At 56.9% G+C, this 86,106-nt stretch carries 86 protein-coding genes; 30 read left to right on the top strand and 56 right to left on the bottom strand.

The window, feature by feature from the left end:
* Positions 1 to 264 precede the first annotated feature (264 nt).
* From hycI to hycA, 9 genes are all read right to left on the bottom strand, one after another.
* Positions 265 to 750 carry a hydrogenase maturation peptidase HycI gene (gene hycI, locus HMPREF3178_RS26530; RefSeq protein WP_004104842.1) on the bottom strand — a complete coding sequence of 162 codons (486 nt, stop codon included), beginning with the start codon at positions 748 to 750 and terminating at the stop codon, positions 265 to 267.
* Positions 743 to 1,153 carry a formate hydrogenlyase maturation HycH family protein gene (locus tag HMPREF3178_RS26535; RefSeq protein WP_004104844.1) on the bottom strand — a complete coding sequence of 137 codons (411 nt, stop codon included), beginning with the start codon at positions 1,151 to 1,153 and terminating at the stop codon, positions 743 to 745. Before HMPREF3178_RS26535 ends, hycI begins: the two co-directional genes overlap by 8 nt.
* Positions 1,150 to 1,917 carry an NADH-quinone oxidoreductase subunit B family protein gene (locus HMPREF3178_RS26540; RefSeq protein ID WP_004104846.1) on the bottom strand — a complete coding sequence of 256 codons (768 nt, stop codon included), beginning with the start codon at positions 1,915 to 1,917 and terminating at the stop codon, positions 1,150 to 1,152. Before HMPREF3178_RS26540 ends, HMPREF3178_RS26535 begins: the two co-directional genes overlap by 4 nt.
* The gene (locus tag HMPREF3178_RS26545) at positions 1,917 to 2,459 is read right to left on the bottom strand and encodes a formate hydrogenlyase complex iron-sulfur subunit (protein WP_004104848.1); all 543 of its coding nucleotides are present in this window, start codon (positions 2,457 to 2,459) and stop codon (positions 1,917 to 1,919) included. Before HMPREF3178_RS26545 ends, HMPREF3178_RS26540 begins: the two co-directional genes overlap by 1 nt.
* Before the next feature lie 9 nt (positions 2,460 to 2,468).
* Positions 2,469 to 4,178 (bottom strand): formate hydrogenlyase subunit HycE, encoded by a 1,710-nt coding sequence (gene hycE / locus HMPREF3178_RS26550; RefSeq protein WP_004104850.1) that lies wholly within the window; start codon positions 4,176 to 4,178, stop codon positions 2,469 to 2,471.
* 17 nt (positions 4,179 to 4,195) lie between these two features.
* Positions 4,196 to 5,119 carry a respiratory chain complex I subunit 1 family protein gene (locus HMPREF3178_RS26555; protein WP_004104852.1) on the bottom strand — a complete coding sequence of 308 codons (924 nt, stop codon included), beginning with the start codon at positions 5,117 to 5,119 and terminating at the stop codon, positions 4,196 to 4,198.
* Between the two features lie 2 nt (positions 5,120 to 5,121).
* On the bottom strand, positions 5,122 to 6,948 hold the full coding sequence (gene hycC, locus HMPREF3178_RS26560) for a formate hydrogenlyase subunit 3 (protein WP_017145506.1): 1,827 nt from the start codon (positions 6,946 to 6,948) through the stop codon (positions 5,122 to 5,124).
* Positions 6,945 to 7,553 (bottom strand): 4Fe-4S dicluster domain-containing protein, encoded by a 609-nt coding sequence (locus HMPREF3178_RS26565; RefSeq protein WP_017145505.1) that lies wholly within the window; start codon positions 7,551 to 7,553, stop codon positions 6,945 to 6,947. The genes hycC and HMPREF3178_RS26565 overlap by 4 nt, the downstream gene beginning before the upstream one ends.
* A gap of 82 nt (positions 7,554 to 7,635) precedes the next feature.
* Positions 7,636 to 8,085 (bottom strand): formate hydrogenlyase regulator HycA, encoded by a 450-nt coding sequence (hycA, locus tag HMPREF3178_RS26570; RefSeq protein WP_004104858.1) that lies wholly within the window; start codon positions 8,083 to 8,085, stop codon positions 7,636 to 7,638.
* Between the two features lie 208 nt (positions 8,086 to 8,293).
* Between hycA and hypA the strand changes: the two genes are divergently transcribed.
* The 7 genes from hypA to HMPREF3178_RS26605 all read left to right on the top strand — a co-directional run bounded on the left by hypA (position 8,294) and on the right by HMPREF3178_RS26605 (position 15,288).
* Entirely contained in the window at positions 8,294 to 8,638 is a 345-nt protein-coding gene (gene hypA / locus HMPREF3178_RS26575; protein ID WP_004104859.1) for a hydrogenase maturation nickel metallochaperone HypA, read from the top strand.
* 7 nt (positions 8,639 to 8,645) lie between these two features.
* A complete protein-coding gene (gene hypB, locus HMPREF3178_RS26580; RefSeq protein WP_004104860.1) occupies positions 8,646 to 9,518 on the top strand; it encodes a hydrogenase nickel incorporation protein HypB in 873 nt (290 codons plus the stop codon).
* A complete protein-coding gene (locus HMPREF3178_RS26585) occupies positions 9,509 to 9,781 on the top strand; it encodes a HypC/HybG/HupF family hydrogenase formation chaperone (protein ID WP_070585610.1) in 273 nt (90 codons plus the stop codon). Before hypB ends, HMPREF3178_RS26585 begins: the two co-directional genes overlap by 10 nt.
* The gene (hypD, locus tag HMPREF3178_RS26590) at positions 9,782 to 10,903 is read left to right on the top strand and encodes a hydrogenase formation protein HypD (protein ID WP_004104862.1); all 1,122 of its coding nucleotides are present in this window, start codon (positions 9,782 to 9,784) and stop codon (positions 10,901 to 10,903) included.
* Positions 10,900 to 11,910, top strand: coding sequence for a hydrogenase expression/formation protein HypE (gene hypE / locus HMPREF3178_RS26595; protein WP_004104863.1), 1,011 nt, complete (start codon positions 10,900 to 10,902; stop codon positions 11,908 to 11,910). Before hypD ends, hypE begins: the two co-directional genes overlap by 4 nt.
* Positions 11,911 to 12,141: 231 nt before the next feature.
* On the top strand, positions 12,142 to 14,214 hold the full coding sequence (flhA, locus tag HMPREF3178_RS26600) for a formate hydrogenlyase transcriptional activator FlhA (protein WP_004104864.1): 2,073 nt from the start codon (positions 12,142 to 12,144) through the stop codon (positions 14,212 to 14,214).
* A gap of 117 nt (positions 14,215 to 14,331) precedes the next feature.
* Positions 14,332 to 15,288, top strand: coding sequence for an alpha/beta hydrolase (locus tag HMPREF3178_RS26605; RefSeq protein WP_017145504.1), 957 nt, complete (start codon positions 14,332 to 14,334; stop codon positions 15,286 to 15,288).
* 223 nt (positions 15,289 to 15,511) lie between these two features.
* On the opposite strand, the gene HMPREF3178_RS26610 is transcribed toward HMPREF3178_RS26605, so the two are convergent.
* The 4 genes from HMPREF3178_RS26610 to HMPREF3178_RS26625 form a co-directional block, all read right to left on the bottom strand.
* Positions 15,512 to 16,912, bottom strand: coding sequence for a glycoside hydrolase family 1 protein (locus tag HMPREF3178_RS26610; protein ID WP_004104867.1), 1,401 nt, complete (start codon positions 16,910 to 16,912; stop codon positions 15,512 to 15,514).
* 54 nt (positions 16,913 to 16,966) lie between these two features.
* Positions 16,967 to 19,159, bottom strand: coding sequence for a CBM35 domain-containing protein (locus HMPREF3178_RS26615; protein ID WP_029496788.1), 2,193 nt, complete (start codon positions 19,157 to 19,159; stop codon positions 16,967 to 16,969).
* 15 nt (positions 19,160 to 19,174) lie between these two features.
* On the bottom strand, positions 19,175 to 20,512 hold the full coding sequence (locus HMPREF3178_RS26620; protein ID WP_004104869.1) for a maltoporin: 1,338 nt from the start codon (positions 20,510 to 20,512) through the stop codon (positions 19,175 to 19,177).
* Positions 20,513 to 20,735: 223 nt separating this feature from the next.
* Complete coding sequence (locus HMPREF3178_RS26625; RefSeq protein WP_070585612.1) at positions 20,736 to 22,007, bottom strand: PTS sugar transporter subunit IIC; 1,272 nt, start codon at positions 22,005 to 22,007, stop codon at positions 20,736 to 20,738.
* 174 nt (positions 22,008 to 22,181) lie between these two features.
* Here HMPREF3178_RS26625 and HMPREF3178_RS26630 point away from each other — a divergent pair, with 174 nt between their 5' ends.
* From HMPREF3178_RS26630 to sitD, 9 genes are all read left to right on the top strand, one after another.
* The gene (locus HMPREF3178_RS26630; protein ID WP_004104871.1) at positions 22,182 to 22,496 is read left to right on the top strand and encodes a PTS sugar transporter subunit IIB; all 315 of its coding nucleotides are present in this window, start codon (positions 22,182 to 22,184) and stop codon (positions 22,494 to 22,496) included.
* Between the two features lie 9 nt (positions 22,497 to 22,505).
* Positions 22,506 to 23,828 (top strand): PTS cellobiose transporter subunit IIC, encoded by a 1,323-nt coding sequence (locus HMPREF3178_RS26635; protein WP_004104872.1) that lies wholly within the window; start codon positions 22,506 to 22,508, stop codon positions 23,826 to 23,828.
* 23 nt (positions 23,829 to 23,851) lie between these two features.
* The gene (locus tag HMPREF3178_RS26640; protein ID WP_004104873.1) at positions 23,852 to 24,166 is read left to right on the top strand and encodes a PTS lactose/cellobiose transporter subunit IIA; all 315 of its coding nucleotides are present in this window, start codon (positions 23,852 to 23,854) and stop codon (positions 24,164 to 24,166) included.
* Positions 24,167 to 24,411: 245 nt separating this feature from the next.
* Positions 24,412 to 25,326 (top strand): ROK family protein, encoded by a 915-nt coding sequence (locus HMPREF3178_RS26645; RefSeq protein ID WP_004114773.1) that lies wholly within the window; start codon positions 24,412 to 24,414, stop codon positions 25,324 to 25,326.
* Positions 25,327 to 25,382: 56 nt separating this feature from the next.
* Complete coding sequence (locus HMPREF3178_RS26650) at positions 25,383 to 26,345, top strand: LacI family DNA-binding transcriptional regulator (protein WP_004104875.1); 963 nt, start codon at positions 25,383 to 25,385, stop codon at positions 26,343 to 26,345.
* A gap of 174 nt (positions 26,346 to 26,519) precedes the next feature.
* Positions 26,520 to 27,437 (top strand): metal ABC transporter substrate-binding protein, encoded by a 918-nt coding sequence (locus HMPREF3178_RS26655; RefSeq protein WP_004114775.1) that lies wholly within the window; start codon positions 26,520 to 26,522, stop codon positions 27,435 to 27,437.
* Positions 27,434 to 28,255 carry a manganese/iron ABC transporter ATP-binding protein gene (locus HMPREF3178_RS26660; protein WP_004104877.1) on the top strand — a complete coding sequence of 274 codons (822 nt, stop codon included), beginning with the start codon at positions 27,434 to 27,436 and terminating at the stop codon, positions 28,253 to 28,255. The genes HMPREF3178_RS26655 and HMPREF3178_RS26660 overlap by 4 nt, the downstream gene beginning before the upstream one ends.
* A complete protein-coding gene (gene sitC / locus HMPREF3178_RS26665; RefSeq protein ID WP_004104878.1) occupies positions 28,252 to 29,100 on the top strand; it encodes an iron/manganese ABC transporter permease subunit SitC in 849 nt (282 codons plus the stop codon). The genes HMPREF3178_RS26660 and sitC overlap by 4 nt, the downstream gene beginning before the upstream one ends.
* Positions 29,094 to 29,948 carry an iron/manganese ABC transporter permease subunit SitD gene (gene sitD / locus HMPREF3178_RS26670; protein ID WP_017145502.1) on the top strand — a complete coding sequence of 285 codons (855 nt, stop codon included), beginning with the start codon at positions 29,094 to 29,096 and terminating at the stop codon, positions 29,946 to 29,948. Before sitC ends, sitD begins: the two co-directional genes overlap by 7 nt.
* A gap of 177 nt (positions 29,949 to 30,125) precedes the next feature.
* Here the strand turns inward: sitD and HMPREF3178_RS26675 are convergent, their stop codons facing one another.
* Positions 30,126 to 30,476: a nitrous oxide-stimulated promoter family protein gene (locus HMPREF3178_RS26675; protein WP_004104880.1), complete on the bottom strand. Its 351-nt coding sequence runs from the start codon at positions 30,474 to 30,476 to the stop codon at positions 30,126 to 30,128.
* A gap of 76 nt (positions 30,477 to 30,552) precedes the next feature.
* A complete protein-coding gene (locus HMPREF3178_RS26680) occupies positions 30,553 to 30,837 on the bottom strand; it encodes an Rdx family protein (RefSeq protein ID WP_004104881.1) in 285 nt (94 codons plus the stop codon).
* Positions 30,838 to 31,052: 215 nt separating this feature from the next.
* On the opposite strand from HMPREF3178_RS26680, the gene HMPREF3178_RS26685 reads away from it, so the two are divergent.
* From HMPREF3178_RS26685 to HMPREF3178_RS26705, 5 genes are all read left to right on the top strand, one after another.
* On the top strand, positions 31,053 to 33,422 hold the full coding sequence (locus HMPREF3178_RS26685) for a TonB-dependent receptor domain-containing protein (protein ID WP_017145501.1): 2,370 nt from the start codon (positions 31,053 to 31,055) through the stop codon (positions 33,420 to 33,422).
* A 71-nt stretch (positions 33,423 to 33,493) separates the two neighbouring features.
* The gene (locus HMPREF3178_RS26690) at positions 33,494 to 34,534 is read left to right on the top strand and encodes a hemin-degrading factor (protein WP_017145500.1); all 1,041 of its coding nucleotides are present in this window, start codon (positions 33,494 to 33,496) and stop codon (positions 34,532 to 34,534) included.
* Positions 34,531 to 35,349, top strand: a complete 819-nt coding sequence (locus HMPREF3178_RS26695) for a heme/hemin ABC transporter substrate-binding protein (protein WP_004114781.1) — start codon at positions 34,531 to 34,533, stop codon at positions 35,347 to 35,349. Before HMPREF3178_RS26690 ends, HMPREF3178_RS26695 begins: the two co-directional genes overlap by 4 nt.
* Positions 35,349 to 36,344, top strand: coding sequence for a FecCD family ABC transporter permease (locus tag HMPREF3178_RS26700; protein ID WP_004104885.1), 996 nt, complete (start codon positions 35,349 to 35,351; stop codon positions 36,342 to 36,344). The genes HMPREF3178_RS26695 and HMPREF3178_RS26700 overlap by 1 nt, the downstream gene beginning before the upstream one ends.
* A complete protein-coding gene (locus tag HMPREF3178_RS26705) occupies positions 36,337 to 37,116 on the top strand; it encodes a heme ABC transporter ATP-binding protein (protein ID WP_017145499.1) in 780 nt (259 codons plus the stop codon). Before HMPREF3178_RS26700 ends, HMPREF3178_RS26705 begins: the two co-directional genes overlap by 8 nt.
* Before the next feature lie 112 nt (positions 37,117 to 37,228).
* On the opposite strand, the gene fucO is transcribed toward HMPREF3178_RS26705, so the two are convergent.
* Both fucO and HMPREF3178_RS26715 read right to left on the bottom strand, forming a co-directional pair.
* Positions 37,229 to 38,380 (bottom strand): lactaldehyde reductase, encoded by a 1,152-nt coding sequence (gene fucO / locus HMPREF3178_RS26710; RefSeq protein ID WP_004104888.1) that lies wholly within the window; start codon positions 38,378 to 38,380, stop codon positions 37,229 to 37,231.
* A gap of 765 nt (positions 38,381 to 39,145) precedes the next feature.
* Positions 39,146 to 39,466, bottom strand: coding sequence for a FaeA/PapI family transcriptional regulator (locus HMPREF3178_RS26715; protein WP_004104889.1), 321 nt, complete (start codon positions 39,464 to 39,466; stop codon positions 39,146 to 39,148).
* A gap of 171 nt (positions 39,467 to 39,637) precedes the next feature.
* On the opposite strand from HMPREF3178_RS26715, the gene HMPREF3178_RS26720 reads away from it, so the two are divergent.
* The 3 genes from HMPREF3178_RS26720 to HMPREF3178_RS26730 are packed head-to-tail and all read left to right on the top strand — an operon-like array spanning position 39,638 to position 42,090.
* On the top strand, positions 39,638 to 40,378 hold the full coding sequence (locus HMPREF3178_RS26720; protein WP_004104891.1) for a winged helix-turn-helix domain-containing protein: 741 nt from the start codon (positions 39,638 to 39,640) through the stop codon (positions 40,376 to 40,378).
* Complete coding sequence (locus HMPREF3178_RS26725; protein WP_004104893.1) at positions 40,371 to 40,859, top strand: hypothetical protein; 489 nt, start codon at positions 40,371 to 40,373, stop codon at positions 40,857 to 40,859. Before HMPREF3178_RS26720 ends, HMPREF3178_RS26725 begins: the two co-directional genes overlap by 8 nt.
* 34 nt (positions 40,860 to 40,893) lie before the next feature.
* Positions 40,894 to 42,090, top strand: coding sequence for an HD domain-containing protein (locus HMPREF3178_RS26730; RefSeq protein WP_023321509.1), 1,197 nt, complete (start codon positions 40,894 to 40,896; stop codon positions 42,088 to 42,090).
* A gap of 23 nt (positions 42,091 to 42,113) precedes the next feature.
* Here the strand turns inward: HMPREF3178_RS26730 and HMPREF3178_RS26735 are convergent, their stop codons facing one another.
* The 19 genes from HMPREF3178_RS26735 to HMPREF3178_RS26825 form a co-directional block, all read right to left on the bottom strand.
* Complete coding sequence (locus HMPREF3178_RS26735) at positions 42,114 to 42,845, bottom strand: SDR family NAD(P)-dependent oxidoreductase (protein WP_017145497.1); 732 nt, start codon at positions 42,843 to 42,845, stop codon at positions 42,114 to 42,116.
* 1 nt (position 42,846) lies between these two features.
* Positions 42,847 to 43,098, bottom strand: a complete 252-nt coding sequence (locus tag HMPREF3178_RS26740) for an acyl carrier protein (protein ID WP_017145496.1) — start codon at positions 43,096 to 43,098, stop codon at positions 42,847 to 42,849.
* 16 nt (positions 43,099 to 43,114) lie between these two features.
* Positions 43,115 to 43,909 (bottom strand): hotdog family protein, encoded by a 795-nt coding sequence (locus HMPREF3178_RS26745; protein WP_017145495.1) that lies wholly within the window; start codon positions 43,907 to 43,909, stop codon positions 43,115 to 43,117.
* The gene (locus tag HMPREF3178_RS26750; RefSeq protein WP_004104902.1) at positions 43,906 to 45,159 is read right to left on the bottom strand and encodes a beta-ketoacyl-[acyl-carrier-protein] synthase family protein; all 1,254 of its coding nucleotides are present in this window, start codon (positions 45,157 to 45,159) and stop codon (positions 43,906 to 43,908) included. The genes HMPREF3178_RS26745 and HMPREF3178_RS26750 overlap by 4 nt, the downstream gene beginning before the upstream one ends.
* On the bottom strand, positions 45,146 to 46,543 hold the full coding sequence (locus tag HMPREF3178_RS26755) for a TolC family protein (protein WP_017145494.1): 1,398 nt from the start codon (positions 46,541 to 46,543) through the stop codon (positions 45,146 to 45,148). The genes HMPREF3178_RS26750 and HMPREF3178_RS26755 overlap by 14 nt, the downstream gene beginning before the upstream one ends.
* Positions 46,540 to 48,483: an ABC transporter permease gene (locus tag HMPREF3178_RS26760; RefSeq protein WP_004104905.1), complete on the bottom strand. Its 1,944-nt coding sequence runs from the start codon at positions 48,481 to 48,483 to the stop codon at positions 46,540 to 46,542. The genes HMPREF3178_RS26755 and HMPREF3178_RS26760 overlap by 4 nt, the downstream gene beginning before the upstream one ends.
* Positions 48,483 to 49,643, bottom strand: a complete 1,161-nt coding sequence (locus HMPREF3178_RS26765) for an efflux RND transporter periplasmic adaptor subunit (protein WP_017145493.1) — start codon at positions 49,641 to 49,643, stop codon at positions 48,483 to 48,485. The genes HMPREF3178_RS26760 and HMPREF3178_RS26765 overlap by 1 nt, the downstream gene beginning before the upstream one ends.
* Positions 49,640 to 51,751 (bottom strand): peptidase domain-containing ABC transporter, encoded by a 2,112-nt coding sequence (locus HMPREF3178_RS26770; protein WP_017145492.1) that lies wholly within the window; start codon positions 51,749 to 51,751, stop codon positions 49,640 to 49,642. The genes HMPREF3178_RS26765 and HMPREF3178_RS26770 overlap by 4 nt, the downstream gene beginning before the upstream one ends.
* 9 nt (positions 51,752 to 51,760) lie before the next feature.
* Complete coding sequence (locus HMPREF3178_RS26775) at positions 51,761 to 52,711, bottom strand: lysophospholipid acyltransferase family protein (RefSeq protein WP_004114801.1); 951 nt, start codon at positions 52,709 to 52,711, stop codon at positions 51,761 to 51,763.
* 2 nt (positions 52,712 to 52,713) lie between these two features.
* A complete protein-coding gene (locus HMPREF3178_RS26780) occupies positions 52,714 to 53,382 on the bottom strand; it encodes a DsbA family protein (RefSeq protein ID WP_004104920.1) in 669 nt (222 codons plus the stop codon).
* A 70-nt stretch (positions 53,383 to 53,452) separates the two neighbouring features.
* A complete protein-coding gene (locus tag HMPREF3178_RS26785) occupies positions 53,453 to 53,662 on the bottom strand; it encodes a DUF4762 family protein (RefSeq protein WP_004104922.1) in 210 nt (69 codons plus the stop codon).
* A gap of 103 nt (positions 53,663 to 53,765) precedes the next feature.
* On the bottom strand, positions 53,766 to 54,437 hold the full coding sequence (locus HMPREF3178_RS26790) for a helix-turn-helix domain-containing protein (RefSeq protein WP_017145491.1): 672 nt from the start codon (positions 54,435 to 54,437) through the stop codon (positions 53,766 to 53,768).
* 22 nt (positions 54,438 to 54,459) lie between these two features.
* A complete protein-coding gene (locus HMPREF3178_RS26795) occupies positions 54,460 to 55,008 on the bottom strand; it encodes a fimbrial protein (protein WP_004114804.1) in 549 nt (182 codons plus the stop codon).
* 9 nt (positions 55,009 to 55,017) lie between these two features.
* Positions 55,018 to 56,070 carry a fimbrial protein gene (locus HMPREF3178_RS26800; RefSeq protein ID WP_017145490.1) on the bottom strand — a complete coding sequence of 351 codons (1,053 nt, stop codon included), beginning with the start codon at positions 56,068 to 56,070 and terminating at the stop codon, positions 55,018 to 55,020.
* On the bottom strand, positions 56,070 to 56,699 hold the full coding sequence (locus HMPREF3178_RS26805; RefSeq protein WP_004104936.1) for a fimbrial protein: 630 nt from the start codon (positions 56,697 to 56,699) through the stop codon (positions 56,070 to 56,072). Before HMPREF3178_RS26805 ends, HMPREF3178_RS26800 begins: the two co-directional genes overlap by 1 nt.
* A gap of 18 nt (positions 56,700 to 56,717) precedes the next feature.
* Positions 56,718 to 57,461, bottom strand: a complete 744-nt coding sequence (locus HMPREF3178_RS26810; protein WP_004104938.1) for a fimbrial biogenesis chaperone — start codon at positions 57,459 to 57,461, stop codon at positions 56,718 to 56,720.
* Positions 57,462 to 57,486: 25 nt separating this feature from the next.
* On the bottom strand, positions 57,487 to 59,955 hold the full coding sequence (locus HMPREF3178_RS26815; protein WP_004104940.1) for a fimbria/pilus outer membrane usher protein: 2,469 nt from the start codon (positions 59,953 to 59,955) through the stop codon (positions 57,487 to 57,489).
* Positions 59,956 to 60,030: 75 nt separating this feature from the next.
* On the bottom strand, positions 60,031 to 60,585 hold the full coding sequence (locus HMPREF3178_RS26820; RefSeq protein WP_004104942.1) for a fimbrial protein: 555 nt from the start codon (positions 60,583 to 60,585) through the stop codon (positions 60,031 to 60,033).
* Between the two features lie 79 nt (positions 60,586 to 60,664).
* Entirely contained in the window at positions 60,665 to 61,207 is a 543-nt protein-coding gene (locus HMPREF3178_RS26825) for a fimbrial protein (protein ID WP_004104944.1), read from the bottom strand.
* A gap of 620 nt (positions 61,208 to 61,827) precedes the next feature.
* On the opposite strand from HMPREF3178_RS26825, the gene mutS reads away from it, so the two are divergent.
* Positions 61,828 to 64,389 carry a DNA mismatch repair protein MutS gene (gene mutS / locus HMPREF3178_RS26830; protein WP_017145489.1) on the top strand — a complete coding sequence of 854 codons (2,562 nt, stop codon included), beginning with the start codon at positions 61,828 to 61,830 and terminating at the stop codon, positions 64,387 to 64,389.
* Positions 64,390 to 64,507: 118 nt separating this feature from the next.
* Here the strand turns inward: mutS and HMPREF3178_RS26835 are convergent, their stop codons facing one another.
* From HMPREF3178_RS26835 to HMPREF3178_RS26850, 4 genes are all read right to left on the bottom strand, one after another.
* The gene (locus HMPREF3178_RS26835; RefSeq protein WP_009651623.1) at positions 64,508 to 64,660 is read right to left on the bottom strand and encodes a Hok/Gef family protein; all 153 of its coding nucleotides are present in this window, start codon (positions 64,658 to 64,660) and stop codon (positions 64,508 to 64,510) included.
* Positions 64,661 to 64,998: 338 nt separating this feature from the next.
* Positions 64,999 to 65,235, bottom strand: a complete 237-nt coding sequence (locus HMPREF3178_RS26840; RefSeq protein ID WP_004104951.1) for a non-oxidative hydroxyarylic acid decarboxylases subunit D — start codon at positions 65,233 to 65,235, stop codon at positions 64,999 to 65,001.
* 10 nt (positions 65,236 to 65,245) lie between these two features.
* A complete protein-coding gene (locus HMPREF3178_RS26845; protein ID WP_004114871.1) occupies positions 65,246 to 66,673 on the bottom strand; it encodes a non-oxidative hydroxyarylic acid decarboxylases subunit C in 1,428 nt (475 codons plus the stop codon).
* Positions 66,673 to 67,266: a non-oxidative hydroxyarylic acid decarboxylases subunit B gene (locus tag HMPREF3178_RS26850; protein WP_004104955.1), complete on the bottom strand. Its 594-nt coding sequence runs from the start codon at positions 67,264 to 67,266 to the stop codon at positions 66,673 to 66,675. The genes HMPREF3178_RS26845 and HMPREF3178_RS26850 overlap by 1 nt, the downstream gene beginning before the upstream one ends.
* A 170-nt stretch (positions 67,267 to 67,436) precedes the next feature.
* On the opposite strand from HMPREF3178_RS26850, the gene HMPREF3178_RS26855 reads away from it, so the two are divergent.
* Positions 67,437 to 67,856 carry a MarR family winged helix-turn-helix transcriptional regulator gene (locus HMPREF3178_RS26855; protein WP_016809803.1) on the top strand — a complete coding sequence of 140 codons (420 nt, stop codon included), beginning with the start codon at positions 67,437 to 67,439 and terminating at the stop codon, positions 67,854 to 67,856.
* On the opposite strand, the gene HMPREF3178_RS26860 is transcribed toward HMPREF3178_RS26855, so the two are convergent.
* Entirely contained in the window at positions 67,853 to 68,740 is an 888-nt protein-coding gene (locus tag HMPREF3178_RS26860; RefSeq protein ID WP_029496787.1) for a LysR family transcriptional regulator, read from the bottom strand. The genes HMPREF3178_RS26855 and HMPREF3178_RS26860 overlap by 4 nt on opposite strands.
* A 107-nt stretch (positions 68,741 to 68,847) precedes the next feature.
* Here HMPREF3178_RS26860 and HMPREF3178_RS26865 point away from each other — a divergent pair, with 107 nt between their 5' ends.
* Both HMPREF3178_RS26865 and HMPREF3178_RS26870 read left to right on the top strand, forming a co-directional pair.
* Positions 68,848 to 70,062, top strand: a complete 1,215-nt coding sequence (locus HMPREF3178_RS26865; RefSeq protein ID WP_017145487.1) for an MFS transporter — start codon at positions 68,848 to 68,850, stop codon at positions 70,060 to 70,062.
* Complete coding sequence (locus HMPREF3178_RS26870) at positions 70,059 to 70,436, top strand: hypothetical protein (RefSeq protein ID WP_016809806.1); 378 nt, start codon at positions 70,059 to 70,061, stop codon at positions 70,434 to 70,436. The genes HMPREF3178_RS26865 and HMPREF3178_RS26870 overlap by 4 nt, the downstream gene beginning before the upstream one ends.
* Positions 70,437 to 70,503: 67 nt before the next feature.
* Here the strand turns inward: HMPREF3178_RS26870 and rpoS are convergent, their stop codons facing one another.
* Both rpoS and nlpD read right to left on the bottom strand, forming a co-directional pair.
* Positions 70,504 to 71,496, bottom strand: coding sequence for an RNA polymerase sigma factor RpoS (gene rpoS, locus HMPREF3178_RS26875; RefSeq protein WP_004104962.1), 993 nt, complete (start codon positions 71,494 to 71,496; stop codon positions 70,504 to 70,506).
* Positions 71,497 to 71,652: 156 nt separating this feature from the next.
* Positions 71,653 to 72,717: a murein hydrolase activator NlpD gene (gene nlpD / locus HMPREF3178_RS26880; RefSeq protein WP_230133338.1), complete on the bottom strand. Its 1,065-nt coding sequence runs from the start codon at positions 72,715 to 72,717 to the stop codon at positions 71,653 to 71,655.
* On the opposite strand from nlpD, the gene HMPREF3178_RS31965 reads away from it, so the two are divergent.
* Entirely contained in the window at positions 72,659 to 72,793 is a 135-nt protein-coding gene (locus tag HMPREF3178_RS31965; protein WP_224226457.1) for a peptidase, read from the top strand. The genes nlpD and HMPREF3178_RS31965 overlap by 59 nt on opposite strands.
* Positions 72,794 to 72,892: 99 nt before the next feature.
* On the opposite strand, the gene HMPREF3178_RS26885 is transcribed toward HMPREF3178_RS31965, so the two are convergent.
* The 11 genes from HMPREF3178_RS26885 to cysG form a co-directional block, all read right to left on the bottom strand.
* Positions 72,893 to 73,519 (bottom strand): protein-L-isoaspartate(D-aspartate) O-methyltransferase, encoded by a 627-nt coding sequence (locus tag HMPREF3178_RS26885; RefSeq protein WP_004104966.1) that lies wholly within the window; start codon positions 73,517 to 73,519, stop codon positions 72,893 to 72,895.
* Positions 73,513 to 74,274, bottom strand: coding sequence for a 5'/3'-nucleotidase SurE (gene surE / locus HMPREF3178_RS26890; protein ID WP_004114878.1), 762 nt, complete (start codon positions 74,272 to 74,274; stop codon positions 73,513 to 73,515). Before surE ends, HMPREF3178_RS26885 begins: the two co-directional genes overlap by 7 nt.
* On the bottom strand, positions 74,255 to 75,304 hold the full coding sequence (gene truD / locus HMPREF3178_RS26895; protein ID WP_017145486.1) for a tRNA pseudouridine(13) synthase TruD: 1,050 nt from the start codon (positions 75,302 to 75,304) through the stop codon (positions 74,255 to 74,257). The genes surE and truD overlap by 20 nt, the downstream gene beginning before the upstream one ends.
* Positions 75,301 to 75,780, bottom strand: a complete 480-nt coding sequence (gene ispF / locus HMPREF3178_RS26900; protein WP_004104972.1) for a 2-C-methyl-D-erythritol 2,4-cyclodiphosphate synthase — start codon at positions 75,778 to 75,780, stop codon at positions 75,301 to 75,303. The genes truD and ispF overlap by 4 nt, the downstream gene beginning before the upstream one ends.
* Positions 75,780 to 76,490, bottom strand: a complete 711-nt coding sequence (gene ispD / locus HMPREF3178_RS26905) for a 2-C-methyl-D-erythritol 4-phosphate cytidylyltransferase (protein WP_004114882.1) — start codon at positions 76,488 to 76,490, stop codon at positions 75,780 to 75,782. Before ispD ends, ispF begins: the two co-directional genes overlap by 1 nt.
* 19 nt (positions 76,491 to 76,509) lie before the next feature.
* Positions 76,510 to 76,827, bottom strand: a complete 318-nt coding sequence (ftsB, locus tag HMPREF3178_RS26910) for a cell division protein FtsB (RefSeq protein ID WP_004104977.1) — start codon at positions 76,825 to 76,827, stop codon at positions 76,510 to 76,512.
* Positions 76,828 to 76,966: 139 nt separating this feature from the next.
* Positions 76,967 to 77,293 carry a DUF3561 family protein gene (locus HMPREF3178_RS26915; RefSeq protein ID WP_004104978.1) on the bottom strand — a complete coding sequence of 109 codons (327 nt, stop codon included), beginning with the start codon at positions 77,291 to 77,293 and terminating at the stop codon, positions 76,967 to 76,969.
* 53 nt (positions 77,294 to 77,346) lie between these two features.
* Complete coding sequence (gene cysC / locus HMPREF3178_RS26920) at positions 77,347 to 77,952, bottom strand: adenylyl-sulfate kinase (protein ID WP_004104979.1); 606 nt, start codon at positions 77,950 to 77,952, stop codon at positions 77,347 to 77,349.
* Positions 77,952 to 79,379, bottom strand: a complete 1,428-nt coding sequence (gene cysN / locus HMPREF3178_RS26925) for a sulfate adenylyltransferase subunit CysN (RefSeq protein ID WP_004114885.1) — start codon at positions 79,377 to 79,379, stop codon at positions 77,952 to 77,954. Before cysN ends, cysC begins: the two co-directional genes overlap by 1 nt.
* A 9-nt stretch (positions 79,380 to 79,388) precedes the next feature.
* Positions 79,389 to 80,297, bottom strand: a complete 909-nt coding sequence (gene cysD, locus HMPREF3178_RS26930) for a sulfate adenylyltransferase subunit CysD (RefSeq protein ID WP_004104981.1) — start codon at positions 80,295 to 80,297, stop codon at positions 79,389 to 79,391.
* Positions 80,298 to 80,306: 9 nt separating this feature from the next.
* Positions 80,307 to 81,713: a siroheme synthase CysG gene (gene cysG, locus HMPREF3178_RS26935; protein WP_160886691.1), complete on the bottom strand. Its 1,407-nt coding sequence runs from the start codon at positions 81,711 to 81,713 to the stop codon at positions 80,307 to 80,309.
* A gap of 247 nt (positions 81,714 to 81,960) precedes the next feature.
* Between cysG and HMPREF3178_RS26940 the strand changes: the two genes are divergently transcribed.
* Entirely contained in the window at positions 81,961 to 83,016 is a 1,056-nt protein-coding gene (locus HMPREF3178_RS26940) for an aminopeptidase (RefSeq protein ID WP_004114889.1), read from the top strand.
* Positions 83,017 to 83,212: 196 nt separating this feature from the next.
* Here HMPREF3178_RS26940 and HMPREF3178_RS26945 read toward each other — a convergent pair whose 3' ends face one another.
* Positions 83,213 to 85,807, bottom strand: coding sequence for a T6SS phospholipase effector Tle1-like catalytic domain-containing protein (locus tag HMPREF3178_RS26945; RefSeq protein WP_017145485.1), 2,595 nt, complete (start codon positions 85,805 to 85,807; stop codon positions 83,213 to 83,215).
* Positions 85,795 to 86,106: DUF3304 domain-containing protein (locus tag HMPREF3178_RS26950; RefSeq protein WP_139146048.1), on the bottom strand; the 312-nt coding region annotated here is incomplete at its 5' end. The genes HMPREF3178_RS26945 and HMPREF3178_RS26950, both read right to left, overlap by 13 nt.

An 86,106-nucleotide genomic window follows, 5' to 3' on the forward strand; every position in this document is an offset into this window, starting at 1 on the left:
GGCTCGCGCTGCGCTTAGCCGGGCTACAGGTTCATCAACGCCCGCGGACCGGTAGCCCGGAGAGATGCGCAGCATCGCCTCCGGGACTGGCAAACGCCAGGGTGACAAAAGTCGTCGTAGCCCGGACAGATGCGCTGCATCGCCTCCGGGAATGGCAAACGCCAGAGTGACAAAAGTCGTCGTAGCCCGGGTAAGGCGTTTACGCCGCGACCCGGGAAAAAGTAAACCTGCTCCCCCTGACCAAACTCCCGGCTTGCGCTGCGCTTAGCCGGGGAACGCCGGCTCCTCTGCGGCTTCAAGTGCCGCAAAACCCCCCTGCCCCTGCCACCCATCAAGCCGCGCGTACACCGCTTCGACCGCGTCCTTAATCGGCTGGGTCATCGGGTAATAAAAGCCGACGATATCCGGCTGAATACCCAAAAAAATCACCTCGCCGATATCCTCTTTTAGCTGATCGATCAGATAGTTGAGCGGCATATTGTGGGTAGTCATCATAAACATCTCGGCGATATCGTCCGGATCGACGATGCGGATCTCGCCGGGGTTCAGACCCATATCGGTGGCATCGACGATCAGCAGGCGCTCGGGGCGCAGCTCGCGAATGGCGACGATATCGTTTTCCGGCGCGCTGCCGCCGTCAATCACCACCCAATCACCGACGGGATTAGCCGCGCACATCTCCGCCAGCAGCGGGCCTGCGCCGTCGTCGCCCATCATGCTATTGCCGACACAGAGTAAAACGTCAGTCACGGAGTCTCCTCACCATCAGATAGATGGCGCTTTCCTGGTGAATATCATGCAGCATACTGAGCATAGTTTTGCTCCACGCCTGCTGCTCGGGCGTCTGTCGCGCCAGCGCTTTATCAAAAGCGTTAGCCAGCATCGTCACATGATTGCTGTCGATAACAATCTCGCCGTACTTCGGCACGCCTTCCATTTTACGCCGCGCGGTGCTGCCCTCTTCGAGGGTCGCAATCCACGCCAGATACGCCTGCCACGGGCAGCTCAGCGCCGCCTCGAGGCAGTCGATGACGCCGAGGTGGTGGCCAATCGCCAGGCTGTAATAGACCACCTGCTGCGCCTGGTCAGGCGTCGCGTCGTTCTCATCAATAAATTTACGGCTCAGCTGACTGAACACCACCGTCTCGCTCATCGGATACGCGCTCCTTCTACGACCTGGTTCAGATGGGTGACGATCTCGGTCAGACGCGGATCTTTTTCCGCCTCCAGCCAGCGCATCACCTGGCTATCGCCCTGCCCCAGCAGGCGCATATAGTCGTCGGCAATCTGCCGGCCGTAGCGATAGCCCGCCAGCCGGCGCGCTTCGCGATCGATGCGCACCCGCAGCGGCTGTACCATATCCGGGTGCAGGAGTTCGGTCGGCTGCTCGTCCTGCTCGCCCGGCACGCGGGCGTGGATTTTCTGTTCCAGCAGGCCCAGCGCCATCGCGAAGCCGTACAGCGTCGCGGCCGGGGTGGGCGGGCAGCCGGGAATATAGACATCCACCGGCACGATTTTATCGGTTCCGCCCCACACGCAATAAAGGTCGTGGAAGATGCCGCCGCTGTTGCCGCAGGCGCCATAGGAGATGCAGATTTTCGGATCCGGCGCGGACTGCCACGCGCGCAGCGCGGGAGAACGCATCGCCCGGGTCACCGCCCCGGTAAACAGCAGAATATCGGCGTGACGCGGCGACGGCACCACTTTGATCCCAAAGCGCTCGGCGTCGAACAGCGGCGACAGGGTGGCGAAAATCTCGATCTCGCAGCCGTTGCAGCCGCCGCAGTCCACCCGATAAACGTAGGCGGAACGCTTAATTTTCTTCAGCAGCGATGCCTTCATGCTGGCGATGGACTCATCCACCGTCATCGGCACCGGAATGCCGTTGTCATCGCGCGGGCCTAATAAGTTGCTCATCAGCTGGCCTCTCTCATATGGCGAGTCAGTTCAATACGGTCGGACGGCACCAGGCACTTCTGGCGTTTGCACTCCGGGCAGGTCTCGAAGCTTTCGCGATGCAGCTCGGCGCGGCTATCGCCGTTGTGTTTGAGCAGCGCGATGGCATAGTCGATCTCTTTCTGTACGGCGAATGGGCGTTCACACACCCGGCAGTGGCAAATGGCAAAACGCGATTGCTGGAGAAAATCCTCTTTCTTCCATACCGCCAGCTCGTACTCCTGAGAGAGCTTAATCGCCGCCGTCGGGCAGACCTCTTCGCAGCGTCCGCAGAAAATGCAGCGCCCGAGGTTGAACTGCCACGCCAGCTGGTTGGTGGCGAGATCGGTTTCTACCGTCAGGGCGTTCGACGGACAGGCGTTAACGCAGGCGGCGCAGCCGATACACTGCTGCGGATTATGCTCCGGTTTGCCGCGGAAATTTTTATCCACCGGCATCGGCTCCAGCGGGTATGAGTGCGTCGCGGTGCCGGTTTTGATGACTTTTTTAATAAAGGTAAACATGGCGATTCCTTATTTCAGCGGCGAGTTCTTACGCTCGATGCTGTAGCGCTCCAGCTCTTTGTACGGCACCACTTTGCTCTTCTTCTTGCGCACGTCGACCACCGTCATGCGATCGGTACAGGAGTAGCACGGGTCAAGGCTGCCGATGATCAGCGGCGCGTCGGAGACGGTATTGCCGCGCAGCATATAGCGCAGAGTCGGCCAGTTGGCGTAGGTCGCCGCCCGGCAGCGCCAGCGGTACAGCTTCTGGTTATCGCCGGTCATACTCCAGTGGATATCATCCCCGCGCGGCGCTTCTGAGAAGCCGAGCGCGAAGCGGTGCGGAATATAGGTGAAGCCCTCCACCATCAGCGGGCCGCCCGGCAGGTTATCGAGGCCAAAGTCGATCATGTTCAACGCGGTGTAGACCTCGTTGATGCGCACCTTCAGACGCGAGATGACGTCGCATCCCTGTTCGCTGTGCACTTCCATCGGCAGCAGGCTGTAGCCGACAAACGGGTGATCGGCGCGGGTATCGCGGGCGTGCCCGCTGGCGCGCACCATCGGGCCAACGTTGCTGAAGTCGCGGGCGATTTGCGGGTCGAGACGACCAATGCCCACGGTACGCTGCTCCATATTCGGCGTGCTGAGCAGCATATCCACCAGCTCCTGCACGTCGCGACGCATCTGCTGCGCCAGCTGGCGGGTCTGGATCATGTCCTCTTTCAGCAGATCGCGACGAATGCCGCCAATCAGGTTCAGACCGTAGGTTTTACGCGCCCCGGTAAGAATTTCCGCCATCTTCATCGAGGTTTCGCGCACGCGGAAGAACTGCATAAACCCGGAGTCGAAGCCGGTAAAGTGGCAGGCGAGGCCGAGGTTCAGCAGGTGCGAGTGCAGGCGCTCCACCTCCAGCAGAATGGCGCGGATCATCTGCGCGCGCTCCGGCACTACGATGCCCATCGCGTTCTCTACCGAAGTGGTGTAGGCGGTGCTGTGGGCGAAACCGCAGATACCGCACACGCGGTCCGACAGGAAGGTGACTTCGTTGTAGCCCATCCGGGTTTCCGCCAGCTTTTCCATCCCGCGATGAACGTAGAACAGGCGGTAGTCGGCGTCGATAATATTCTCGCCGTCAACGAACAGGCGGAAGTGGCCCGGTTCGTCGGAGGTGACGTGCAGCGGGCCAATCGGCACCACGTTGTTTTTCTTGCTGCCCAGCTCGTTGATAAACTCGTAGGTTTCGGCATCGGTGGTCGGCGCCGGGCGTTGACGGTAGTCCATGCTGTCTTTTCGCAGCGGATAGAGTTCATCCGGCCAGTCGTCCGGCAGCACCAGCCGGCGCTCGTCCGGCAGCCCCACCGGCACCAGACCATACATATCGCGCACTTCGCGCTCGCCCCACACCGCCGCCGGCACGCGTGGCGTCACCGACGGATATTCCGGTTTATTGGCGTCCACTTCCACGCGCACGGTGATCCAGCATTTCGTGCCCTGCTCCATCGACAGCACGTAGTAGACGGCGTAGTGGCCGTTGAGCTTGCGTTCGTCGTTGCCAAACAGCACAGACAGCCAGCCGCCCTGCTTGTAGTACAGGAACTCGACCACTTCCGGCAGATAGTTGACCTTTACCGTGACCGTCAACTGGTCTTTGGTCTGCCAGGCTTCATCCAGCACCACGCCCGGAAAGGCCTGATGCAGCGCGGCGAGATAGTGTTGACCGATTTTTTCTTCAGACATGCTCAAACTCTCTTAAATCACGCCACCAGCAAGGAGACGAAGGCTAAAAAGGCAAAACCAAACCCGGCCCAGGTGACGCGGGAGGTGGCGCAAAAGCGCAGACGCGCCATGCTGTTTTCGAACAGCGCAATCACCAGCACGCCAAGCACCAGCTTGACGACGGCAACTACCAGCGCCAGCAGCAGACCGCCGACGCTAAAGCTGGTCATCTGTCCCCACGGGATAAATACGCCGACGAACATTTGCAGGACCACCAGCTGCTTGAGGCTGATGCCCCACTTCAGCACGCCGAAGCCGCTACCGCTGTATTCCGAGAGCGGGCCTTCCTGAAGCTCCTGCTCCGCTTCCGCCAGGTCGAACGGCAGCTTGCCCATTTCGATAAAGGTGGCGAAGGCGCAGGCGCACAGCGCCAGAATCAGCGGAAGAGTGCGGGCGACAGGCCAGTGATAAATGGTGTCGGTGATACTGCTGATATGGGTGGATCCGGCGACCTGAGCCGCGACCCACAGGCCGAGCAGCAGGATAGGCTCCACCAGCACGCCGAGCATCGCTTCACGGCTCGCCCCGATAGCGGTAAACGGGCTGCCGGTATCGAGGCCGGAGATAGCGAAGAAGAAACGGGCGATGGCGAACAGGTAGATCAGGGTAATCAGGTCGCCCAGCCCCGCCATCGGCGAATCAACGGTCACCACCGGCAGCGCGGTAGCGATGGTCAGCATCACGCCGACCATCACGTACGGCGTCAGGCGGAAGACCCAGCCGGAGGCATCCGGGCCAACGCTCTGGCGCCCCAGCAGTTTCAGGATATCCCGGTACTCCTGCAGTACGCCCGGGCCGCGGCGATTATGCAGACGCGCGCGGGCGACGCGGGTCACCCCGGACAACAGCGGCGCGACGGCGAACAGCACCAGCGCCTGCAACAATGCAATTAATACGCTCATTCTCAGGCTCCTCGGGAAATCACAATCACCACCAGTACCGCCAGCTCCACCAGCGCCACGCCGCGAAACAGCGCGGGCGCGGAAGCGTTCTGCCAGCCGGGTACCAGGCGCACCGGGTTCAGCCAGTGGCGCAGCTTGAGAATTGGCGCAAAAGCCTCTTTCACCGGCATGGCGAAACCGTGGGCGGTCACCACCATGGATTTTTCATGGTCATAGCCGCAGACCCAGGCCGCGCCGCGCGAGCGCGCCGGCAGGCGATCGCCCTTAAAGAAGATCATCAGCAGCAGCGGCAGCAGCGGGCAGGCAATCAGCAGAATGGCGATCAGCGGCTGAGACACCACGCTGGAGACCTCCGCCTGCACCGGAAACGCCCCGCTCACCAGCGGCAGCAGCCACGGCGCGGCAACCCCGCCAATCACGCAGCAGACGGCGGCCAGCACCACGCTAAAGGTCATCAGCCCCGGCGCGCAGGTGGCGTTTTCCGCCTCTTTGCTTCGCGGCGCGCCGAGGAAGGTGACGCCGTAGACTTTCGCCATACACATCACCGCCAGCGCGCCGGTGATCGCCAGGCCCACCGCCAGCAGCGGCCCAAGCAGGCGGCCAACAAACGCGTCGCCGGTGCTCAACTTAAAGAAGGACTGATAGATAACCCACTCTCCGGCGAAGCCGTTCAGCGGCGGCAGCGCGGCCATCGCCATCAGACCCACCAGCATCGAAAGGGAAATCAGCGGCATTTTCTTGCCGATCCCGCCAAGCTTTTCGATATCGCGATGGCCGGTGCGGAACCACACCGCTCCCGCGCCGAGGAACAGGGTAGTTTTAAACAGGCTATGGTTGATCAGGTGATACATGCCGCCGATAAAGCCCAGCACCATCAGGGTTGGGTTATGAGTCGCCACGCCGGTGACGAATGCCCCGAGGCCGAGCAGGATAATGCCGATGTTTTCCAGGGTGTGGTACGCCAGCAGGCGCTGAATATTGTGCTCCATCAGGGCGTACAGCCCGCCGACGAAGGCGGTGATCATCCCCAGCACCAGCAGCATCACGCCCCACCACAGCGGCGGAACGCTGCCGGCCAGCGAGACCGTCAGGATGCCGTACAGACCGACCTTCATCACTACCGTAGAAAACAGCGCGGCAGCCGGAGCGCTGGCGCCAGCGTGGGCCTGCGGCGCCCAGCCGTGCAGCGGAATGACCCCGGCCAGCAGCGCAAAGCCGATCAGGCCCGGCAGCCACAATAGCGCGTTTTGCGGCGCCGCCACCGCCAGCTGGGTAATCTGCCCCAGCTCAAGGGTGCCGTAGGTCGACCAGACCAGCCAGCAGCTCCACGCCATCAGCAGCGTACCGAGGCGTCCCAGCGCAAACCACAGCTTGCCGGACTGCGCGCAGCCGGTAAGAAACGCGGCGCAAAGGGCCATAATTTCCGCCATCACCACCAGCGCGCCGAAGTTCGTCACCACCACGGCGCAGACGGCGGCGGCCAGCAGGAGATTCACCAGCAGACCGTTGGCTTTAACCTGCGGATGACGATGCCAGGCGATATTGAACAGCGAAATCGGCAGCGCCGACAGGCCGATTGCCAGCAGCCACAGCGCATTGACGCCGCCAACGCGCAGGGGCAGGTGCAGCATTTGCAGCATGCCGGCGCTGACGCGATCCGGCATCAGCAGCGCCGTTCCGCCCGCCAGCACCAGCATCGCGCTGGCGACCGCGCCGCCAATCCCGGCGATCGCCCCGCTCAGCGGTTTGCGCAGAGCGAACAAAAACGCCAGCACCGCGCTGGCGGCGTACCAGGCCACCGCCTGATTCACTAAGGAAATCACACTCATTTCACGTCCCCTTGTTGCGCCTGGAACAGCGACAGATCGCCGAGGTCGGTATTAAAAGTCAGCTGCCGCTTACGCTTGCTGGCCTGGGCGATATCGCGGATATCCACCAGCAGCAGCGCTTTGGTCGGGCAGGTGCGCGCGCACGCCGGGCCTTCCTCATCGAAGTGGCACAGGTCGCATTTGACGGCGATAGCGCGTACGCCCGGCACCCAGTCGAGCAGCGAGCTGACGCGCGCCGGGGCCGGCGGCGCGGCGGGCGCCATCGGCGTATTGGCGTTAGCCGGAATATCCAGCGGGCGGCTGCCGGAAAACTCAATGGCGCCGAACGGACAGGCGATGCCGCACAGCTTGCAGCTTACGCACAGGCTCTCATTGAGCTGCACCGCGCCATCGACGCGATTAATGGCATTAACCGGGCAGACGGCGGCGCAGGGCGCATCTTCACAGTGGTGGCACATCTGCGGCGCGGATTCTTTTTCATTGCGCATCAGCCGTAGCCGGGGCATGGCTTGCAGGCCCTGCTGGCGGTGAGTCTCAGCGCAGGCGGCTTCGCAGGTGCGACAGCCGATACAGACGGTGGAGTCAGCAATTACAAAACGGTTCACCGGGTCGTCCTCAGGTGAAAGTCATTTTTGACGAAAACAGGTTGCGCAGGTGTCAGCTTCGACACTTGTCGACACCTGACGATTAACGGGCCAGCGTCAGGTGGTTTAAATCCACCGGCTGGTCTTGTTCGATAGCCTCGTAGAGACGGTCATAAACGCTGGCGATAGTCGCCAGATAGTGCTCCAGAACCTGCTCGCGATCGCGGTTGCTGATCCGGCCATCAATGGTGCCGTCTGAGCCCAGCGTGGCCTGGGCAATCAGCCGTCTGTCGCCGCCGTCTTTACTCTCTACGTAATACTCGATGGTGTGGCTGTTAAAGCCCTCCGCCAGCGCCACGTAAACCTGAAAATGACCAAACAATACGAAGCACAGCTCTTTATCCGGCGCGCAGCTCATCGCATGATGCAAACGCGCTTTCGACAGGGTTATCCCCTGTACCAGCGAGTTGCAGTAGGTATGCCACTGCTCCTGATGCTGGCGGTGACGATCGGCGATGTAGTCCGCCTTTTCACTTAATTCCCAAATAGTCATCCCGGATCCCCCGTTGTATGAGATGCACCGGTTAAGCATTTTTCATGCCAAAAGTTAATTAATTGATTTTTAACGATTTTAATAAATTTACCCTATAAGAAAGACATGTCGATGACGATGTCTGAGCGGTGTCATCGACATTTTTATGACATTACTTATGACCTGGCATCGTTATTGCATTAATGGGCCATCGCGATACGGAGGCACCATGCACGAAATCACCCTTAGCCAGCGGGCGCTGGAAATTATCGAACAGCAGGCGCAGCAGGCCGGCGCGCGTCGGGTCACCGGCGTGTGGCTGAAAGTGGGGGCATTTTCCTGCGTGGAAGCCAGCGCGCTGACCTTCTGCTTTGAGCTGGTGTGCCGCGGCACGCTGGCGGAAGGCTGTGAGCTGCATATCGCCGAACAACAGGCTGAATGCTGGTGTGAATCCTGCCAGCAGTACGTGCATCTCATCTCACAGCACGTGCGCCGCTGCCCGCAGTGTCAGAGCGACCGGCTGCAAATTGTGGCGGATGACGGCTTACAGATTCAGCGACTAGAAGTGGAGTAATAAGATTATGTGTACAACCTGCGGCTGCGGTGAAGGCAACCTTTATATAGAAGGCGACGAGCATAACCCGCATTCGGCGTTTCGCAGCGCCCCCTTCGCGCCCGCCCCGCGCCAGATGATGACCATTACCGGCGTGAAAACCGATAACTTTTCCCCCACCCGCTCGGAGACTGGCGACCTGCACTACGGTCATGGCGAAGCGGGTACCCATGCGCCGGGCCAGAGCCAGCGGCGGATGCTGGAAGTGGAAATCGACGTCCTGGATAAAAACAACCGTCTGGCCGCCCGCAACCGCGCGCGTTTCGCCGCCAGGAGCCAGCTGGTGCTGAACCTGGTCTCCAGCCCCGGCTCCGGCAAAACCACCCTGCTGACGGAAACCCTGCTGCGGCTGAAAGAGAAAACCGCCTGCGCGGTCATTGAAGGCGATCAGCAAACGGTGAACGACGCCGCGCGCATCCGCGCCACCGGCACTCCGGCGATTCAGGTCAACACCGGCAAAGGCTGCCATCTCGACGCGCAGATGATCGCCGACGCCGCGCCACGCCTGCCGCTGGCGGACCACGGCATTCTGTTTATCGAAAACGTCGGCAACCTGGTGTGTCCGGCAAGTTTCGACCTCGGCGAACGTCATAAAGTGGCGGTGCTGTCGGTAACCGAAGGCGAAGACAAACCGCTGAAGTATCCGCATATGTTCGCCGCCGCCAGTCTGATGCTGCTTAACAAGGTCGACCTGCTGCCGTATCTCAACTTTGACGTAGAGAAGTGTCTGGCCTGCGCCCGCGAGGTGAACCCGGATATTGACATTATTCTGCTTTCCGCCACCAGCGGCGAAGGCATGGACCAGTGGCTTCGCTGGCTGGAGGCGCAGCAATGTGCATAGGCATACCCGGACAAATCTGCGCTATTGACGGCAATCTGGCGAAGGTCGAAGTGTGCGGCATTCAACGCGAAGTCGACCTGACCCTGGTGGGCGCGGTTGACGATCGCGGTCAGCCGCGTCTCGGCCTGTGGGTGCTGGTCCACGTGGGTTTTGCCATGAGCGTGATTAACGAAGCCGAAGCCCGCGACACCCTCGAGGCGCTGCAAAATATGTTTGAAGTCGAGCCGGACGTCGGCGCGCTGCTGTACGGCGAGGAGCGGTAAATGCGTTTTGTTGATGAATACCGCGCTCCGGAACAGGTGATGCAGCTGGTGGAACATCTCCGGCTGCGCGCGCGCCTGCTGCCGCATACCGCCGAACGTCCGCTGCGCATAATGGAAGTGTGCGGCGGCCATACCCACGCTATTTTTAAATTTGGCCTCGATCAGCTGCTGCCGGAAAATATTGAATTTATCCACGGCCCCGGCTGCCCGGTGTGCGTGCTGCCGATGGGGCGTATCGACGCCTGTATCGATATCGCCAGCCGTCCGGGGGTGATTTTCTGCACCTTTGGCGACGCCATGCGCGTACCGGGAAAAAACGGCTCGCTGCTGCAGGCAAAATCGCGCGGCGCCGACGTCCGCATCGTCTATTCGCCGATGGACGCCCTGAAGCTGGCGCAGCAGCACCCCGAGCGAGAAGTGGTATTCTTCGGTCTCGGCTTTGAAACGACGATGCCCGCCACCGCCCTGACCCTGCGTCAGGCCCGGGAGCGCGGCGTCGGGAACTTTTACTTTTTCTGCCAGCACATCACCCTGCTGCCGACCCTGCGCAGCCTGCTCGACCAGCCGGATAACGGTATCGACGCTTTTCTCGCCCCCGGTCACGTCAGCATGGTGATTGGCACCGATGCTTACGGGTTTATCGCCAGCGACTATCACCGTCCATTAGTGGTGGCCGGATTCGAACCGCTTGATCTACTGCAAGGCGCGATGATGCTGGTTGAGCAGACAATAGCGCAGCACAGCGAAGTGGAGAACCAGTATCGCCGGGTGGTGCCCGATGAGGGCAACCCGCTGGCGCAGTCGGCCATCGCCGACGTGTTTTGCCTCAGCGGCGATAGCGAGTGGCGCGGTCTGGGGGTGATTAACGACTCCGGCGTGCACCTGACGGCCGCGTATCAGCGTTTCGACGCAGAAGCGCATTTCCGCCCGGCGCCGCAGCGGGTCTGCGACGACCCGCGCGCCCGCTGCGGCGAGGTGCTGACCGGCCGCTGTAAACCGCACCAGTGCCCGCTATTCGGCAATACCTGCAACCCGCAGAGCGCATTCGGCGCGCTGATGGTCTCATCGGAAGGCGCCTGCGCCGCCTGGTATCAATATCGCAGTCAGGAAATCGAAGCATGAAAAGCGTTCAGTTAGCCCATGGTAGCGGCGGTCAGGCGATGCAGCAGCTGATCGGCGACCTGTTTATGCAGGCTTTCGCCAACCCCTGGCTGGCGGAGCAGGAAGATCAGGCGCGTCTCGATCTCGCTCAGCTTAGCGCGCAGGGCGACAGGCTCGCCTTCTCCACCGACAGCTACGTTATCGATCCGCTGTTTTTCCCCGGCGGTAATATCGGCAAGCTGGCGGTCTGCGGCACGGCGAACGATGTGGCGGTGAGCGGCGCGCTGCCGCGCTATCTCTCCTGCGGGTTTATTCTCGAAGAGGGACTGGAGATGGCCACCCTCGAAGCGGTGGTGAGCAGCATGGCGCAGACCGCGCGGGAAGCCGGTATCGCCATTGTGACCGGCGATACCAAAGTGGTGCCGCGCGGGGCGGCGGATAAGCTGTTTATCAATACCGCCGGGATCGGCGTCATCCCTACCGATATTCGCTGGGGGGCGCAGCAGATTAGCGCGGGAGACGTGCTGCTGGTCAGCGGCACGCTTGGCGATCACGGGGCAACGATCCTCAACCTGCGCGAACAGATGGGGCTGGACGGCGCGCTGTCCAGCGACTGCGCGGTGCTGACGCCCTTGATTCAGACGCTGCGCGACGTAGCTGGCGTGAAAGCCCTGCGCGATGCCACCCGCGGCGGCGTTAACGCGGTGGCCCATGAATTCGCCGCCGCCAGCGGCTACGGAATAGAGCTGCATGAACAAAAGCTGCCGGTTAACGATACCGTACGCGGCGTTTGCGAGCTGCTGGGGCTGGACGCGCTTAATTTCGCCAACGAGGGTAAGCTGTTGATCGCCGTTGCCCGCGAGGCGGCGGAAAGCGTACTTGCGCATTTACGGTCTCATCCATTAGGCCGCGATGCGGCGATAATCGGCGACGTTGTGCCGCGCGCGGGCGTGCGCTCTGTCGGTCTGTACGGCGTCAAACGCACGCTGGATCTTCCTCACGCCGAGCCGCTGCCGAGAATTTGTTAACGGTGCGGGCCCCCGGATTGCGGCTAACGCCTTATCCGGGCTACAACACTGCGCACACCTGTAGCCCGGCTAAGCGCAGCGCGAGCCGGGAAAAGCCTGCATGATTATCCAGCCCAAACCAGCGGGCACCCACGGATGGGTTAATGGCGGTCACAACCGCTTTATTAACAGACTATTATTTGTGTCATCACTTTCTTCTGCGCCGCTTTGCGGCGCTTTTGGACTTAAGCAATGTCGTATACACCGATGGGCGATCTTGGGCAGCAGGGTCTGTTTGATATCACCCGCATTTTATTACAGCAGCCGGACCTGGCCGCGCTGAGCGAGACGCTGACCGGCCTGGTGCAGCAGTCCGCGCTCGCCGACCGGGCGGCGATTATTCTGTGGCATTCCGGCAATCATCGCGCTATCCGGCACGCCTGCGACGACGCGGGGCAGCCGGTGAGCTACGAAGATGAAACCGTCCTCGCCAACGGCCCGGTTCGACGCCTGCTATCGCGTCCGGATGCGCTGCATTGCGATAGCGCCACCTTTGCCGAAACCTGGCCGCAGCTCGCCGTAAGCGGACTCTACCCCAACTTTGGCTATTACTGCCTGCTGCCGCTGGCGGCGGAAGGGCGTATCTTCGGCGGCTGCGAATTTATTCGCGACGACAACCGGCCGTGGACTGAAAAAGAGTACCAGCGGCTGCACACCTTTACGCAAATCGTTGCCGTGGTCACCGAACAGATCCAAAGCCGGGTCAGCAACAACGTCGATTACGACCTGCTGTGCCGGGAACGCGATAACTTCCGCATCCTGGTGGCGATCACCAACGCGGTGCTCTCGCGGCTGGATATCGATGAGCTGGTCAGCGAAGTGGCCAAAGAGATCCACCGCTACTTCCGCATCGACGCCATCAGCGTGGTACTGCGCAGCAACCGCAAAGGTAAGCTCAATATCTACTCCACCCACTACCTCGACGCCAGCCATCCGGTACATGACCAGAGCGAAGTGGACGAAGCCGGTACCCTGACCGAGCGGGTATTCAAAAGCAAAGAGATGCTGCTGCTCAATCTCCACGAGCACGACCCGCTGGCGCCGTACGAAAAAATGCTTTTCGAGATGTGGGATAACAAAATCCAGACCCTGTGCCTGCTGCCGTTGATGTCCGGTAATACTCTGCTTGGGGTGCTGAAGCTGGCGCAGTGCGATGAAAAAGTCTTCACCACCACCAACCTCAAGCTGCTGCGGCAAATCGCCGAGCGCGTCTCGATCGCCATCGACAACGCCCTCGCCTACCGCGAGATTCAGCGGCTGAAAGAGCGGCTGGTCGATGAGAACCTCGCCCTGACCGAACAGCTCAACAACGTTGAGAGCGAGTTTGGCGAAATCATTGGCCGCAGCGAGGCCATGAACAGCGTGCTCAAGCAGGTGGAGATGGTGGCGCAGAGCGACAGTACGGTGCTGATCCTAGGCGAAACCGGCACCGGTAAGGAGCTGATTGCCCGCGCTATTCATAACCTGAGCGGCCGCAATAGCCGCCGGATGGTCAAAATGAACTGCGCGGCGATGCCAGCCGGGCTGCTGGAAAGCGACCTGTTTGGCCACGAGCGCGGCGCTTTCACCGGCGCCAGCGCCCAGCGTATCGGCCGTTTCGAACTGGCGGACAAAAGCTCGCTGTTTCTCGATGAAGTGGGCGATATGCCGATTGAACTACAGCCGAAACTGCTGCGCGTGTTGCAGGAGCAGGAGTTCGAGCGTCTCGGCAGCAATAAGCTGATTCACACCGACGTGCGCCTGATCGCCGCCACCAACCGCGATCTTAAACAGATGGTCGCCGATCGCGAGTTTCGCAGCGATCTCTACTACCGGCTGAACGTCTTCCCGATCCATCTGCCGCCCCTGCGCGAACGGCCGGAGGATATTCCTCTGCTGGTGAAGGCCTTCACCTTTAAAATCGCCCGCCGTCTCGGACGCAATATCGACAGCATTCCGGCGGAAACGCTGCGCCTGCTTAGCCGCATGGAGTGGCCGGGTAACGTGCGCGAACTGGAGAACGTCATTGAACGCGCGGTGCTGCTGACCCGCGGCAGCGTGCTGCAGCTTTCACTGCCGGAAATGAGCCTCGAGACTGAGCCGCTGCCGGCAGAAGTGCTGCCGGAAGAGGGCGAAGACGAATACCAGCTCATTGTCCGGGTGCTGAAAGAGAGTAACGGGGTGGTCGCCGGGCCGAAGGGCGCGGCCCAGCGTCTGGGATTAAAGCGCACGACGCTGCTTTCGCGCATGAAACGGTTGGGTATTAATAAAGACCAGCTGCAGTAGGCATAACCTTAAAACGCTGTTTCATTTTATTTTTAATGAAACAGCGTTCTGTGAGACAACTCGCTTTACCCGTTCCTGATGAATGATAAATAAGCTTTTTCCTTAATGGAGATGCTTATGACGCGTTTACCTCTGGCCGCCGCCATCGCTTTGCTTTTGGCTTCTCCGGCGGCATTTTCCTCTCTCCCCACCTTTTCTGTCTGGCCCGGCGGTGAAGCCCCCGGCGCGAAAAACAGCCCGGCGAGCGAATCGCTGGTAGAGCGCAGCAAAGATCCCTCGCTGCCCGATCGCGCGGTCACCGGGATTCGTGCTCCGACAATTACCGTCTACGCACCGGAGAAGCCCAACGGTATTGCGCTGCTGGTGACGCCGGGCGGCTCTTACCAGCGAGTGGTATTGGATAAAGAGGGCAGCGATCTCGCCCCGGTATTTAACGCCCGTGGCTATACCCTGTTTGTTATGACCTACCGGATACCGGCGGACGGTCACGCAGAAAGCAACGAGGCGCCGTTGGCCGATGCGCAGCGCGCGCTGCGTACCCTGCGGGCGCGGGCCACCGAGTGGCATATCGACCCGCATAAAATCGGCATTATGGGCTTTTCCGCCGGGGGGCACGTGGCGGCCAGCCTGGAGACCCGGTATAGCGAACCGGCTTACGCCGCCGTGGACGCGGTTGATCGGCAGAGCGCGCGGCCGGACTTCGCGGTGCTCGGCTATCCGGTGATTTCGATGGATCCGGCGATTGCCCATCCCGGATCGCGCAAGGCATTGATTGGCGAAACGCCGACGGCGGAGCGGCAGCATCGCTATTCACCGGAGCAGAACGTCACGCCGCAGACGCCGCCAACCTTTATTTTCCACGCGGTAGACGATCCTTCCGTGCCGGTGGATAACGCGCTGGTGATGTTTAACGCCCTGCGCGCGCAGCAGGTGCCGACCGAGCTGCATCTGTTCGCCGAGGGGAAACACGGATTTGGTATTCGCGGGACCCGGGGCCTGCCCGCCGCCGAATGGCCGCAGCTGGCGATGAACTGGATAGCTTCGCTGGCGGAAATGAACAAATCGCGCCAATAATCCCCGGCTCGCGGCTGACGCCTTACCGGAGCTACGAGGCCCCCACCGTCTGTGGACAGGTAGCCCGGCTAAGGCGTCAGCCGCCACCGGGGAGGGCATCTGAAGCCCCGGTGGGGATGACTTCGTGGAGGCGATGCTGCGCATCTGTCCGGGCTACAAGTTCGTGCGGTTTGGTAGCCCGGACAGGCGCGTCAAGCGCCGCCTCCGGGGGGATTTTGCCGGGCTATTTATCAGAACTGAAGCCGTTGCTGGTCGCCAGTTCGGCAAACCACAGCGCGTTGCGCTTTATCAGCCGCTCTCCGGTTTGCAAGTCGAGCCGCCAGAAGCCGTAGCGGCGCTTGAACGAGTTAATCCACGACCAGTTATCGATAAAGGTCCACTGATGCACGCCAAAGCAGTTCGCGCCGTCGGCAATGGCGCGATGCAGCTGCACCAGATGCTCTTCCATCAGGCCGATGCGGAACGAATCGTCAATCACCCCATCCTCGCCCGGCTCGCCTTCCGACTCGATATCCATCGCGATACCAATTTCCGCGAGGAACCACTTTATATTGCCGTAGTTATCGCGAATATTGGCGGCAATGTCATAAATCGCCTGCGGCAGAATCTCATTATTATCGCGATAAGGATTAAAACGCCCTTGCGGATTCACATAGTTTTCGAAATAGAACTCCGGGGTGAAATAGTCCAGCGTATAGTCGCTTTCGCGCGCTTTCACCCGCCGCGGAACGTAATAGTTAACGCCGAGAAAATCGACGCGCGATCCGGTAATCAGCTCAACGTCGGCTTTTGTCACCTCCGGCAAACAGTCGTGCGCGGCCAGAATTTCGCACAGCGCTTTCGGGAACTGATGTTTCACCAGCGGGTCGAGGAAGCTGCGGTTGAAGAACAGATCCGCATACCACGCCGCTTTTTGGTCTTCCGCGCTGTCGTTGCGGGTATAGGACGGCGTCAGATTCAGCACCACGCCAATCTCGCTTTCCAGCGCCAGCGCGCGAAACTCGCGCACCGCTTTGGCGTGGGCCAGCATAATGTTAAACGCCACCTGCGCCGCCAGACTGCCGTCTTTCTTGCAGGGATAGTGGAAGTCATACAGATAGCCGCCCTCAACTGGCACAATCGGCTCGTTGAAGGTGATCCAGTATTTCACTTTGTGCCCAAACAGCTCAAAAGCGGTACGGGCAAAACGCGCGAAAAGATCGGTCACGTGCGCCGACTCAAAGCCGCCGTACTGCTTTTGCAGCGCTTCCGGCATGTCAAAGTGATAGAGGTTGATCATCGGCTCGATGCCGTTTTCAATCATCTCATCCAGGTAGGCATGATAGAAACGCACCGCGTCCGCATTGGGCGCGCCGGTTTCGAAGTCGTCAATCAGCCGCGACCACTGAATCGAGGTGCGAAAAGAGTTGAACCCGGTCCGCTTCATCAACGCCACGTCCTGGGGATACTGATGGTAAGTGTCGCAAACCGTTTGCGGCCCAATCTGCTGATAAAAACGTTCCGGCTGTTCGGCAAACCAGCTATCCCAAATAGAACGATGCGGCTTGTTGCTTATCCCTTCCGTTTGCGGACCGGATGCCGCCGCGCCCCAAAAAAAACCTTCCGGAAACTGATACCGGGTCATAACGCCTCCTGTAAGTTAAAAAAGGCCGCGCCCAACGGGCGCAGCCAATAAGCACTACTCTGCAACCACTTCAATCGATTTGATAAACATGTAGCCCCAGTCGCCGGCGAATTTACCGAAGTCGATGCGGTTATCGCCGGCCTTCAGCTCCACCGGCACCCGCAGCTGCTGGCCCTGTTCATCGGTTTGCGGGAATTCAACCGCGATTGGCGCGCCGCCGTTGACGATAAACGAGTTTTTCTTGCCGCCCCATTTGCCGCTGAACGTCACCTGCAGCTGATACTTGCCGGCCCACGGCGCGGCAACCTGCCAGCTCACCTTATCGCCATCGTTGGCGAACGGCCCGAGGAAACCGTCTTCGTCAATCGTCAGCGCGTCTTTCTCGCTTTTCGCCGCCTCGATCTTGCCATCGGTCACGTTCACAACCCCGCCGCTAAAACGGCAGTAATCAGCGGGCGCTTTCCCGACGGTTTCCGTCACCGTGACCTTTACGGTTTTACTGCTTTTGAGCAGACCATCATCGGCGCTAAAGGTCAGCGCGTATTCACCGGGGGCGCTAAACCAGGCGCGAGTTTCGGCTTTATCCGTCGCGCAGATATGGGCCTGCGCGTTGCCGCCGTTGCTCCAGCTCACCTTAACGTTGCGATCCGGCAGCCCGTCATCGCGCCAGCTCGCGCTGAGCTGCACGCCCTGGTCCTGGCTGGTGGTGAGCGTTTCCACCAGCGTGACTTCCGGCGTCTGATTCGCCTGGGTGTGCTTCACGCTAATCACGTTCGAAGGCGATGAACTGCCGCTCTCGTTTTTAGCAATGACGCGGTAATAGTACGTATTCCCCAGTTGCAGACTGCGATAGTCATCGCGGAACAGATCCATCGTCTGCGGGTTCCACTCGTTAACTCCGTCCGAAATATCGCGCCCCACGACCTTCCACGGTCCGGATGCCGAATCGGCGCGCTCGACATCATAAGCGCGCCCTACCGCCGCCCCCAGCCAGTTGATCGCAAACGGTGAGTCCGTCGCCCGCAGCGTCGGCGCATCCGGCTTCGGCAGCGGCGGCGCTTTCTCCTGCCCGTTCATCTGCGCCGCGGCGGTCCGCACCAGATCGACCACCTCCATCTCCTGATTGGCTTTACCGTCGACCGGAAAGCCCGGCAAATGGTAGCTGTAGTGGCCGGTGGACTCTTTATGCCAGTAGAAACCGCCATCGTGACGATGACCGCGGAAGCCCCAGATTAAACCGCCCGCCGCCTGCGCGCCGTTGACTTCGCTATGGACGATCGACTGCATAATGGCGTTAAGCTGCTGCGCATCCAGCAGGCCAAATTCGCCCACCATGTAGACTTTCTTACCCGCGGCCGCCGTCAGGTCTTTTTTCACCTGATCGGGATGGTTGTTATCGGCATTGGTGTAGTAGTGGTTGCTGACGATATCGACATGGGGATCGTTAAGCGCAAACGCATTAATTTTCTTATAGGTGCCATCCACCACCAGCTGATGCGGCGCCCACTTTTTGATCCATGCGGCGGTCTGCTGAAGGAACGCCGCGTTGGTGTCTTCCAGCTCGTTGCCGGTCTCCCAGGCCATAATCGCTTTTTCGTCATAGTAAGGGCGCCCGGTCACGCTGTTGGTACGGGTGATAACCTGACGAATCACGTCCAGATAGGCCTTGAAGGTTTTACTATCGGTACGGTAAAAATCCTCCGGCTTTTCGTGGTAGAACGCCGCCAGCTGCTCGCGACCGCCCCACCACCACCAGTGATCGATAAACGGTAGAATCAGGCGCAGCCCCTGTTTGTCCGCCTCGGCGATCATGTTGTCGTACACCCGCATCGCCTTTTCGTTCAGGCGCGGCATGCCGTCGGCGGTTTCCGGAGCCAGAATATGGGTTTCGCGACCGCAGGCCTCGTCAAACGTCTGCTGCACCGAGAGCACGTATACCCGCTGCGCCCTGGCGCCGGTTTGCACCAGCGCTTTAATCCAGTTTTCCTGTTCCTCCGCCGTCGGCCAGCGGAAGTATTGCCCCCAGCCGCGCGAGTCGGCTTTACAGGTGCCGCGCGCGTCGTCTTCAATACGATGCAGCTCCGGCGCATGAATGCCCGCAAAGCGGAACACCTTGTCGCCATCTTTTAACGTCGCGCCGTCGCGGGTAATAAAGTGTTCAAAGTGCGACTGCTCCGCGGCCATCGCGCCTGCGCTTCCCAGCGCCGAAAGCAGCGCGACGAGCATCAGTTTTTTCACCGGCTTAATCATCGTTATCTCTCCTCAGAACCAGACTTCGGCCTGCACGCCGAAGTTCAGCGTGTCGGTATCGCCGCTGCGCGAGTAGCTACCGGCGGAAAGGGTATTGGTGCTCCAGTCGTAGTTGCCGTCCAGCGCGTCGGACACCCCCTTATCCCACTTCGCGTAAGTGACGAAGAAGCGCAACTGCGGGCGCGTCCAGAAGCCGGAATCAAAGGTCAGGGTCGGCGCGATGGTCACTTTAGTCAGGCCGCCTTTGCCCTTGCCGTCCACGCCTTTGTAGTTTTTATCGTCGAGATATTCGTAGCCCAGCTCGTACTGCATGGCGAAGTTTTTGGTGATCTGCTGATACGGGCGGATCCCCGCCACCCAGCTGGTGCGCCCCCAGCCTTCGGCGTCTTCCGTCCACCAGCGGTAGTTTTTGTCTTTCTGATAGTAGGCAAACGTGGAGATTTCCCAGTCGCCGAGCGAGGCCATGTTATCCAGCACCACGCGCCAGGATTGGGTATCGTCGAGGTTTGCCCAGCCCCAGCCGTTTTTACCCAGCGAGTCTCCCGCCGCCAGGCCGCGTCCGTACTGGAAGACCACGCGAGAGTAGCCGCCGGTCAGGCCGTAGAAGCCGTCAAAGTTGTAAACGCCGGTCACGCCGTAGCCTTTTTCCGCCGAGGTCGGGTGCTTCTCGTTGCGGTTCATGTGGTGGCCAATCAGCTCAAGATCGAAGCCGGTGCCGCCGATCTTTTTCAGCCACAGGTTGAGCGAGTAGTCATCCGGATAGCCCTGATCGCCTTTGTCGACCGGGTAGGCTTTGGTTTCGTCCGTCGGCGAGAAGGCGTAAACCCCGGCATCGAAGCGCGCGAAGCCAAGATCCATATTGTCGAAGCCGCCGCCGGTGCCGTTGTACTGAATGTACTCCCAGTCAAACTGATGGCTGGAGGTGTTGGAGCTGCTGTAGCGCTTACCGGCCCAGAAGGTCATCTCCGGGGCAAAGTCGAGGTTAGACAGTTCGGCAAAACCTTCGCGGAACTGCACATCATGCCCGTCGTCGTCCTGACAGTTCCAGTCAGAGGTACATTTTGACTGATGGGTGATGTTGGCCTGGACTTTTGCTACCACGCCGCTGTCCGAGGTTAACGTCACCGTTGGGATCAGTTCGATCTTGGTATCTTCTTCGTTGCCCAGACGCCACTTGCCGTCCGGCATCAGGCCAACGGAGTCAGCGCGATTGCCGTCGGCGTTGGCAAGGATCCCTGAACGGATATAGCCATGCAGCATAAAATCGTACTTCGGATCGGCGCTGGCGCAGTCGCTCATCACCGCAAGGGCAAGTAAAGACAGAGGTATTGAATGATTTAGCCTGATCATTTTTTATCCTTGGTTATTTTTTTATTAACACTGCCTGAGAACGGGAGGAAATTTACGGATCAAAAAAGGAAATGTACATCCACAAAAGGAAAGCGCTTTCCGTAATTGCCGGATGAGTTCACAAATTTAACGATAGCGGGCAAATATTCGTGATGGAGTTCACATATTCTGGCAGAAATAAAAAAGCCCGCGCAGGGCGGGCTGGGGCAGACAGGCGAAAAGCTTAGCGTTCAGCGTCGGCAAGCTGGCGTTCGTAGACCTTAAAGAACGGGCGATAGAGCATCCAGGCGTTAAAAATAGCGAACAGGCACATGCATAAGTTTTTCCAGCTACCGTTGGCTGACCACGCCGCGCCGAGCGGCGCCGGCATCGACCACGGCAGCATCGCCACCGCCCGGTCGAGAATCCCCAAATGGGTTAAATACCAGGCGATACAGGCATTTATCAGCGGCACAAAAATAAACGGCAGCAGAAAAACCGGGTTCATGATAATCGAAAAGCCGAACAATATCGGCTCATTAATGTTAAACAGCGAGGGAAGCAGGCCAATTTTCCCGACGCTTTTCAACTGCCGGGAACGGCTGCGCATCGCCATAAAAACCAGCGGCAGCGTCGAGCCGATACCGCCGATTAGCAGGTAGAAATCCCAGAATCCCTGCAGGTAAATATGCGGTAACGTGGCGGAACCGGCGGCCAGCGCCTGTTGGTTTTCAAACAGATAGGTCATCCAGAACGGGTTCATAATCCCGGTGATAATTAGCGCGCCGTGAATACCGACAAACCAAAGCAGGTTGCAGATAAATAACGATATTAAAACCGCGGTTAGGGTATCGGAGGCCACCACCAGCGGCCGTACCGCTTCGCTAATCAGCTCCGGTAAAATGCGCCCGGTGCTTTGCAACAGCAGCGCGTTAATGACGCTAATAGAGAGCATCACCACCAGCAGCGGAATCAGTAGCTGAAAGCCGTTACGGGTCATCACCGGTACCTCTTCCGGCAGGCGGATGCACCAGCCTTTCTTATAGAAAAAGCGTACAATTTCAATGGAGTAAGTACTCGATATCAGCGCGGTAAAAATCCCCATTCCGCCAAGAAAAATATTGGTCGCGCCGTTGTCGCGAAAGCCGATAAACAGCAAAAACGCCAGGCAGCCGGTCAGCCCGCAGAGCCGCTCCGGTAGCCGGTACTGCTTGGCAAGACTGGCGCTGGCGCCGAAGGCCACAATCAGCGCCACCAGCCCGATAGTCAGTTCAAAAGTCGGCAGCAGAATAGGCCGCAGCTGGAAATAGAACTGGCCAAAGGCCGATGCGCCGTCGATGGAAACGGGCGGAAACAAAATCGGCACCAGCAAACTTCCGACGATCACAAACGGCATCGCCAGCGCAAAGCTGTCGCGCATCGCCGTAATGTGGTTATTGCGCGTCAGAACGTTGGCCAGCGGCGCCAGCCGCTGCTCGATGATATCGACGGCAACATTCATTAACTGAATGTTCATAATCCTGCCTTTCAGAAGAGAGTAGTCGCCAGGATGATCGCGCACTCCTGTGTAAAGTAAAAGCCCGTCATAGGTGATCGTGGTCACAATAAATAAATCCACAAAAGGAAAGCGCTTTCCGTTTTATATCCGTTGTGACTATAGTCGGCGCATCCCACTCATCAGGAGCGATATATGAAAAAGATAATGTTGTGCTGTTCCGCGGGCATGTCCACCAGCCTGCTGGTGAAAAAAATGATCGCCGAGGCCGAGCAGCGCGGGTTGCCGGTAGAGATCAACGCCTTTGGCGTCGCGGAGTTCGATCAACAGGTCGGCCATTACCAGGTGGTCCTGCTGGGGCCGCAGGTGAAATACATGCAGAAAGATCTGCAAAAACAGGCTGATAAATACGGGATCCGCGTGGAACCCATCAACATGATGGATTACGGCATGCAGAAAGGCGGCGCCGTGCTGGATTTCGCGCTTTCCCTTATCGATAACAAAAACTAAGGAAAGATCATGAGCTCTCTGTACGCGAAGCTGATCGCCGTGATTGAACAGAAGATCACGCCTATGGCGGGGGCGATCGGCCAGCAAAAATACGTCACCTCCATCCGCGACGGTTTCATTACCGCCCTGCCCTTTATGATCGTTGGCTCGTTTTTGCTGGTGTTTATCTTCCCGCCGTTCTCCCCGGATACGACGTGGGGCTTTGCCCGCGCCTGGCTGCAATTTTCGCTCGATCATCGCGATGCGCTGATGCTGCCGTTTAACTTCAGCATGGGGGTGATGACGCTGTTTATCGCCGTCGGGATCGCCGCCAGCCTGGCGAAGCACCATAACCTGGACTCGCTGACCGCCGGGATGCTGTCGCTGATGTCGTTTCTGCTGGTGGCCGCGCCGCTGAAAGATGGCCAGATCTCTACCGCCTACTTCTCCGGCCAGGGGATCTTTACCGCAATTCTGGTGGCGATTTACTCTACCGAGCTGTACGCCTTTCTCAAACGCCACAACATTACGATCCGTCTACCGCCTGAAGTTCCGGCGGGCGTGGCGCGCTCGTTCGAGATCCTGATCCCGGTGCTGGCGATCGTGCTGACGCTGCATCCGCTGAACCTGTTTATCGAAGCGCAACTGGGCATGATCATTCCGGAAGCGATCATGTCGCTGGTGAAACCGCTGGTGGCGGCTTCCGATACCCTACCGGCGATCCTGCTGTCGGTACTGGTGTGCCAGGTGCTGTGGTTTGCCGGCATTCACGGGGCGCTGATCGTCACCGGGATTATGAATCCGTTCTGGATGGCGAATCTGTCGATCAACCAGGCGGCGATGGCCGCAGGCACCGCGATTCCACATATCTATGTCCAGGGCTTCTGGGATCACTATCTGCTGATCGGCGGCGTCGGCTCCACCCTGCCGCTGGCGCTGATGCTGCTGCGCAGCAAGGCCGTGCATCTGCGGACGATTGGCCGGATGGGCGTGGTGCCGGGCGTATTTAACATCAACGAACCGATTCTGTTCGGCGCGCCGATCATCATGAACCCGCTGTTCTTCCTGCCGTTCGTGCTGGTGCCGATGGTCAACGCGACCCTGGCCTACTTTGCGCTGAAGCTGGACCTGGTCAGCCGCGTGGTGTCGATGACGCCGTGGACGACGCCGGCCCCTATCGGCGCCTCCTGGGCGGCAAACTGGAGCTTTAGCCCGGTGATCATGTGCCTGATTTGTATGGCGACGGCGATGGTGATGTATCTGCCGTTCCTCAAAGCCTACGAAAAACAGCTGCTGGAGCAGGAGCACGCTAACGCCGCCGCCCAGGCTGAAGGCGCGCCGCAGTCCGCATAATTCATACTATTCAGAGGTTTGTCATGGAATTAGAAGAACAGGTGATGGGTATTATCATCAACGCCGGGCAGTCGCGCAGCCTGTGCTACGAAGCGCTGAGCTGCGCTAAAGCGGGGGACTTCGCCGCCGCCGACGAAAAAATGAAAGAAGCGGCGCATTTTGCCCGCGAAGCGCATCGGGTACAGACCCAGCTGATTGAAGCCGACGAAGGCGAGGGTAAAACCAAAATGACCCTGGTGATGGTTCACGCTCAGGATCATCTGATGACCTCGATTCTGGCGAAAGAGCTGATCGGCGAACTGATCGCCATTTACCGCTCGCGGCCGCTGCACGCGTAGGGCTCCCCTCTCCAGGGGAGAGAAGAAAACCGGCCTGCATCGCGGATGACGTAGCCCGGGTAAGGCGTTGACGCCGCAACCCGGGAAAACGGTAAATGCTCATGTCACCTGGCTGACTTCCCGGCTCGCGCTGCGCTTAGCCGGGCTACCCGGACTGCACGCGTAGCGCCCTCCCGGAGAAAACCGGCTGGCATCGCGGATAACGTCGCGGCCCGGGAAACCGTCGACCACGATTAAGGATAACTATGCTACATCTGGGTTTAGACATTGGCGGCACCAAAATGGAAGCCGTCCTGCTCAACGCGGCGGGCGAATGCGTCTATCGCCAGCGCCGTCCGACGCATAAAGAGAGCTATCAGGCGTTTATGCAGCAGCTGCTCGGGCTGATTGCGACCGTCAGCGACTGGAGCGAACGGCCGTTTACTATCGGCATCGGCCTACCGGGGGCTATCGACCCGCAAAGCGGCCTGATTAAAAACTGTAACTGTCTGGTGCTCAACGGCCACGACCTGCGTCATGACCTGATGCGGGAACTTGGTCAACCGGTATGGATGGCGAACGATGCCGACTGCTTCACCCTCTCTGAAGCGGTGGACGGCGCGGGCGCGGGGGCAACGACCGTATTCGGCGTTATTATCGGTACCGGCTGCGGCGGCGGCATCGCGGTGAACCAACGGCTACTCAGCGGGCCTAACGCCATCGTTGGCGAGTGGGGACACAATCCTCTGCCGGGCTATTGCCCCGAGCGCGACGGTCCGGCGCAGCCCTGCTACTGTGGCAAAGAGAACTGCATCGAAAGCTTTATTTCCGGCACCGGCTTTGCCCGCCGCTACGGCGAACAGGCGCCTGCGGAAGCGATTATCGCCGCCGCGCAAAACGGCGAACCGCAGGCGCTGGCCCACTGGTGGCATTTTATTGACGCTTTCGCCCGCAGCCTGGCCTCGGTAATCAATATCCTCGATCCGCAGGTGATTGTGTTGGGCGGCGGGCTCTCCAACGTCGGGCAAATCTACGAGCAGCTGCCGTCGGCCATCGTCCCGTATCTCTTTTCCGACAGCTGCCGAACGCAGATCAAAAAGGCGCGCTTCGGCGACGCCAGCGGCGTGCGCGGCGCGGCCTGGCTGCCGGTTCTGGCCGCTGCTGAAGGCCCTCGCCGGTAGACACTTTTTTCAGCAGGTATGCTAAGCTAGGCGAAAATATTCAGACAGAAAAAGCCATGCCAACCATTGATGATGTTTCAAGATTAGCGAATGTCTCCCGAGCGACGGTATCCCGCGTGCTGACCGGCACCCGGGGCGTGCGCGAAGAGAGCCGGGAAGCGGTGCTGCGCGCGGTAGAAGAACTTAACTACCGCCCGAGCTTTGCCGCGCAAAACCTCGCCAGTCAAACATCCAATCACGTGGGGCTGGTGATCCCGGCAAACGATGAAAGCAGCGGCGCGCGCCTGCTGCCGATGCTTTCATTAGCGCTGAAGGGGCTGAATAAGAACCTGATTGTTCAGTACGTCACGGATGCGGCGGAACAGGCGGCGGTCGTCGATGATCTACAGCGTCAGTGCGTGGCGGTAGTGGTACTCGGCGCCGTCCCGGCGGATGCGCCGCGCAACGTGATCTCTTTTGACCGTTTCAGCATTGCCGGGGTCAATAATCAGGGCTATGACTACGCTTTTGCTACCGAAAGCGCCTGCCGCTACGTGATCGGCAAAGGCCATCGCAATATCGCTCTGCTTATTGATAGCGACAGCGATGACGCCAGCCGCCAGATGCTCGAAGGCTATCGCAACGTCCTGCAAAACTACTCCATCCCTTTTAACCGGCAGCTGATGCTGGCGGCCAACGACAACGTTGAACAGGCGCTGCTGACGCTGATCAACAGCTTCAGCAAATACTCGGTGATTATCGTGAAACGCGACCGCTACGCCGCCGAAGCGATGCGCCTGCTGCGCGAATTCAACATCGCCGTACCGCAGGAGGTTTCGCTGCTGAGCCTGGAGGATTCTCCCCTCGCCTCGCTGCTGAATCCGCCGCTGACCTGTATCTCCTGGCCGCTGGAGCAGCTGATGGAGAACTGCCTGCAGCGTATCCGCAACCTGATTGACGAGCGCCCCGCCTTCTCTCCCGAAGGGCGCACGCTGGCGGGCCGCCTGATCCCCCGCCAGTCGGTGGCCGATCTCTCCTGATTTTAGCGCCCGGCCCTTTGGCCGGGCCTTTTCCGCACGCGCCGCTGGTTTCAACGCTAATCATTCGCCTCACATCTAAATAAGAATTATTTTCATTTATAAATAGCTTATGCTATATAACATAGCAATGGCTATAAATGATGATTAATTAACCGCAACGTTGTGAGGGACCTTATGCTGCACCTGCCACCTTTGAAGCATCTGATGTTTGCCGCGACTCTGGCGCTGCTGGCCGTCGCCCCCGTCCAGGCCAAAGAGAAATTTAAAGTGATTACCACCTTCACGGTGATCGCCGACATGGCGCAAAACGTCGCGGGCGACGCCGCCGACGTCAGCTCCATCACCAAACCGGGGGCCGAGATCCATGAATATCAGCCGACCCCCGGGGATATCAAACGCGCGCAGGGTGCGCAGCTCATCCTCGCCAACGGCCTGAATCTTGAACTGTGGTTCGCCCGCTTCTATCAGCACTTAAACGGCGTACCGGAAGTGGTGGTCAGTAACGGCATTCAGCCGATGGGCATCAGCGAAGGGCCGTATAACGGCAAACCCAACCCGCACGCGTGGATGTCGGCGGACAACGCGCTGATCTATGTCGATAATATTCGCGACGCGCTGGTGAAATACGATCCTGCAAACGCCAACGCCTATCGCCACAACGCCGAAGCATACAAAGAGAAGATCCGTCAGACCATGGCGCCGCTGAAGGCGGAACTGGCGAAGCTGCCGCAGGATAAGCGCTGGCTGGTGACCAGCGAGGGCGCGTTTTCTTACCTGGCCCGCGATAACGGCCTGCAGGAGCTCTATCTGTGGCCGATCAACGCCGACCAGCAGGGTACCCCGCAGCAGGTGCGCAAAACCATCGACACCATGAAGAAAGAGCGCATCCCGACCATTTTTAGCGAAAGCACCATTTCCGATAAACCGGCGCGTCAGGTGGCCCGGGAAGCCGGCGCCCACTACGGCGGCGTCCTGTACGTCGACTCCCTGAGTACCGCCGATGGCCCGGTGCCGACCTACCTCGACCTGCTGCGCGTTACGACCCAAACCATCGTCCAGGGCATCAACGACGGACTAAGGAAACAGGCATGAGCCATGAGCAGCCGGGCCTCGCGGTCAACAACGTCAGCGTCACCTACCGCAACGGCCACACCGCGCTGCGCGATGCCTCGTTCTGCGTCCCGCGCAGCTCTATCGCCGCGCTGGTCGGCGTGAACGGCTCGGGAAAATCGACGCTGTTTAAAGCGCTGATGGGCTTTGTGCGCGTCGGAAAGGGCGATATTGCGATTCTCGGTCAGCCGGTTAATCGCGCTCTGCGGCAGAATCTCGTCGCCTACGTTCCGCAGGCGGAAGAGGTGGACTGGTCCTTCCCGGTACTGGTGGAGGATGTGGTAATGATGGGGCGCTACGGCCATATGGGCTGGCTGCGGCGGGCCAAACCGCGTGACCATGAGATTGTCGACGCCGCCCTGGCGCGGGTCGGCATGAGCGAGTACCGCCATCGCCAGATCGGCGAACTCTCCGGCGGCCAGAAAAAACGCGTCTTTCTGGCCCGCGCTATCGCTCAGCAGGGAAAAGTCATCCTGCTGGATGAACCCTTTACCGGCGTCGACGTGCAGACCGAAGCGCGCATCATCGAGCTGCTGCGGGAATTGCGCGACGAAGGCTGCACCATGCTGGTTTCCACTCACAACCTCGGTTCGGTAAGCGAATTCTGCGACTACACGGTGATGGTCAAAGGCACCGTGCTGGCCAGCGGCCCGACGGAAAGCACCTTTACCGCTGAAAACCTCGAGCTGGCGTTTAGCGGCGTGCTGCGCCACGTGGTGCTGAGCGGCGCGGAAGAGCGGATTATTACCGACGATGAGCGGCCATTTATCAGCCGCCGGGCGGCGGGGGGCGAAAGATGAGCTGGCTGCTGGAGCCGTTTAGTTATCACTATATGCTGAATGCGATGTGGGTTTCGGCCCTGGTAGGCGGGGTGTGCGCATTTCTCTCTTGCTACTTGATGCTCAAAGGCTGGTCGCTGATTGGCGACGCCCTCTCCCACTCCATTGTCCCCGGCGTGGCGGGCGCTTATATGCTCGGTCTGCCCTTTGCGCTGGGGGCGTTTCTTTCCGGCGGGCTGGCCGCAGGCAGCATGCTGTTTCTTAACCAGCGCTCGAAGCTGAAGGAAGACGCGATTATCGGCCTGATCTTCTCCTCTTTTTTCGGTATTGGCCTGTTTATGGTGTCGCTGAATCCGACCTCGGTGAATATCCAGACCATTATTCTCGGCAATATTCTGGCAATTGCCCCGGAGGATATTATTCAGCTGGCGGCGATTGGCTTTATTTCGATGGCGATTCTGCTGCTGAAGTGGAAAGACCTGATGGTGACCTTTTTCGATGAAAGCCACGCTCGTTCGATTGGCCTCAACACCAGCGGGTTAAAGCTGCTGTTCTTTACCCTGCTGGCGGCCTGTACCGTGGCGGCGCTGCAAACCGTCGGCGCGTTTCTGGTGATTTGTCTGGTAGTGACGCCCGGTGCCACCGCCTGGCTGTTGACCGATCGCTTCCCGCGCTTGCTGGCGATTGCCGTTGCGATTGGCAGCCTGACCAGCTTTTTCGGCGCCTGGCTGAGCTACTATCTGGACGGGGCGACCGGCGGGATTATCGTCGTCGCCCAGACGCTGCTGTTTTTAGCCGCTTTTGTTTTCGCGCCGAAGCACGGCCTGCTCGCCAGCCGTCGCCGCGCCAGGGAGGCCTCATGCTGAGCGCGCTGCTTGAACCTTTTCAGTTCTCCTTTATGGTCAACGCCATGCTGGTGGCGGCGATCGTTGCCGTCCCCTGCGCGCTGCTGTCGGTCTTTTTGGTGCTCAAAGGCTGGGCGCTGATGGGCGATGCCATGAGCCACGCGGTTTTTCCGGGGGTAGTGGTAGCGTATATCCTCGGTATCCCCTTCGCCATCGGCGCGTTTATCGCCGGGTTATTCTGCGCCATCGCCACAGGCTATCTCGACGATAACAGCCGCATTAAACGCGATACGATCATGGGCATCGTGTTTTCCGGGATGTTTGGCGCGGGCCTGGTGCTGTACGTGTCGATTCAGTCGGAGGTGCATCTCGATCATATTCTGTTTGGCGATATGCTGGGAATTTCCGCCGGCGATATTGCGCAAACGTCGCTGATCGCACTGGGAATAGCACTAATTATCGGGTTTAAGTGGCGTGATTTTCTGCTGCACGCCTTTGACCCGCAGCAAGCGAAGGCCAGCGGATTGCACTGCGGGCTGCTGCATTATGGGCTACTGTGCATGATTGCGCTGACCATCGTGGCGACGCTGAAAGCGGTGGGGATCATTTTGTCGATTTCGCTGCTGATAGCGCCGGGGGCGATCGCTCTGCTGCTGACGCGACGTTTTGTCAGCGCCCTGCTGCTGGCGGTGGCGATAGCGTTAAGCTGTTCGCTGGGCGGCGTGTGGCTGTCGTTTTATCTCGACAGCGCCCCGGCGCCGACCATTGTGGTGCTGTTTACCGTCCTGTTCGTTATCGCGTTTGTCTGGACGTCGGTTCGCGATAGTCAGACCACAGCCCGTTCCGGCGAGGCCCCGGATCGCGGCTGACGCCTTATCCGGCCTACCTCTCCCGTAGGACGTAGCCCGGACAGATGCGCAGCATCGCCTCCGGGGAAAATTCGCCATTTTTTAGGCCAGCGAGGCCCCGGATCGCGGCTGACGCCTTATCCGGGCTACAGACCGCACGAATTGTAGCCCGGCTAAGCGCAGCGCAAGCCGGGGAGTTTATTGCGGCTTTTTGGGTCGATACTTTTCCGGTAACTCCGGCACCGGGCGTTTATCATCGATCAGGTGGCGAATCGTCAGGATCGGATGCCGCCAGAGCATCCTCGGCCCCGCCCAGCGCATAATCTGCTTCATCTCTTCGCGTTTCGCGGGCTGATAGCAGTGCACCGGGCACTGCTTGCAGGCCGGCTTTTCTTCGCCAAATACGCACCTATCCAGCCGCTTGTCGGCATAGGCGTTGAGCGCCTGATAGTGTTCGGTATCGTCACGGGCCTCCGGGCAGCGGCGCTGGTAGAGCGCGATCATGCTGCTAATGGTCTTTTTTTCCCGCGCAATACGTTTGCCCGCCATCGCCTGTTCCTCCCGAAAAAGATGTATTCATAATACACATTCAGAGAGGGCGATGCAGCCCCATACTCCCTGAGGATTATGCCGGCTTGTCCAGGTGCCCCAGCGGTTTTTCCGGGAAGCATACATCGCGTACCCGGCGCTTGAGCTCCGCCGCATCGGGGAAACCTCCGTCCTGCTTGCGCTCCCAGATTTGCACATCATCAACGGCGACCACGAAGATCCCGCCGGTCCCCGGCACCAGCGTGACCGAAGCGATGTCGGTGCTAAAGCTGTGCAGCAGCTCCTGGGCCATCCAGCTGGCGCGCAGCATCCAGTTGCACTGCGAACAGTAGGTAATGGTAATCGCGGCTTTGTGGCTCATCGGCTTCTCGCTGTCAGTAAAAGGGCAAATTGTAAACAACTTGCAGATTAATTGAAGAATACATGATTATTTTGTTGCAAACGATAATACCTATCATTACCATTCGCAATCAACAAGCATGGAGAAAAAACGTCCAGTAACGGAATAACGGGACACACCTGCACTCTGGAAGTAACGCGTGAGCCAATACTAATAATGATTAAGGCGTGGCTACTATGTATAACTCCACTCAATCAACAGCATGGTTCAAGAAAAGCCTGCTGGTGACTTCTTTGCTTACAGCAATTTATCAGACTTCCGCCGGGGCGGCTGATACCACCGCGAAAACCACCAGCAGCGCATCGACTGATGACAGCTCGGAACGGATGACCGTTACCGCGCCGGCGCCGTTGCTGAAAGCGGGCAGCGAACATTCGATCAGCGCTCAGGAGCTGCAGGATAAAGGGGCCAACGACTTTGGCTCGATCATGCGCTACGAGCCGCTGATTAGCGCCACCGGCGCCAGCGGCGGTTCCGGCAACGGCAAAAGCGGCTTCGACCGCGGCGGCTATACCGGCTACAATATTCGCGGCATGGAGAGCAACCGCGTCGGGATCGACGTCGACGGCATTGCCCAGCCGAACGCCACCGGACGCAGCTACGCCAGCCGCGCGGGCCTCAATACCTTCGGTATGGGTCGCGACTATATTGACCCCTATATGTACGGCAGCATTGATATTCAGTCCGGGGCGACATCAACAGAAACCGCCAACAGCGCCATCGGCGGCAACGTCTCTTTCCGTCCGAAATCTGCGGATGACTATCTGCATCCGGGCAAAACCAGCGCCTTCGGCTACCGCAGCGGCTACGACTCATCCGATCGCAGCTGGCACAACGGCGTCACCGTTGCCGGCGGCGACGAGACCCTGCGCGGGATCTTCGTCTACAGCCGTCGCGACGGTCAGGAGACGGAAAATAACAGCGGGACCGTTGATTCCTATCCGGCAAACTGGCACTCGGACGCCTTTATGGCCTCCGGGATCTGGCAGCCCAATGACGAGCATAAGTTCACCAGCACCTTCGATTATTACCATAAAACGAACCACACCCATTACGACGCCTGGGACTCCAGCGGCAACAGCGTTATCGGCACGTCAAACCAGACCAGTCAGACCCGTCGCTGGGGCCTGAGCCTGAAAGATGACTGGACGCCGATGAATGATTATATCGACAGCGTATCGACTAAAGTCTACTACCAGCATACCGAGGCCCACGACTGGACCTATATGCCGGACAGCATCACCCGTGCGATGCAAACGGTGAGCTCCGACTATGACACCGACACCTGGGGTATTCAGAGCGCGCTGGCAAAATCAATTGGCCGCCACGATCTGAGCGCCGGTTTTAACGCCAGCACGACGAAAACCCAGCGGCCGTTAACCCAGTCGCCAACCCCAAGCGCTTATAGCCAGATTATGCAGCCGGACGCCGATAGCCGCGGCTATATCGTTGCGGGCTTCCTGCAGGACAAAATTAACTTCGATCTCGACGGCCATAACTTCGCGGTGATCCCGGGCATTCGTGTGATGCATCAGTCGACCAAACCGGAAAACGTCTCCGATTTGGCCAACAACAGCAGCGTACTGACCGGTTCCGACGTGTCAAATCTGTACGGTAAGAACGCTGATACTCAGGCGCTGCCGTCGCTGGTCTTGCAGTACGATATCACTCCGCGCCTGATGACTTATCTGCAGTATCAGCGCGGCGCGCAGTTCCCTAACGCCAGCCAGCTGTACGGTTCCTGGAACCTCGGCTCCAGCTACGCCGGACGCGCCCAGTATGCGCTGATCGGCAACACCGATTTGAAAACCGAAACCAGCGATAACGTTGAGTGGGGGATGAAAGGCGAAGTGACGGAAGGCATCACCATGCGCACCGCGCTGTTCTATAACACCTATAAGAACTTTATCGCCTATACCCGCTACACCCGCGCCAATAACCCGCTGCAGTTCGCCAGCGTTCCGTCGAACATCTACACCATTTACCAGGCGGAAAACCGCGATAAAGCCTATATCTACGGCGGCGAAATCAGCGCTAAATTCAACTTTGGCACCTGGTTTGAAGAGGTTAACGGCCTGAGCGCCACTCTCGCTTACGGTTATAGCGAGGGGCAATCGAAATCCAGCTACAGCGGCGACAAGTACGTTGACCTCGATAGCGTCGCGCCAATGAAGGCTATCGTCGGCGTGGCGTGGGACGATCCGGCAAAAGTGTACGGCACCGCGCTGACCGCCACCTTTGTTAAGGGCAAGCGCGCCACCGCTACCAACCGTGAAAGCTATACCAACACCGGTTCCGCCATTACCGATTCGACCAACGAATATATGCGCGTTCCGGGCTACGGCATGCTGGACTGGACCGCGTACTGGCAGGTCGCGAAGAACGTGCGCCTGAACGGCGGCGTTTACAACATTACCGATCGTAAATACTGGGATTATCTGAGCAGCCGCAATATCGAAACGGCGACGAATCAGGACGCCAACGACAGAGCGCTGGCGGTGATGCCTGGCCGTACCTGGCAGTTGGGCGTGAACGTCGATTTCTGACCGGCCAATAATAAGAAACCTGCTCCCCGGCCGCGCGCCGGGGAAACTCATCGTAGAGAAGGATGTGAATTATGCAAAACACCCAACCGCAACATGCCCCGCTGTGGCAACGCTACCTGACCACGAAAGCGCAATCTTCCGCGAAATACGCCCGCGATATCGCCGCCGAAATGAGGATTAGCGAAGCGGAGCTAACCGAAGCCCGCCTGGGCTACGACGCCGTACGTCTGCAGAACGACGCCCGCGCCATCCTGACGGCACTGGAAGCCGTGGGGGAAACCAAATGCATCTGTCGCAACGAATACGCGGTGCATGAACAGGTCGGCGAATTTACCCATCAGCATTTAAGCGGCCACGCCGGACTGGTGCTCAATCCGCGCGCCCTCGACCTGCGCCTGTTTCTGAGCCAGTGGGCCAGCGCTTTTCGCCTGAACGACAACGGCCGCCAGAGCATCCAGTTCTTTGATCCGCACGGCGACGCGCTGCTCAAGGTTTACACCACTGAAAATACCGACATGGCGGCCTGGGATGCGCTGATTGTCGCGCAGACGCAGCAATCGCCTGCCCCGCTGGCGATTCGCCCGGCCGATCCGCTGAAATTTGCCGACTCCGCCGACGGCGAGGCGCTGGAAAACGAATGGCGCGCCATGACCGACGTCCACCAGTTCTTCGGCCTGCTGAGAAAATATAACCTGTCGCGCCAGCAGGCTTTCCGCCTGGTCAGCGACGACCTCGCCTGCCGCATTGACAACCAGACGCTGCCGGGCCTGCTGGAAACCATCCGCCAGGACGGCAACGAGATCATGATTTTTGTCGGCAACCGCGGCTGCGTGCAGATCTTCACCGGCGCGCTGGAAAAAGTCGCTCCGATGCGCGGCTGGCTGAATATCTTCAACACCGCTTTTACCCTGCATCTGCGCGAGGAGAGCGTGGATGAAATCTGGGTGACCCGCAAACCGACCTCTGACGGCCACGTCACCAGCGTCGAGCTGTTCGCCAAAGACGGCACGCAGATCGCACAGCTGTTCGGTCAACGCAGCGAAGGCCATCCGGAGCAGACGCAGTGGCGTGCGCAGGTCGATCGTTTGACTACCGAAGGACTCATCGCATGAAGCGCTGGCTGATATTGCTTGCGGCGCTCCCGCTGTTGGCCAGCGCCGCCGCCGAGCGCATTGTGTCACTCGGCGGCGACGTCACGGAGGTGGTTTACGCCCTCAACGCCCAGCGGCAGCTGGTGGCGAAAGACAGCACCAGCACCTGGCCTGCCGCCGCGCAGAGCCTGCCGGATGTGGGTTATATCCGCCAGCTGAATGCCGAGGGGATCCTCTCCCTGCGCCCGACGCTGGTGCTGGCCAGCGCCCAGGCGCAGCCCTCGCTGGTGCTGAAAAAGGTGGCAGAGAATAAGGTTAAGGTCGTCAACGTGCCGGGCGGCTACGACCTTCCGGCAATCGAAGCAAAAATTGACGTGATTGCCGACGCCCTCGGTAAGCAGAGCGAAGGAAAAGCTCTGCGCCACAAGCTTCTTCAGCAGATCGCGCAAATTCCTTCCCAGCCTGTAAACAAGCGGGTGCTGTTTATCCTCAGCCACGGCGGCATGAATACCATGGTGGCCGGGAAACAAACCGCAGCGGATGGGGCAATCAGGGCGGCCGGGTTAGAGAATGCCATGCAAAGCTTCGACCATTATCGCAGCATGTCGCAGGAGGGCGTTATCGCCAGTAAACCGGACCTGGTGGTGATCTCCGCCGATGGGCTGAAAGGCATGGGCGGCGAAGCCGGGCTCTGGAAACTGCCGGGACTGGCGCAGACGCCAGCGGGGCGCAATAAGCAGGTGCTGGTGATAGATGATATGGCCCTGCTCGGCTTTGGCCCGCGTACCCCGCAGGCGGTGCTCGCGTTACGGCAAAAAGCGGAGCATCTGCCCTGATGCGCACCCACCCTGCCCGTCATCTGTGGTTAATGACGCTGCTGCTGATTGTCCTGACGCTGCTCGCCACGACCCTGGGCGCAATGCGCCTGCCATTAGCCAGCCTGTTGCCCTCCGGCGATGAAATCCTGAGGAGTATCTGGCTGACCATTCGTTTGCCGCGAGTGCTGCTGGCGCTGCTGGTCGGCGCCGCGCTGGCGCTTTCCGGCTGCGTGATGCAGGGGTTGTTTCGCAACCCTCTCGCCGACCCCGGGCTGCTAGGCATTAGTAGCGGCGCGGCGCTGGCGGTCGCCTGCTGGCTGGTACTGCCCCTGTCGGTGCCGGCGCTCGTGGCGCTGTACGCCCCGATGCTGGCGGCGTTTATCGGCAGCATGGCGGTGATGGTGGTAATTTTTATTCTCAGCCGGGCGGGCGACGCCTCGCTTTCGCGCCTGCTGCTGGTCGGCATCGCCATTAATGCCCTGTGCGGCGCGCTGGTCGGGGTACTTTCGTGGATCAGCAATGATACCCAGCTGCGCCAGCTTTCCCTCTGGGGGATGGGCAGCCTCGGGCAAGCGGAATGGTCGACGCTGCTGGTGGCCGCCACGCTGATGATCCCGGCCTCGCTGGTGGTGTGGGCGATGGCTTCGCGGCTCAACCTGCTGCAGCTGGGCGATGAAGAGGCGCACTATCTCGGCGTCAACGTTCGCGCCCTGCAGCGGCTGCTGCTGCTGTGCAGCGCATTGCTGGTGGCGTCAGCGGTGGCCATCAGCGGCATTATCGGGTTTATCGGACTGGTGGTGCCGCATTTGATGCGGATGTGGCTGGGGCCGGACCACCGCGGCCTGGTCCCCGGTTCGCTACTGTGCGGCGCAATGTTGCTGCTGCTGGCCGACACGCTGGCGCGCACCGTTGCCGCTCCCGCCGAGATGCCGGTCGGGCTGTTGACCAGCGTACTCGGCGCGCCGTGGTTTCTGTGGCTGATTTTTCGTCGGGAGAAAGGGGCTCATGGATAACCGCTATAGTGCGCGTTCGCTTTCGCTGCGTCTGAGTAACCGGCAGATTATTCATGATGTTTCGCTCCAGCTTTGCGGCGGCGAGATGACGGCATTGATTGGCCCCAACGGCGCCGGTAAATCGACCCTGCTGCGCCTGTTGACCGGTTATTTAACGCCCGACGAGGGCCAACGGGTGGTGGAAGGCCGACCGCTGGAGAGCTGGTCGGCAGAAACGCTTTCGCGCCGCCGGGCGGTGATGCTGCAACGCACCCAGTTGCACGCAGACTGGCCGATAGAAACGATTATCGCTATGGGGCGCTCGCCGTGGGGCGGCGCGATAAACCAGGAGATGATCTGCCAGGTAATGAAAGAGACCGGGTGCGATCATCTGGCCGGAAGACGCTACCCTACCCTCTCCGGCGGCGAGCAGCAGCGGGTGCAGCTGGCCCGCTGCCTGGCGCAGCTTTGGTGCGAGGGCGCCCCCGAGGGCTGGCTGTTCCTTGATGAACCCACTTCGGCGCTGGATCTCTATTACCAGCAGCACCTGCTGCGCCTGCTCAAACGCCTGACCCGCAGCCGCCGCCTGCACGTCTGCGTGGTACTGCACGATCTGAACCTCGCAGCGCTATGGGCCGATCGGATTCTGCTGCTGCATCAGGGGAAACTGGTGGCTCAGGGCACGCCGCAGGAGGTGATCCAGCAGCCGATTATCAGCCGCTGGTACGGCGCGGAGGTCAGCACGGGCAAACATCCCGATGCGGCCGTTCCGCAGGTGTATCTGGCGCCGTGAGCTGAGGAAATGATTGTGCCGGGCGTAGGCTAACGCTCTGCCCGTCCTGTGAAAACGTTCCTTGATAAACAACGAAGCCGATACCTTTACCGGCTTCGTTGTGATTGGCAAATTAGAAGATCTGCCGATAGAGCGCTTTAATCTCTTCCAGATTGGTATCGCGCGGGTTGCCGCCGGTACACACGTCCGCCAGGGCCGCGGCGGCCAGAGCATCAATATCTTCTTCTTTCATTCCCACGTCGCGCAGGCGCGCCGGAATATTGACGTCGCGATTCAGCTGCGCCACCGCCTCAATTGCCGCGGCACGCGCTTCGGCAATCGGCAGGGTTGCCGCCGACTTGTTACCAAGCGCAACCGCGATGTCGCGATACTTCTCGCCGGTAAATTCGGCGTTATAAGCCATAATATGCGGCAGCAGCACCGCATTAGCCACACCGTGCGGCGTGCCGTAAAAAGCGCCCAGCGGATGAGCCATACCATGAACCAGCCCCAGACCGACGTTGGAGAAACCCATCCCGGCAATATATTGCCCCAGCGCCATCCCTTCCGCGCCCTGCGCGTCGCCCTGTACGGAAGCGCGCAGCGAGCGGCCAATCACCTCGATGGCCTTCAGATGCAGCATGTCGGTTAATTCCCATGCGCCTTTAGTGATATAGCCTTCAATGGCGTGGGTCAGGGCATCTACGCCGGTGGCCGCCTTCAGGCTGGCAGGCATGCTGCTCATCATTTCGGCGTCGATGATCGCTACCACCGGGATATCATGCGGGTCGTAGCAAACAAACTTACGGCGATTCTGTACGTCGGTTATTACGTAGTTGATGGTGACTTCCGCCGCGGTACCGGCGGTCGTTGGGATGGCAATCATCGGTACGGCGGCGTTTTTCGTATCCGCCCCGCCTTCGAGACTGCGAACGTCGGCAAATTCGGGGTTATTAATGATAATGCCTATTGCCTTACAGGTATCCTGCGGCGAGCCGCCGCCGATCGCGATCAGGTAGTCGGCGCCTGACTGTTTAAACGCCTCTACGCCCTGCTGCACAACCTCAATCGTGGGATTCGGGACCACTTCATCAAAGACGCTGTAGGGCAATCCGGCGCCGTCGAGGATAGCGAACACCCTGGTTGCTACATCAAAACGAATCAGATCCTTATCCGTGACCACCAGCGCTTTTTTGAAGCCGCGTTTTTTAACTTCATCTACGATACAACGAATCGAACCTGGGCCAAAATAAGAGGTTTCGTTTAAAATCATTCTGTAAGCCATTTGTGCTCCCTCAATTCGAGTGTTTGATAACCATAATATTTAGCCCTACAGTAACGTGACTGACGCAGCCATTTTATTATTTCATATCAAATAACACCCTAATTGCTCTGCACGTTGGCGCAGTAAATTCACGTATCGGTCATATACAACAAAGTGAGTCCAGTATATTGGACATCAGCGACTCCCTGCGCTTAATCGAGTGATAAGCTTCGCCCCTCAATATAAGCAGCAACCAACCACTATTCTCAGATAAATATTATTGAACTGGATCACATTATTTTGTTTTCTATGATCAACATCGCTTCCCGGGAAAATAGATATTTTATCAGCAAGTGCCAAAACAGGAATGAGGACGCCACTCAACCGAAGTACATAAAGAAGAGCCAGGATCGGGATTTTCATTTTTCTACCTTTGCTACCGGCATCCTTAGCTCATTGCGCTCTGTCGTTATGCTCATCTGACAACCCGGCCGCCAATTTAACATATCAGAAACAAGCGTGTCATTTCATCAACAAAAAAAGCCCTCCTGCGATCATCGTCCTTCGCTCAAATGACCCTCTAAGAATTATCTATCATCGCTGATAAAAATTTATCACCCTCTGAATAGCGAAATGACTTGTTACGAGTAAGAAAAAGATATCAGCATTAAGAACTTTCTCTATTATTTGCGAGATATCGATTCTCAAAAAACCTTAAAAAAAACAAAAAACGCCTAAGATTTCTATATTTATTGCAAACATCACAGCCTCTTGTTAGTATGACCTTTAGTCAATATGTTTATTATAAAAATACCACTTATGATGTTTGTTAACCTTTATTCTGATCACCTGACCATACTTCTCTAACGGCAGTAGTAAATGTCTGACCTTATATATTGACATTTCGCACCTGTCCGCTAACTCACGAGTAAGTAACCCCTCAGGCTCATGTTCTTTCAATACATAAAGAATATACTCCTGCTCTGGTACGTTCACCCCGGAGAATTTATTGATGCCCATTGTGGTCATCAATGTTCTTAAACTCTCAACTGCGGTTAGCGAACCATGATGTGAATCTGGCGTACTGGGTGAAATTGCAATCTTCATGAGTCAGCTCCTTCTGTCATTCAGTGCTTGGGAGTATGGGATGACCCCATAAAAACGGCAACATTAACTTTAAATTTCAACTTAAACAGTACATTTATCTGAAATTCACTTTTTTTTATGATAAAAAACCTGATATAAAGAGTGAATTTTTAATTCCGTGTGGAGATAAAAATGCGGTTCGATATAGAGGGATTTATTACATTTGATACTGAGGAGGCCTCTCTGGTCAATCTCTTGACCGGCGATTGTATTGAACTCTCCGCCACTTCGACTCGCCTTCTTACTAGTCTGTTGCAATACCGGGGGGATATTATTTCGCGGGTTGATATTTTCCAGACGGTGTTTGAAAAATATGGTGCGAGGCCATCTAATAGTAATCTTAATCAGTACATCTCAACGCTGCGTCGCAGCCTTGCGGATCTGGGTATTGAAAAGAATGTGATTATTACGGTACCGCGAATTGGCTTTAAAATTTCTGAGGATGTCATTATCACTACCGACAATGATTACTCTTCCTCTATCACACTGCCAACCCTTTCTCCACAGCTGCCTGAGCGTAACTTGCTGCAACAACATTGCAAAGCGGCGATGTTACTGATCGCGTTCGCAGCAGTCGCGATGCTGCTCTCTTATTTTTTTATCTATAAAAAACAAACAGCTAAGCTCATGTTCACCCAAGATAAATGCACTATTTATGGTTCCGAAGCTATCCCGGTGACAGAAATACTCAGGAATAAAAAGCTCTTTACCTCGGGGCTGGACTGTTCCACGCCAAAGAAAATCTACTTCTTTAACCGACAAATGAATCAGGAGCAGGGATTAGGTATTTACATGGATATCTTCATGCTTGAGTGCGACATTAAAGACCAGCAATGCCATAGTTATTACTATAAGGAAATAAAAAATGCGTAAATATGCCTTGATATTTTCCGCCTGTTCGTTCGCGCTGATACTATTTTCAACCCTGTACCTAAACTTCAGTTCTGAGGACTCATTTTCCTGTGAATCACGCTACGATTTGACGGAGAATATAAATGAGAACATTCTTCGCTCCCAAGGATTGCTATCCGCAGAACTTTTCAAAAACCATCTTTTAATCAATCTGGAGGGTTTACTCACCAGCAATGGCGATAAATATATCGTCTCACGCACTATCGCCATCACATTAAAAAGAAACATCGTTCCCAGCCATCTTTTTTATATAAAAGACTCGCAAGTCATTCGCCACCACGCTGATAATACGCCAGAAGATATTGCGCAAAAAAATCTCTTTGGAAGCCGAACTAATGATAAAATCATCTATATAAATCACGTCAATGATGATACTATTTTGTTAGGCACCCAAAAGTTTCCACAATATGGTTGTCGCCGTCAGAAAACCATCATTGATTGAGATTCATCTCATTAATTTTAATTAAAACGATATCATGACGATACATTTACTTCCGACATTAGCCAGCATCGCCAATATCATTGATATGATTAACCCCCGGCTGAACCTGCACCATGTCAGAACGGCGTTTATCGCATCACATCTGGCTAATTTAGTGGAGTTCTCTCCGGCCCAGCGGCGTAAAACCATTCTGGCGGCGCTAATTCACGATGTCGGTGGGTTAAATGAAAAATCACGTCTTGAGCCGCTAAATTACATCGATAACGAGCATAACAACCACGCGCTTATCGGCAGCGAATTGCTTAGCCGCATCCCGTTGTTTCGTCCTCTTAACAGGATTGTTCGCTATCATCACACCCACTGGCGCAACGGTCTTGGACATTATATTGAAGGAGAACTGGTCCCCGAAGAGAGTCACCTGCTGTTCTTCGCCGACCGGCTGGATGTACTTTATTGCCAGCACCGTACCAGTCATATCGCATTTTTAAGCAAAAAGCTGGTCGACATCGTCGCCGCCGGGGCGAATATTCTCTATAAACAAGAGTACGTCCAGGCGTTCAGAACGCTTTCCGCCGATGAACATTTCTGGTCAGTCATGGCCTCCACCGACTATCGCGATTACATCAAAGCGATTCCTGGCGTGCATAACGATACCATCTCTTTACATAACCTCCGCGATATTGCTGAACTGGTCTCTTTTATTGTCGATCAGTTCAGCCAGCAGACGCCGTGGCACTCCGCGGCCGTCGGCCATATTGCCGGCTATCTGGCGACCACCATGGAAATGAGCGCGACGCAAACGCTAAAAGTTGAGATTGGCGGATTGCTGCATAATATCTCCTGCCTGGATCATAGCCCGCCGCCAGCGAGATCCGCTTCGCCAGGCAGAGCAGAAGCCTCTCTCTATAGTATTGAAGGAATTGATGATATTACTGAATGGATAGCCATGCAAAATCGTAATGCGTCCTCTAAATGGCACGCTGAATCGCTACAAACGGAAGCCCTGCTCATTACGGTTAGTCGACTGCTGGTCCATGCCCTGAGCGGGCCGAAGGGAGAAGAAAAATCGCTGGCCCAGTTAATTAAAAATAACCCGGGAAATGAAATTCCCTCGTTTATGCTGTCGCCTATCGCGCAGCACGCTTCACAAATTATTCAGATCTATCGCGCAACTGCGGGAGAAATAAAAGAGCTGGTGAATCGCGTTGAGCAACTCACCAGCTCCGCGTAAAGAGCCACCCCGCCTGAACGTCCTCAGGCGCTTAATCCGCCGTCCAGAATCAGAGTTTGTCCGGTCATATATTCACTCCCCTCGCCGATTAAAAACGCCACGGCCTTCAGTACATCATCCGTTTCGCCCAACCTGCGCAGAGGTATCGACTGGCGCATCTCTTTCAATTTTTGCGCGGGTATCTCTTCCAGCATCTCCGTGCGGATCAGGCCCGGCGCCAGGCAGTTTACCCGAATGCCGAAGCGCCCGACCTCCAGCGCCAGCGAACGCGCAATGCCGCTCATCGCCGCTTTACTCGCCGCATACGCCGTCTGCCCGACGTTACCCTTGAAGGCGCTGACCGACGACATCATCACGATGGAGCCGCGCCGCTGCATCAACATCGCCGGCAGCAGAACCCGGTTCCAGTTCATCATTGAGATAACGTTGGTGTCCAGCACCTCGCGCCATAGCGCGGCGTTCTGGTGAATATGCAGGCCATCGCGAGCCATTCCGGCATTGTGAATAATTGCCTCCGGTGCGCCCCGCTCGGCCAGCAGCGCCTGAGCAAGTTCTTCAACCCGCGACTCGTCGTTGCCGTCGCAGGCGTATCCTTGCACCTGATACGATGAATTTTCACACTCCGCCAGAGTGGCGTTAATCGCCGCTTCATTGCGCCCGGTAAACACCACGTTCCCGTTTTGCGCCAGGCCGGCGACCAGCGCCCGGCCTATCCCCCGGCTGCCGCCGGTAATCAGCACCCATTTTTGCGCCATATCAGCTGCCTGACTCTTTGCTGATGTGCTGACACAGTTCACCCAGCGTGATCCCCGGATTTTGAATAAACCAGTCCGCTTCCAGGGTAATATTGAATTCACGTTTTGCCAGCACCATCAGCTCGACGTAGTCCAGACTATCTAACTTTAAGCGAACCAGCGGCGTATTCTCATCCACCTCATCCGGCTCCAGGTCCTTGGCGTCACAAATCATTTCACACACTTTTTGCAGAACTTCATCATAGGCAATCATAAATTATCCTTAATTATCAATTGTTAACTGGGCCAACTTTTAGCGTAATCACATTCGTTATGACCTGATCATCCAGCTGCGCCGCCGCTGCAATACGCACCAGCGCGCCCTGCTCAGCCTGGCCGACCACCAATGAAGGCAACAGCCAGAGCGACAGCGAGCCGGGTTGGACCGGCGTCCCTTTGCCTGCCAGATGAGCATCAAAAACCACTTCCTGATGGGTTTGCAGCACCGGGTAGCGGGAAAAAATTTGCTGCAGCGAGGTTTCCCCCGGTCCGAGCAGGGCGGCAATATTCTCCTGGCGCAGCAGCGCCTCATCACAAATCAGCTGACGGAACAGCAGCGCATCAAGGAACTGCCACTGCGCCAGGTCGGGCCAGGCGCGGTTGAAATGGGATTGCAGCGCAAGCAGCGTCGTGGACGCCAGTTTGCTGGGCTGCTTACCCTCCAGCGATTCCGGCTCAGCCGCCAGGCTCATCTGGCATGACAAACAGATTTCGCCATTCTGCGGATGGCTAACCGATGCGGCGGAGAGAATCCGCTGTTTCGCCGTCCCGGGCGTTAACAGCCAGTCGGTATCGCACCATAGCGGCCTGCGCAGACGGACCTGGCATTTTACGTATCCCTCCGGGCGGCACAGCCGCGACTGGGCATCGCGCTTCACGTCCAGCAGCGCGCGCATTCCGTGGACGCTCAGCTGCCCCGCCCCCATCGCGCGCGCTGCCGCGTAGTCGAAGTGAATGGGGTTTTCATCGCCGGAAAACGCCGCCCACTGCTGCGCATCGGCAAGGGTGTAGCGCAGCAGCGTCACGCGTGTTTCTCCAGTACCAGCGCGGCGTTCGCGCCGCCGAAACCAAAGCTCAGATTCAGCGCCCGACGGATCTCTCCTTGACGATGCCCTTCAGCGATATAGTCGAGATCGCACTGCGGATCGGGCTGCGTCAGATGCGCCGTCGCCGGCATGATCCCCGCCGCCATCGCCTGCAGGCAAACAATGGTCTCGAAGCTCCCCGCGGCGGCGATCAGATGTCCGGAGTAGGCTTTGGTACTGGAGACCGGGATCCGGTACGCCTCGTCGCCGAGCGCTTTTTTCAGCGACTGCGTTTCATTCATATCGTTGAGCGGTGTGGAGGTGCCGTGAGCGTTGATATAATCGAGATCGGCAGGCTGCAGGCCCGCGTCGCGCAGCGCCCAGCGGATAGTCTGTTCACGTGCCACGCAGTCTTCGGCCGGTGAGGTAAAATCCACCGCATCGGAGAAATTGGCATAACCGGTGACCTCCGCGAGGATTGTCGCGCCCCGCGCCAGGGCGCTTTCGCGCTCTTCCAGGCACAGCACCGCGCCGCCTTCAGAAAGGACAAACCCGCTGCGCTGCAGGCTGAACGGGCAGCTGGCCCGCTCCGGCGATGACGCTTCCCGGCTCAACGCGCCAAGCACATCGATATTCCAGATAGCGCAAACGCTGTTTAACGACTCCCCGGCCCCGGCGAGCATCATGCTGGCCCGGCCAAAGCGAATCGCATCATAGGCCTCGCCAATGGCGATAGTGCCGGTGGCGCAGGCGGCGACCGGAGTATTTTGATAACCGCGCAGATTCCACAGCTGACTACAGGCCGCGGTGGTCACGTTCGGCATCGAAAAGAAGCAGCTGAAGGGCGAAGAGACGCCCGTTTTCTCAAACTCCGGTACCGCCAGATAGCTTTCATCCAGCCCTGCCCAGCCGGAGCCGATAATGGCGCCACACCTCAGCGGGTCATAAGCATCGGTGGGTGGTTTGCCAGCAAAGGCCATCGCCACCGCCTCCCGCGCGGCGGCCAGCGCCAGGCGAGCGTGACGCGGCAGACGCCGACGAATAGCGGCGGGAACCCCCTTGAGGCTGGGTTCATTCTCTACCTGACCGATAAAATGGGTGTGGATGCCGTTAGCGGAGAGATCCACATAGCGGTAACCGCGTCGATAATCCATGATCGCCTGCCAGCTTTCGGCAGCGCTATCGCCAAGGGGAGTCACCGCGCCATAGCCGGTTATCACCACGCGATAAGGGGGTTTACTGTGACTCATTCTGGGAAATCCTCTGTTGCGGGTTATTGCCTCCCTGCGCCAGCCAAAGCTGCAAAGTGGCATAAAGATAGTCGTACTGGTTCTGCGCCAGGCTGTTCTGTACGTCGAGCAGCGCGTCCTGTGCGTTCAGCAGGGTCTGGTAGTCCACCGCGCCCGCCCGATAGCGGCTTTCGGTGAGCGTCAGGCGCCGCTGGCCCAGCTGCAGCGATTGCAGCAGGCGCACGCGCTGCTCGTCGGCGTTAAGCCGCTTTTCCATCGCATCGTCCACCTCCGACAGCGCGGTGTAGGCCGTACGGCGGAAGTTCACCGCCTCCTGCTGCACCTTTACGCTGGCCTGCTCCACGGTAAGCTGTACCGTGTTCCACTGGATAAAGGGCGCGCCGACGCTGCTTCCGACGGTACGCAGCGGGTCGTTAAACCACTGGTGAAAGATCTGGCTGCCGGCGCTCAGCGTCCCCTGCAGCGAGAGCGTGGGATAAAAGCTCAGCCGCGCCGCATCGGAACCCGCCAGCGCCGCGCGCAGCCGCGACTCCGCCGCCTGCAGATCGGGCCGGCTGGCGAGCGCGGCCAGCGGCGTGGCGCTGGCAATGGCGACACGCTGATGGACGTCAAGCGCCGGTGCTTCATCGCTATGCTGCGCGGGGGGCCTGTTGAGCAGCAGCGCCAGCGCGTTGCGGGAGATCGCCCGCTGCTGTTTCAGGCTTAGCAACTGATTCTGGCGACTGATGACCGTCTGCCGGGACTGCAGAACGTCAAGCAGCCCTACTTTCCCCGCCCGCTGCCAGGACTCAATCTGCGCCAGCGTCTGCCTGGCGATATCCAGGCTGGCGGCCTGATAAGCCATTTGCTGATTCAGCAGCGCGATATTCCAGTAGAGCTGCGCGGTAGTATCAATCGTCGACAGGATCGTCGCCCGATAGTCCTGTTCGCTGGCAATCGCCTCCCACTCGCTCTGTTCACGAACCCGCGCCAGCTTGCCCCACAGATCCAGCTCATAGCTCAGGGATAACGAGGCGCTGTAGCTCTCCTGCGAACCTCCGCTATTGAGCGGCTTTGAGTTACTGCCGGCGCCGTTAAGCTTCGCGTCGGGAGAGATATTGGTTCGGGCCAGCCCGGCGGAAATGCGCGCCTGCCGAAGGGTTAAGGCGGCAGCGGCCAGATCGTTATTGCTTTCCAGAACCTGCCCCATCACCCGCGACAGACGTTCATCGCCGAAACGGTCCCACCAGCGACCCGCCTTCTCCGACGCAAGCTCGGCGCTATGCCCTTCCGTTCGCTGCCAGTCCTCCGGCACCGACAGCAGCGGCCGCTGATAATCGCTGCGGGTCAAATTTCCACAGCCCGTCAGCAATACAATTAACGATAATAAAGTCAGCGATCTCATTCGCGGGCCAGCGCCTCCGTCGGGTTTAGCCGCGCCGCACGACGCGCCGGGAAATAGCCGAACGTCAGGCCTATCAGGGCGGAAAAGCCGCAGGCCATCGCCACCGGCAGCCAGGTAAAGACCATGGAAAACTCCTGCGTCAGCAGGGCAAACAGGTTACCGGCGGCCCATGAGCCCAGCACTCCCGTTAAGCCGCCGAGCGCGCAGATCATCACCGCCTCAATTAAGAACTGATGCATGATATCGGTAGGGCGGGCGCCGACCGATAGCCGAATGCCAATCTCATGAGTGCGTTCGGTAACGGAAACCAGCATGATATTCATCACCCCCACGCCGCCGACCAGCAGCGAGATGGCGGCAATAGCGGTGATCAGCAGCGACATGGAGTCGGAGGTTTTTTGCAGCGCTTTGGCGAGCTGCTCATCGGTCTGGACAAAGAAATCTTTTTTGCCGTGCTCGCGGATAAGGTGCCTTTCCGCGCGCCGCGCTGCTTCCTGCGGCGACAGCGTTTCCTGGAAGCGCAGCGTCAGCGCCTCCAGCGGCTTATCGCCGGAAATCCGCTGCAATAGCGAACTATAGGGGATCCACGCCGACATAAACCCGCTGACCACCTTTGGCCCGGGCTTGCTGGCAATGCCGATTACCCGCCACGGCGCGCCGGCAATCTGCACAATTTTACCCAGCGGATCTTCATTGCCGGGAAACAGCGTCTCCCTGCTGGTTTCATCCAGTACCAGCACCGGTTCGCGATCCTCGACATCGCGGCGGGTAAAACCGTTGCCCTGAATAAAACGAATCCCCTGCAGCGAAAAGTAGTCTGCGGAAACGCCGGAAAGAATTATCGAAGAATCAAAGCCCTGACGTACCGCGGTGGTCATGCTGGAAACAATCGGCGATACCCCCAGAACCCAGGGCTGCCTGCCGAGGCTGGCGATATCATCCAGCGACAGCGCCCGCTCCATATCCGGACGCTTGCTGCCCCAGCCGGTACCCGGGCGGATTTCAAGCGTGGTATTTCCGAGCTTACCAATCTCGTTCATGATGCTCTGCCGGGCGCCTTCCCCCACCGCCATGGAGGAGACCACGGACGAAATGCCGATGATTATCCCCAGCATCGACAGAAAGGCGCGCATCCGATGTCCCAGTAAGGAACGCCAGGCCATCCGCACCGACTCTCCGATACTGCGCGACAGCGAGGCCCGACCATTATCCTGTACTGCGGGAAGGCGCTGAATGCCGCGATTATCACGAACGCCGTGGGTACTGTCGGCAACCACCTGTCCGTCGCTGATCTCGACGATCCGCTGCGCCTGCCGCGCCACCTCGCGATCGTGAGTCACGATGATGACCGTGTGCCCGTCGGCGTTCAGCTGGTGCAGAACATCCATCAGCGCCCGACCGCTGACGCTATCCAACGCCCCGGTGGGCTCATCGGCGAGAATAATCTGCGCGCCGTTGATTAACGCCCGGCAGACGCTGACCCGCTGCTGCTGGCCGCCGGAAAGCTGAGCGGGTTTGTGCTGTAACCGCGCATCAATGCCCAGCTTTTCAGCCAGTAGCGCAATGCGCGCCTGGCGTTCAGCGGCGGGCATCGCGGTATAGAGCGCGGGGATGGCGATATTCTCTTCCGCCGTCAGATAAGGCATCAGGTGGTAGCGCTGAAAAATAAACCCCAGCCAGCGGCTGCGCAGCTCGGCCAGCGCCGCGCTATCCGCCCGGTGAGTGGGGATCCCGTTGATATAAACCTCGCCGCTGCTGGGCTTATCCAGGCAACCAATAATGTTCATCAACGTCGATTTACCCGAGCCGGAAGCGCCCATAATCGCCACCATTTCGCCGGGCATAATGGTCAGAGAGACGGATTTTAGTACCGGAATAATCTGCGTCCCGGCGGTAAAATGACGCGTGACATTGTTCAGCACGATCAGCGGCTCAGCCATCACACAGACCCCGCGTCCTGCGGGATCACCACCCGCTCATCGGGCCGTAATCCTTCCAGCACCTGCGCGTACTGACGATCGTTAATCCCGATACGGACGGTGCGCTCCTCGCTACCGTTCGCCGTTTGCACCATCACAATGTAACGCTCATCACCGAGCGAACGCCCCAGCGCGGCGACCGGCACGCGCAGCGCGTCTTTTACCTGCGCGATACGGATAAACACCTGGGCGGTCATTGAGGTTTTCAGCAAGCGCTGGTGGTTATCGACTTCGAAGGTACCGTTATAGTAAATGGCGCTGCTCTGCTGATTACCGGCAGAAGCTCCGCCGTTTTGTTCCTCCAGCGCCTCCTGCGGCGCGGGCTGGACGTAGCCCAGCTCCCCTTCATAGCGCGTCTGCGGATCGGCGATGACGTAAAACCACAGCGGCTGACCGGGATGGATTTTCTGAATATCGGCTTCGGAAATGCGCGTTTGCACCTGCATTTTATCGAGGTCGGCAAGCACCAGAATCGTCGGCGCGATTTGTGAGGAGACGATGGTTTGCCCCTCACGGGTGACGATGCCCAGCACTTCACCATCCACAGGAGCAAGGATGCGGGTGTAGCCGAGGTTGGCGTTGGCGGTCTGCACGCTCATTTCCGCCTGTACGATCTGCGCTTCGTTAACCGCAATCTGCTGGACCTGCGCGCTATACTGCGCCTGCGCCTGCTCAAGATCGCTCCTCACTCCCGAACCATCGCGCTGCATCGCCTGCTCGCGCGCCAGCGCTTTGCGGTACTGTACCAGCGTGGCCTCGGAAGCCAGCTTTTGCGCCCTGGCGCTGGCCAGCTGCGCGGTGGCGTTGCGTAAATCGGAAAGCTGCAGCGTCGGGTCAATTTCGGCTAACAGCTGCCCCTTACGTACCCGCTCGCCCTGGCGCACGTACAGCTTACGTAGCTGGCCGCTGACCTGCGCGCCGACGCTCACCTGGACGGCAGGTTTAATAGTCCCGCTCGCCAGCACTACTTTTTCGATATCCCCGCGATCGAGCGCAACGGTGTAGAGCGACTCGGCCTGGGCCGGAAGCGAGCGCTGATAAAAAACGGTGGCGATAATGGCCAGGATCGCGACCAGCGCAAGTAGCCACGCTTTACGGCGGCGTAAAAATTGTCGCCTCATTGGCCCGGCGCTCTCTGTGCGATATCGCGCAGCTCGCCTTCATCCAGACGATATACCCGCGTGAAGTGATGCAGAATGGGCGCACTGTGGGTTACCACGATCAGTGTTTTGCCCTGTTCACGACAGTGCTGGCACAGCGCGGCGATCACCGTTTCCGCGGTTTCGTCATCAAGATTGGCGGTCGGTTCATCGCAGAGCAAAATAGGCCGGGCGCTGTAGAGCGCCCGCGCCAGCATCAGCCGCTGACGCTGGCCTAAAGAGAGCGCCGAATGGCTCTCGCGGATCAGCGCCTCCATGCCTCCCGGCAGCGCCTGAACGACCGGCCCCAGCGCCATTTTATCGACCAGCGCCTCCACTCGCCCGCGATCGCTGTCGCTGTACCACGGGTCAAACAGGGTGATGTTTTGCAGCACCGAGGCGTTAAACAAAATATCTTCCTGGCTCTGCAGCCATACCTGCGAGGCCAGCTGGCGGGCGGTCGCCTCTTCACCGTCCAGCAGAATGCGCCCATGCTGTGCGGAAAAAAGCCCGGCCATCAGCCGTAGCAGGGTACTTTTTCCGGCGCCGGAATCGCCGACAATCGCCACCCGATCGCCGGGTTCCAGCCGGAGATCAACGGCATTCAGCACCGGGCTTTGCGGAGCGTAATGAAAGCTCACTGCCTCAAACGCCAGCTGTGGAACCGCCTCCCCACGCAGCGGAGATAACTGAGGAGTTGCAGGTTCCTCACGGGTAAACAGGCCCTGCGCGCGGGTATCAATCACGTGCAGCTGCGATTTACGGATCACGGCATAGAATATCCGCGTGACGTAAGAGGTAAAAATCTGCCGTAAAAAGCTATAGGCAAAAAAGTCGCCCAGCGAGATAAGCTTTGCGCTCACCAGCGGCAGCACCACCAGCATAAAGACCACCATCTCGAGGCTGCCGGTGAGCTGATACAGACCTTCTTTTACCTGCTGGTAAACTTTCTGCCGCTGAAGGCAGGTGAAAAGGTCGTGTGACAAACGGGCAAACTGCGCTTTGCGCTGCGTTTCCAGCCCGGCAGTTTTAATGGTTAACACCCCCTGAAGGGTTTCCATGAAAAAGTCATTCAGCGTCGCGCTTTTCAACTGCAGCTGCTGCGTATACCAGCGGTCGCGGAATATCGCCCAGACGCTGATCAGCCCCATCACGACAATGCCCGCAGCGGAAATGAGCGCCAGCACCGGTGAGATCCAGAACATAATGCCGATAGCGATAACGCAGATTATCCAGTCCGAGCGGAGTCCGTTATCCAGCTCGATTTTTTGCAGCATCCCTCCCTGCCAGGCAATAAAGCGGCTGAAAACATCCCCCGGCGCGCGTTTTTCAAAAAAACGCAGCGGATTATTCAGCAAGCGGGAAAAACCGATATCGCTCTTGAGGAGGACAAAGCGGCGGATAAAGCGCTCGCTAATCACCCTCACCCCCAGCGCTAACAGCGTGGATATGACAAAAGCGAGGATGAACCATAAATAAGGAAACTGCGTATTCTGAACGTCTGAGAAGGCCTGATTTATCGCCCGACTGACCATCGTCGGCATTAAAAACAGCGTTAGCGATACCAGAAAGGTTAATAGCATCAGTTTATAAATACCCGGTACCGCCGCGGTCTCCTTCAGGCTCATCGCGCGCGGCATCTCCTGCTGCGCCCCGGCAATAACCGGATCCGGACTGGCGATCGCGCCGGGAGATTCTTCGAGGATCAGCGCATAGCCGCTAATCTCTTTTTTTAATGCCGAGAAAGGCAGCCACTGCTGGCCAATCGCCGGATTCATCACGCAAACGTAATCCCCTTTGCGCCAGGCCAGCAGGACATAGTGGCTGGCGCCATAGTGCAGAATGGAAGGGAACGGCAGCGCATGGAGTTCATCGTGGTCAAACAACACCGGCGCGGTGGCAATGCCGACCTGTTGCAGGATAACGGATAGATCGCTCAACGATGTCCCATGATCGGATGCGGGGAAAATTTCCCGCAATGCCGGGAGAGAGCACGGAATATTCTGGGTCTGCGCCAGCATCGCAATACAGGAGAGGCCGCATTCATTGGTCTCTTCCTGAAAAACCATATCAGGGATAATCTTTTTCATGATGATGCATCAGTGATTAATAAAATAGAGCGAATGGCTGTGCCACAAAAGCCAGTCCTGCGGATAGTCACGCAGGGTGTTTTCAATCATCGTCGGTAGCTTTGCCGCGACCTCTTTTGGCCTCAGCGGAGAATAGATCTTTATTTTTATCCCCTGCTGATAATAGAGGTGATAAAAAACCACCTGCGCCGATACGATGCGAGAAAATCGCTGTACCCCGCTATGTAATTTCGCCGGGCGGCCAAAGAGTCGGCAGCTTATTTTCCCGGACTGCGCTTCATGGGTCTGCACGGTGTAATCGGCAGGAATGTCGGGGAAAATAATCATATTTTCCCGCCCTTCCGATACATTGGTCATTAACGCCATAAGCTCGCTGGCCAGCGACGTATTATCCTGGTGGATTGAGCAGTAAGAGAGCGCGACGCCGCCCATTTTTCGGCTGGCGACGGTGTAGTTTTCCGCGCTGGAGGAGACCACCACGCTGGCTTTTCCCGGCGTCACGCCGGCCCCGACCATCGCCGCTAAAATATCGGAAACGCAGTGCAGCGGCGCGAGGACGACCGGCGTCTTTTGCGCCACCAGAGGCGCGACAACGGCATCAAGCTCTCGCGTGCACGCCTGCATCTGGGCCAGCGTAGCCGGGTGCTGTCCCCAGGTCGCGCCCATTTCCAGCAACTGACGGCGCATGGCTATCCATGCGGCATCGATTCGCCCGTCGGCGCCCGTCAGGCAGCGGTAGTTTTGCGTCGCCACGGCGGTACGGCCGCGGTAGTGTCGGCCCAATAACCGTAGCCGACATAGCGCGCGAACCGCTATCAACAGCAGCGGCATGGGGGTGAAACGCATGATCCTGCGCACCGCCTTTTGGCCATAGCCGGTAAAAGGCCGGTAGCGCCAGCTCAGCTGCGCGAACCATTTTCTTACGCTGAAAACGCTCCAGACGATGAGAAAACGCGTCACGCTTACTCCTTGTCCTGCGTTAACAGCTGGCGCATATAGTCGGCAAATTCAGGGAACTGGCGATCCTTCGCAACCACGTATTTTTTATTAACAATAAACAACGGCGTCGCGTTAATGTCGTAGAGTTCGGTAATTTTCGCCATATATTCCAGGCGCTCGGCAACGGCCTGACTTTGGCGTATCTGATGGTATTTCTCGACATCGATATCATTTTTTTTCAGCCAGCCATTAAGCGCGTCATCATCCGCTAAATTAATACCGCGGGTCAGCACGGCGTTAAAAGCCCGATCGCGCATCTGGCGCTCAAGGCCCATCACCTCCAGCGTGGCGAAAACCGGCGCATAAATGGCCAGGCCGTTTCTTTCGGCCGTAATATGGATAACGTCAAAGGCGCTATCCGCCGGTAACGTGGCGGCGAATTTTTCAATCTCTTCTTCGTTCGACGCGCAGTAGTGACAGCCGTAGGACATCACTTCAATGATGCTTTTCTCATTCTTGATTGGGCTACTGGCAACGGTGGCGCTGTCAATTTCCCGCAGAGCCGAAGGCTGACTGCTATCCAGCGAAAACGTATTAAAAACAAAAATGTGATAGCACAGCACGGTAATTAGCGACGAAATTAACGCCACCAGAAATGTATAGCCAACAGCGGTAATAGGTTTTATCTTCATTTGATACCAGGCTCGCGAATACGGCAGAGAAATACATGGAGGGTTCCCCCTCCATGTACCGCATAAGAAATTACTGACGGATGCTATTCGGTACAACACACATACCGTCAGGCGCATCTTTGGAGGTCACGGTTGAGTTACCGTGCTTATCCGTACAGGTAGTCACTTGTTTACAGGTAGAGATACCGCCAACAACCACCGTCTCGTAAGAGCTGGTGCAAGTTTCCTTGCAGGTCCCGCCAATGATTGTTGATGCTTCAATCATGCTTAATTTTTTCATTTGTTAGATCCTTAACTATTTATATTGAAATGTATTTTCTTACACTTACCTACTGGCTTAAATACCTGCCAGTAATTCTTGCGATGTCATCGCTGGTACGTTATTAAACGCAGGGGGTAGCCACGATGCATTTGAAAATATTAAACAGCTCCACGTTATTTTTTACGTTTAATTTTTTCATCAGCCCGCGTTTACAGCGGCTCAATCGACGAACATCAATTTTTTGCTCAGAGGAAATTTGTGACAGCGTTTTCCCTTTGAATATTTCTTCCATTAACCACCAGTCATCGCTGAAGATGCTGTTGTTAAAATCCCTGGCTAGCCATTTCTGTCGAGTATAATTAATTAAGGATCGACTGAAGAAAATTTTCTTCGCCACCATGGCATCAGCGCTTTCGATAAATTTAAAAAAATTATCCAGCGATTCATTCTTTAATAGCCAGCTCGCTTCCGGCAGCAAAGAATGCAACGCAAAAAACAGAGAGATATTATTTTCTCCCAATAAAATTACCAGCTGCTGATTTTCCCGGCAGTAATACTCTTTAATGGTGTAGAGCGCATTAAAACGCTCATCCGGCAAACTGTCGACATCGCAGAGGATCCAGCGCAGTTCATCTTTTTGCTTTGGCTGACGCAGGGTGTTGATCAATTGTGAGAATTGGTCAAGCCTGGAGAAAGCGCAGTCGTCTTCATGCGCGGCCAGATCGGCCACCACCGAACGCACGCCTTCCGCGAAAAAGATGTTTTTATCGTAGAGAAAGAAATGACGGCTCATAGTTAATCATCCTTGATCTAATCTACTGGTAATTTATGGTGTAATTCGCAGTTGCCTGGAAGGCCCCGGTTTGCAAAGTTTTGTTACTCAAGGCATCCGGTTCCCCTTCCACAAAAGCTTTAAAATTTAACTGCATGGTGGCATTGGAAATGGCAACCGCGGTCGTTGGCGTATTTAGTGAAATCGCCGTACCATCATTCTCTTCAAAACCAATGCCAATACCGCTGGCGGAGTTAGGCGCTATCGGCGTTATCGCCAGACGGTCGCTCATATTGGCATTTTCCGTTCCACTAAAGGTTACGGTAACGGAATTAAACACATCAGTACTGCAATCCTTAAGCTCAATCACAAAAGCTTTAGGTTGGGATTTTCTCTCCGCATAGAGCGTACGAGTGGAAATTTCGCCAAAATCTACGGCGATATTTTTTGACGAGGGAACGATACTGCAACCATGGGCAACGACGGTTCCCTTGAAGTTTAAATCGCCGCCGATCAGCTCCCCGATAGCCTGTGCCGGGGTGGCCGCCGATAGCGAACCTATGAGTACCATTGATGCGATAAATTGACGCATGCTGTCCCCTTACTGAAACTCAGCGACCACGGTGGCCGATGCCTGGAAATCCCCTTCGAGAACGTTGGTCCCGGCATTCGCAATCGGCGCGGCCGTCAGATTCCAGGTTCCCTGGTTATTGGTAAAACCCGGGACGTCATAAAACCTATTCGCCGCAACTAAATTGCCGCCCGAATCCTTGAGGATAATGCCAAGATTTGAGCGATCGACGGCGCCAGTCGTGCCTAAATAATCGCTATTAAAGCTGGCGGTATTGGCCTGCTGGATCCCCAGGCGAATATTCAGATTACCGGTTGCAAAGCTTCCTCCTTCGCATTTCACCTGGATTGGCACAGACTGGCTGTAGTTGTTGCCATTAAGCAGGGAACCCGCGCTGGGGATAGTATTGAAATCAACGGTGATCGGTGAACCCGAATTGACAACACATTTATCCGGGACGGTAATCACCCCGGAATTAATTGAGATAATCGACATCGGCGTAGTGCCCATCCCTGCGCTGTAATTCCCCAGACGCCCATAAAGCTTTGCGATTTCTGTACCCAGCAGGTTCACGCCGTTGACAATCGGCTTGGTAATCATAAACGTTACCCGCCCCTGGGCGCCGGACTCAAAGTTATTAAACTGGGTGGTTGGCGGAACGCATTTGTTCTGATACGCTCCGTTCGTTTCATTATTAAAAGGAACGGCAAAATAATCCATCCGTTCACCGCGGATATAAATCTCTATTTTTACATCCATATAATCATTGAGTTTTAAATACCCTGGTGTACTTCCCTGCTGCAGTATTGATGCGGTAGCCGAGTAATATATAGCCTGATTTTCCATCGGAATCGTACAGCTGGCAACCCCAGAATATTGTCCACCCAGGGAAAAGACATAAGGAATGGTTGCTCCGGGGCTATTATTGGTAATATCCTGATTGGCCACGTCAATATTATACATTTTAGGCCCGCCGACCGGGGAAATTCCCCCTTCAACCGCCGCACCGACGTTCAGGGAATATAAACCGCCGCAGAGTAAAATAGTGACGCAAGATTTCCGCCCGATAAGCATTGTCGCCATCACAGATACTCCATTTTTAAACGCAGCAGTCCGCTAAAATTACCCGCAGTCACGTTACGCGCGGTCGACTCCAGCACGGCAATAAACGTCAGGCTGCTGTCGCCGGTTTTCACAATAAACGGCGGCTGCGTTTGGTTAATATCCAGCGCCCGCTCTTTGATATCCAGCAGGCGAATACCGGCGCCAGAAATACTGCCGGTCAGGCGCAGCAGCTGGCGATTGTGCTCATCGGACTCGCCGATAAAGGTCAGCTGTACCGCCTGCTCGCCGGTGGTGTAGAGGTGCTTGCTATTGCCCGTCGTTCTTGATGCGATGCTGTCCCGCGCCTGCGATGCGCCCTTCAGACAATCCCTGAGCTCAACGCGAACCAGCACCGGCTGGCTGCGGTCGCCTGCCTGATGAAAACGACGGGCGCTAATTTCACCCATCTCAATTATCTGCAGACGGCTCTGCGGCGCCAGCACGCAAGGTGAGGCATAGACGGAGCCGTTGAATATGACGTTACCGCCATCTTCCCCCTGATGATCCCGGTTATAGTGCTGCGGCTGTAGCGGAATATCAGCCTCGGCCAACGCGGGCATACTGATACCGAATACAAACAGTGCTAAAAGCGATAAACGCGTTTTCATCATCAGGTTCCTCTTTAATTACCCTTGCTGCGATGGCGGCAGAGCTTTACAGGTATTTCCTTCACAGCGATATTTCAGCTCGGGATGGCCGCCATAGTCATTCACATACATCATGGCAAACTCTCGCACGCCGCCATCGGTGACGCTGAATTCCAGGCTGGACTTCGGCGCAACCATGATCCCCGGGAATTTGGTGATTTTTTCACCCTTAACGCGGGATAAGCCAATGATGGTGATGTAATAGGGCGTCGGATTTTGCGCGGTCATCTTATTTCCGCTCTTTTGGAAGACGACCTGGTCCTGCCATATCTCGCTTTTGCTTTTGGGAATAATGGCGGTCGGGCGGAAAAATAATTTAATCCGCGACTGCATGGCTAACTGCAGGACATTAGCTTTATCCGGCTTGGGCGGAATTTCGCGCACGCTTAAATAAAACAGGCTTTCGCGATCCTGCGGTAATTGGTTAATGCCATCCGTTTTGGTGACCCGCGCCACCCCTTTTTGTCCGCCGTTGATACGCTGTAAAGGCGGTAGCACCACCAGCGGAGAGGTAATCTTATTGCCCTTGCTATCCTCGACCCAGGATTGCGCCAGAAACGGAATATCCGGACTGGTGTTGGTTAAATTGGCGCTCGCCGAGCTGTCTTTACCGGTGATAATCAGCCGAGTGCGGTCCAGCGAAACGCCTGCCTGAGCGGTACCGCTTACCGCCGCCAGCATCAGAGCGCCCATCCAGCAGAGTTTGTTGCTTGTTATGCTCATTTTTGACCTTTTATTACTGTCACTGTCATTTACACGGCAATAGCGCGGCTGTCGCACGACGCTCTATGGTGGGCGGGATAGCGATCTGACACTGCTTCTTCCCGCCCCAAACGACGCTTAGCAGCTCCTGAGGATTAACCCCTGCCAGCCATCCCTGCCCGCCTTCCATAATCATGGATACGCTTACGCCATCGTCGTTAATCACCTCAGCGCCGAACGGCGGATAGGTGCCATCAGCCAGCCGAATAATGCCCATCATTTTTTCGCCCTTCGCCATGCCAAAGGTCTGATAGCCAATGGCGCCTTCGGTCAGCGTGGCGGTGCTGATAGCTTTTGCTGGTTCGATGGATTCCGACATAGCATCCACGTCGACTCGGGTGTCAAAGCTGTTGTAGCTCACGATGTCCGGAATAACGGCGATGCCGAAATTATTGGTTCTTGATTTACCGTCATTAAGCGGAACGTCGCCGATACCGTTGGTATTCACCATAACGCGGGCCGTATTGAGCGTCGCACCGCTGTTGTGGAGCGCCGCGCCGTGCCGGGTGGCGGTGAATCCGCCGCGCAGCGTGCTGCTCAGGGAGAGATAGTTATCCTGCTGATAGCTGGCGTTACTGTTGATTTCGGCATACTGCGAGCGGCGCTGATAATAGCCGTCGACGTTGGCATAACCGCTCTGGCTCGCTCCCGCACGCAGCCGCCACAGGTTGTTATAGTCGCTGCTATCGGTATACGAGAGCATCGGGCTGGTTTTACCGTTATTGGTCTGCACGTCCAGGCCGCTCCATTTACTATCGCCAACCGGAATAGAAAGTGAGAGAGCAATAGAGTCGTCCTTCCGACCTTCATAATCAGAACGATAGGCCGAAATATTGGTGGTGATCCCGCGAATATTACCGACGTTAAACGAGCGTCCTAACGAGATGCCGTAGCGATCCTGGCTGCTTCTGTTCCAGTAATTCTGGTGGGTATAGGTCAGAAAGACGGTTGTCGCCTTACCTGGCTCATCAGCCCAGAAAGTTTTATTACCGGTGATGGTATAAACTTCTTTTTCACGGCCAAGACTGTCGTACCCCTCATAACGCTCGTTGAGATACTGCGAGAAAGAACGGAAGTCCTCCTGCGAGAAGCGATATCCGGCGAAGGTAATTGAACTGTTATATTCGTCGAAGGTTTTCGCATAGCTCAGCTTAAACGAGGTTCCTTTCAGTCGCTTTTGGTTCGACTGCTGACTGTAAGATTCCGTGGCATCCAGCGAGAGCGCGCCGAAGACGCTGAGATCGCGACCGATACCGGCGGAAACCGCGGTATATTCGGCCCCTGCGCTCTGCAACCCGCCGTAGAGCGACCAGGCATTGGTGATCCCCCAGGAGAAATCACCGGAAGCGAAACCTGGCCCCTGAATTTTATGGCTATAGCGGGACGGCGCACCGATAGCGACGTTGTAGCGCACGTAGCCTGGACGCGTAAGATAAGGAATATTGGCAGTGTTAACCTGGAATGTGGAGATGGAGCCGTCCTGCTCTTCCACCTGAACATCCAGCGTACCGCGCACCGAGCTCCGTAAATCCTGAATATTAAACGGCCCGGCAGGCACCGTCGTTTCATAAATGATGCGTCCGCTCTGCTTCACCGTCACCTTAGCGTTGGTCTTTGCCAGACCGCGGATTTCCGGCGCGTAGCCCTGCAGGTTTGGCGGCAGTTGACGCTCATCGCTGGCGAGATTCAGCCCGGTAAAACGAACGGTGTCGAAAACCTGCGAATCAAGATAGATCTCCCCTGCCGTCAGTTTTGCCGCCATCATCGGCAGCGGACGATAGGCGTAGAACTGATTCATATCGAAATCAAATTGATGCGTCGCGCTGTAGTAGCTGGTCTGATATTCGCCGCGTACGCGCCAGCCGCCGAGGTTGAAGCCTGTCTGGCCATATCCGCTCAGGGTGCTGTAATCCTTGTGCATATCAAGCTGGCGGGTATATTGGCCGGTGAGGCTATAGTCGAGCAAAAATCCGCCGATCCCCTGGTCCCAGCGCTCAGGCGGCGTCCAGTTTGGATCGTTATATTTCATCCACGCTTGCGGAATGGTGATATCCAGCACCCCGGCGTAGTTACTGAGCGTGGCGCCCGGAAGGCTGAGGAGGTCATAACAATCGGCAAACGGCTGCGCGACCTTCTGCTGGGCTTCTTCTTTTAATGCCAATCTTGCAAGAATTTCGCCGTTAATGCAGGCCTGAGTATGCTTCTCGTCTTTGGAAGCCAGATAGCGAACCTTTTGCTGCCCTACAGCCTGACCATTTATTTTAATGTCTAATAAGTACTCGCCCGGTGGCACATAGTTGTCGGTGGCGAAACGCGTTAAATCGATATTGTCGCGGTCGGCGGCATCCAAGACGTCGGTGTTGAATTCCACATCAGTGGAGGCGCAAGCCACAGAAGCACAGCAGAAAAAAAGGATCTGAGAGAGGATTATTTTTATTTTTAGTTCTGCTGACATGACTATTCATCCCGAATCATTCAGTAAAATATCGTGCGCGACAAACAAGCTACAACAGCAATAGCTGGCTTATTTCTAGTTGTAATCCATAAAGAAACGAGTGACGGCGTAAAAATCTCCAGCCTTAATATGTTGCTGAACCGGAACCAACGAAGCGGTAAATTTCAGCGTATTATTCTCATCACTCAGAAGATACCCGGAAGAGGGTTCTCCAAAAGTTAAAATCTCCCCGTGGCGATCGCGAATCTGTATCCCAAAGCCTTTTCCCTCGCCATCCGGAATTAATACCGTCGGGTCTTGCGACGAAGCATTTCCGGTAAAGGTGATGGTGGCATAGGCACCGGGCGTTGATGGATTTTCGCTACCGAAAGAGGCGCAGCCGACTAAGCGCACCAGAAAAGGTCGGATCAGCTTACCTTCCTGGTCCATATTAATATCGCGAGCCGAGATATTACCGAAATCCACCCACAGTTCGCGCGAGTTGGGATCGATATCGCAGGCGGCAGCAACCAGCTCCCCCGAAAGCGCCAACTGTCCGGGCGTAAAATTAGTACTCAAAGCATGTCCGGAGAAGAGTAATACCGATACGAATAACGCCATCAGTCTCTTTTTCTCTGTATCCTTAACCATACTCAGAATTCCATATTATCTGGCACCCATTCCAATATCGCGGGGAGAAGTCTCCCCGCGAGCGATAATTCAAAATCGATTATTGATAATCGATAGTGAAGTTGATCGTTGACTGGAATGCACCCGCGGTAACGGTAGTGGTAGAACCGCTCGCAGCAGCTTCCGCTTTCAGGAAGGCCACGAAAGGAATGGTGTTGGTGCCATCAACCAGAGTGACCGGAGTCGTCTGCGCGCCCCAGGTCACAGTCTGGCTAGCGCTGTCTTTCAGGCCGATACCCGCGCCGGATGCGGTACCAGAAGTGAATGCAGCCAGAGTAGGATCGTTCGGGTTAACCGAAGTCGGGGTGTAGGAAACAACGGCGCTGCTAGCGATGGTGGTGTCGCAGTACTGCAGTTCGATGCTTTTAGCTTCAGTTGCCTGACCACCGCCCTGCAGCAGGGAAACTGGAACCTGACCAAAATCAACGGTTACCGGGCTGGACGACGGGGCCAAACCACAAGCAGTGTTCACCAGTTCACCCTGAAGCTCGATAACCCCGTTGGTTGTATCAGCAGCCAGAGCAGACATAGAGCCGAGAGCAGCAGTTAATGCCACAGCCATAGCAACTTTATTCAGTTTCATAGAAAATTCCTGCGTTATAAATTTTTATCCTAAAGAGTAAGGAGCTATAAAATTGCTGCGGTATATTCTCACAACAATCTGCAGCCCTCCGCATCACCGAAAAATCCGTTTCAATAATTAGACTATTAATTAATATTAATAATTTAATAAAATCCAGATCCCCTGGTCGGCAAAAATACTAACAAATCATTTTGGGGGTAAAAAGAAATACATTTAGCAGGGAATTAAAAAAAGATTTAACCTCGCGAACAATCCCGCGTCAGAAATTTAACTCGCAGAACACTGAGATATATCCTAAAAACAAATTACGCCAGGTAATTAATAAATTATAGATACCATGAATTCACCGTAAAATAATTTTAACATAGATCACATTTTTTTAACAAAGAAGTTATCAGCTCTTTCTGCGGGTCATACGCAGACACAACCGGAGAATCTTTCCGCACCACGCCGTTGCCGCTTCTTGTTTTCCTGGCCAGAAGACTCCGTTATCATGCGGCTCATGAGTCAATGAAAAGAAAAGCACAATTTCACGGGAACCAATGAGCCGCAGCGTGACGTCATGAAAACAATAAAATCCGCTAACTCATTAAAACTTAAGTAAATGGACATCAAAACTGATGAGTACACTAGAGAATCTTGACGCCCATACGCCCATGATGCAGCAGTATCTCAAGCTGAAAGCCCAGCATCCGGAGATCCTGCTGTTTTACCGGATGGGTGATTTTTACGAACTCTTCTATGACGATGCGAAACGCGCATCGCAGCTGCTTGATATCTCGCTGACCAAACGCGGCGCTTCCGCAGGCGAACCGATTCCGATGGCCGGGATCCCGCATCATGCGGTGGAGAACTATCTCGCCAAGCTGGTTAATCAGGGGGAGTCGGTGGCCATTTGCGAACAGATTGGCGATCCGGCGACCACTAAAGGGCCGGTTGAACGCAAAGTCGTTCGCATTGTGACCCCCGGAACTATCAGCGATGAAGCGCTGCTGCAGGAACGTCAGGATAATCTGCTGGCCGCCATCTGGCAGGATAGTAAAGGTTTTGGCTACGCCACCCTCGATATTAGCTCCGGACGTTTTCGCCTGAGCGAACCCGCTGACCGCGAGACGATGGCGGCGGAGCTCCAGCGCACCAATCCCGCCGAACTGCTGTACGCGGAAGACTTTGCCGAATCCTCGTTGATTGAGGGGCGCCGAGGCTTGCGCCGTCGTCCGCTGTGGGAATTCGAAATCGACACCGCGCGCCAGCAGCTCAATCTCCAGTTCGGTACGCGCGATCTGGTCGGATTCGGCGTTGAAAACGCCCCGCGCGGCCTGTGTGCCGCCGGCTGCCTGCTGCAATACGTCAAAGACACCCAGCGTACGTCATTGCCGCACATCCGTTCCATCACCATGGAACGCCAGCAGGACAGCATCATTATGGATGCCGCTACTCGCCGCAACCTGGAGATAACCCAGAACCTGGCCGGCGGCTTTGATAATACTCTGGCTTCGGTACTCGACTGCACCGTCACTCCGATGGGCAGCCGTATGCTTAAGCGCTGGCTGCATATGCCGGCGCGCGACACCGCAGTACTGGTAGAGCGCCAGCAGACCATTGGCGCGCTGCAGGAGCATTACACTGAACTGCAGCCGATACTCCGTCAGGTTGGCGACCTTGAACGTATACTGGCTCGCCTGGCGCTGCGCACCGCTCGTCCACGAGATTTAGCCCGTATGCGTCACGCATTCCAGCAGCTGCCTGCGCTGCGTGCGATGCTGGCAGACGTCGACTGCGCGCCGGTACAGCGGCTTCGCGAGAAAATGGGCGAGTTTAACGAACTACGCGACCTGCTTGAACGGGCGATTATCGATGCGCCGCCGGTGCTGGTTCGCGACGGCGGCGTTATCGCCCCCGGCTACAACGCGGAGCTGGATGAGTGGCGTGGTCTGGCCGATGGCGCGACCGATTACCTCGACAAGCTGGAAATTCGCGAGCGCGAGCGTCTGGGGCTGGATACGCTGAAGGTCGGCTACAACGCCGTTCACGGCTACTACATCCAGATTAGCCGCGGTCAGAGCCAGCATGCGCCGATCCATTACGTCCGTCGCCAGACCCTTAAGAACGCCGAGCGCTATATTATTCCTGAGCTGAAGGAGTATGAAGATAAGGTTCTGACCTCCAAAGGGAAAGCGCTGGCGCTGGAAAAGCAGCTGTACGATGAGCTTTTCGATTTACTGCTACCGCATCTTGGCGACCTGCAGCAGAGCGCCAGCGCGCTGGCGGAGCTCGATGTGCTGGTGAACCTTGCCGAGCGCGCCGAGACCCTCAACTACTGCTGCCCGACCTTCAGCGATAAACCGGGCATTCGTATTAGCGAAGGCCGCCATCCGGTGGTTGAGCAGGTACTGAAAGAGCCTTTTATCGCTAACCCTCTGCACCTCGCTCCGCAGCGGAGAATGTTGATTATCACCGGCCCGAATATGGGCGGTAAAAGTACCTATATGCGTCAGACCGCGCTGATCGCCCTGCTGGCGTATATCGGCAGCTACGTTCCGGCGGATAAAGTCGAAATCGGCCCTATCGATCGTATTTTCACCCGTGTCGGTGCGGCGGATGACCTGGCCAGCGGCCGCTCAACCTTTATGGTAGAGATGACCGAAACCGCCAATATTCTGCATAACGCCACCGAGCATAGTCTGGTGCTGATGGATGAAATCGGTCGTGGCACCTCGACCTACGATGGCCTGTCGCTGGCGTGGGCCTGCGCGGAAAATCTGGCGAATAAGATCAAGGCCTTGACCCTGTTTGCCACCCACTACTTCGAGCTAACCCAGCTGCCGGAGAAAATGGAAGGCGTGGCCAACGTCCATCTTGATGCGCTGGAGCACGGCGATACCATTGCCTTTATGCACAGCGTGCAGGATGGTGCGGCGAGTAAGAGCTATGGCCTGGCGGTTGCCGCGCTGGCCGGTGTGCCGAAAGAGGTGATTAAACGCGCGCGGCAGAAGCTGCGCGAACTGGAGAGCATCGCGCCGAGCGCTGCCGCCACGCAGGTGGACGGTACCCAGATGTCGCTGCTTTCTGCTCCGGAAGAGACCTCGCCCGCGGTTGAAGCGCTGGAGAATCTTGACCCGGACTCGCTGACTCCGCGCCAGGCGCTGGAGTGGCTCTATCGTCTGAAAAGCCTGGTGTAGTTCCTTTTAAAGTGAAAAAACGACAGCACTTTGCGGTGCTGCCGTTTTAACAAATGCAAACTGGGTGCGAGAGGATGCATCCTGACAACCAATACGCGGGGTTGCCCCCGCGCTGATGCTATTTCTTCGATTCGTAAGCGAGAACAGCTTTAAACTCCATACTACGCTCTTTAATACTGAGTTCGCACAGCGAGCTGCGCACCAAAAGCGTAAATCCCAGTACCGTAATACACAGTACGACGATTGCCACAAGGGCATATTTTGTCAGCATGTCTTGCCTCCCTGCAAAGAAGAGACTAACATCTGAATTGTTCAGGTTCATCCGTCAGCCTCAGTTGATAGAAATATCTCCTGGGGCTTTCGTCTATCTGAATCCTTGTCAATGCTCAAAGCCAGATAGCCTCAAGCACCCGCCGCTATTCTATATTTCCCCGGCCGCAAAGCTTATCGGTAATTTATCAAACCCGTTGATTTTATTATAAACTGGAAGAAGGCTCGCAAACGTATCTGCTCTATCAACCTTTTTTGATATTTAAAAAGTTAATGATTACAGATTTTTCATTGATTCATTAAATATAAAAAAGGCCCGACTGAGCGGGCCCGTTTATTTTATCGTTTATCTTCCGCCAGCAGCGGCGGAATACTCGGCACCATCGGCGATTCATCAATATCCTTCTGCGTCATGCGAAACGCTTCCGGATAATGTTCGCGGCTGGTGCGGCGTAGCGGTTCAGTATCGCGCCAGGTATAGAAACAGTGCTGGCACTGAAATACCGTCCAGACATCTTTTACCGGCGATTTTGCCAGCACTTCAATATGTTCATCGGCGCAACGTGGACAAATCATCTTTTCCTCCTTATTTACGGTTGGCCAGCATGGCGGTCAGTTTTTCAGCCCAGGCTTTGGTTTCAGGAAGATCCTGTACCGGCTGGCTGTAGTGGCCGCGGAGATCCGGCGCAACCGGCGTGGTGGCGTCGATAATTAATTTGTCGGTAATTCCCGCCGGGCTGGAGCCGGGATCAAGCTCAAGTACCGACATATTCGGTAACTGCACCAGGTCCCCCGCCGGGTTGACCTTTGAAGAGAGCGCCCACATCACCTGCGGCAGGTTGAACGGATCCACATCTTCATCAACCATAATCACCATCTTCACGTAGCCCAGGCCGTGCGGGGTGGTCATCGCGCGCAGGCCAACCGCGCGGGCAAAGCCGCCGTAGCGTTTTTTGGTGGAGATAATCGCCAGCAGGCCGTGGGTGTACATTGCGTTGACCGCCTGCACTTCGGGGAATTCGGCCTTCAGTTGCTGATACAGCGGCACGCAGGTGGCCGGGCCCATCAGGTAGTCAATTTCGGTCCACGGCATACCAAGATAGAGAGACTCGAAAATCGGCTTGCTACGGTATGAAACCTTATCGATACGCACCACCGTCATATTACGGCCGCCAGAATAGTGGCCGGTAAATTCACCGAACGGACCTTCGATTTCACGCTTGCGGCTCTCAATCACCCCTTCGAGGATGACCTCTGAGCCCCACGGCACGTCAAAGCCGGTCAGCGGCGCGGTGGCGATAGGGTACGGGCTTTCCCGCAGCGCGCCCGCCATCTCATATTCCGACTGATCGTATTTCAATGGCGTAGCGCCCATCAGAGTAATAATCGGATCGTTGCCCAGGGTAATGGCGATCGGCAGATCTTCACCGCGCTCTTCCGCTTTGTGCAGATGTAAGGCGATATCATGCATGGGCACCGGCTGGAGGCCGAGCTTACGTTTACCCTTCACCTCCATACGGTAAATGCCGACGTTTTGCTTGCCAAAATTATCCGGGTCGAGGGGATCGCGCGAAACCACGCAGGCTTTATCGAGATAAAAACCACCGTCGCCGTCGTTAAGACGGAACAAGGGCAGAATATCAAACAGATTAATGTCTTCACCGTCGACGCTATTTTCCGCCCACGCCGGATTTGCCCGCCGCTCCGGCGTTACCGGAAACTTATCCCAACGGCGAATAAACTCGTCGATCTGCTTTTTCACCGGCGTATTCGGCGGCAAGCCCAGCGAGATAGCGTGGTTCTGCCAGGAACCGATAGTATTCATTGCTACGCGAGCATCGGTAAATCCGCGAATATTATCGAACCAAAGCGCCGGCGCGCCATCGCCGATACGTCCGGTGGCGTTCGCCGCGGCGGCCAGATCCGGTTCCGCGTTAACCTCTTCGCTAATTTTCAGCAGTTGCCCCTGGTCGTCCAGCGCCTGCAAAAAGCTGCGCAAATCATCAAAAGCCATTATTCATTCTCCTGTGAAACATTCTCTACCGCCCGTAACCCGCTCCAGCGGCGCGCTTTGTGATACTCCAGACCGAACTGATCCAGCACTCGCGTGACAACGTGGTCCGTGACGTCCTCAATGGTTTTAGGATGGTTGTAATAAGCGGGCATGGGCGGCACCATTGCCACCCCCATGCGTGACAGGGCCAGCATGTTTTCCAGATGGATGGTGCTTAACGGCATTTCGCGCGGTACCAGTACCAGCTTACGCCCCTCTTTCAGCACCACGTCCGCGGCCCGGCCAACCAGCCCCTCGGCATAACCGGCACGAATACCCGCCAGCGTTTTCATACTGCAGGGAATAACAATCATGCCGTCGGTGCGAAATGAACCTGATGAGATGACGGCGGCCTGATCCGCCGGGCTATGGGAGAAATCGGCCAGTGCGGCGACTTCACGGGCGCTGTAAGGCGTTTCCAGCTCAATGGTCGTTTTGGCCCACTTTGACATCACCAGATGCGTTTCCACTTCCGGCATCTCACGCAGCGCTTTAAGCAGCGCAACCCCCAACGGAGCGCCTGTCGCTCCGGTCATCCCAACAATTAGCTTCATCATCGCCTCATACTTTGTTCGTATACGAACGTTTTTATTAAAGCTACTCTTGTAAGGCTATCCATGCAAGTTCGTTCGTATACGGCCGCATTTTTAATCAAAAAAGGAAAAATGCTAAATCCCCGTGCGAACGGCTATCATAGAATCGACGGTTTGATTACGGAGTTGTCATGGAGTTAAGAAACGAGGCGTTCCACCTGTTGCGCCAGCTTTTTCAGCAGCACACCGCTCGCTGGCAGCACGAACTGCCGGACCTGACCAAACCGCAGTATGCGGTAATGCGTTCAATTGCCGAGCATCCCGGCATCGAACAGGTGACGTTAACGGAAGCGGCGGTCAGCACCAAAGCGACGCTGGCGGAAATGCTGAGCCGTATGGAAAGCCGGGGGCTGGTTCGTCGCGAACACGATCCGGCGGACAAACGCCGGCGGTTTGTCTATTTAACCGCCGAAGGCGAAGCGCTTCTGGCAAGCTCTATGCCGCTGGGTAACGCCGTTGATGAAGAGTTTTTAGGCCGTCTCAGTGATGAAGAGCGCCGCCAGTTTTCGCAACTCATCCATAAGCTGATGGCGCAAGAGCAAGAGCGTTAACCCAAACGCTCGCGGAGAAAATCAATAAACGCCCGAACCCTGGCGGGAACATGCTGCGCGTCCGGATAAACCGCATACACTCCCTGAGACGGGAAGCGGAATTCCGGCATAATCCGCACGAGGGCGTTATCCGCCAGCGCAGCGGCCGCCAGCCATTCGGGGAGCAGCGCGACGCCGTTCCCCGCCAGCGCAAAAGCCATCAGCGCGCTGGCGCTATCCGCCGATATCCGTGGCGCCTTTTTAATTTCAAAGGGGATACACCGTTCCTGCGGCCCGCTGAGCTGCCAGCGCAGCGGCGTCGTCAGACGTTCATGAATAATCCACGCGGAATGGGCCAGATCCTCTAGCGTCTTCACCGGGTGCTGCGCCAGCCACGCCGGGGAGGCGACCGCTACGATGGCAAAGCGCGAGATCAGCGCCGCGCGGTAACGTGAATCCGCCAGCGTCCCGAGACGAATCGCCACATCAACACGATCTGAGATTAAATCTGCGTGGTGAGAAGAAGAAACGTGCCGCACGCGGAGCGCTGGATGCCGCAGGCTGAACGCCGCCAGCGCCGGAACAATCACTTGGGCACCATATTCTGCCGTGGTCGCAACCCGCAATTCGCCGCTCAATCCCACATGGCTGCCCCGGACGTCGTCCTGCAGATTTTCCGCTGCCTTCAGCAGCGCGAGGCCACGCTGATAAAACAGCGACCCGGCTTCAGTCAGCGTAAGCCGTCGGGTCGATCGCAACAGCAGCGTAACGCCCAGCTCGCTCTCCAGCTGCCTGACGTTAAAACTGACCACGGCCTTGGTTTGCCCGAGGGCCGCCGCCGCCGCGGTAAAACTGCCGCTCTCCACCACCGCCACAAACATGGTCATCCGCTGCAGGTTCAGCATCATATCGCTCATTGTCAAAAAATTTCAGACAGTATATATCCGAATGTCGCGTTTATTCGCCCTGATGCTGAGGTTTACAGTAGCGGCCTTCATGGGGAGAGTAATCAATGACGTATCGCAACAAGGTCGCAACCCTTTTTCTGCTGGGTTTCTTTCTCGACTTAATCAATATGTTTATCGCCAGCGTCGCTTTTCCGGCGATGAGCCGGACGCTGCACGCGTCGCCAGGCGAACTGGCGTGGGTCAGCAATGGCTATATTGCAGGACTCACCCTGGTGCTGCCGTTTAGCGCCAGGCTCAGCCAGCGGTTTGGCGCCCGACGGGTGTTTCTGCTTTCGCTCAGCCTGTTTAGCATCGGCGCGCTGGCAACAGGGATGGCCGACTCATTGCTAAATCTGGTTCTGTGGCGCGTCCTGCAGGGAATGGGCGGTGGACTGTTGATTCCAATAGGTCAGGCATTAACCTGGCAGCAGTTTAAGACTCACGAGCGGGCAAAGCTCTCTGCCGCGGTGATGCTGGTCGGGCTACTGGCGCCGGCGTGCTCCCCGGCGCTGGGAGGTCTTCTGGTGCAATCACTTAGCTGGCGCTGGGTCTTCCTTGCCAGCCTGCCGATAGCCCTTCTGACGTTAGCGCTGGCCGCGTTGTGGCTAAAAGAAGAGAGAAGCGTTGTGCGAGCGGGAGGTTTATTACCGCTCGCTTTACTGCGTGACCCGCTGCTGCGTTTTTCTATGCTGGTGTATCTCTGCGTGCCGGGGACGTTTATCGGAATTAACGTCGTCGGGATGTTTTATTTGCAAAGCGTAACGGGGTTGTCACCCTCCGCTATCGGCGCCCTGATGCTGCCCTGGTCACTGGCCTCTTTCGTGGCGATCGTCACGACCGGTCGCTATTTTAATCGTCTCGGCCCCCGCCCTCTGATTGCGGCCGGCTGCCTGCTTCAGGCCGCCGGGATCGTCGCGCTGGCCAGCGTTAATTCACCAACCGCCAGCAGCACGCTGATCGCGGCATTTGTCTTAATGGGCGCAGGCGGCAGTCTGTGCAGCAGTACGGCCCAAAGCAGCGCGTTTCTTAATGTGGCTAACTGCGATATGCCGGACGCCAGCGCGCTGTGGAACCTCAATCGTCAGCTGAGTTTCCTGATTGGCGCTGCGCTGCTGGCGGGGTTATTGAGCGCATTTTTGCTTTACTGGCCAGCACCGCAGGCCTGGCGTGGCGTGTTTATCGCCGCCGCTATTTTTACGCTGCTGCCGCTGCTGCGCTGCCTTAGATTTGATAACCGGGCGATAATCATGCGCCTGCACGGTAAAACGGAGAACAAATGAGTCGCTATATTGAAGAAGTCATTGCCGCCCATGTGGCCATTGAAGCCTGGCTGAATCAGGGAACTGGCAGCATCGAAGGGTTAATGCAGCGCTTCAGCGCGGAATTTACCATGATCCCGATTAACGGGACACGCATGGACCAGCAGGCAGTCAGCGCTTTTTTTCAAGGGTCACGCGCCAGCCGCCCCGGCTTAAAAATCGTCATTGATAGCGCCGCGATGCTTGCCGAATGGCACGATGGGGCCGCGGTGATATATCGGGAAACGCACGTTTTACCCGGCAAAGCGGATACGGCGCGCTGGTCAACGGCGCTTTTCCGCCAGCAGGAGGGGGAGATAAGCTGGCTGCATCTCCACGAAACGGCCCGGATATAGAGAGCAGACGCTGAAAAAGAAAAAGGCCCAATCGAAAAACGATTGAGCCTTTTTAACGAAAGGTGTCTTACTCGCGGAACAGCGCTTCGATGTTCAGCCCCTGGCTTTGCAGAATCTCCCGCAGACGGCGGAGACCTTCAACCTGGATCTGACGCACGCGTTCGCGGGTCAGGCCAATTTCACGGCCAACATCCTCAAGCGTCGCGGCTTCATAGCCCAGCAGGCCAAAGCGACGAGCCAGCACTTCACGCTGCTTGGCGTTCAGTTCGAACAGCCATTTGACGATGCTTTGTTTCATATCATCGTCCTGCGTGGTGTCTTCCGGGCCGTTGTCTTTTTCATCGGCCAGGATGTCCAGCAGCGCTTTTTCCGAGTCGCCACCCAGCGGAGTATCCACTGAGGTAATGCGCTCGTTCAGACGCAGCATGCGGCTTACGTCATCAACTGGCTTATCCAGCTGTTCGGCTATCTCTTCGGCGCTCGGCTCGTGGTCCAGCTTGTGGGACAACTCGCGCGCGGTACGCAGATAGACGTTCAGCTCTTTGACGATGTGGATAGGTAAACGAATGGTACGGGTTTGGTTCATAATTGCCCGCTCAATCGTTTGGCGAATCCACCAGGTCGCGTAAGTTGAAAAACGGAACCCACGTTCCGGGTCAAACTTCTCAACTGCGCGAATCAGCCCCAGGTTACCTTCTTCAATCAGGTCCAGCAGAGCCAGACCACGATTGCCGTAACGGCGGGCAATCTTGACAACCAGACGCAGGTTACTTTCGATCATCCGGCGGCGTGACGCAACGTCACCACGCAGCGCGCGACGGGCAAAATAAACCTCTTCTTCGGCAGTCAGCAGTGGGGAATAACCAATCTCTCCGAGATAAAGCTGCGTCGCATCAAGCACCCGTTGGGTTGCTCCCTGCGAAAGAAGCTCTTCCTCAGCCAGATCGCTATCACTGGGTTCCTCTTCAACTAAGGCTTTCTCGTCAAAAACCTCGACTCCGTTCTCATCAAATTCCGCGTCTTCATTTAAATCATGAACTTTCAGCGTATTCTGACTCATAAAGATGGCTCCTACCCGTGATCCCTGAGCAAAGCACTTTGGCTAAATATCACTCGAAGGACGCCCGGACGATAACCTTTATGCCCCGTTAAAGAAGACATCGTTGCCGCCCTGGCGCCTTTCTTAGCAATACTGAGCTATCCGTACTTTGCCAAATTATCGCTGCGGTAAATACTGCAGCGGGTTGACGGATTTCCCCTTGTAACGAATTTCAAAATGCAATCGTGTCGAACTAGTACCTGTGCTACCCATGGTAGCGATCTTCTGCCCCGCCTTGATATCTTGTTGCTCTTTTACGAGCATCGTATCGTTATGGGCGTAGGCGCTCAGGTAATCATCGTTATGTTTGATGATAATAAGATTACCGTAACCGCGCAGTGCGTTACCGGCATAGACGACGCGCCCATCTGCGGTCGCGACAATAGCCTGTCCTTTACTGCCTGCAATATCAATACCTTTATTGCCACCTTCGGCCCCACTAAAGTTCTCGATAACCTTGCCATCAGTCGGCCAGCGCCATGAAGAGATCGGCGAACTGGTAGACGTACTGCTTGCAGTCGATTGGGTGGTGCTGACAGCTGGAGCCGTAACTGGCGCGACGGTTGTCGTCGTCGCGGGCTTGTTGTTCGGCAACATCTTATTAGCACTCTGTTCACCTGAAGATTCAGAATACGTAATAGTTGGTTGTGACGCAACTACCGCGGTGGATTTTTGTGCAGAATTTGCGCTCAACATTCCACCATTACTGGCCTTCACGCTCGCCTGGGCAACAGGATTATCACCGGTAATCGGCTGGCCGGATGCATTGCCAACCTGCAACGTCTGACCGACGTTCAAAGCGTACGGTGCCGGGATATTATTGCGCTGCGCCAGGTCGCGGAAATCGTTCCCGGTAACCCACGCAATGTAGAATAGCGTGTCGCCGCGTTTAACAGTATAGGTGCTGCCGCCGGTATAGCTACCTTTCGGAATATCCCCATACTTACGGTTGTAGACGATTTTGCCGTTTACCGTTTGCACAGGCTCCTGAGCCATCGGCTGGATCTGCACAGGCTGCGTCTGTACCGGCTGAGTTTGTACCGGACGAGCCTGCGGCGCGGTATTGGTCGGAGGCGTGATCAGCATCCCGGAATTGGTGCCCGAAGACGAAGCCCCGCCAGCCGTGCTGACCGGCGCAGGCGGATTGTTGGAACTGCTGCAGCCTGCCAGCCAGAGTGACACCAGTGACAAAGCCGCAATGCGGCTTAAGGTAAATTTTGGGCTTCCCGCGCTCATTTATCCCCCAGGAATATGTTAACTACCAATATCTTGCTCACCGGACGGTGCCCGGCCAGGACACGAAAAATGCGTCCACCCTATGCCTAAATGCAGGCAAAAAAACCTGGAATAATCCGGTTCAGGCCAGCTCCCCTTTAACGAGGGGAACAAAGCGCACGGCCTCGACGGTGTCAATGACAAACTCATTGCCGCGTCGACGGATGCGCTTTAAAAACTGGTGCTCTTCGCCTACCGGCAGCACCAGCACGCCGCCATCGTCTAATTGCGCCAGCAGTGCGGCCGGGATTTCCGGCGGCGCTGCGGTCACAATAATCGCGTCAAACGGCGCGCGTGCCTGCCAACCCTGCCATCCATCACCGTGACGGGTTGAAACATTATGTAAATCAAGTTGTTTCAGACGACGGCGCGCGTGCCACTGCAGGCTCTTAATACGCTCGACCGAGCAAACGTGGTGCACGAGGTGCGCCAGAATTGCCGTCTGATAACCAGAGCCGGTGCCGATTTCCAGCACCCTTGACTCCGGCGTAAGCGTCAGAAGCTCGGTCATCCTCGCCACCATATAGGGCTGCGAAATAGTTTGCCCCTGGCCAATCGGCAATGCCGTGTTTTCCCACGCCTTATGTTCAAAGGCTTCATCAACAAACTTTTCTCGCGGCACCTGCGCGATAGCGTCCAGCACGCGCTCGTCGACAATGCCCTGAGTGCGAAGCTGATTGAGAAGACTTTCAACACGTTTGCTTACCATTGTGTATCAACCCCAACGCGATCGAGCCAGCCGCTAACCACCTCATGCGCGCTGTGGGCGGTTAAATCGACATGGAGCGGCGTGACCGAGACATAGCCTTCATCCACCGCGGCAAAGTCGGTATCCGGACCGGCGTCGTACTTTTCCCCCGGAGGACCGATCCAGTACAGCGTATTGCCGCGCGGATCTTTCTGCGGAATGACCTGATCGGAAGGATGGCGGCTGCCGCAGCGGGTAACGCGAATACCTTTTATCTGATCAAGCGGAAGATCCGGGACGTTGATATTGAGAATGCGCCCGGTACGCAGCGGTTCGCGGCTTAATGCCCGGAGAATCGAGCTGGTGACCGCAGCGGCGGTCTCATAGTGTTGGTAGCCGTTTAGCGAAACGGCCAGCGCCGGAAAGCCCAGATGACGGCCTTCCATGGCGGCGGCAACGGTGCCGGAATAGATGACGTCGTCGCCAAGGTTGGGCCCGGCGTTAATGCCGGAGACCACAATATCCGGACGCGGCCGCATCAGGGCGTTGACGCCGAGGTAGACACAGTCCGTCGGCGTGCCCATCTGCACGGCGATATCGCCGTTGTCGAAAGTGAAAGTGCGTAGCGAAGACTCCAGCGTCAGGGAATTCGACGCCCCGCTGCGGTTACGATCGGGTGCAACTATCTGAACCTCAGCGAATTCCCGTAAGGCCTTCGCCAGGGTCTGAATGCCCGGCGCGTGGATCCCGTCATCGTTACTCAGCAATATTCGCATAGTCACCCGTTGTATTGATAAGCTCCCTTACTACGCTGGTGGCGAAGCTGCCTGCGGGCAGCCAGAAACGCAGTTCAACGGTAACGTCATCCCACCAGTTCCAGCTCATCTGCTGGGGATAAAGCAGCATCGCCCGGCGGGCGGCCTCTACTTTTTCACGCACCAGCAGCGTCTGTAGCTGCGTCTCTTCAACGACGGCCGCCTGTTCGGCGGCCAGCGCGTCCCGCTGGCTGCCCCAGTCGCCGCTGCCTACAAGCGCAGCGGTAATCATCAGTTCGCGATTATTTACCCGCGCCTGGAGCTCCGTCAGTTCTTCAGAAGTCGCAACGAACCAGCTTCCGCGCCCCGCTAATTGTAGCGCATCGCCATCAACAACCTGATTAAATTCCGGTTTTTTTAATCTAATACCAACCTGTTGATTAAACAATGCGCTGCGGGCCGCCGACAACCAAAAACTGCGTTTATTGCGATCGCGCACCGGCGCGCCGCTCTCGGCCCAGCGCAGCGCCCCCAGCAGGTTACTGCCGCCGATACCGAAGCGCTGGGCGCCAAAATAGTTGGGTACGCCATGCTCAGCAATCGCCTGTAAACGCGTTTCGACATCGTCGCGATCGCTGATTTCGCGCAGCACCAGCGTAAACTGGTTCCCCTTCAGCGCCCCGAGGCGCAGCTTGCGCTTATGGCGCGCGTACTCCAGTACCTGACAGCCTTCAAGCTGGAATTTGCTCAGGTCGGGCATCTCTTTGCCCGGCACTCGGGCGCACAGCCACTGTTCAGTCACCGCATGTTTGTCTTTCTGCCCGGCAAAGCTCACTTCGCGCGCATGAATTTTAAGGAATTTGGCCAACGCGTCAGCGACAAAACGGGTATTGCAGCCGTTTTTCAGAATACGCACCAGCACATGTTCGCCTTCGCAATCGGGCGCAAAGCCGAGATCCTCAACCACTACAAAGTCTTCCGGATTGGCTTTTAGCAGCCCCTGGCTCAGCGGTTTTCCATGCAGATAAGTGAGTTCGTCAAAAGCGATCATTTCTCCGCCTTACGCAGCAGCGCCACCGCTTCACAGGCGATGCCTTCGCCACGGCCGGTAAAGCCCAGCTTTTCAGTGGTGGTGGCTTTGACGTTAACATCGTCCATATGGCAGCCGAGGTCTTCAGCAATAAAGATGCGCATCTGGGGAATATGCGGCAGCATTTTCGGCGCCTGGGCGATGATGGTGACGTCAACGTTGCCAAGGGTAAAGCCTTTTGCCTGGATGCGCCGCCACGCTTCGCGCAGCAGTTCGCGGCTATCGGCCCCCTTAAAGGCCGGGTCGGTATCCGGGAACAGCTTGCCGATGTCGCCCAGCGCCGCCGCGCCCAACAGCGCATCGGTCAGCGCGTGCAGCGCGACGTCGCCGTCGGAATGCGCCAGCAGCCCTTTTTCATAAGGTACGCGCACGCCGCCGATGATGATGGGGCCTTCACCGCCAAAAGCGTGTACGTCAAAACCGTGTCCAATTCGCATTAAGCCTTCTCCTGGTGTCGGGAACGGGTAAGGTAAAATTCGGCCAGCGCCAGGTCTTCCGGGCGCGTCACTTTAATATTATCAGCTCGTCCGGCGACCAGCTCAGGATGAAAGCCGCAGTACTCCAGCGCCGAGGCTTCATCGGTGATGGTCGCCCCTTCATTAAGCGCCCGCGTCAGGCAATCAACAAGCAGTTCGCGAGGGAAAAATTGTGGCGTCAGCGCATGCCATAAATCGTTGCGTTCGACGGTATGGGCAATAGCCGCCCTGCCCGGCTCCGCGCGTTTCATGGTATCGCGAACCGGAGCGGCCAGAATGCCGCCCGTTCGGCTGGTCTCACAGAGTTGAAGCAGGCGGCTGAGATCGTCCTGGTGCAGGCAGGGGCGCGCGGCATCGTGTACCAGCACCCAATCGGCCTCGCTAAGAGCCTTCAGGCCCGCAAGGACGGAGTCCGCACGTTCTGTACCGCCATCAACAACGGTGATCTGAGGATGATTCGCCAACGGCAGCTGGCTAAAGCGCTCGTCTCCCGGGCTGACGGCAATCACCACCCGCTGTATACGCGAGTTTGCCAACAGTGCGGCGACCGCGTGTTCGAGAATCGTTTTGTTACCGATAGAGAGATATTGTTTCGGGCATTCCGTTTGCATGCGGCGGCCAAAACCGGCTGCCGGCACCACGGCGCAAACGCCCGGAAAAGTGGCTGCCATGTTGTAATCCTGGGCCTGTTTATCGATTATTCTGCTGTTGCCCCGCGGCCTGGTTGCGTTTCGACGCATCCGGCACCAGACGATAAAACGTTTCGCCCGGGCGGGTCATACTGAGTTCATTGCGCGCGCGCTCTTCGATAGCTTCCTGGCCGCCGTTGAGATCGTCAATTTCGGCGAACAGCTGATCGTTGCGTGCTTTTAATTTAGCGTTAGTTGCCTGCTGCGCGGAGACATCGTCATTAACCCGGCTATAGTCATGCAGACCATTTTTGCCGAACCACAGCGAGTACTGTAGCCAGACCAGCAAAGCCAATAACAGCAGCGTTAGTTTACCCATCCTGCCCCCTGAAAAACGGCATCATCATCCCATAACTCGCCCGAGTTCTCTACTCTGGCGCGCGGACGACGCCGCGTAACGCGGGGACTGTACCACATTTTTACCGTTGATACCCAGGTCAGATTCATTCGTGAAAAGACTACCCCAGTAGCCAGAGGAACAGCAGACCGAACATCAGCCCGACGGTCAGAATCGTCGCGCAGACGCTGTACTGAAGTTTGCCGTCCAGCAGCGAATGCAGCGCGATGCCAACCACAACGGCAACCGGCATCAGCGCCAGGAAGAACGGCCAGGTGTAGAGGAGAAAAAATAGCGTGTTACTGCCATAGATCAGGAAGGGAATACCCAGCGCCAGCAGCCATGAAATAAAGCCCACGGCCGCCCCCGACAGAGACCACGTGGTCTCGTCGCTGGCGGCCGGCGGCGGTTCTGAACGAATAATACTGAGGTTCTGGGTATTGCGCATATCGAATCCTGTTGACCTGGCGACCGGCATCATTCGCTGATGCCGCCGCCGTTTCAGGATCTGATAATATCGCTCTGTCGTAGCAGGTCTAATAGTTGGTGCACCAAATTTGTTACCAATTGTTCACCGTCGAGGTGAATTTCTGCCCTCTCCGGGGATTCATACACTGAATCGATCCCGGTAAAGTTGCGCAATTCCCCGGCCCGCGCCTTCTTGTACAGGCCCTTCGGATCCCGCGCTTCGCAGATCGCTAACGGCGTATCGACAAACACTTCGATAAAGCGCCCTTCCCCTATACGTTCGCGCACCATTTGTCGCTCTGCGCGATGCGGAGATATAAACGCCGTCAATACAACCAGCCCGGCATCGACCATCAGCTTCGCCACTTCCCCCACGCGGCGAATGTTTTCTTTGCGGTCGTCGTCGCTGAAGCCAAGATCGCTGCACAGGCCGTGACGCACATTATCGCCATCCAGTAACCAGGTGCTCACGCCGAGCCGATGCAGCTCCTCTTCCAGCGCGCCGGCAATGGTTGATTTTCCCGAACCGGAAAGTCCCGTAAACCAGACCACTGCGCCTTTATGCCCATGCAGCGCTTCTCGATCTTTACGTGTTACCTTATGGTCATGCCAGACGACGTTTTCGTCATGTCGGGCCATTACTTGCCTCCCAGCAGGTCGCGAGCGTCCCAGTGCGGGAAGTGCTTGCGAATAAGCTGGTTCAGCTCAAGCTCAAACGCGCTGTACTGTGAAGCGCTCGCCTGAACCCGTTCATGGGGTTCATGAACCATACCAGCGCCAACGGTGACGTTGGTCAAACGGTCGATAAAGATCAGGCCCCCGGTAACCGGGTTATCCTGGTATTTATCCAGCACCAGCGGCTCGTCAAAAGTGAGATCGACCAGCCCGATGCCGTTCAGGGGCAGCGTTTCCACTTCGCGCTGGGTCAGGTTGTTGATATCCACCTGGTAGCGAACGTTATCAACGCGGGCGCGAGTTTTCTTACCGGCGATTTTAATGTCGTAGCTTTGGCCCGGGGTCAGCGCCTGCTCCGCCATCCATACCACATCGATGCTGGCGCTTTGTACTGCGGGCAGAGAAACTGCCGCATCGACCAGCAGATCGCCACGGCTGATATCAATTTCATCCTTCAGCACGAGGGTGATCGCTTCCCCGGCCGCCGCTTCTGGCAGATCGCCGTCGAAGGTGACGATGCGCGCAACGGTGGATTCCACTCCGGACGGGAGCACCTTAAGACGCTGCCCTACGCTCACGCTACCGGAGGCCACCGTCCCGGAAAATCCGCGGAAGTCGAGGTTCGGGCGGTTTACGTACTGTACCGGGAAGCGCAGCGGCTGGCTTTCCACCACGCGCTGAATCTCAACGGTTTCCAGCACTTCCAGCAGCGTCGGACCGCTGTACCACGGCATTTTCTCACTCTGGCTGGCGACGTTGTCCCCTTCCAGGGCAGAAAGCGGAACAAAGCGAATGTCGAGATCGCCAGGCAGCTGCTCCGCAAAGGTCAGATACGCTTCGCGGATGGTGTTGAAAGTCTCTTCGCTAAACTCGACGAGATCCATTTTGTTCACCGCCACCACCAGGTGTTTGATCCCCAGCAGTGTCGAAATAAAGCTGTGACGACGGGTTTGATCGAGCACGCCTTTGCGGGCGTCGATCAGCAGGATCGCCAGTTCGCAGGTTGATGCACCGGTCGCCATATTACGGGTGTACTGCTCGTGCCCCGGCGTATCGGCGATAATAAACTTGCGCTTCTCGGTAGAGAAATAGCGATAGGCGACGTCGATGGTGATGCCCTGCTCGCGCTCGGCCTGCAGGCCATCCACCAGCAGCGCCAGATCCAATTTTTCGCCCTGCGTACCGTGACGTTTGCTGTCATTATGCAGAGATGAGAGCTGATCTTCGTAAATCTGTCGGGTATCGTGCAGCAATCGACCAATCAGCGTGCTTTTACCGTCATCAACGCTGCCGCAGGTCAGAAAGCGCAGCAGGCTTTTGTGCTGCTGGGCGTGCAGATAGGCTTCTACGCCGCCTTCATCAGCAATTTGTTGTGCAATCGTAGTGTTCATGGCGGCTCCTTAGAAATAACCCTGACGTTTCTTCAGCTCCATGGAGCCTGCCTGGTCGCGGTCAATCACGCGCCCCTGTCGTTCGCTGGTGGTCGACACCAGCATCTCTTCGATGATCTCCGGCAGCGTTTGCGCATTGGACTCCACCGCGCCGGTCAGCGGCCAGCAGCCAAGGGTACGGAAGCGCACCATCTGTTTTTTGATCATCTCGCCGGGCTGCAGATTAATGCGATCGTCATCGATCATCATCAGCATCCCGTCGCGCTCCAGCACCGGACGCTCTGCCGCCAGGTACAGCGGAACAATTTCAATATTTTCCAGATAGATGTACTGCCAGATATCCAGCTCGGTCCAGTTGGAGAGCGGGAACACGCGGATGCTTTCACCTTTGTTAATCTGGCCGTTATAGTTGTGCCACAGTTCCGGGCGCTGGTTTTTTGGGTCCCAGCGATGGAAGCGGTCGCGGAAGGAGTAAATACGCTCCTTGGCGCGAGATTTCTCTTCATCGCGACGCGCGCCGCCGAACGCGGCATCGAAGCCGTATTTGTTCAGCGCCTGCTTAAGGCCTTCGGTTTTCATGATATCGGTATGTTTGGCGCTGCCGTGAACGAACGGGTTAATCCCCATCGCCACCCCTTCCGGATTTTTATGCACCAGCAGTTCGCAGCCGTAGGCTTTAGCGGTACGGTCGCGGAACTCGTACATTTCGCGGAATTTCCAGCCGGTATCAACGTGCAGCAGCGGGAACGGCAGAGTTCCTGGATAAAACGCTTTACGCGCCAGATGCAGCATTACGCTGGAGTCTTTACCGATGGAGTACATCATCACCGGGTTAGAGAATTCGGCGGCCACCTCACGAATAATATGGATGCTTTCCGCCTCCAGTTGCCGCAGGTGAGTAAGTCGTTTTTGGTCCATAACCGTTCCTTAAGCCAGATTTACTACAGAAGCCTTAAAGGCGTCTGAGGATGAGGTGTGTTGAAACCAGGCAAGCTGATGATGTAATCGCACCACTTCGCCCACTACCAGCAGCGCGGGCATCGGGGCATCTTTCGCCAGGTTTTCGAGTTGTTGTAATGTGCCGGTCCGGGTTTGCTGATCGGCGCGAGTACCCCGCGAGATCACCGCCACCGGGGTGTCGCCCGCGCGACCGTTAGCGATCAGCTGAGCGCTGATTTCCGCCGCTTTCAGGCTGCCCATATAAATCGCCAGGGTCTGGCCGCTTTGCGCCAGCCGAGTCCAGTTGAGCGGGGAGTTTTCCGCACCGAAGTGCCCGGTAATAAAAGTTGCGCTTTGCGCGTAATCGCGGTGGGTCAGCGGGATCCCGGCATAAGCCGTGGCGCCAGCCGCTGCCGTCACGCCCGGGACAACCTGAAACGGAATACCGGCTTCAGCTGCAGCCTGCAGCTCTTCGCCGCCGCGCCCGAAAATAAACGGGTCGCCGCCTTTCAGGCGAATCACCGTATTGCCCGCTTTCGCCGCCTCTACCAGCATGCGGTTAATGTCCTGCTGCGGTACGGAGACGCCGGCGGCGCTTTTACCCACGCAGATTGTCTCCGCGTCGCGACGCACCAGCTCGCGGACTTCCGGCGTGACCAGATTGTCGTAAAACACCACATCCGCCTGCTGGATAGCCTGCAGGCCGCGCAGGGTCAGCAGTCCGGCATCGCCAGGCCCCGCGCCGACGAGGATAATTTCACCGAGCCGCTTTTCCGGCTGTCGGAGCTCATCTTCCAGCGCCTTTTCCGCTTCGGCTTTATTGCCCGCCAGCATCAGGCTGGCAAAGCGGCCGGTAAACACGCGTTCCCAAAAACGACGGCGTTCGGCAGTGGTTTTCAGATGGGTTTTAATATGATGACGCCAGTAGCTCGCCGTTTCGGCCAGCCGCCCCAGGTTGGTGGGCAGCAGCGCTTCGATTTTTTCGCGCAAAATTCGCGACAGCACCGGCGCTTTGCCGCTGGAAGAGATAGCCACCAGCAGCGGAGAACGATCGACGATTGACGGGAAAACAAACGAGCACAGCGCCTGATTATCAACCACGTTGACCAGCCGGTAGCGCGCGTTGGCCGCGGCATAAACGCGCTGGTTCAGCGCGTCATCTTCGGTAGCGGCAATCACCAGGAATACGTTATCAAGCTGCTGCTCTTCAAATTCGGTGGCCCGCCACTGAATTTCCTGACGCTCAACCTTGTCGGCAAGTTCCGGAATTAGCGCGTCGGCGACAATCTGTACCTTCGCTTCAGCACGCAGCAGAAAGGTGATCTTGCGCGCGGCAATCTCGCCGCCGCCGATCACCAGTACGGGTCTCTCTTTCACTTCGGCAAATATCGGCAAGTATTCCACTGCGCAACAACTCTCTTACAATCAGCAATAGAGCGACTATAGGGTGCGGTTTAGAGCAAATGAAATTACGAAATGGAATGAGTTGTGACTCAAAAGAATAACGGCCTGGAAAAGCTAATATCAAAAAGTGCTTAACACGCGGTTTTTCCACCATTTAAGAGCGATTGAAATTGTTTAACCCCGATCACAGTTTCATACTACGCGGGTGAAATTGTTTTAAGTGCTAAAGGACCCCCCTATGTTTTCCGCATTGTGCCGTCGCCTGCTTCCCCTGGCGTTGAGCGCAGGTTTTGTCTTCACCGCCGCCCCGGCAATAAGCGCTCTGGGCGACACCGCCAATGCTCAGGCTCGTCACATCGCTACCTTTTTTCCCGGAAGAATGACCGGTTCGCCCGCTGAGATGCTGTCGGCAGATTATTTGCGTCAGCAGTTCACGCAAATGGGCTACGAGAGCGATATTCGCAGTTTTAATACCCGATACATTTACACCAACAACGATAATCGCAAAAACTGGCAAAACGTCACCGGCAGCACGGTTATCGCCGCGCATGAGGGGAAAGATCGCCAGCAAATCATCATCATGGCCCATCTCGATACCTACGCGCCGCAGACCGATGCCGACATAGAAAATAACCTCGGCGGCCTGACGCTGCAGGGCATCGATGATAACGCCCTCGGTCTGGGGGTCATGCTGGAACTTGCTGAGCAGTTAAAGAACATCCCTACGCGTTATGGTATTCGCTTCGTCGCCACCAGCGGTGAAGAAGAGGGTCGTCTGGGTGCGCAGAATATGCTTAAGCGTATGAGCGACGCGGAGAAGAAAAATACCCTATTGGTCATTAACCTCGATAATCTGGTGGTGGGCGATAAGCTCTATTTTAATAGCGGCCGCAGCACGCCATCCTCGGTGCGCAAGCTCACCCGCGACCGGGCGCTGGCTATCGCTCGTAGTAAAGGTATTAGCGCCGCCAGCAATCCTGGCCTGAATCCTGACTATCCAAAAGGGACCGGCTGCTGTAATGATGCCAGCGTGTTTGACGAAGCCGGGATCCCGGTATTGACCGTCGAAGCCACCAACTGGTCTCTGGGACGCAAAGATGGCTACCAGCAGCGCGCCAAATCTCGTTCGTTCCCGGACGGTACCAGCTGGCACAACGTTCAGCTGGATAACCAGCAGTATATTGATAAAGCCCTGCCGGGCCGTATTGCTCAGCGCAGCCGCGATGTGATGAGGGTTATGCTGCCGCTGGTGAAAGAGCTGGCGAAGGCGGAGAAGAGACCCGCCTCAAAATAGACTAACGATAAAGTGCGGCAACAAGGACTGTCGCCATGATGCGTTTTCATTTTTTAATACCGTTGTTCCTGCTACTGGCTGTCAGCATGCGCTCCATCGCCGACAGCCAGGTCTATATCTGGGGAGCTGAAAAAACGCTGCCCCGAACCTGTTCAGATAACAAATACGCCACCACTGACCTCTCACCTCTGTCAAATTATACCTGAGGTGAATGGAGTATTTCGGAGTCCCATAAGTCGTTGAGCGCATTTGCGATGCGCTCGCGCCTGGCCGTTTCCGTTGCCTGCCAGCGCTGTTTAACCAGGGGTTTAAGCTGCGCGATAAACTCATGCGTGGGCGCTGGCAGACTGCTTTCGTCAATGGGAATTTCTTGCCCGGTATCACGGTTAAAGACCTTTACACCGTAGGTTGGCACATGAGCAAAAATGGCCTTATCCTGCAGCGCCTCGCTAATACCTGACATCGTTTGCCCATCAAAGCGCAGCTGGACGGCCTTGCTCCACTTATCGCCAAAATAGATCATTCTGGATAAAAAGTAGCTGCCAAAAGGCTCTCTGACGCCGCTTTCCGAGTGCATAAACCAGGCCCGGGAATCATGGATATAGTTATCATACAGAGTGATCAGCCCGCTGATTTTATCGTTCTGCTCTCGTTTCAACAGGCACGGCTCAATATGCTGACGGAATCTGTACTCGCCCGCCTGCTTAAATCGCAGATATTCATAGGCTTCATTCTGATGGGTATAAAAGTAGGCCGCCTGGGCGAGCAGTGGATCCAGTATCTGTAGATTTGCCGCCGTCGTGCTTATCTCCCATGAAAAGCCGGTTTCGGCACTTGCGGCAATAGTGCAGGTGGCCGAATCGATCGCCCCCTGCGCTTTCTGCTTCATCGCCGGTTTAAACAGCGCCTGGGGGCGAGCTTTACGCATGTAGTCCGCCGCAAACTCGGTGGCGGCTTCCCAAAGCTGACCGCGGGCGTTGTTGGCATCGAACAACGGTTGCCCAACAAGCTCCGGGCCAGGGAACCAATTTTCATCGCCCCTGTGTCTGGACGCCTCTTTATTACGCGCCTGCGCTATCGCCTCAGCTTTGCATTGCAAAAGCGACCACTCACGGGCAAGGGCGCGCTGCGCCTGTTGGCTGAACCCTGCCGCATACGGCTGGGCGGTAATCTCCGGGTGCTGGGCCGCATGCTGGAAGAAGGGCTGCGACGTGAGATTTATTGGCGATGTCCTGGGTGAAGCAAAACGTGCGATACGCCAGCCGGTCATCCAGATCATTTCCGCTTCCAGCATCTCTTCCAGACAGACTGACTCAAAACGAAACGGCGCGTAGATAGCATCGTCAGACAGCGGATCCTCCTGCTGATTGTCAAGGGAGAGGGTCGATCGCCAGTTGTTAAAGGTGTCTACCAGTCCGGGATAAAAATCAAATTCCCCAACTGAAGCAAAACTCATTTCCCGAAAGATATACATTTGCCTGAAATCCGGGTGCAACAGGGCAAAAACATCAGGATGAAACGACAGCGGCGCCCCGGCATCCATCGCGGCAGCATACATATCATGCAGAGTAATTTGCGATAACAGATCGCCCGCACCGCCCCGGCCCTTGCCCTGATCCCCACAGGGGTATCCCCCGCCAACGTCGGAGTGCATACCGGGGTAGACCACTTCCTGAGTCTGGGATAAATAGCTGCCAGCGGCGGTACGGATGGAGTCCAGCGAAAATGCCTGACGCTGCTCGTGAGCAGCCACCAGATGATAGCAGCGCTTGATTAACCCTGACTGCGTCAGCGGCTGCGTCTGCTCCGCCCAGCCGTTGTGACCGGTAAAGCCCGGAACCACATTGGCAATTCCCACTGCCGGCACGGTATCAAAGAGGCCTAAAAATTCCACCGAAACCTTCACGCCGAGCAGCGTTCCTGCCGGGAAACCGAGTAGTCCTTCGGCCAGCGCTTCATCCAGCCAGCTGACAAAAGCGCGGGCTTCTGCCGCGCCGCGGGAAAAACCGTACACAAACAGCTTTATCGCTGCCGTCTTGCACTGCGCGCGCACGAATTTTTCCTGCACCAGCCTTAAGAGTTGTTCAAACATACGCAGCCGCATCCGCATCTGACCAGGCATTGTCTTCCGCGAGTCCAGATAGGCCTGGTTTACTTTTTCACGGTTGTAAGACATCGCCGCGCTGCCAGCGAATAACCCCAGTTCCACAGCCGCCGAAGTGCTGGAGCTGTTCATCGCCTGAACCGCCCTTTTCATTATGCCGTTGCCGAGGAAATTTTTTGTCACGGTATGGTTCAGGGCATTACAAAGCTGCACCATCCCCCAGTTGATACGGTCCTCGCCGCCGACAGCAAACTGCAGTCCCGACGAATAATAGTCATAGGTACCAATCTGCGGAAAAGGCGTACCAACGCCGGGAATATAGAAGGCGTAAAATCCACGCTCATTTGCCATGAGATCATCAGGCGCGCAGGCACGGTATAGTTTTGCCACGTTCGACGGGTGCGGCGGCATGCAGGCGGTATCTTTTAGCGCATTATTATTGGTACCGTCAAAAAACAGGCTGATATGCAGGCTCTTACAGCAGGGGCTGCTTTTTTGCCGGCGGGACTCCTGGCGAAATAATGCCTCCTCCCTGTCGATTTTGATTATATTGGCGTTGACCTGCCGCTGGCTTAAAAGCAACCGGCCCTCTTTCGGAAAAGCGGGAGGAACCCAGCACGGATCGCCCGTAGTGGTAAGCTGATGATTGCCAAAATGTTTCTTAAAAGATTCGGTTATTGGGGACATTGGGCAGGCTCCGACTGACGGTAGGGATCTTTTATCGGGTGATCAGGATGGGTCGGCCCGTGGCAGGTGGCCGTTACTTTAATCTGCTGACAGGGCAAGAAATGCACCTGCAGGCCGCAGGAATCTTCATATTCGGGAATAGTGGCCACCGCTTTATAGTGGCGATAATTTGCTTCATGATCTTTCGCATAATCACGAAATTCTTTTGTTCCCATTGGGGGCATATTTTTGGGAAACGGGACAGGATCCACCTCCCACTCCACTACCACCTGCATATTGGGCCGCCATTTTTCCGGCAG

The sequence above is a fragment of the Klebsiella sp. HMSC09D12 genome (assembly GCF_001808475.1).
Classification (GTDB): domain Bacteria; phylum Pseudomonadota; class Gammaproteobacteria; order Enterobacterales; family Enterobacteriaceae; genus Klebsiella; species Klebsiella oxytoca.

Coding starts and splice junctions, on each gene's coding strand:
- HMPREF3178_RS26535 (WP_004104844.1), bottom strand. CDS start 1,153: ATGAGCGAGACGGTGGTGTTCAGTCAGCTGAGCCGTAAATTTATTGAT.
- HMPREF3178_RS26540 (WP_004104846.1), bottom strand. CDS start 1,917: ATGAGCAACTTATTAGGCCCGCGCGATGACAACGGCATTCCGGTGCCG.
- HMPREF3178_RS26545 (WP_004104848.1), bottom strand. CDS start 2,459: ATGTTTACCTTTATTAAAAAAGTCATCAAAACCGGCACCGCGACGCAC.
- hycE (WP_004104850.1), bottom strand. CDS start 4,178: ATGTCTGAAGAAAAAATCGGTCAACACTATCTCGCCGCGCTGCATCAG.
- HMPREF3178_RS26555 (WP_004104852.1), bottom strand. CDS start 5,119: ATGAGCGTATTAATTGCATTGTTGCAGGCGCTGGTGCTGTTCGCCGTC.
- hycC (WP_017145506.1), bottom strand. CDS start 6,948: ATGAGTGTGATTTCCTTAGTGAATCAGGCGGTGGCCTGGTACGCCGCC.
- hycA (WP_004104858.1), bottom strand. CDS start 8,085: ATGACTATTTGGGAATTAAGTGAAAAGGCGGACTACATCGCCGATCGT.
- hypA (WP_004104859.1), top strand. CDS start 8,294: ATGCACGAAATCACCCTTAGCCAGCGGGCGCTGGAAATTATCGAACAG.
- hypB (WP_004104860.1), top strand. CDS start 8,646: ATGTGTACAACCTGCGGCTGCGGTGAAGGCAACCTTTATATAGAAGGC.
- HMPREF3178_RS26585 (WP_070585610.1), top strand. CDS start 9,509: ATGTGCATAGGCATACCCGGACAAATCTGCGCTATTGACGGCAATCTG.
- hypD (WP_004104862.1), top strand. CDS start 9,782: ATGCGTTTTGTTGATGAATACCGCGCTCCGGAACAGGTGATGCAGCTG.
- hypE (WP_004104863.1), top strand. CDS start 10,900: ATGAAAAGCGTTCAGTTAGCCCATGGTAGCGGCGGTCAGGCGATGCAG.
- flhA (WP_004104864.1), top strand. CDS start 12,142: ATGTCGTATACACCGATGGGCGATCTTGGGCAGCAGGGTCTGTTTGAT.
- HMPREF3178_RS26605 (WP_017145504.1), top strand. CDS start 14,332: ATGACGCGTTTACCTCTGGCCGCCGCCATCGCTTTGCTTTTGGCTTCT.
- HMPREF3178_RS26610 (WP_004104867.1), bottom strand. CDS start 16,912: ATGACCCGGTATCAGTTTCCGGAAGGTTTTTTTTGGGGCGCGGCGGCA.
- HMPREF3178_RS26620 (WP_004104869.1), bottom strand. CDS start 20,512: ATGATCAGGCTAAATCATTCAATACCTCTGTCTTTACTTGCCCTTGCG.
- HMPREF3178_RS26625 (WP_070585612.1), bottom strand. CDS start 22,007: ATGAACATTCAGTTAATGAATGTTGCCGTCGATATCATCGAGCAGCGG.
- HMPREF3178_RS26630 (WP_004104871.1), top strand. CDS start 22,182: ATGAAAAAGATAATGTTGTGCTGTTCCGCGGGCATGTCCACCAGCCTG.
- HMPREF3178_RS26635 (WP_004104872.1), top strand. CDS start 22,506: ATGAGCTCTCTGTACGCGAAGCTGATCGCCGTGATTGAACAGAAGATC.
- HMPREF3178_RS26640 (WP_004104873.1), top strand. CDS start 23,852: ATGGAATTAGAAGAACAGGTGATGGGTATTATCATCAACGCCGGGCAG.
- HMPREF3178_RS26645 (WP_004114773.1), top strand. CDS start 24,412: ATGCTACATCTGGGTTTAGACATTGGCGGCACCAAAATGGAAGCCGTC.
- HMPREF3178_RS26650 (WP_004104875.1), top strand. CDS start 25,383: ATGCCAACCATTGATGATGTTTCAAGATTAGCGAATGTCTCCCGAGCG.
- HMPREF3178_RS26655 (WP_004114775.1), top strand. CDS start 26,520: ATGCTGCACCTGCCACCTTTGAAGCATCTGATGTTTGCCGCGACTCTG.
- HMPREF3178_RS26660 (WP_004104877.1), top strand. CDS start 27,434: ATGAGCCATGAGCAGCCGGGCCTCGCGGTCAACAACGTCAGCGTCACC.
- sitC (WP_004104878.1), top strand. CDS start 28,252: ATGAGCTGGCTGCTGGAGCCGTTTAGTTATCACTATATGCTGAATGCG.
- sitD (WP_017145502.1), top strand. CDS start 29,094: ATGCTGAGCGCGCTGCTTGAACCTTTTCAGTTCTCCTTTATGGTCAAC.
- HMPREF3178_RS26675 (WP_004104880.1), bottom strand. CDS start 30,476: ATGGCGGGCAAACGTATTGCGCGGGAAAAAAAGACCATTAGCAGCATG.
- HMPREF3178_RS26680 (WP_004104881.1), bottom strand. CDS start 30,837: ATGAGCCACAAAGCCGCGATTACCATTACCTACTGTTCGCAGTGCAAC.
- HMPREF3178_RS26685 (WP_017145501.1), top strand. CDS start 31,053: ATGTATAACTCCACTCAATCAACAGCATGGTTCAAGAAAAGCCTGCTG.
- HMPREF3178_RS26690 (WP_017145500.1), top strand. CDS start 33,494: ATGCAAAACACCCAACCGCAACATGCCCCGCTGTGGCAACGCTACCTG.
- HMPREF3178_RS26695 (WP_004114781.1), top strand. CDS start 34,531: ATGAAGCGCTGGCTGATATTGCTTGCGGCGCTCCCGCTGTTGGCCAGC.
- HMPREF3178_RS26700 (WP_004104885.1), top strand. CDS start 35,349: ATGCGCACCCACCCTGCCCGTCATCTGTGGTTAATGACGCTGCTGCTG.
- HMPREF3178_RS26705 (WP_017145499.1), top strand. CDS start 36,337: ATGGATAACCGCTATAGTGCGCGTTCGCTTTCGCTGCGTCTGAGTAAC.
- fucO (WP_004104888.1), bottom strand. CDS start 38,380: ATGGCTTACAGAATGATTTTAAACGAAACCTCTTATTTTGGCCCAGGT.
- HMPREF3178_RS26715 (WP_004104889.1), bottom strand. CDS start 39,466: ATGAAGATTGCAATTTCACCCAGTACGCCAGATTCACATCATGGTTCG.
- HMPREF3178_RS26720 (WP_004104891.1), top strand. CDS start 39,638: ATGCGGTTCGATATAGAGGGATTTATTACATTTGATACTGAGGAGGCC.
- HMPREF3178_RS26725 (WP_004104893.1), top strand. CDS start 40,371: ATGCGTAAATATGCCTTGATATTTTCCGCCTGTTCGTTCGCGCTGATA.
- HMPREF3178_RS26730 (WP_023321509.1), top strand. CDS start 40,894: ATGACGATACATTTACTTCCGACATTAGCCAGCATCGCCAATATCATT.
- HMPREF3178_RS26735 (WP_017145497.1), bottom strand. CDS start 42,845: ATGGCGCAAAAATGGGTGCTGATTACCGGCGGCAGCCGGGGGATAGGC.
- HMPREF3178_RS26740 (WP_017145496.1), bottom strand. CDS start 43,098: ATGATTGCCTATGATGAAGTTCTGCAAAAAGTGTGTGAAATGATTTGT.
- HMPREF3178_RS26750 (WP_004104902.1), bottom strand. CDS start 45,159: ATGAGTCACAGTAAACCCCCTTATCGCGTGGTGATAACCGGCTATGGC.
- HMPREF3178_RS26755 (WP_017145494.1), bottom strand. CDS start 46,543: ATGAGATCGCTGACTTTATTATCGTTAATTGTATTGCTGACGGGCTGT.
- HMPREF3178_RS26760 (WP_004104905.1), bottom strand. CDS start 48,483: ATGGCTGAGCCGCTGATCGTGCTGAACAATGTCACGCGTCATTTTACC.
- HMPREF3178_RS26765 (WP_017145493.1), bottom strand. CDS start 49,643: ATGAGGCGACAATTTTTACGCCGCCGTAAAGCGTGGCTACTTGCGCTG.
- HMPREF3178_RS26770 (WP_017145492.1), bottom strand. CDS start 51,751: ATGAAAAAGATTATCCCTGATATGGTTTTTCAGGAAGAGACCAATGAA.
- HMPREF3178_RS26780 (WP_004104920.1), bottom strand. CDS start 53,382: ATGAAGATAAAACCTATTACCGCTGTTGGCTATACATTTCTGGTGGCG.
- HMPREF3178_RS26785 (WP_004104922.1), bottom strand. CDS start 53,662: ATGAAAAAATTAAGCATGATTGAAGCATCAACAATCATTGGCGGGACC.
- HMPREF3178_RS26790 (WP_017145491.1), bottom strand. CDS start 54,437: ATGAGCCGTCATTTCTTTCTCTACGATAAAAACATCTTTTTCGCGGAA.
- HMPREF3178_RS26795 (WP_004114804.1), bottom strand. CDS start 55,008: ATGCGTCAATTTATCGCATCAATGGTACTCATAGGTTCGCTATCGGCG.
- HMPREF3178_RS26800 (WP_017145490.1), bottom strand. CDS start 56,070: ATGGCGACAATGCTTATCGGGCGGAAATCTTGCGTCACTATTTTACTC.
- HMPREF3178_RS26805 (WP_004104936.1), bottom strand. CDS start 56,699: ATGAAAACGCGTTTATCGCTTTTAGCACTGTTTGTATTCGGTATCAGT.
- HMPREF3178_RS26810 (WP_004104938.1), bottom strand. CDS start 57,461: ATGAGCATAACAAGCAACAAACTCTGCTGGATGGGCGCTCTGATGCTG.
- HMPREF3178_RS26815 (WP_004104940.1), bottom strand. CDS start 59,955: ATGTCAGCAGAACTAAAAATAAAAATAATCCTCTCTCAGATCCTTTTT.
- HMPREF3178_RS26820 (WP_004104942.1), bottom strand. CDS start 60,585: ATGGTTAAGGATACAGAGAAAAAGAGACTGATGGCGTTATTCGTATCG.
- HMPREF3178_RS26825 (WP_004104944.1), bottom strand. CDS start 61,207: ATGAAACTGAATAAAGTTGCTATGGCTGTGGCATTAACTGCTGCTCTC.
- mutS (WP_017145489.1), top strand. CDS start 61,828: ATGAGTACACTAGAGAATCTTGACGCCCATACGCCCATGATGCAGCAG.
- HMPREF3178_RS26835 (WP_009651623.1), bottom strand. CDS start 64,660: ATGCTGACAAAATATGCCCTTGTGGCAATCGTCGTACTGTGTATTACG.
- HMPREF3178_RS26840 (WP_004104951.1), bottom strand. CDS start 65,235: ATGATTTGTCCACGTTGCGCCGATGAACATATTGAAGTGCTGGCAAAA.
- HMPREF3178_RS26845 (WP_004114871.1), bottom strand. CDS start 66,673: ATGGCTTTTGATGATTTGCGCAGCTTTTTGCAGGCGCTGGACGACCAG.
- HMPREF3178_RS26850 (WP_004104955.1), bottom strand. CDS start 67,266: ATGAAGCTAATTGTTGGGATGACCGGAGCGACAGGCGCTCCGTTGGGG.
- HMPREF3178_RS26855 (WP_016809803.1), top strand. CDS start 67,437: ATGGAGTTAAGAAACGAGGCGTTCCACCTGTTGCGCCAGCTTTTTCAG.
- HMPREF3178_RS26860 (WP_029496787.1), bottom strand. CDS start 68,740: ATGCTGAACCTGCAGCGGATGACCATGTTTGTGGCGGTGGTGGAGAGC.
- HMPREF3178_RS26865 (WP_017145487.1), top strand. CDS start 68,848: ATGACGTATCGCAACAAGGTCGCAACCCTTTTTCTGCTGGGTTTCTTT.
- HMPREF3178_RS26870 (WP_016809806.1), top strand. CDS start 70,059: ATGAGTCGCTATATTGAAGAAGTCATTGCCGCCCATGTGGCCATTGAA.
- rpoS (WP_004104962.1), bottom strand. CDS start 71,496: ATGAGTCAGAATACGCTGAAAGTTCATGATTTAAATGAAGACGCGGAA.
- HMPREF3178_RS26885 (WP_004104966.1), bottom strand. CDS start 73,519: ATGGTAAGCAAACGTGTTGAAAGTCTTCTCAATCAGCTTCGCACTCAG.
- surE (WP_004114878.1), bottom strand. CDS start 74,274: ATGCGAATATTGCTGAGTAACGATGACGGGATCCACGCGCCGGGCATT.
- truD (WP_017145486.1), bottom strand. CDS start 75,304: ATGATCGCTTTTGACGAACTCACTTATCTGCATGGAAAACCGCTGAGC.
- ispF (WP_004104972.1), bottom strand. CDS start 75,780: ATGCGAATTGGACACGGTTTTGACGTACACGCTTTTGGCGGTGAAGGC.
- ispD (WP_004114882.1), bottom strand. CDS start 76,490: ATGGCAGCCACTTTTCCGGGCGTTTGCGCCGTGGTGCCGGCAGCCGGT.
- ftsB (WP_004104977.1), bottom strand. CDS start 76,827: ATGGGTAAACTAACGCTGCTGTTATTGGCTTTGCTGGTCTGGCTACAG.
- HMPREF3178_RS26915 (WP_004104978.1), bottom strand. CDS start 77,293: ATGCGCAATACCCAGAACCTCAGTATTATTCGTTCAGAACCGCCGCCG.
- cysC (WP_004104979.1), bottom strand. CDS start 77,952: ATGGCCCGACATGACGAAAACGTCGTCTGGCATGACCATAAGGTAACA.
- cysN (WP_004114885.1), bottom strand. CDS start 79,379: ATGAACACTACGATTGCACAACAAATTGCTGATGAAGGCGGCGTAGAA.
- cysD (WP_004104981.1), bottom strand. CDS start 80,297: ATGGACCAAAAACGACTTACTCACCTGCGGCAACTGGAGGCGGAAAGC.
- HMPREF3178_RS26940 (WP_004114889.1), top strand. CDS start 81,961: ATGTTTTCCGCATTGTGCCGTCGCCTGCTTCCCCTGGCGTTGAGCGCA.
- HMPREF3178_RS26945 (WP_017145485.1), bottom strand. CDS start 85,807: ATGTCCCCAATAACCGAATCTTTTAAGAAACATTTTGGCAATCATCAG.